The organism is Bacillus sp. FJAT-42376 (assembly GCF_003816055.1).
Classification (GTDB): domain Bacteria; phylum Bacillota; class Bacilli; order Bacillales; family Bacillaceae; genus Metabacillus_B.
Map to the genome: position 1 here is coordinate 2,234,451 of NZ_CP033906.1, position 115,343 is coordinate 2,349,793.

Genomic DNA, 115,343 nt, shown 5'->3' on the forward strand with positions numbered 1-115,343 from the left:
CAGCAGGAAAGGGCGGGAGCAGACTATGCCAAAACGCGTAGACATCAAAAAAATATTAGTGATCGGATCTGGACCGATTGTCATTGGACAGGCAGCAGAATTTGACTATGCAGGCACACAGGCGTGCATTGCTTTAAAAGAAGAAGGCTATGAAGTGGTTCTGGTCAACTCCAATCCGGCAACCATTATGACAGACACCGAAATTGCAGATCAGGTATACATCGAACCGCTTACAGCTGAATTTGTCAGCAACATCATCCGCAAAGAAAGGCCGGATGCACTTGTGCCTACTCTCGGAGGACAAACGGGACTGAACCTTGCTGTGGAGCTTGCAGAGTCCGGTGTGCTGGAAGAGTGCGGTGTGGAAATACTCGGAACGAGTCTTGAAGCCATTCAGAAGGCTGAAGACCGTGATTTGTTCCGCAGACTGATGAATGAGCTGAATGAGCCGGTACCGGATAGTGAGATTATCCGTACTGTCGAAGAAGCTTTTGCTTTTGCCGCACAAATTGGCTACCCGATCATTGTTCGTCCGGCATTTACCCTCGGAGGAACAGGCGGGGGAATATGCAGCAATGAGGAAGAACTGGCCGAAATTGTTGCTTACGGCTTAAAAGCAAGTCCGGTGACACAATGTCTTTTGGAAAAAAGCATCGCAGGCTTCAAGGAAATTGAATATGAAGTAATGAGAGACAGCGGAGACCACGCCATTGTCGTCTGCAATATGGAGAACTTCGATCCGGTCGGTATCCATACCGGAGACAGCATCGTCGTGGCACCCTCCCAAACGCTCAGTGACCGTGAGTATCAGCTTTTGAGAAATGTATCCCTTAAAATTATCAGAGCCCTCGGGATTGAAGGAGGCTGCAATGTACAGCTGGCCATTGATCCTGAGAGTTTCCAATACTATATTATTGAAGTGAATCCAAGGGTGAGCCGCTCTTCCGCTCTTGCATCGAAAGCAACAGGCTATCCGATTGCCAAACTGGCAGCAAAAATCGCCGTCGGACTGACGCTGGATGAAATGATGAATCCGGTCACGGGCAAAACGTATGCATGCTTTGAGCCGGCACTTGATTACATTGTGACGAAAATACCCCGCTGGCCTTTTGATAAATTTGAATCAGCGAACCGCTGGCTCGGCACTCAAATGAAGGCGACGGGGGAGGTTATGGCGATTGGAAGAACGTTTGAAGAATCCCTTCTGAAAGCAGTCCGCTCCCTTGAAGCGGATGTGCATCACCTTGATTTAAAAAGAGCGGCACAACTTGACGATCTCCATATTGAAAAACGAATCCGCAGAGCAGGAGATGAGCGTCTCTTTTTCCTGGCAGAGGCCATCCGGAGGGGGATTTCAGCTGAAACCCTTCATGAATGGAGCCAAATCGATTTGTTCTTCCTTAATAAGCTCACCGGCATCATCGGGCTTGAAAAGCGGATTGCCAGCCATCCGTTTGATCTGGGAGTTCTCCATGAAGCAAAAAAAGCAGGGTTTTCGGACCAGGCAGTCGCTGAGCTCTGGTCATCGCAGGAAAGGGAAATCTATGAGTTCAGGAAACAATCAGGCTTAATGCCGGTGTATAAAATGGTCGATACATGTGCGGCAGAATTCGAGTCATCCACCCCTTATTTTTACGGAACGTATGAAGAAGAAAACGAATCCGCTGTTACCGCAAGAGAAAGTGTCCTTGTTCTTGGATCGGGTCCGATCCGGATTGGACAGGGTGTCGAGTTTGACTATGCGACGGTCCATTCTGTCTGGGCCATTAAGGAAGCCGGGTATGAGGCCATTATCATTAACAATAATCCGGAAACCGTCTCTACCGATTTCAGCATCTCGGATAAGCTTTACTTTGAGCCGCTGACGGCTGAAGATGTCATGCACGTTATCGAACTTGAGAAGCCGATTGGGGTCGTCGTTCAGTTTGGCGGCCAGACAGCGATTAACCTGGCAGATGAGCTTGCTGCCAGAGGAGTAAAAATTCTCGGTACATCCCTCGAGGATTTGGACCGGGCAGAAAACCGGGACAAATTCGAAAGGACGCTTCAGGCTTTGGGAATCCCTCAGCCGCTTGGAAAGACAGCTGTTTCCTCAAGGGAAGCCGCAGTGATTGCAAAAGACATCGGGTATCCAGTCCTTGTCCGGCCTTCCTATGTGCTTGGAGGAAGAGCGATGGAAATCGTCTACCGGGAGGAAGAACTGCTTCATTACATGGAAAATGCGGTGAAGGTGAACCCTGCGCACCCGGTTCTGATTGATAAGTATTTAACCGGCAAAGAGATCGAAGTGGACGCGATCGCAGACGGAGAAACGGTCGTAATCCCGGGAATCATGGAGCATATTGAAAGAGCCGGCGTCCATTCCGGAGATTCCATTGCCGTATATCCTCCGCAGACGCTATCGGAAGAATGCAAAAATAAAATTATGGAGTATACGATTGCTCTAGCAAAAGGGCTGAATATATCCGGGCTCCTGAACATTCAGTTTGTACTGTACAACAACGATGTTTTTGTACTGGAAGTCAATCCAAGATCAAGCCGCACGGTTCCATTCCTCAGCAAAATAACCGGTGTTCCGATGGCGAACCTCGCTGCGAAGGTCGTACTTGGGCAAAAATTGAAGGATATGGGATATGAAACGGGTCTTATAGAAGAAAAAAGCGGTGTGTACGTTAAGGTTCCGGTGTTCTCCTTTGCCAAGCTGAGAATGGTCGATATTACACTGGGCCCTGAAATGAAATCAACCGGTGAAGTGATGGGAAAAGATGCGACACTTGAAAAAGCTCTTTATAAAGGTCTGGTTGCTTCAGGCATCCAGATTCATAAATACGGATCGGTGCTGCTCACGGTCGCAGATAAAGATAAAACAGACGGGCTTGAGATCGCCAGACGATTTTACCGGATCGGCTACCAGATTCTTGCGACAAGCGGTACAGCAGATTATTTGAAGGAATTCGGAATTCCTGCAAAAGTGGTCAATAAAATCAGTGATCAGCCAAACCTGCTGGATGTGATCCGCAATGGGGAGGCCCAGTTTGTGATCAATACGCTTACGAGAGGGAAACAGCCTGCAAGAGACGGGTTCAAAATCCGCCGGGAATCGGTTGAAAACGGAGTGCCATGCCTCACATCTCTGGATACAGCAAGAGCGATTTTAAGAGTCTTGGAGTCGATGAGTTTTTCTACAGAAGCGATGCAGGAGCTGAACTCCAAACGGGAGGCTGTCCATTCATGATCGGAAAAGAAGAGATGCTTGTTGTTTCGCATGAGGAAATCGCCAAGGACATTTTTGAGCTCGTGCTCCAAGGTGAATTAACGGAACAAATGGAAGCGCCAGGGCAGTTTGTGCATGTAAAGGTTTCTGAAACAGCCATTCCTCTTCTGAGAAGGCCAATCAGCATTGCGCGGATTGACCGTGCTGACAAAACACTGACGCTCATTTACCGGAGAGGGGGAGAAGGGACAGCCCTTCTCTCCAGAAGAAATGAAGGTGAGCGGGTGGATCTCATCGGTCCACTTGGCAATGGATTTCCAGCAGACGAATCTGTTAAGGGGAAGAAAGTGCTTCTTGCCGGCGGAGGGATCGGGGTACCGCCTCTCTATGAACTTTCGCATCAGCTGAAAAACCTTGGAGCAGAGCCTGTACATGTGCTGGGGTTTGAAAACAAAGAGGCGGTGTTTTACGAAGCAGAGTTTGCCAGATTGGGCGAAACGTATTTTTCAACCGCTGATGGAAGTTTTGGAGTAAGGGGCTTCGTCACAGATGCCATCCGCGAGCATGGCCTCTCGTTTGACCGTCTGTATGCATGCGGTCCCACACCCATGCTGAAGGCGCTTGAAAATCTGTACTCCGATAAAGAAGTGTACCTGTCCCTTGAAGAACGGATGGGCTGCGGGATCGGCGCCTGTTTTGCCTGTGTCTGCCATGTACCCGGTGATGAGAAAGCCTATAAAAAGGTTTGCAGTGACGGTCCTGTGTTTAGAGCGGGAGAGGTGGTGCTTTCATGCTGAATATCACACTGCCGGGTTTAGAACTGAAAAATCCAGTGATGCCTGCTTCCGGCTGCTTTGGCTTCGGAAAAGAGTTTTCAAATCTTTATGACATAAGCAAGCTTGGAGCCGTTATGATCAAGGCTGCGACTCCTGAAGCAAGGTTTGGAAATGAAACACCCCGTGTGGCTGAAACGCCAGGCGGCATGCTGAACGCAATCGGCCTGCAGAACCCGGGTCTTTCGAGTGTCATAGAAGACGAACTTCCAAGGCTCGCATCCTTTCATGTACCAGTCATTGCGAATGTGGCAGGCTCGAGTGTAGAAGATTACGTCGAGGTTGCTGAACAGATCAGCAAAGCCCCCAATGTTGCGGCTCTTGAGCTGAACATTTCATGCCCCAATGTGAAAACAGGCGGTATTGCATTTGGGACAGATCCCCGTATGGCAGCCGATTTGACGAAGGCGGTCAAACACGTTTCCAGTGTACCGGTTTACGTTAAATTATCTCCAAATGTCACGAGCATTACAGAGATTGCGATTGCTGCAGAGCAGGCAGGGGCAGACGGTTTGACGATGATTAATACGCTCCTCGGGATGCGCCTTGATCTTAAGACGGGCAGACCGGTTCTCGCGAATAAAACAGGGGGGCTGTCCGGTCCTGCTATTAAGCCGGTTGCCATCCGTATGATTCATGAAGTCAGCAGGGCGGTTTCAATCCCCATCATTGGGATGGGAGGCGTTCAAAGTGCTGAGGATGTGCTGGAGTTCCTTTATGCGGGTGCGAGTGCGGTAGCGGTCGGAACGGCAAACTTCGTGAATCCGTTCATCTGTTCTGAAATCATTGATGCTCTGCCAGGCGTTCTGAAACAGTATGGATTCAGCCATATCCGGGAGTGTATAGGAAGGAGTCATGAGGATGTCCGCAAACCCGATTATCATCGCGCTTGATTTTAGCAGCAAAGCTGAAACAGCGGCCTTTTTGAAAAAAATGGGCCGGCAAAAACTGTTTGTAAAGACGGGAATGGAGCTTTTTTATAAAGAGGGTCCTGCCATCGTTGAATGGCTGAAATCAGAGGGACATGAGGTGTTCCTTGATTTGAAGCTTCATGATATCCCGAATACAGTGAACAAGGCCATGAAGGTACTCGCTTCACTTCAGCCGGATTTGATCAATGTTCATGCGGCCGGTGGCAGAGCGATGATGGAAGCGGCCGTTGAGGGACTGGAAGCAGGTACGCCCGCTGGCTTCAAACGTCCGCGTTTAATCGGTGTCACTCAGCTGACAAGTACATCGGATGAAATGCTTCATCATGAGCTTCTGATTACCAGGGAGATGGATGAAACGGTCATGCACTATGCAGGGAATGTGAAACGGGCCGGACTGGATGGAATTGTATGCAGTGTATGGGAATCAAACCGGGTCAAGGCTGCTTTTGGCGGAGAGTTCATCACCGTCACCCCGGGAATCCGGCTTGCCGGTGATGCAGCAGGAGATCAGAGCCGAATCGCCACACCTGAAAAAGCGAGAGCGGAACGCGTGACGCATATCGTGGCGGGCCGCAGCATCACGGAGAAGGAAGACCCGCTGAAAGCCTATCAGCAAATGCAAAAAAACTGGGAGGAAGTACATAGATGAAAGAACAAATTGCAGCATCCTTACTTGAAATCGGTGCAGTCACCCTGAAACCGAATGATCCCTTTACATGGTCGAGCGGTATGCTCTCTCCCATTTATTGCGATAATCGGCTAACATTATCTTATCCTGAGATTCGAAGCGGCATTGCAAAAGGGCTCGCCCGTCTAATCCAGTCAAGCTATCCGGATGCAACTTTGATTGCTGGAACAGCAACAGCGGGGATCGCTCATGCGGCGCTTGTGAGTGATATCCTCGGATTGCCAATGTGCTACGTGCGGGGAAGTGCAAAAGGGCACGGGAAAGGAAATATGATTGAAGGCTTAGCAGGAGAAGGCGACCGTGCTGTCGTGATTGAAGATCTGATTTCAACTGGCGGAAGCTCCATCCATACGGTCCAGGCATTAAGAGCTGCTGGAGCGGATGTGCTGGGGGTCGCTGCCATTTTCACATATGAGTTTGATCAAGCCGATCAAAACTTCAGCAAGGAACGGATTTCCTATCGGACACTGACCGATTATTCAACCCTTATTCAAATCGCAGAGCGGGAAAAACGAATTGAAAAAGACGATATAAATAAGCTGAAACTGTGGAGAAAAGAACCCTCATCTTTAAGCTGGAGAGAGGAATTTTCCAGGTAAGTGAATAGGGTGTGATGACAGGGGAAAGTCGATGAGCTATGTGATTTCCAGCGCGGAAAAGTCCGTTTACGGGGAGGTGTTCGAGTTTGCCTTTCCGGATAACGGCGCTGGAATTATATCCAATGGTTCTTTGGAAGGATGCTGAACAGGGCTAAGAATGTCTACATCTAATAGAATTATTGAAATAGATAAAGGGGCTTCACGCAGCCAGTCAGGTTCTAAAAAACCGGTCTTTATATGAATCTCCCTGCTTGTTCATAAGAACCAGATGAGAACGGATAGGGTGAATCCTGAGACGCCAATGAAGAAAAAACTCGCATGAAACCAATAGGCAAGCTGACGTTCCGGAAGCTTCTTTTCAAGAAGGTTCCAATACCACAATCCGGCAGCTGAGAATAACCGCAGCCCGCCGCTTGCGGTTATTTTCAATTCCTGCAGGGATTGTCTGCTCAAAGGAGCTGCGAAAGCATAAGAAAATCCTAAGGCAGATAGGATGAAGCCCACTAAGGCAAAAAACGCTTTACTGATCATGTCACCGGCTCCTTTAAAAATTCAAGTGAAGAAAAGGATGAACTGGACTGGTCCGGTTTGCGGAAAACAAAAGGAATGTCATGTTTGAAAATCGGACCTCCATATACAAAGGTATGAAATTCTCCGTTTTCTCCGCATGGGTCAGTGCCTGTGTGAACACTTTTCAAAAAAGAATCGTTATAAAGCCGGCCTAATTGGGAAAAAGGGACTTTGGATTCATCTATTCCGCTGATGATGGCTTTAAACCCATTCCGGATAAAATGTGAGGCAAGAGCTTCAGTTTCTTCTCCCCAAAGCGGAAAAACAGCCTTCACGCTATATTTGGATACAAGCTCTTCTCTAAAATATTTGATGTCTTCAAGAAATATGTCGCCGAATGCTGCGGCCTCTGCGCGATTTTCTTTCATGGATTTTAGAAAGTCTCCCATGCTATCCTCATATTCCTTATTAGAGGGTGCTGGAGGAAGGGGGATAAAATCAATGGGCAAATTCAGGCTTGCAGCCTGTTCTGCAAGCAAATGGACCGGGATGCCATGAAAAGGGACCAGTCCCGCCTCCTTATTAATGGAGGTGAATAAACCGGACACTTCATATTCAGGGTCTTGTAAAAGCTTTGCAAGCATGAGTGTACTGTCTTTTCCTCCGCTCCAGGAAACCATGATTTTTTTCAATGTACGCCACCTCTTCATTTAATTGTATATCATCTTCAAAAAAAAATCTAAATCCTAGTAAAGGGCGAAAATATGCGGTTTTGATGAAATTTTATAAAACCTACCCGTTAACTCGGGTTGACAATCGTTCGAATTGTGCTAAAATTTGAAATCAATGACACATATACTTATCAAGAGAGGTGGAGGGACCTGGCCCTGTGAAACCCGGCAACCTGCATAAAGCAAGGTGCTAAATCCAGCAAAATGGGGACCATTTTGGGAGATAAGGGGAATACACCTCACAAGTCTTTCTAAATGGAAGACTTTTTATTTTTGGATTGGGAGGGGCTGTCCGTGGGGGAGCAAGATCAGCTGGATGAAGTAATCGGAACATTAAAGGAAATGCTTCAAGCGATGAGGTATGGTTCCATCACCCTGGTTGTCCAGGATGGGAAGATCATTCAGCTTGAGAAAAATGAAAAAGTACGCCTGAAATAAAAATGGCCGTAGCGCTGACTAGACAAACTAGAGGCGGGGACAGCTTGCACACGTTTGTTTCGTGCTGCAGCTATTCCCGCCTTTTTGTGCTGATAGCATATAGGAGAGGTGGAGACCCATGCTGACATTTGAAAATTGGACGGATTCAGCTCCGGAATTTGAAGATGAGGACAAAGTGACAGAAGCGCTGAATGTTTTAAAGTGGGCTTATGCTCATTATGAGGAAGAGCTGGTTTATGCATGCAGCTTCGGGATAGAAGGAATCGTTCTCATTGAACTCATTTCAAGAGTAAAAAAAGATGCACGAATCGTTTTTCTGGACACCGAGCTTCATTTTAAAGAAACATATGACCTGATCGAACGGGTAAAAGCCCGTTATCCGGATTTGAATATTCTGTTGAAAAAACCGTCTCTCACGGTAGCAGAGCAGGCCGCTGAATATGGGGATGAGCTTTGGAAAACGAATCCGAACGAATGCTGCAGAATCCGCAAAGTTCTCCCGCTCAGAGAAGTGATGAGCGGAGAAAAAGCGTGGATTTCGGGACTGAGAAGAGAGCAGTCCCCTTCGAGAAAAGATACTCAGTTCTTAAATAAAGATGACAAATTTAAAAACATTAAGATTTGCCCGCTCATCCACTGGACATGGAAAGACGTCTGGAGATTTGCCCACAAAAATGATTTGGATTATAACGTTCTTCATGATCAAGGGTATCCAAGCATCGGATGCGAGCCTTGCACCCAGCCTGCCATCGATGTGAATGATGCGAGATCGGGACGATGGAACGGCACGCAGAAGACAGAATGCGGACTGCACGGGTGAGGCGGCTGGATGCTTGAGGCTGCTGCAGTATTGCTCAGTTTGTTTTTCGCTATGAATATAGGGGCAAGCGGGGCAGCTGCGTCTATGGGTGTAGCTTACGGATCGGGTGCCATTAACCGGAAGGTGGCCGCTCTTATTCTTTGCGGAATCGGGGTCATTCTTGGAGCGGTCCTTGGCGGGGGAGAAGTTGTTAAAACAATCAGTTCCGGGATTATTCCAAAGTCATTGATTTCAATCGACATTGTGCTTGTCATTATCGGATCGGCTGCCATCTCGCTATTTATGGCTAATTTGATGGGGATTCCGCTGTCCACCAGTGAAGTAACAGTTGGGGCGGTTATCGGAGTAGGGGTTGCGTTTCATGCTCTGTATATCCAATCGATTCTGGTCATCATGATGTTTTGGGTCCTGATCCCTATTGTGGCCTTCCTGATTACTTACTTCTTGTGCAAAGCGGCAAAGCCTCTCTTTTCTAAGCTCGAAACAAAGCGCGGAAAGCTATTAATCTACCTTTTAATTGCAGCGGGCTTTTTTGAGGCTTTTTCCGCAGGAATGAATAATGTGGCCAATGCAGTGGGGCCTCTGGTTGCGGCCAGTGTGATCACTGTGAATCAAGGAGTATGGATGGGCGGTCTTTTCGTGGCGGCAGGAGCCATTTTGCTTGGAGGCCGTGTGCTTGAGACGAACGGGAAGAAAATTACGAACTTATCTAAAACAGAGGGCATTGTCATTTCAAGTACCGGAGCTCTTCTTGTCATTTTAAGCTCGCTGTTTGGACTGCCTGTCCCTCTTACCCAAGTGACATCCACTTCGATTATGTCTGCAGGGGCTGCTAAAAGCGGAGCGATTGTTTTTCAAAGGGGAATTGTAAAAAAGATCGTCAAGGTGTGGATTGTCTCTCCGCTCGTCAGCCTTGCCATTTCATATGTTTTGGTCAAAGTGTTCATTCAATCTGACTTTTATTCTACTTTTTCAGTGATTGCTGTTATGGCGGCTACACTTGGAGTGCTGTCATTGATGAAGGCGATTCAAAAAGAAAAACGCTCTGTCCATGAAAACGGCGGAGGAATTTAGCTGTCAGACCAAGTAATTTAATTGAAATAGGAGGAATGAAAATGAGTTTAGCACCGCATGGAGGAAAACTGATTCAGCGTATTGATCTTGGGAAAAGCCTTGAAGGAATGGAGAAATCGATAGAAATCGATGCGATGGCATTGAGTGACCTTGAGCTCATTGCCATCGGAGGCTACAGCCCGCTTAGCGGATTTTTATCAGAAAAAGAGTATCAGAGTGTTGTTGAAAAGATGAGACTGTCTGATGGAACGGTTTGGTCGATACCGGTCACTCTTCCCATCTCGAATGGGCAGGCCTCATCACTTAAATCGGGGGATAAAGCCAAGCTGGTTTACGGCGGGACAGACTACGGCTTTATCGAGATTGGCGAAATCTACAAGCCGGACAAAGAAAAAGAGGCAATTCATGTCTACAGAACAGCGGACCGGAATCACCCGGGTGTTCAAAAACTCTTTTCCAGAGGAGACCTCTATGTAAGCGGAGCCGTGACACTCACAAAAAGAACGGTTCCGGATTTTCCAGAACATTACTTTGATCCTTCTGAAACACGATCCGCATTTGCCCAAAAAGGCTGGAAAACAATCGTCGGATTCCAGACGCGGAACCCGGTTCACCGGGCACATGAATACATTCAGAAAACCGCTCTTGAAACGGTAGACGGACTGTTTTTGAACCCCCTTGTCGGTGAGACAAAATCGGATGATATTTCAGCTGCGATCCGGATGAAAAGCTATGGAGTGCTTTTAGATGAATATTATCCAAAGGACAGGGTGTTTCTTGGCGTTTTTCCTGCGGCTATGAGGTATGCAGGTCCAAGAGAAGCGATTTTTCATGCGATCGTACGGAAAAATTATGGCTGCACCCATTTTATCGTCGGCCGTGATCATGCGGGCGTAGGAGATTATTATGGAACGTATGATGCACAGTATATTTTTGACGAATTTGCACCAGAAGAGATTGGCATCACCCCTCTCCGGTTTGAACACAGCTTTTACTGCAGCAAATGCGAAGGGATGGCTACGACAAAATCGTGTCCGCATGATGCGGAATACAGGGTTATATTATCCGGTACGAAGGTGAGGCAGATGCTTCGGAAAGGAGAGGTTCCTCCGAGCACATTCAGCAGACCGGAAGTCATCAAGGTGCTGATTGAGGGCATGAAAGAAAAACAGGCAGAAACGGAGGAAGTAAGATGACAAGGTCTTCGAACGTGACATGGCATGAGCAGTCCATTACAAAGCAAGAAAGAAGAGAACGGAATGGCCATCACAGCTTCGTCGTGTGGCTGACAGGGCTTTCCGGATCCGGTAAATCGACCATTGCCAATGAATTGGCTTATCAGCTTTATAAAGATGGGGTTCAGGTCTATGTACTGGATGGGGATAACGTCCGCCACGGCTTAAATGGGGACCTCGGTTTTTCAGATGATGACCGCCGCGAGAACATCCGGAGAATCGGAGAGGTAGCCAAGCTGTTTACCGATGCCGGAAGTGTGGTCATTACAGCATTTATCTCCCCGTTTAAAGAGGACCGGAGCCAGGTCAGAGAGCTTCTTGATGCGGATGAATTCATTGAGGTTTTTGCCGATTGCCCATTAGACCAATGCGAAGCGAGAGATCCGAAAGGCTTATATAAGAAGGCGAGAAACGGTGAAATTAAAGGTTTTACAGGAATCGATTCTCCTTATGAAACACCTGATCATCCGGAAGTTGTTTTGAACAGCGGAGAATATAATCCGGCCGAATGCGCCGGGCAGATCCTTCATTATTTAAAAGAGCGGAAGCTGATAAAAGGAAAAGATTCATAAGGTTGGTTCCATCTAAGGAAAAGCAGCCCCTTGTCATGTATAATAATTCAAGGGAGGGATGATGATGTCAAAGGTTTACCTCGTGGGAGCGGGCCCCGGAGACCCGGATTTAATTACAGTAAAAGGGCTGAAATGCATCCAGGAGGCCGATACAATCCTTTATGACCGGCTCGTGAATAAAGAATTGCTAGAACATGCTAAAGAAGGGGCTGACCTCATATACTGCGGAAAGCTCCCTGATTATCATACGATGAAACAGGATACCATTAACCGGTTTCTTGTGAAATATGCCAAAAAAGGACATGTCGTGACACGGCTGAAAGGCGGGGATCCATTTGTGTTCGGCCGCGGCGGTGAAGAGGCGGAAGCTCTTGTCCAAAATGGCATCGAATTCGAAGTGGTGCCCGGCATTACATCCGGGATTGCGGCGGCGGCTTATGCGGGAATTCCTGTCACTCACCGAGAGGCAAGCGGAAGTGTTGCCTTTGTTACAGGCCACCGCAAAGAAGGGGACGATGACAGCGGCCGCTGGAAAAGCCTGGCTAAAGGTGTGGATACCCTTGCCATATACATGGGGATCAGCCAGCTTCCTTACATACAGGAGCAGCTTTTATTACACGGAAAACCGGCAGCCACTCCGGCTGCTGTCATTCACTGGGGGACAGTCCGTGATCAGAAAACGGTCACAGGGACGCTTGCGGATATTCATAAGGCTGTTGAACGAAACGGCGTGACAAACCCCAGTATGATTATTATCGGAGAGGTAGTAAAGTACCGGGAGCAGCTGAAGTGGTTTAATGAAGATTGTGTACCTTCAGAAGTAAGCGAGGCGCTGTAGATGAAAAAGGCTGTATTATATATATGCCATGGAAGCCGTGTTAAGAAAGCCCGTGAAGAAGCACTTGAGTTTATTTCAAAATCTAAACGATCAGTGGATGCCCCGATTCAGGAAATCTGTTTTCTGGAGCTCGCAGAACCGGATATAAAAACAGGATTTGAAACGTGCGTTGCCAAAGGCGCAGACTCGATTGCTGTTATACCGGTCCTGCTGCTGACAGCCGCTCATGCTAAGAGTGACATACCGGAGGAGCTGGAAAGCGTGATGAAGGAACATCCTTCCGTTTCCGTCTCTTATGGCGATCCGATTGGAGTTCAGGGGGAAATGGCGGAGGCGGTTCTCGAGGGAATGAGGCCTCTTCCCGCTCATGAAGATGCGCGGGTTCTGCTTGTTGGCAGAGGAAGCTCCGATCCGGATGTAAAGCGGGATTTAGGGCTGATCGCAAAAGGAATTGAGCAGAGAACAGAGGGTTTGAACGTGTCTGTCTGCTATTTGACGGCTGCTGAGCCTTCTTTTTCTGAGGTCCTGAACGGAATCAATCAGTTTCCGGAAAAAAGGGTGTATATCGTTCCTTATTTACTCTTTACCGGTCTCTTAATGAATGGGATTGAAAAAGAAATCAGCCTGGTAAAAACGGATAAAATCCTCACCCTCTGCTCTTATGTGGGTTTCTCCAGGCATACCGAAAAGGCTTTTACAAAAAGAGTCCGGGAAGCACTGGGCAAGCTCTCTTCTTCATCATTAGAAGGGGCCGTCTGATATGCTGCCTCTTATGATCAATTTCACAAATAAACCCGTCCTCATAGCAGGCGGGGGAAAAATCGCCTGCCGCAGACTGATGGTTTTACTTGATGAGCAGGCTGACATTACGGTTGTGAGCCCTGCGGCGGTAGATGAAATTCAAGAACTGTCTGAAGCCGGGAGAATCCAGTGGATTAAACGGAAAGTAAAAAAGGAAGACTTGGAAGGCCGCTTTCTGATTATCGCCGCAACGGATGACAGGGCAGCGAACAGAAGGATTGCCGAGGAGGCGGACCCTCTGCAGCTGATCAATATTGCAGATGAAGCGAAGGACGGGAATACGGAGGTTCCAATGCGTGCCTCTAAAGGAAGACTGACCATTGCGGTATCCACAAATGGGGCAAGCCCCGGGATGGCGAAGGACATCTGTTCACAGTTAATAAACAGTATTGAAGAAGGACAGATCCGTGAATTGGATGAGCACTATGAGGAAAGAGAGCGCCGGAAGGGCCGTTAAAAGGGATGGTGCTTGCGGCTGTCTTCTATGGTTGACAAATATCACAGAATACTATATCATAGGATTATAAGTTCATGAGAACTCCAAAGGGGAGTAGCAGTTCAATAAAGTCGTCATTACGGGACCCTAATCCCCGGCTTTATTGGCAACTTACAGTTGTTTGCGAGACCTTTGCCAAATTTTTGGTGAAGGCATTTTTGTTTTAGGGCGCTTTTACCAAAAGGTAAAGGCGCCCTTTTTGGTTTTCGATGAGGCTTTTTCGGACGATTTTGATAGAGCCTGACGAAAGAGAGGAGAGATTGAAGCTTGAGAAAACCAGTAAGATACTCAATGGAAGAATTTATTCGCCGGAATAAACAGGAACTGAAGGACAGTGCTGAACTGATGGAGAAGCTTGAAGAACGAATTGAAAACCGGTACACAGTTATCTATCCGCCAGAGAAGAAGACAAACAATAATACGATTAACCGATAGGAGAAGATGAAACATGATGAAAAAACTAATTGCGGCCATAACAGCAAGTGCCCTGCTTTTTACGCCAGTGGCGAACATCATCCCGGATCACGGGATTAAAACGGTGGAGGCAAAGGGATTTAAAAAGAGCGGAGGATTTGGGAGCCGGTCTTCCATCTTAGATAAGAAGCCTCAGAGCAAATATAATAACAGCACGAAATCATCAGTTTCGAAACAGAAAAACCGGTCACTGATGAAAGGTCTGATTGCAGGCGGGCTTGCGGGACTCCTGTTCGGAAGCTTGCTTGGCCAGCTGGGGATTTTCGGTTCAATCCTGGGATTTCTTATTAACCTAATCGGGATCTTTATCCTGATTTATGCAGTAAGGAAGATTTTTAAGCTGATTCGGCGCAGAAGCGCTCATTCGTAAAGAAAACTTTGAATAACCAGAAAGGTGAATTTGGGCACGCTCAAATTCACCTTTTTTATTATTGGGAGTAAGTCCGACCGATCAAAAAGTGCCATACATTAGGATAGAACAGGCCATTCCCTTCATACGGACTCCAATCAGCTTTAGATTATGTTAAAGTGGAAAGGATGTTGAACTAATTGTAAGGGGAATGAACATGTCGATTGAACAGAATCTCTATCTGGCAGCAATCAATTTAATTAAAACTAGGTATCCTTCCGGGTGGGGAGGAGCGGCAGCTATGTATACGGAAGATGGTCAAATTTTAACAAGTGTTTCACCTGAAGTGATCAACGCGGCAACTGAATTATGTATGGAAACAGGTGCCATTCTTGAAGCGCACAAACTGAATACAAAGGTCACTCATGCTATTTGTGTTGCAAGAGAGGATGAAAGTGCTGAATTTACTGTTTTAACTCCGTGTGGTGTATGCCAGGAGAGACTGTTCTACTGGGGAGAAAAAGTAAAAGCGGCTGTTACGAATGCAAATGGAAGCTTGGAATATAAAACGTTACAGGAAATACAGCCCTATCATTGGCATAAAGCATATGAGAAATAATCGCGAATATGGCAGTGGAAGATAAAAAACGATGAGGCTGGGACAAAACTAAAATTGTTGTCCTCAAGCCGAATATTACTTTTGAAAAAGCACTGTTAAACTAGGCTGTTGATTGCAGCCAGCAGTCGTTCGCATATCCTTGGGCGGGCTCTAAGCAGGAGTCTCACGGCTTCCGCTCCAATCAACAGGTGTGAAAAATCAACAACATGCTTTATCATGGCCTTTGAAAAAAGCATGAAAATCAATAAAAACGAACGATTAAGAAGCTCTATACCTGAGTTTCAAATAATCGTTCGTTTTTTTAAATAGCCTGAAACCTTTTGTCCCAGCCTCGGGTATATTTACTGAGGATGCAAATGTTTGTTTTTTATTCCTTTAAACGCTTAACCAAATCCGGGTCCGGCGTGACAAAAACCGTCTGCTGATGATCGTATATGACAAAACCGGGCTTAGAACCGCTCGGTTTTTTGACGTGTCTTACGAGAGTGAAATCCACCGGTACGGAGCCAGAGCTTCTCGCCTTGCTGAAATAAGCAGCAATATTTGCGGCCTCAAGGATCGTGTCTTCGGATGGAGTTCTTGATTTAATGACCACATGGGAGCCGGGGATATCCTTCGTATGGAGCCACACATCGTCCCTCGCTGCCACACGGTTAGTCAAATATTCATTTTGTTTATTGTTTTTTCCTACAAGGATCTGGATGCCGTCCGTAGAATGGTACTGCTCTAAAACAGGAAGGACGGTTTTCGCCTTCTTCCCTTTTTTCAGTGCTTTTTTCTTCATGTAGCCGCCATCCTGCAATTCTTCCCTGATCTCTTCCAAATCTCTTGGAGAGGCCGATTCAATTTGCTGCAGCAAATTATCCAGATAGCGGATTTCTTCGTCAGCGAGTTTAAGCTGCTCTTCGATATGATTCACTGATTTTTTTGCCTTCTGGTATTTAATAAAATAGCTCTGTGCATTTTCTGACGGCGTTTTTTGCGGACTCAGCTGAATGGAGACAGTCGATTCGTTTTCATCATAATAATTGATGACTTCCGCCTGTTTGTCGCCGCGCTGAATAGAATACAGATTGGCTGTGAGCAATTCTCCGTACAGCTGATATTTTTCAGCATCTTCTGCATCAAGGAGCGATTTGTGGAGCTTTTTGATCTTTGATTTGTTTTTCTTTAATTCGTTTTGAAGAAAACGTTCGAGATCATTTCCCTGCTGTTTAACCCGGTCCCGGTCCGCTTTGCCGAAATAGTACCGGTCCAGCAGTCCGCTGAGTGAAGAGAACGTCTTGCGTTCACCTTTTAAGTGGGTCAGATCGGTTAAATAAAAGGCATCTTTATCATTTCCCGTGATCATCACCGGTGTCCAGTCTCCATGCTGCAGGCTGCTTAAGGTCTCTATAAATGCTTTTGGTACAGTCACTCTGTTTGCCATCCCGGCCCGCTCCGTAATTTCGCGGGCAAGAAGAGGGGAAATCCCTGCAAAATGCTGGACGATCTGCTTATCGAGTCTGCCTGCAAAGAAATCAAGCTTCTTTACCACATCTTCCTCTGTCAATCCGAAAGGAGATATCTTCTCCTGGGCAGGAGGAAAAATGTATTCATGGCCCGGCAGAACGGTACGGTAGCTGTTGACGGCCGGGGGAAGATGTTTGATGCTGTCGAGAATCACACGGGTCTCTGAATCAAGAAGCACCATGTTGCTGTGGCGTCCCATAATCTCCACAATCAATTCTTTATACGTCACGTCCCCGAGTTCATTGCGGCCTTTGACATGGAAAATAATAATCCGTTCCATATCCTTCTGTTCAATCCGCTCAATGATGCTTCCTTCCAGATGCTTGCGCAAAAGCATGCAGAACATCGGCGGGGAACTTGGGTTTTCATAGCTTTCATTCGTCAGGTGAATCCGTGCATAGCTTGGATGGGCTGAAACGAGTAATTTATAGTTCGCACCGCCTGAGCGCACCTGCAGAATCAGTTCATTTTTATAGGGCTGATAAATCTTTGAAATTCTGCCGCTCTCCAATTTTTCCTGGAGCTCCTTCGTCATGGCATATGTAAAAATTCCGTCAAACGACATATCCTTCACCTGCTCTGTTTCAAAAAGTTTAAGAGGACCAACCTCTGTTTAAAGGGGGAAAATTCTATTCTCTCATTATTATAGCTTGGAAAGCCAGCAACTTTCACTATTAATGATCGGATTTCCTTAGATTCTGAAGCAGCATCTCTTTCTGTCATCTTTCCCGGCTTGTCTGAATAGGATGGAGGTAGACAAGGGCTTGACCAATTTGGAGAGCAAGGGGTGCATAGGCAGATCATGAAATGGCATGAGATGGAGATTCAGGATGTGGCAGAGTCCGTCAACACCGACCGGGAGACGGGCCTTTCTGACAGAGAGGTACATACCCGGTATGGGAAGTTTGGCTACAATGAGCTGCAGGAGGCGGAAAAAACCTCAGCGCTATTGCTGTTTTTGGGTCAGTTTAAGGATTTTATGGTGCTGGTTCTTCTGGGAGCCACCATTATATCAGCTTTTCTTGGCGAATATATAGACGCTGTAGCGATTGTCGCAATTGTCCTCATGAATGGAATATTGGGTTTCTTTCAGGAAAGACGGGCAGAAAAATCGCTGGAGGCACTGAAACAGCTCTCCGCCCCCATGGTCAGCTGTCTGAGAGACGGGGATTGGGTAAGGCTGCCATCCAGAGAACTAGTCCCCGGGGATATTATTAAATTTACGGCAGGGGACAGGATTGGAGCCGATTTACGGTTATTGTCCGTAAAAAGTCTCGAAATTGAGGAATCAGCCTTGACTGGTGAATCTGTTCCGGTGCAAAAATCGCCGGAAGCTCTTCAATTGAAGGAAGCGGGGCTCGGCGATTTGGCTAATATGGCATTCATGGGCACCCTTGTAACCCGCGGGAGCGGGATTGGAATGGTGGTCGCCACTGGAATGAAGACCGCAATGGGACAAATTGCCGGGCTTCTGCAGTCAGCAGAAAGCCTGGATACGCCTCTGCAGAAGCGTCTTGAGCAGCTTGGGAAAATTCTTATAGCCGTTGCGCTTATGTTAACGGCTCTCGTTGTAGGGACGGGCGTTATCCAGGGGCACAGTCTGTATGCGATGTTCCTTGCAGGTGTTTCCCTTGCTGTCGCCGCTATTCCGGAAGGGCTTCCGGCCATCGTAACCGTCGCTTTATCTTTAGGGGTGCAGCGGATGATTAAGCAAAAATCAATTGTCCGCAAGCTGCCGGCTGTCGAAACACTTGGCTGTGCCTCCGTGATCTGTTCAGATAAGACCGGGACGATGACCCAAAATAAAATGACCGTAACGGATATTTGGTCTGGCGGAAAGAATTGGAAAGTTTCAGGAACGGGATTTGATGTCAGGGGTGAGTTTCTGTTCAAGGATCGAACAGTCACTCCAAGAGATGACAAGGCGCTGCATCAGATTTTAACGTTCGGAATGCTTTGCAATACCGCTGAGCTGATTCTTAACGAAGAGGAAAAAAGAATTGACGGGGATCCAACTGAAGGAGCCCTCCTGATCGCAGCGATGAAAGCAGGGTTGTCAAGAGAGTCGCTCGGGAAAAAATTTAAAATCATTGAGGAGTTTCCGTTCGATTCGTCGAGGAAAATGATGAGTGTAGTCGCCGAAGATTCTTCGGGCAAACGGTTTGTCGTTACTAAAGGAGCTCCGGATGTCCTGCTGCATTTATCCGGACAGGTTTTGTGGGAAAACCGTCAGCAGCATATGTCCTCTCAATACGTACAGCGCATCAAAGAATCCATAGAAAATATGGCTTCGAAGGCGCTTCGCACGATTGCCATTGCGTATAAGCCCATCAGCCATGGAAGAGCCGTCAAACAGGACGAGGCCGAAAAAGATCTTGTTTTTGTCGGCCTGCAGGGCATGATTGACCCGCCGAGGCCTGAGGTGAAGCAGGCGATTAAAGAATGCCGGGCAGCAGGCATCAAAACGGTGATGATCACAGGGGACCACGTCATTACCGCGAGAGCCATCGCCAGGCAGCTCGATTTGCTTCCGGCTAACGGAAAGGTGATGGAAGGAGCTGAGCTGAACAAGCTTTCTGATGAAGATCTCGAAAAAACAGTCGAAGATGTCTATGTTTTTGCGAGAGTATCGCCTGAGCACAAGCTGAAAATCGTGAAAGCACTTCAAAACCGGGGACATATTGTCGCCATGACCGGCGACGGTGTAAATGATGCACCCGCCATCAAAGCGGCAGATATCGGCATATCCATGGGGATCACCGGAACGGATGTTGCAAAAGAAGCGTCATCCCTCATCCTGGCAGATGATAATTTTGCGACCATCAAGTCAGCCATTCGGGAAGGGCGAAATATTTATGAAAACATCCGGAAGTTTATCCGCTATCTTCTTGCCTCCAATGTAGGGGAAATTCTGGTCATGCTCTTTGCCATGCTGCTTGCTCTGCCGCTGCCGCTGGTTCCTATTCAAATCCTTTGGGTGAATCTTGTAACGGACGGGCTGCCTGCGATGGCACTCGGTCTTGATCAGCCGGAAGGCAACCTGATGAGCCGGAAGCCGCGTCATCCGAAAGAAGGCGTATTTGCAAGAAGCCTTGGATGGAAGGTGATTTCAAGGGGCTTTCTGATTGGAGCCGCGACCCTGGCTGCGTTTATGTTTATTTATAACAGGGATCCGGAAAATCTCGCCTATGCCCAGACGGTTGCTTTCTCGACCCTTGTCATGGCACAGCTGATCCATGTTTTTGACTGCCGGAGCGAGAAATCAATCTTCGACCGCAACCCTTTTGAGAATCTGTATCTGCTCGGCGCGGTGGCTTCATCGATCCTGCTGATGCTTGTGGTGATCTATTATCCGCCGCTGCAGCCGATATTTAAAACGGTCCCGGTTGTCCCGAGAGACTGGATTCTGATTATGGGAATGGCCTCACTCCCTACATTTTTGCTGGCAGGTTCACTTTTAACAAGAAAATCATGACCTGTTATGGTATAATTCTCAAGGTAATAGCCGCGACTATTACCTTTTTATTTTTTCGTTTGTTTTAGCTGATAGCTGATAAGATTCCTGCTTCAAACAGCGGAAACGATGAGACCGGGCGCACGCCCTCACTGCAAGACTCAGGCGGTGAATTTCAAGATCTTTTTATTTAAGTTCCCAATCATTCTCGGATAGCGGAAGTGATGATATGATAGCAAGCATGACAGGGTTTGGAAGAGCGGTTATCGAAAAAAACGGCAGGAAAATTTCAGTTGAAATGAAATCCGTTAATCACCGTTTCTGTGAAATTAGCATAAAAATGCCTAGACAACTTATATCCATTGAGGATAAAATCAAAAAAGTAATCTCAGGACGGATCCGCAGGGGAAGGTTAGAAGCATACATAACAATTGACGGGGAACCGATTTCAAAACGGTCGGTCCAAGTAGACTGGAATCTCCTTGACCAGCTTATGGCTGCAGGAGATCAGATGAAAGAACGATACGGTTTCGCGGATCATTTGACCCTAGATGGGCTATTGCGGATAGAAGATGCTGTACGCGTGCAGGAAGAGTATGAAGAGCAGGACGGATTGCAGGAGGCCATTCTTTGTGCGGCTGAAAAAGCGGCTGAAGAACTTTTGCGCATGAGGATGAGTGAAGGGCGCCATCTCCTGCGTGATATTGAAGGCAGGCTGGATGAAGTGCGGACAGCGGCTGAAAAAATACAGGCGATTGCTCCTGATGTTCACCTGGCATACACAGCTAAACTCTCAGCAAAACTTCAGGAAATGCTGAAGCATGAGGCGGATGATTCGAGGATTGCGGCCGAGGCGGCTATTTTTGCCGAAAAGGCCGATATTACCGAGGAGATAACCCGGATATACAGCCATCTTCATCAATTCAGCGAGGCGCTTGAATTGGATGAAGCCGTTGGCAGAAAGCTCGATTTTATCGTGCAGGAACTGAACAGGGAAGCAAACACAATCGGATCCAAAGCCAATGACGCCCGGATTGCTGCATGGGCTGTAGAGCTGAAAAGCATCATTGAAAAAATTAAGGAACAGGTTCAGAACGTGGAATAGGCCTCTGTTTAGACCGTGTTTTTTCAGGCTAAACTAGAGCTGGTAACATATAGGGGGAGCAAACGTTGAACATTAAGCTTATTAATATCGGTTTTGGAAATATTGTATCAGCTAACAGAATCATCTCCATTGTCAGTCCTGAATCTGCACCTATTAAACGGATTATACAAGATGCAAGAGACCGCGGCATGCTGATCGATGCTACTTATGGACGCAGAACCCGTGCCGTTGTTGTAATGGACAGCGATCATATTATTCTATCCGCCGTTCAGCCTGAAACCGTCGCTCACAGATTATCAAATAAAGAAGAGTTATCAGATGAAGGGTAGGGGTTATTGAGAGCTATGAAAGAAAGAGGACTGCTGATTGTCCTTTCTGGCCCTTCAGGGGTTGGAAAAGGGACCGTCAGAAAAGAGATTTTTTCCCAGGATGATACAAAATTCCATTATTCGATTTCCGTAACAACAAGAAAACCAAGAACCGGCGAAGTGGACGGAATTGATTATTTCTTCAAATCCCGTGATGAATTTGAAGAGATGATTAAAAACGATAAGCTTTTAGAATGGGCAGAGTTCGTGGGGAACTACTATGGAACACCTGTCGATTATGTTGAAAAGACTCTAAGTGAAGGCAAAGATGTCTTTTTGGAAATCGAAGTGCAGGGAGCTCTTCAGGTGAGAAAAGCGTTTCCTGAAGGCTTATTCATTTTCCTTATGCCGCCGTCACTTGATGAATTGAAAAACCGGATTGTCACCCGAGGGACGGAGTCTGCTGATATTATTGAGAACCGGCTGCATGCAGCAAAAGAAGAAATTCTGCTGATGGATGCCTATGATTATGTAGTGGAAAACGATCAGGTTCAACTTGCCTGTGATCGGATAAAAGCAATCGTGACTGCGGAACATTGCCGCAGGGAGCGGGTTGCGGCACGATACAAAAAGAAAATTTCGGAGGTAGAATAACCTAATGCTAAATCCTTCTATTGATTCATTGATGAACAAATTGGATTCAAAATACACACTTGTAACCGTTGCTTCCAAGCGCGCAAGAGAGATGCAGATTTATAAAGATCAGCAGATTCAAAAACCTGTTTCCCACAAATTCGTCGGGAAAGCGCTCGAGGAAATCGACGCCGGTCTGCTTTTTTATGAAAAAGAAGAAAACTGATTCCGACTGAATCATGCCTGTCCAGGCTGACCCATTCAAGCTTTTGAGCCCTTTATCCATTTGCAAGTAAGCAGCAAATGCTGAAGCCGCCTGTTTGATGGGGCGGCCTATTTTTATGGAGAGGAACGGGTATAGGCCTTCTCGTTTGGCATTTAGATAATCACTGGTAAAATAGAAGACAAATATGAAGGATGGCGGGGGTTTGCAATGGGCGAAAAGAAAAAGATTCTGCTTGGTGTGAGCGGGGGAATTGCTGTATATAAAGCAGCTGCTTTTACAAGCAAGCTGACCCAGGCCGGTTTTGATGTGAAAGTCATGATGACATCATCAGCATGTGAGTTCGTATCTCCCCTCACGTTTCAGGCTTTATCAAGAAATGATGTTTTTATCGATACATTTGATGAAAAAGATTCAAAAGTCATTGCGCATATTGATTTGGCGGATTGGGCTGATTTGATCGCCGTAGCACCGGCAACGGCAAACATCATCGGCAAGCTTGCCAATGGAATTGCCGATGATATGCTGACGACGACACTGCTTGCGGCTACTGCACCGGTATGGATCGCACCGGCAATGAATGTCCATATGTACGATCACCCCGCAGTCAAGCGGAACATCCAGACGCTGTATGAAGACGGGTACCGGTTTATCGAGCCAAGCGAGGGGTATTTAGCCTGCGGCTATGTCGGCCGCGGAAGGCTGGAGGAACCGGAAAAAATGGTCCGCCTCATTCAGAATTATTTCCTTCAGAAAGAGGGCGGTCCCCTATCCGGGAAAAAGGTGCTCGTTACAGCAGGCCCAACGGTTGAGACAATCGATCCGGTGAGGTATTTATCCAACCGTTCGTCGGGAAAAATGGGTTTTGCTCTGGCAGGGAAAGCGGCCGAGATGGGAGCAGATGTTACACTTGTTTCGGGTCCGTCTCACTTAGAAGACCCCTATGGCGTTTCCGTCATTCGTGTACAGTCAGCCAATGAAATGTTCATGGAGGTCACGAAGCGGTTCGATGAGCAGGATGCAGTCATCAAAGCAGCTGCAGTCGCTGATTATAAGCCTTCCAAACCGCTTACACATAAAATGAAAAAACACGATGGACCTCTTTCCGTAGAAATGGAACGGACAGTGGATATCTTGCAAACACTCGGAGAAAGAAAACAGCATCAGCTCTTAATCGGTTTTGCCGCTGAAACCGACCATGTTCATGAATATGCGATGCAGAAGCTTAAGAAAAAGAATTTGGATTTCGTCGTTTCAAACAATGTAGCCGCTGAAGGGGCAGGTTTTGCTGTGGATACCAATCTCATAGCCATCCACCGGAAAGATGGTACGGTCAAAGAATTGCCATTACTCTCTAAAGCGGCCGCTGCGGAAGCCATTTTGCTAGAGGCAGCCGCCGTGCTGAACAGGAACAGCGGAGAATGAAGATTGCACGTGTCGTTGTGGATGTCCCTGCGATGCAGACGGACAGGCCATTTGATTATTTAATTCCTGAAAAGTGGGAACATGTGATTGTACCGGGACTCCGGGTAATTGTCCCATTCGGTCCCCGCAAGGTTCAGGGCTTTGTGATTGATGTTGCCTCTGCTTCCGATGTAAGCAAGCTAAAAGAATTGGCCGGGCTTTTTGATTTGACTCCGGCACTTACGGATGAACTGATTGAGCTCGGAAAATGGCTGACCGAAAAAACGCTTTGCTTCCGGATTTCTGCGTTCCAGGCGATGCTCCCGGCAGCGATGAAAGCGAAATACGAAAAGCGGATCTGTCTGACCGGAGCAGAAGAAAATTTGCCGGAGGAGCTCCGAATCCTATTTGAGAAGACGCAGAGTATTTCGTGGAACGAAGCGGAGCAGCATAATCTGTTTGCTGCCCTTCAAAAGGAGATAAAAAAGGGTACCCTTGAAGTTGTCTATCAGGTTTCCCAAAAAGGGAAGCAAAAAAAAGTGCGGTATTTGTCTCCGGCGAAAAGCGTGGAAGAATTAACAAGCCTGGCGGAAAATATGCCTCCGCAGGCAGCTAAGCAAAAAGCGCTGCTTGATTTCTTTATCGCATCTGAACGAACCGAATTCACATCTTCCGAGCTAAAAGAAGCCTCAGGCGCAGCCGATTCTTCCATTAAAGCACTCGTTCAAAAAGGTGTGCTTGCGGAGAAATGGAGCGAGGTCTACCGGGATCCATTCGAACACCGTACGTTTAAAGCAACGGAAAATATGCCGCTTACCAGTGAACAGGAAACAGCGATTAAGCCGATACTCTCAGCCATAGAAGAGAACAGGCACGAGGTCTTTATGATGTACGGCGTGACCGGCAGCGGGAAAACTGAGGTGTACCTGCAGGCGATCGACCGCGTAATGAGAGAAGGAAAAGAAGCCATTGTTTTAGTGCCTGAAATCTCCTTAACCCCTCAAATGGTAGACCGGTTCAAAGGCCGGTTCGGCTCTAAGGTTGCGGTCCTGCACAGCGGCTTGTCTACAGGAGAGAAATACGACGAGTGGAGGAAAATCCAGCGCAAGGAAGTACAGCTTGCGGTTGGGGCGCGTTCAGCCATTTTCGCTCCTTTTGAGAATCTCGGGATCATCGTCATAGATGAAGAGCATGAATCAAGCTATAAACAGGAAGAAAACCCGCGGTACCATGCCAGGGATGTTGCCATCAAAAGAGCAGAAAGCTATGGGTGTCCGGTGGTTTTAGGAAGTGCCACTCCATCACTTGAATCCTTTGCCAGAGCAAGCAAGGGGGTCTATACCCTTCTGCCTCTAAAAGAACGGGTTAATCAGCGGCCGCTCCCGGAAGTCCGTGTAGTGGATATGCGGGAGGAGCTGCGCGATGGAAACCGGTCGATGTTCTCAAGCGAACTATTCGACCAGCTCCGCCTCCGGCTGGAGCGGAAGGAGCAATCCGTTCTGTTTTTGAACCGGCGCGGCTTTTCATCCTTTGTCATGTGCAGAGACTGCGGGTACGTCATTCAATGCCCGAACTGTGATATCTCGCTGACCTATCATAGGCAGGGGCACAAAATGAAGTGCCATTATTGTGCTTATGAAACTCCGATGCCGAACAAATGCCCGGAATGCAGCAGCGAGCATATCCGGTTTTTCGGCACCGGTACTCAGAAGGTAGAAGAGGAGCTTGCCAAGGTGCTTCCTGAGGCGCGGGTCATCCGAATGGATGTAGATACGACTTCCCGAAAAGGGGCTCATGAGCGCCTGCTTACCCAGTTTGGTGAAGGGAAAGCGGACATTCTGCTCGGAACCCAGATGATTGCCAAAGGTTTGGATTTCCCTCAAGTAACACTTGTAGGAGTCCTGGCTGCAGATACCATGCTGCACCTGCCCGATTTCAGGGCGGCTGAAAAAACCTTTCAGCTGCTGACGCAGGTGAGCGGAAGAGCGGGCCGGCATGAGCTGACGGGTGAAGTGGTTATTCAATCCTATACACCCGACCATTACAGCATTCAGCTAGCCAAAAACCATCACTTTGATGGCTTTTATGAGAGAGAAATGAATGAAAGGAAACAGCATGCCTATCCGCCGTTTTTCTTTCTGGCAGTTGTCAATGTCTCCCATCCTGATTTGCTTAAAACTTCCTCGGTTATGGAGAATATCACACAATTTCTTGTGCAGAATCTTGATCCCCGATCGAAGGTGCTGGGGCCGGTCGCTTCACCCATTCCCCGGATCAAAAATAGATATCGGTATCAATGCATGATAAAATACAAACGGGATGATCAGCTGATCCCTGTGCTGAAAAAAGTAATGGACCGTTATCAGCAGGAAATGGCGAGAAATGACTTGGCCATTTCCATTGATTTAAATCCAACTTCACTTATGTAATATTTATGACCGGCTGCTGCCGGTTTTCTATATGTAAACAGCTGTGCCGAAAAGGCAGTATCGCAGTTGAAAAGTAAGGAGAGAACGTTCATGGCTATACTGAAAATTACAGAACATCCGGACCCGATCCTTGAACAGCCATGTGAAAAGGTCACGGTTTTCGACAGAGAACTGGCACGTTTATTGAAAGACATGTACGAAACGATGATTGCGGCCGATGGGGTAGGACTGGCTGCGCCTCAGGTCGGAATTGCCAAAAGAATTGCGGTCGTGGATATCGGAGACGATTACGGGAAGCTGGAACTTGTGAACCCGAAAATTATAAACTCCCGGGGGGAACAGACAGGTCCTGAAGGGTGTCTGAGTTTTCCGGGACTGTTCGGTGAAGTGAAGCGGGCCGACTATGTAAAAGTGAATGCTTTTAATAGAAAAGGGAAGCCGTATACGATCGAAGCGGAAGGATTTTTAGCAAGAGCCCTTCAGCATGAAATTGATCATCTTGACGGAACTCTTTTTACGAGTAAAGTCCTTCGCTACTATGAAGAAGGAGAACTTGAGGAAATGGAAGGATGAGCACAATGACAAGAATCGTATTCATGGGAACGCCGGATTTTTCTGTTCCTGTTTTAAGAAGACTCGTAGATGAAGGCTATAATGTGGTCGGGGTTGTGACGCAGCCGGACCGTCCGAAAGGCCGGAAAAAGGAATTGACCCCGCCGCCTGTAAAAACGGAGGCGCTTAAACATGGAATCGAAGTGCTGCAGCCTGAAAAAATACGCAATCCTAAAGAATTGGATAAAGTCCTTGCTCTTAAACCGGACCTTGTTGTAACGGCAGCTTTCGGACAAATCCTTCCAAACGAATTGCTGGAGGCGCCAAAGCATGGCTGCATCAATGTGCACGCCTCGCTTTTGCCGGAGCTTCGCGGCGGTGCGCCAATTCACTATTCCATCATTCAGGGGAAAGAGAAAACCGGCATTACGATTATGTATATGGCTGAAAAACTCGATGCCGGAGATATTCTTACACAAGCGGAAGTCACAATTACCGAAGAAGATAATGTGGGAACCCTTCATGATAAATTAAGCAAAGCCGGCACGGACCTTCTTTCTGAAACCCTCCCGCTGCTTCTTGAAGGAAACTTGAAGCCGGTCAGACAGGATGATTCAAAGGCAACATTCGCATCGAATATTAAGCGTGAGCAGGAATTGATCGACTGGAGCAAAACAGGGGAAGAAATATACAACCACATACGCGGTCTGAATCCTTGGCCGGTGGCTTTTACCTTCCTGCAAGGCCAGACACTCAAGGTCTGGCGCGGAGAAAAAGTGAAGAGTACCAATCCTTCTGATCCAGGAACGGTGATTGGGGTGGATTCCGACGGATTCGTCGTTGCAACAGGAAATGGAACGGCCATTAAAGTTGTGGAACTCCAGCCTTCCGGCAAGAAAAAAATGAGCGGGGAAGACTTTTTGCGCGGAAGCCAAATCGCACCCGGAACGAAGCTTGGTGAATAAATGAAGACAGCAAATGTAAGAGAACTGACAGTGGACGCCTTATTGGCAATTGAAAAAAATCAGGCATACAGCAACCTGCTGCTTAATCAATTGATACAAAAAGGCAATCTGCCGCCAAAAGACGTTTCCTTATTTACGGAACTTGTATACGGAACGCTTCAGAGAAAAATGACGCTGGATTACTATTTAGAGCCGTTTACGGCAAAAGCGAAAAAAATGGAATTATGGGTTAAAATCCTTTTAAGAATTTCTCTTTACCAAATGGAGTATCTTGACCGTATTCCGGAAAGAGCAATCTTCTTTGAAGCAGTGGAAATTTCCAAGAGAAAAGGCCATAAAGGAATCGCGGGATTTGTTAACGGTGTACTAAGGTCGATTCAAAGAGAAGGCATCCCTTCACTGGACGAAATAAAAGATCCTGCGGAGCGTCTTGCCATTGAAACGAGTCATCCCGTATGGCTCGTGAAAAAATGGGCGGAACAGTATGGGATCGATGATACGAGAAAAATATGTGAAATTCATCTGAAGCCGCCGGCGGCATCTGCCCGTGTAAACCGGATGCACATGACGGTTCAGGAAGCAGTTGAGAGCCTGAATGAAGAATCCATTGAAGCTGCAGAAGGCGTCCTGTCGGAGGATGCGGTGATTCTTCAAAAAGGAAGCGTCTCAAAAAGCAGCCTCTTTAAAACAGGGAAACTTTCCATCCAGGACGAGAGCTCCATGCTGACAGCAAGAGCTGTAAATCCAGAGAGAAATGAAGTTGTCCTGGATGCCTGTGCAGCTCCCGGCGGAAAATCCATGCATATGGCAGAACTGATGGAGGGAACAGGCGAGGTTGTTTCTCTTGATCTCCACAAGCATAAGGTGAAATTAATTGAGGAGCAGGCGGGACGGATCGGTCTTGCCAACATTTCCGCACAAGTCATGGATGCAAGAAAGGCTCCGGAGCTATTGGACGGCCGGGAATTTGATCGAATCCTTGTGGATGCTCCTTGCTCCGGCTTCGGCGTGATCCGCAGGAAACCTGATATAAAATATGCAAAAAATGCCGAAGATGTAAATAAACTTTCCGCTATCCAAAGGGAACTTCTGGATTCGGTTTCGCGTTTGCTTAAAAAAGGTGGTACACTTGTCTATAGTACTTGTACGATTGACAAGGAAGAAAACGAAGAAGTTGTTGCAGATTTTCTTGAGTCCCATCCTGAATTTGAAGAGGACCATTCCTTAAAACAGTTCCTTCCAGAGAAGGTTCACCCATATATCAGCGGCGGAAAACTTCAGATTCTCCCGCATTATTTTGAGACAGACGGATTTTTCATCACAAGATTAAAAAAGAAGGTGTAATCATTGAATAAAACAGCAGCAGTACAAGGCAAAAAGGCTCTTACAGCTTCCAAGCCATCCATTTACTCCCTTGAACTACACGAATTTAAGACATGGTTAGAGGAGAACGGCGAAAAAGCATTCCGTGCACAGCAAATCTTCGATTGGCTTTATATAAAACGGGTGACATCGTTTGAAGAAATGTCTAATTTATCCAAAGAGCTCCGCCAGAAGCTTGAAGGAACCTTTACTCTAACCACTTTAAAAACACTGATCCAGCAAACGTCAGGCGACGGAACGATGAAATTCCTTTTTGAACTTCATGACGGATCTTCTATTGAAACGGTTCTGATGAAGCATGAATACGGAAATTCCATCTGTGTAACGACACAGGTCGGCTGCCGGATCGGCTGCACATTTTGCGCGTCTACACTCGGCGGGCTAAAAAGAAACCTGGAAGCAGGAGAAATCGTTGCCCAAGTCGTAAAAGTACAGAAGGCTCTGGACGAACTTGGCGAACGTGTAAGCTCTGTGGTCATTATGGGAATCGGTGAGCCGTTCGACAATTATGATGCGATGATGTCTTTCCTTAAAATCATCAATCACGATAAGGGTCTGAATATTGGTGCCCGCCACATCACGGTTTCAACAAGCGGCATCATCCCGAAAATCTACAAATTTGCGGATGAACAGATGCAAATTAACTTTGCCATCTCCCTGCATGCTCCGAATAATGAAATCAGAAGCCGCCTGATGCCGATCAATAAAGCATACAAGCTTCCTGATTTAATGGAATCAGTCCGCTACTATGTCAATAAAACAGGCCGCCGCATTTCATTTGAATACGGTTTGTTCGGCGGAGTAAATGACCAGGTGGAACACGCAGAAGAACTTGCAGATTTAATTAAAGGCGTTAAGTGCCATGTGAACTTGATTCCGGTAAATTATGTTCCGGAGCGGGATTATGTGCGCACACCGAAAGACCAGATTTTTGCGTTTGAAAAAGCTTTGAAAGACCGTGGAGTAAACGTAACAATCCGACGCGAGCAAGGTTCAGATATCGATGCGGCGTGCGGTCAGCTAAGGGCTAAGGAGCGCAAACAAGAGACGAGGTGACCTTATTTGGAAACTGCTTTTCGATCGGACATTGGAAAGGTCCGGTCTCATAATGAGGATTGTACGGGCGTTTTTTTTAACAGGGAACAAACGGCATTTGCTGTTGTAGCAGACGGAATGGGAGGCCATCTGGCGGGCGATGTAGCGAGCTCGATGGCCGTTTCCGCCTTCCGTAAATTGTGGGAAGATTCTGAAGGGATTACCACGCCTGAAATCGCAGAGAAGTGGCTGAAAAGCAAAATAGAAGAGGTCAACCTGCTTTTATTTGACCATGCCAGGAAAAATCCGGAGTGCAGCGGCATGGGGACGACATTTGTCGGAGCAATCTGCACCCGTACATTTGCGACTGTCGGCCATATTGGAGACAGCCGCTGCTATTTGCTGAATGCAAATGGCTTTAACCAGATTACAGAAGATCATTCTCTAGTTAATGAACTTGTCCGTTCGGGAGAAATTACAAAAGAAGATGCCGAGCATCATCCCCGTAAAAATGTCCTGATGAGAGCAATGGGGACAGAACTGTCCGTTCAGGTAGAAATGAAGTCGTTTTGCACGGATGAAGGGGATGCCCTTCTATTATGCTCTGATGGTTTATCCAATAAAGTAAGCGAAGAGGAAATGCAGTACATTCTCTCAGCAGACTTCTCTCTTCAGCAGTCTGCTGAAAAATTAATTGAGCTTGCGAACTTAAATGGCGGAGAAGATAATATCTCGGTTGCCATGGTCCTTATGCCTTCCGGGGATGGGGAAGGTGATGGCAGTTGCTAATCGGAAAGCGAATCAGCGGCCGCTACCGCATCTTAGAAGTGATTGGCGGAGGCGGGATGGCAAACGTCTACCTTGCTCAGGACGTCATTCTTGAGAGAAAAGTAGCCGTTAAAGTACTGAGATTTGATTTTGCCAATGATGAAGACTTCATTCGGAGATTCCGGAGAGAGGCACAGTCAACGACGAGCCTCGATCATCCGAACATTGTCAGCATCTTTGATGTAGGAGAAGAAAATGGAATCTATTATATCGTCATGGAATATGTGGCGGGTACGACACTAAAGCAGTACATACAAAATCACGCGCCTCTCCATCCGGCAGAGGCACTTGATATCATGGTCCAGATTGTATCAGCCATTGCCCATGCCCATGAAAATTTAATTGTGCACCGGGATATTAAGCCGCATAATATTCTGCTTGACCATGATGGAAGGGTGAAAGTAACGGATTTCGGAATTGCGATGGCGCTAAGTTCGGCGACGATTACCCATACGAATTCCGTTCTCGGTTCTGTTCACTATCTGTCCCCTGAGCAGGCACGCGGAGGGCTGGCGACAAAAAAATCAGATTTATACTCACTGGGCATCGTTCTCTATGAAATGCTGACCGGGAGAGTGCCATACGACGGGGAATCAGCTGTTTCCATCGCGTTAAAGCATTTGCAGTCTGAAACCCCTCAGCCTGAACGCTGGAATCCATCTATCCCGCAAAGTATGAGCAACATCATCATTAAAGCGATGGCAAAGGATCCCTTTCACCGCTATAATTCTGCAGAAGAAATGGAAGAAGACTTGAAGACAGCGCTGAATGCAGACAGGCTCTATGAAAAAAAATATGAAATTCCCGCCGATGATGAAGCGACGAAGGCCATTCCGGTCATTACCGACGGCTATTTAAAGGGAGACAAGGACGCCACTCATCCATATTCGGCACCTGCACAAGCAGCCAATGAACTCCCAAAAGCGGATGATCCTAAAAAGAAAAAGAAGAAAAAAAGCAAATTTGCTGTATTTATTATCACTTTATTTATTATTCTTCTTGCAGCCGGTGTCAGTGCTGTCACTATTTTGCCGTCCCTTTTTCTTCCGGATGATGTTTCTGTGCCGGATGTATCCGGGGAAGAATACGGTGATGCGGTGAATAAGCTGAGCGATGCGGGTTTCAAGGTTACAGAACGGTCGATGACAAGTGATGAAGTACCCGAAAACTATGTTGTCAAAACGGATCCCGAAAAAGGAAACATGGCGAAGAAAGGTTCGCTCGTAACCATCTATCAAAGCACCGGAAAAAAAACAGCGGAACTTGAAGAGGTGCTTGGCCGTGATATTCAGACCGCAAAGGAATTGCTGGAGCGCAAAGGGTACAAAAATGTGACGATCGAGGAAATCAATGATGAGGAAGAAGCAGGGCTTGTGATTGATCAGGAGCCTTCAGCCGGAACAGAAGTCATCCCGTCAGAAGATGAGGTCACACTGACTGTATCAAAGGGTCCTGAAGAATTGACAATGGAAGATTTAAATGGTTTCACAAGAGATTATGTGAAACTTTATGCAAAGCAAAACGGGATCATTCTGAGTGAAAAGGAAGAGTATTCGGATACCGTTCCTGAAGGCAAAATTATTTCGCAGAATCCCGGGGCTGGAGAAAAATTAAAGCCGGGAGACACGCTTGAGGCTGTCTTCTCCCTAGGAAAAGAACAGCAGGAAATAGCCACTGTATCCAAAGAAATTGATATCCCATACGAGCCTTCCGTTCCTGATGAAGAACAGGAAGTCCAAATTTTAATCAATGATGCAGAACGGTCTTTCTCCGCTCCATTTGAAACGTTTAAAATGAAAGGTCCGGAAAAGCGTACCATTGAGTTTAAAATAGCGCCCGGCCAAAACGCCTACTATCAAGTTACGGTAAACAGCCGGATTGTAAAGAGTGAAACGGTGCCTTATCCAGAATAAAGGAGGGAATGTATGCCGGAAGGAAAGATTGTGAAAGCTTTAGCCGGTTTTTATTATGTATTGGACGGTGAACGTTTCGTCCAATGCAGAGGAAGAGGCCTATTCAGAAAAAATAAAGTGACACCGCTTGTCGGCGATGAAGTCGTTTATCAGGCGGATAACGATTTAGAGGGAACCATTGTTGAGGTATTGCCGAGAAAAAACGAGCTGATCAGGCCGCCCATATCAAATGTGGATCAGGCCATTCTTGTTTTTTCTGCCATTGAGCCTGTTTTCAGCACGCTCCTTCTCGATCGGTTCTTAGTCTTAGTTGAAGCCAATTCCATTGAACCGGTCATTTGCATAAGCAAGACAGATTTAATTGAAAGTCCGGAACTGAAAGAAGAAATACTCTCTTATGCTGCCGATTACAAAGAGGCGGGATATCAGGTGTTTCAAACGTCTACAGAAAATATGGATGGGATCTCCTCATTAGGTCCGCTGTTTGAGGATAAAATATCGGTATTTGCCGGACAGTCAGGAGTAGGGAAGTCTTCTCTGCTGAATGCCATTAAACCAGACCTCGCTTTAAAAACGGACGGTATTTCAAGCCACCTTGGGCGGGGAAAGCATACGACAAGACACGTTGAACTCATTGCGATTGATAATGGTCTTGTTGCCGATACCCCGGGCTTCAGTTCGCTCGATTTTACGGATATAGAGGCACAGGATCTGAGCCAATGCTTCCCTGAAATGAGGGAGAGAGCACAGGACTGTAAGTTCAGAGGCTGCACGCATGTATCCGAGCCGAAATGCGCAGTTAAGGATGCAGTTGAGAGCGGGACGATCAAGGCGTACCGCTATGAGCACTATTTAAGCTTTTTGGATGAAATTAAAGATAGAAAGCCGAGGTACTAGTATGGTTACCATTGCTCCATCTATATTATCTGCGGATTTTTCAAGACTTAAAGAAGAGATCGAAGATGTAGAGCGGGCAGGTGCGGATTGGATTCATATAGATGTAATGGATGGCCATTTCGTCCCGAATATTACAATCGGTCCTCTTATCGTTAAGGCCGTTCGCCCTGTCACGAAGCTTCCGCTGGATGTTCATTTAATGATTGATAACCCTGATACCTATATTGATGAATTTGCAGAGGCCGGGGCAGATCTTATTTCTGTGCATGCTGAAGCATGTACCCATCTGCACAGGACGATTCAGCACATTAAATCAAAGGGTGTGAAAGCCGGAGCAGTTTTGAATCCTCATACTCCGCTGAGCGTCCTTGACTATGTATTGCCGCATTTAGACTATGTTCTTTTAATGACGGTTAATCCAGGGTTTGGCGGACAGTCTTTCATCCCTGAGATGCTGGGTAAAATAAGTGAATTATCGGCTAAAATTAAAGAAGCCGGCCTTTCTACCCTTATTCAGATAGATGGAGGCGTAAGTGAAAAAAACGCAGCTGAGTGTGTTCATGCCGGTGCTCAAGTATTAGTTGCAGGTTCAGCGATTTACGGTAAACCTGACCGGGAGAAGGCCATCAAAGAGATCAGAGACGCTGTTTAAATGAAGCTGTCTTCAAGTGAACCAAACCCCCTGAGCGCTCATGTATGAGCATCCAGGGGGTTTGTTTTTACTATTCTCAGTATAGGCTAATGGAGGCGGGATGTGGCTGTCTTTTGCTGAGAGGAGCGGACAGGCATGCCCCTGCAGGCGTATTTGCGGGGGAGACTCAAGGATTCAGCCAACCCGGCTGGAGCCAAAAATCAAACAGAAGGCAAAAGGGCGGTTAGCGTGGATCCGGACTTACCGGAGCGGCCTTTTTCAAAACATCTGTTAAACCAGGCAGTTGATTCCCGTTCAAGACGCGCTCGCTTATCCTAGGGCGTGGGGTGAGAATCCTCTTCGCTTGGCTCCTGCGGAGTCTCACGTTTTCCACTCCAATCAACGGTTGTTCCAAATCATTATCAGGCTTCAGGCTTAAATAGAGGGTTTTAAACAATCTTTTATACAATTTTTTAAATAATATTATTATGTAAACAAAAGGGGAGAATGAGTTGGAGAAAATATACATTGTAGCTGGAGGTCCGGAACGGCTTCTTCCAGATTTGCAGGAAGCGAATAACGAAGAGATTACATGGGTCGGGGTGGATAGAGGCGTCATCTATTTGGCAGAGAGACATTTGCCGATGGCTGAAGCGATTGGCGATTTTGATTCGATTACGGCAATGGAAAGAGAGGAACTGCAGTCCAGACATAGAGGATTGAAAATCTTTCCTTCCGATAAAGACAAAACGGATACAGAGCTTGCGGTTGACTGGGCGATCAGCAGGAAGCCCGGCCTTATTCGGATTTACGGTGCAACCGGAGGCAGACTTGATCATTTTTTTGCCAACATCTACTTGTTAATGAAGCAATTTGAAAGCTCGATCCCGATGGAGCTGGAAGATTCCTGCAATTTTATTAAGCTGCTGCCGCCGGGACAGCATGTGATAAAAGAAGATGATACTTATCCGTACATATCTTTTGTACCAGTTGCATCCAATGTGGAAGGACTGACTTTAGAAGGTTTTAAATATCCTCTTGAAAATCGGCATATTCCGTTTGGTTCCACACTATGTATTAGTAATGAATTGATTCATCACACTGGTACTGTTTCGTTTGCGGGCGGCATATTAATGATGATAAGAAGCCGTGATGAAACAAAATGAAGTGATGAATGCCAAAAATCAGGCCATCGTGTGAGGGGCCGTTTCAAAGATCATTGAAAGGGCTGAGGAGGGAAATTATGAAGTTCTATACAATCAAACTGCCAAAGTTTCTTGGAGGAATTGTTCGGGCAATGCTTGGTTCTTTTAAAAAGGACTCATAAACCTACAAGCGACTATGCTTGTTTTCACTGAATGTGCAAAAGGATGCTCCTTGGAAAAAGGGCATCTTTTTCTTTCGGCATGAGATTTTATTTAAAAGCTCTGCTAAACTTGGCTGTTGATTTCCGCTGCAGGCACTCGCTTATCCTTGGGCGGGCGGTAAGCCTCCTCGCCGCTTTGCGCCTGCGGGGTCTCACCTGTCCCGCTGCTCTAAGCAGGAGTCTCGCGCCTTCCACTTCAATCAACTAGTTTTAAAAATCAACATTAGGCTTTAACAGAGCCTTTTTAAAAGAGGTTCTGCTCCCGGGGCAGGACCTTCAGCAATGGGGAAGAAGTCGTTTGTTCATCAGATATCAAACCAGGATATGTCTGACTTTAGAGCGGAATAAAAACCAAAAAGAGGAAATGCAGGTGCAGCACCTGGCCATTTCCTCTTAGTCAGCCGTTAAACGGCTCTCTTATTGGCGTTCCGATTATACGCGTTCCACTTTACCGGATTTAAGGGCGCGAGCTGAAACGTATACACGTTTTGGCTTCCCGTTAACCAGGATGCGCACTTTTTGAACGTTGGCTCCCCATGTACGCTTGTTCGCGTTCATTGCGTGGGAACGTGTATTGCCAGAGCGGGTTTTTCTGCCTGTAATTACACATTTACGTGCCATAATATTCCCTCCTCACCTTGCAAAACCTCATTTTTAGCAAGCTATCGTTTCAGTTCTGTTCCTCTTTTTTAACAAAAGATTCCCGTCTTTGATGATTGCTTATACGGTTAAAAACGTCTCTATTCACGAGATACCTTAATAATTTACCATAACCCCCTTTTAAATTGCAAGGATTCTTTGTCAAGTTTTTTTCCTTTGCGGACTTTTTGGCAAGCGGTTATAAAAGATTGCATTAAGGGAAAAAGGTCTGGAGGCGGAGAATCATCAGGATGTGCAGAAGAACAAGGAAAGCTCTATGCTTCATCATGTATCAAGAAAAACCCCTTGACATACTATGCGGTATTATGCTGTATAATAATAAGAGCTTTTATGAGTCCTGATTCAACCGCAGCTTTAAAATTGACGCAGCCTATAGTAAAATAGGTTTATATGCGTATGGCCATCCAGGCGATGATCATAACATCAAATACTTGAATGATTATGTATGAACCGAAAAACAAGGGAGGAAATAGCATGTCCATCGAACTTACCACAAAATACGGACAAATTGACATCTCCAATGAAGTAATTGCAACGGTAGCCGGCGGTGCCGCCATAGATTGCTACGGAATTGTAGGAATGGCCTCCAAAAATCAGATTAAAGATGGAATAACAGATATCCTCCGCAAAGAGAATTTCAGCAGAGGTGTCATTGTGAGACAGGCAGAAGACAGCATTCACATCGATATGTATATCATTGTCAGCTACGGAACGAAAATTTCAGAGGTAGCACACAACGTACAGACCAAAGTGAAATATACGCTTGATCACACGGTTGGATTAGCTGTAGACTCAGTAAATATTTTCGTTCAGGGAGTTCGTGTAACGAACCCGTAGTAAGGAGGAAAAATCGTGTCAATCAAAACTTTGGACGGCGAGCGCTTTGCCGAAATGATTCTGCAGGGTGCGAGCCATCTATCCAATAATGCCAAAATGGTGGATGCATTAAACGTGTTCCCCGTACCGGACGGTGATACAGGGACTAATATGAATCTCTCCATGACGTCCGGCGCCAAGGAAGTTAAAAATAATGTACAGGCCCATATCGGCAAAGTGGGCACAGCCCTCTCAAGAGGACTGCTGATGGGTGCGCGCGGAAATTCAGGCGTTATTTTATCCCAGCTTTTCAGAGGATTTTCTAAATCGATTGAAAGCAAAAGCACCATCAGTGCAAAAGATTTTGCACAGGCGCTTCAAACAGGTGTTGATACAGCCTACAAAGCTGTAATGAAGCCGGTTGAAGGGACGATTCTGACGGTTGCAAAGGATGCTGCCAAAAAAGCGGTTTCCACAGCTAAAAATGAAGAAGACCTTGTTAAGCTGATGGAAGCAACCCTTGGCGAAGCAAAAGCATCGTTAAATCGGACGCCCGATCTGCTGCCTGTTCTAAAAGAGGTTGGAGTGGTAGACAGCGGCGGACAGGGTCTGGTTCTTGTTTATGAAGGCTTCCTTGCTGAGCTGAAAGGCGAAAAGGTGCCGGGAACCCCAATGGCGCTGCCATCCATGAATGATCTTGTCAGTGCCGAGCACCATAAAAATGTCCATGCCCATATCAACACCGAAGATATAGAATTCGGTTATTGCACGGAGTTTATGGTCCGGTTTGAAGATGGAAAGAAAGTTTTTTCAGAAGAGCAGTTCCGCACCGATTTAAGTGAATTTGGAGATTCCTTGCTTGTCATATCCGATGATGAAGTGGCGAAAATACATATTCATGCAGAACATCCGGGTGAAGTTCTTTCCTACGGCCAACAATACGGCAGCCTCATCAGCATGAAAATTGAAAATATGCGGGAGCAGCACAGCAATCTTGTCGGCGAATCCCCTAAATCAAAGAGTGTTCAGGCTGAAAAGAAAAAAGAGAAATACGGGATCATTACCGTTTCAATGGGTGAAGGCATTGCAGATCTCTTCAAGAGCATCGGTGCACAAGCTGTAATTGAAGGCGGACAGACAATGAATCCAAGCACGGAAGATATTGTTTCTGCTATTGAAGAAGTAAATGCAGAAAATATCATCATATTGCCGAATAACTCCAATATTGTGATGGCGGCCCGCCAGGCTGCATCTGTCGTACAGGAGAATGTTTTAGTCATTCCGTCTAAAACAGTTCCGCAAGGGATGGCGGCCCTTCTTTCTTTCAATCCGGAGGAAACTCCCGAAGGTAATGAAGAAACGATGACAGACGCACTTGGCCAGGTTAAGTCAGGCCAAGTAACCTATGCGGTTCGGGATACTCAGATCGACGGTTTGGACATATCCAAAAATGATTTTATGGGAATCATGAACGGAAAGATTGTAACGAAAGACAAAGAGCAGGTGCAGGCGGCCGTAAAGCTTCTTGAAGAAATGATCAGTGCAGATGATGAAATACTGACCATTTTATACGGAAGTGAAACAAATGAAGAGGAAGTCAGCCAGCTTGTCCAGCAGATTGAATCGAGTTTCAGCGATATTGAGGTTGAAGTGCATAACGGCAAACAGCCGCTTTATTCATTCATCTTCTCTGTAGAATAAGCGTACAGCTTCTTAAAGGGACCGTCTGAAGACGGTCCTATTTATTATGAATCCCCGTATACAGGTTTCCGGCGAATCTGGTAAACTGAAAGCACTTGAGGCAAATCTAAAGCTCTGCTGATTTCCTCTTCTGCCGTCTGCTATACAGACGAATGGCATCTGATAAGATTTACTGGGAGTGCCGCATTTCTGTACGTGCGGTGTAAATCCTTTTGAACAATATAAACAGAGAGGGGTACATAGATGAAATACCGGAGTGTTTTTGATATTATTGGTCCTGTTATGATCGGACCTTCCAGCTCTCATACAGCCGGGGCTGCGAGAATCGGCAGAGTAGCCCGCAGTCTTTTTGGAAGGGAGCCGAAATGGGCAACGGTTTCGTTTTATGGATCTTTTGCTAAAACATACCGCGGGCATGGGACGGATGTCGCCATTATCGGGGGGATACTGGATTTTGATACATTTGATGAGCGGATTAAAACTTCCCTCGATATTGCCGGTTCAAAAGGTATGAAAATTACGTTTCTCGAAGAAGAAGCGGTAACGGATCATCCTAATACCGCAAGAGTGATTATTGGTGATGATCAGGGGCAGCTTGAATTGGTCGGCATATCGATCGGCGGAGGCAAAATTGAAATTACAGAGCTGAATGGTTTTTTGCTGCAGCTATCAGGTAATCATCCGGCGCTCCTTGTTATGCATAATGACCGGTACGGAGCCATTGCGGGTGTAGCGAACGTTCTGGCCAAGCATGCCATTAATATAGGGCATATGAATGTTTCCAGAAAAGAAAAAGGACAGCTTGCCCTGATGACCATTGAAGTTGATCAAAATATGGAAACAGGGGTTATTGAGGAATTGAAAACGCTGCCAAATATATTGCAGGTTACTAAAATAGCAGAATAGCAGGTTCGAAAGAGGACGGAGGGAAAAACAATGTTTCGTAATGTTGCAGAGCTCGTGGAGCTTGCATACAGCCGCGGCTGTAAAATATCAGAAGTAATGATTCAGCAGGAAATGGATGTGACCGGAAAAACCCGGGACGAAGTGTTTGCGATGATGGACAGAAATCTGGAAGTGATGGAGCAGGCAGTGGAAAAAGGCCTGGCCGGCGTCAAATCCCATTCTGGCCTAACGGGTGGAGATGCAGTCCTCATGCAGGCATACATTGAGAAAGGGAACTTTTTATCCGGAGAAACGATTTTGGACGCAGTCAGCAAGGCGGTTGCGACAAATGAAGTGAATGCCGCAATGGGAACCATTTGCGCAACTCCGACAGCAGGATCGGCGGGAGTTGTTCCGGGGACGCTTTTTGCAGTGAGGGACAAGCTCCATCCAACCCGGGAAGAGATGATTGAATTTCTTTTTACTTCCGGCGCATTTGGATTTGTTGTGGCAAACAACGCATCGATCTCGGGGGCCGCAGGCGGGTGCCAGGCGGAAGTGGGATCGGCAGCAGGAATGGCTGCTGCCGCAATAACGGAAATGGCAGGGGGAACCCCAAGCCAGGCAGCAGAGGCGATGGCGATTACCCTCAAAAATATGCTGGGCCTTGTCTGTGATCCGGTAGCAGGCCTCGTTGAAGTGCCTTGCGTAAAACGAAATGCCATGGGAGCGGCAAACGCCATGGTTGCGGCTGATATGGCTCTTGCGGGAATAACAAGCAGGATTCCTTGTGATGAAGTCATTGATGCGATGTACAAAATCGGCCAAACGATGCCGACCGCTTTAAAGGAGACCGCTCAAGGCGGTTTAGCTGCTACTCCTACAGGAAGAGAGCTAGAAGCGAAAATTTTCGGAATTCCGTTGGACCGCCGTGAGCCTTAATATAAAGGAACCTGTTTCTGTATTAAAAGGGGTCGGCGAAGAGACGGCCTCTGTTTTCATGGAAATGGGGATTCATACGATTGAGGACCTGCTTGAATATTTTCCTTACCGCTATGAAGATTACCGATTAAAAGATCTGGCTGAAGTCCAGCATGACGAACGGGTTACCGTCGAAGGGAAGGTTCATAGTGAACCTTCTCTCGTCTTTTACGGGAAAAAGAAATCAAGATTGACTTTCAGGCTTTTAGTTGGAAGATATCTCGTGAGTGTTGTCTGCTTTAACCGGCCTTTTTATAAAAAAAAGCTTTTAATTAATCAAGTTGTGACCGTCAGCGGAAAATGGGATAAAAACAGGCAAACCATCACCCTTCAGGACCTGTCTTTTGCTCCCCGTGAATCCGGACAGGATTTAGAGCCTGTTTATACAGTAAAAGGCTCTGTAACGGTGAAAAGCCTCCGTAAGCATATTGTCCATGCTTTAAAGGAGTTTGGCGGGGCAATCCCTGAGAACCTTCCAGATCAAATCCGCGAACGATACAAACTGATGGCGAAGCAAGAAGCGGTTAAAACCGTTCACCTGCCTCTTGATCATGAAAATTTGAAGCATGCAAGAAGAAGGTTTGTTTATGAAGAGTTCCTCATGTTCCAGCTGAAGATGCAGGCTCTCCGGAAAGTGCAGAGGGAGCAGTCGAAGGGAATCCGGCATGATTTTACCGAGGAAGATATCTCCGTGTTCACTAAAGCCCTCCCATTTGATCTGACTGCCGCCCAGGAAAAGGTATTGGATGAAATCAAACAGGATATGAGATCGCCTTACCGGATGAACCGGCTCCTTCAAGGAGATGTGGGGTCCGGTAAAACGGTCGTAGCAGCCGTTGCGATGTATGCGGCTAGTTGTTCAGGCTATCAAAGTGCCCTGATGGTTCCTACTGAAATCCTTGCCGAGCAGCATGCTGCTTCTCTTCACGGACTTTTTGAACCGCTTGGACTTACTGTGGCCCTCTTAACGAGTTCTGTAAAAGGAAAAAGAAGAAGAGAACTGCTCGAGCGCCTCTCAGCCGGAGAGATTCACATACTCGTCGGAACACACGCGCTTATTCAGGATGAAGTGAATTTCCATAAGCTTGGCCTTGTTATTACAGACGAGCAGCATCGATTCGGAGTGAATCAGAGAAGGGTTCTAAGGGAAAAAGGGGAATCCCCTGATGTCCTGTTTATGACCGCCACACCTATTCCGAGAACGCTTGCGATTACGGCATTCGGAGAAATGGATGTATCGGTCATTGATCAGCTTCCTGCAGGACGGAAAACCATTGAAACCTACTGGGTGAAGCATAATTTGCTTGACCGGATTCTTGGGTTTATCGACAAGGAAGTAAAAAAAGGCAGACAAGCCTATGTGATTTGCCCCTTGATTGAAGAATCCGAAAAACTGGATGTGCAAAATGCGATTGATGTCCACGCCATGCTTGTGCATTCATTCTCGCCTAAGTGGAATGTCGGCCTTATGCACGGCAGACTGCATCCGAATGAAAAGGAAGCTGTGATGCGGGAATTCAGTGAAAACCAGACACAAATTCTCGTTTCCACGACCGTGGTGGAAGTAGGAGTGAATGTTCCAAACGCGACCATCATGGTTATTTATGATGCGGAACGGTTCGGATTATCCCAGCTCCATCAGCTTAGAGGCCGTGTCGGAAGGGGAAGCGAACAATCCTATTGTATTTTGCTTGCCGATCCCAAATCGGAAACGGGCAAAGAACGAATGAAAATCATGACAGAAACAAATGACGGCTTTGTGCTATCTGAAAAGGACCTTGAACTCCGCGGACCCGGTGACTTTTTCGGGAAAAAACAAAGCGGTCTGCCTGAATTCAGGGTGGCAGATATGGTCCATGATTACCGGGCTCTGGAAACGGCCAGGGAGGATGCCGCCAAGCTAATTTATTCCAAAGCGTTCTGGAACGAACCGGAGTACGAAATGTTAAGGGGATACTTGGAATCTGCCGGTGTTTTGGAAGGGGAGAAACTTGATTAATCATCCTTGCAATCCAATTGTTTAGATTATATACTACTATTAGTACCTAGTCATAATAGTGCGGATGGTGTAGCCTTAAACATGAAGCGAACAAAAAAAGAAAGACAGCAGCTTCTGCTGGAGACAATCAGCGATACTCCTTTTATTACGGATGAAGAGCTTTCTGATAAATTTCAAGTAAGCATCCAGACAATACGGCTTGACCGGCTGGAGCTGAGCATACCGGAGCTGCGTGAAAGAATCAGATCCGTGGCTCAGGCATCAATGGAAGATGAAGTGAGATCTTTGCCTCCGGAAGAAATTATCGGCGACATTATTGACCTTGATCTCGATCAAAGCGCCATTTCCATTTTTGAAGTAAAAAAAGAACATGTTTTCCGCCGCAACCAAATTGCCAGGGGCCATCATCTCTTTGCCCAGGCAAATTCGCTTGCCGTAGCTGTCATAAATGATGAGTTAGCGCTCACTGCAAAAGCGGATATCCGCTTTACGAGACAGGTAATGGAAGGGGAGCGGGTTGTAGCGAAAGCTAAAGTGGAGAAAGTGAATGGCACAAATGGACGGACAACCGTAATGGTAAACAGCTATGTAGGAAACGAGCTTGTCTTTTCAGGAGATTTTGAAATGTACCGCTCGAATCAACCAACTGATAAAGGATGAACCATGAATGAAAATTGCAATCGATGCTATGGGCGGCGACAATGCCCCTCAGGCGATTTGTGAAGGAGCGGCAAAAGCGCTGAATGCATTCCCGGATCTTCATATCACCCTGATCGGGAACGAAGATGAAATCAGCAAACATGTGTCTCCTCATGAGCGAATGGCTATTCTTCACACCACTGAAGTCATTGAGCCTGAAGATGAACCGGTGAGAGCAGTGCGAAGAAAGAAAAACGCTTCTTTGGTCCTCATGGCGAATGAGGTGAAGGAAGGAAGAGCGGATGCCTGCATCTCAGCCGGCAACACAGGCGCGCTTATGACAGCCGGTCTTTTCATTGTGGGCAGAATCGACGGCATTGACCGTCCGGCCCTGGCCCCCACTTTGCCGACTCTTGACGGCAAGGGATTTTTATTTTTGGATGTCGGGGCAAATGTAGATGCCAAGCCTGAACATTTGCTGCAATATGCCATTATGGGATCGGTGTATGCAGAAAAAGTAAGAGGGGTAAAAAATCCGTCTGTCGGTCTTCTGAATGTTGGAACAGAAGATAAAAAAGGGAATGACCTGACAAAACATACATTTTTAAAGCTTAAGGAATCCGGTCTTCATTTCAAGGGAAATGTCGAGGCGCGTGATTTGCTGGACGGCGCAGCGGATGTCGTCGTAACCGATGGATTTACCGGCAATGTCACATTGAAAACGATTGAGGGAACGGCAATTTCAGTTTTTTCAATGCTAAAAACGGCTTTGACGAGCAATCTGAAATCGAAGCTTGCTGCTGCAGTTCTCAAACCGAAGCTAAAGGGAATCCGGACCCAATTGGATTACTCTGAATATGGCGGTGCCGCTCTGTTTGGATTAAATGCTCCTGTTGTAAAAGCACATGGGTCATCCGACCCCAATGCCGTATACAATGCGATCCGCCAAACGAGAGACATGATTGCCCATGATGTATCCGGTACAATCAGAGCCGCGGTTGCTGAACGTCAAACGGCTGAATAATGGAGGAATAGATATGTCTAAAATTGCATTTGTTTTCCCCGGTCAGGGGTCTCAGACCGTTGGGATGGGGCAGGATTTTGCTGAACAGACCAAAGAAGGAAAAGCTCTTTTTCAAAAAGCAGATGAAGTGCTGGAAGCTAATTTGAGCCAAATTATGCTCGAAGGCCCGAAAGAGGAATTGACCCTTACATATAATGCCCAGCCTGCGCTTGTAACAGCAAGTATTGCAGCCTGGCAGCTCCTTGACAAGGAAGGAATCAGACCCGATTATACAGCTGGACACAGCCTTGGTGAATACTCAGCGCTTGTTGCTTCCGGTGTTCTCTCCTTTGAAGATGCGGTGCTTGCTGTCCGGAGACGGGGAGAGTTTATGAATGAAGCAGTGCCGGCCGGTGAAGGCGCTATGGCAGCCATTATGGGAATGGAAGCCCCGACATTACGGGAGATTGCCCAAACGGTAACAGAGGAAGGCCACTCGGTCCAGCTGGCGAACTTAAACTGCCCGGGGCAAATCGTCATTTCCGGAACCGCTAAGGGAGTTGAGCTTGCGTCTGCGAAAGCGAAAGAAGCCGGTGCAAAGAGAGCGATCCCACTTGATGTGAGCGGGCCATTCCACTCTGAATTAATGAAGCCTGCAGCCAATCAGCTGAAATCGGTTTTGGACAATATGGAATTAAAGGATGCTTCGATTCCGGTGATCGCGAATGTGACGGCACAGCCTGAAAAGGAAGGCGGCCGCATTCAGGAATTGCTCATCCAGCAGCTTTATTCTCCTGTCCGCTGGGAGGAATCCGTCAAAACCATGATTGAAAACGGAGTGGACACGTTCGTTGAAATCGGTTCAGGTAAAGTACTTTCAGGACTGATCAAAAAAATTGACCGCAATGTAAAGACGCTTTCCGTATCGGATATGGCGACACTTCAGGCGGCAGTTGAAGCGCTTAAGGAGGAGTCATGATGCTATTACAAGGCAAAACAGCGATCGTAACAGGAGCATCAAGAGGAATCGGCCGCGCGATTGCATTGGATCTTGCCAAAAACGGGGCGAACGTCGCCGTTAATTTTGCAGGCAATGAACAAATGGCGAAAGAAACAGCCGATGAGATTACGGCAATGGGCAGAGAAGCGATCACCATTAAGGCGGATGTGTCTGATGCTGAAGCGGTCAAGGATATGGTAAAACAAGTCACAGACCGATTTGGCACACTCGATATTCTTGTCAACAACGCTGGGATCACTAGAGATAACCTGCTGATGAGAATGAAAGAAGATGAGTGGGATGATGTAGTGAATACGAACCTGAAGGGCGTATTTATTTGCACCAAAGCGGTCACAAGGCAAATGATGAAGCAAAGAAACGGCCGGATCATTAACATTACCTCCGTTGTCGGTGAGATTGGCAATCCGGGCCAGGCTAACTATGTAGCGGCCAAAGCGGGTGTGATCGGATTAACGAAAACATCCGCCAGGGAACTCGCGGCCAGGAATATAACCGTAAATGCTGTTGCCCCAGGGTTTATCACAACGGATATGACGGATAAACTGACGGACGAAATAAAAGAAGAAATGCTGAAGCAGATTCCGCTTGCCAAGTTTGGAGAAGGTCAGGATATAGCCAATCTCGTCACTTTTTTGGCCAGTGAAAACAGTGCATACATGACCGGGCAGACGCTTCACGTAAATGGCGGAATGTTCATGTAGAACATTTGCAAAATCAATCTGGTGTTTTCCGTTCAGATTGACTATAATACTTGAGGGGAGGTGAATGTAATGGCAGACGTTTTAGATCGCGTAACAAAGATCATCGTTGACCGCCTTGGAGTCGATGCTTCCGAAGTAAAGATGGAGTCCTCTTTTAAAGATGACCTCGGAGCTGATTCCCTGGATGTAGTTGAGCTTGTAATGGAACTTGAAGATGAGTTCGATATGGAGATTTCTGATGAAGATGCAGAGAAAATCGCTACAGTGGGTGACGCTGTTAACTACATACAGAGCCAACAGTAAAGTATGTTGAAGTCCCGCTATGAATGCGGGGCTTTCTCCCTTTTATACGAGGAGGAAGCGCCCCAATTGTTTTGGTAATGATGGAGGTAGTTATGCAAAAGCATACGCATTATAAAGAGAGAAGGAATTTCGCCAAAAAAGCGGAAGAATTTAAGCAATTCCAGGAAAGTGTCGGACAGACCTTTACCAATGAAAAACTTCTGTATCAGGCTTTCACCCATTCATCGTATGTGAATGAGCATCGAAAAAAACCTTATGAAGACAATGAGCGCCTTGAATTTTTAGGGGATGCCGTTCTTGAATTGACCGTCTCCCATTTTCTTTACAACAAATACCCGACGATGACAGAGGGAGATTTAACAAAACTGCGTGCAGCCATTGTATGCGAACCATCTCTCGTGTCATTCGCCAACGATCTGTCTTTCGGCAGTCTGATTCTTCTCGGAAAAGGGGAAGAAATGACAGGCGGCCGTGCGAGACCTGCACTCCTTGCTGATGTTTTTGAAGCATTTATCGGGGCGCTTTATTTGGATAAAGGGCTGGACCCGGTAGTCGATTTTCTGAAGAAATATGTTTTTCCTAAGGTGAACGAAGGTGCTTTTTCTCATGTGATGGATTTTAAAAGCCAGCTTCAGGAGCTGGTGCAAAGAGATGGCAGAGGGCCACTGGAATATAAAATACTTTCAGAAAAAGGACCTGCCCACAGCAGAGAATTTGAAGCTGTTGTATCTCTTGAGGGAGCAGTACTGGGTACAGGAAATGGCCGCTCCAAAAAAGAAGCCGAGCAGCACGCTGCCCAGGAAGCACTCTCCAAAATGCAAACGAACTCTAAATAATCGGGCTGACCCCGCTTGACAGACTCCGCCTGCCGGCAAGATGGAAGCAGGAACGGAACTTGGACAGCAGGGCGGTCTTTTTTTGTAGACCCGTACGGGGTTTTAAAATCAGCTTTTCTTATAAAAGGATTGTGTTAAAATATGTTTGAATTTAATGATGGTAAGGGGGATCTAATATGTTCCTCAAACGATTGGACATAGCAGGATTTAAATCCTTCGCAGATCGGGCAAGTGTCGATTTTGTCAAGGGAGTAACAGCTGTAGTAGGACCAAACGGAAGCGGAAAAAGCAACATTACGGATGCCGTTAGATGGGTACTCGGAGAACAATCCGCCAAATCGCTGCGCGGCGGCAAAATGGAAGACATCATCTTTGCCGGAAGCGACTCCAGGAGAGGGGTAAATCTTGCAGAAGTCACGCTGACTCTTGATAACGAAGATCATTTTCTTCCGATTGATTATCATGAAGTAAGCATTACAAGAAAAGTCTTCCGCTCAGGCGAAAGTGAATATTACATTAACAAACAGTCCTGCCGCCTGAAAGATATCGTGGATTTATTTATGGACTCCGGCCTTGGGAAAGAAGCATTCTCCATCATCAGCCAAGGGAAAGTAGAAGAAATCCTGAGCAGCAAAGCGGAAGAACGCCGAAGCATTTTTGAAGAGGCGGCCGGTGTTTTAAAATACAAAACGAGAAAAAAGAAAGCGGAACACAAATTAACCGAAACCCAGGATAACCTGAACCGTGTCCAGGATATCCTATATGAACTTGAGGGACAAGTAGAGCCTTTGAAGGTACAGGCTTCGATTGCGAAGGATTATCTGGAAAAAAAAGAGGAGCTTGAGCAGATTGAAGTTGCCCTCACCGTTCATGATATTGAAGAGCTCCATAAAAAATGGTCCAGTCTGACTTCTTCCGCAGAAAAAGGCCAGGAAAAAGAAGCGGAGCTTGCCCAATCCGTTCAGGCGCAGGAACTGGCGATCAAAGAATCCCGGACGAGGATAGCCGGCCTTGATGAGACCATTGACCGTCTTCAGCAGCTTCTTCTTCAAACAAGCGAGGAGCTTGAAAAGCTGGAGGGGAAGAAAGAGGTTTTAAAAGAAAGAAGGAAAAACGCACAGGCAAACCGCGGGCAGCTAGAACAGCTTATTCAGGAACTAACCGTTAAAATTGACGTCTTAAAGAAAGATCTTCAAGCAGAAGAAGAAAAGGTTGTCACGCTTTCAGCCGAAATGAAAGAAGCGAAGCAGCTAGTAAAAGAAAAGCAAATGCTGCTGGAAGCCATGAACGGAAATATAGACCATGATATCGAACTCTTAAAAAGTGAGTACTTTGAAGTGGTAAATCAGCAGACTTCAGCTAAGAATGAATCTGCCTACATAATGGAGCAGCAGCGGCAGCAGTCTGTAAAAAATGAAAGGGTATCGGACAGCAACAGCAAATATCTGCAGGAACGGCAAATTCTCTCTGAAAAGAAAGAGAAACTTCAGGAGGAGCTTTCTGTCCTTGAAGCGAAAATGGACGGGCAGATTGGCGCTTTCCGCGACGCACAGAAAAAGCTTGAATCGGATAAAGAAACTTATGCCAAGAAAGAATCAGCTCTGTATAAAGCCTATCAGTTTCTTCAGCAGACCCGGACCCGCAAGGAAATGCTCGAATCGATGCAGGAAGATTATTCCGGCTTCTTTCAGGGTGTTAAAGAAATATTAAAAGCACGTGACAGGTTCCCCGGCATTCACGGCGCCATAGCTGAACTGATAAAGACAAAAAAGGAATATGAAACGGCGATGGAGATCGCTCTCGGGGCAGCTTCCCAGCATATTGTGACCGATGATGAGCAAACAGCAAGAACAGCGATCGGCTTTTTAAAAAAGAATTCCTACGGCCGCGCTACCTTTTTGCCGTTATCCATTATGAAAAGCAGAAAAATAGGGAATGCCGACAAAATGAAACTGATGGAACAGCCGTCATTTCTAGGCATTGCATCGGAGCTTGCGGAATATGACAGCCGCTATTCTTCCGTAATCGAAAACCTGCTTGGCGCCGTTGTTGTGGCCCGTGATCTGAAAGGGGCAAATGAACTGTCAAGACTCCTCCAGTTCCGCTACCGGATTGTGACTCTGGAAGGGGATGTGGTCAATCCCGGAGGATCGATGACAGGAGGAGCTGTAAAGCAAAAAACCGGATCTCTTTTGAGCCGCAACAGAGAGATGGAAGCCATTACCGGACAGCTTAAAGAAATGGAAGCAAAAACCGGTCAGCTTGAACAGCAGGTAAAAGAGATGAAGCTTGCCATCCAGGAGCAGGAAAAGCTTGCAGAAAGCCTCAGACGCGAAGGGGATGAGCTTCGGACCAGCTTGAATACCGTTCAGCAGGCAGTCAAAGAAGCCGAGTGGGAAGTGAAAAATGTAAATGATCACTTGACCATTTATGACGCCGAAAAAGAATCCTTTGACCAGGAGCAGCAGAGAAATGAGACCCGGTTAAAGGAATTGAATACGGTGATGGAAAAAGCCGGTGCAAAACTCGAAGAAATGGATAAAGAAATCAGCAGGCTTTCCGCGTTGAAAAACTCCCAGGCGGAATCGAAAGCTTCCCTTCAGCAGGAATTGACGGATCTGAAAATTATCCTGGCCGGAAAACAGCAGTCATTTGAAAACGTAGCCGAAAAAGCAGGCCGTTTAAAAGAGGAGCTTGAGGGAAGCACAGGAAGACTTCAGGAAGCAACGGAAGATCTATCGCTATTGACGACTGAAGTGACTTCCAATACGAGCGGAGAGCAAACCTTATCAAGCGCTTCTGCTGAAAAATTGAACGAGAAAAATAAGACCATTGAAATGATTGCGGAGAAAAGAACCGAACGCTCCGATCTTCAGCAGGCACTTGAGAAAATGGAGCTTGATTTAAAAGAGAGCTCCCGCCTTTATAAACAGATGGCAGACTGGCTGAAAGATGAAGAACTGAAGATTACCCGCCTAGGTATTGAGCTGGATACGAAGCTCAACCATTTAAGGGAGGAATATCTGCTTACGTTTGAACGGGCGAAAGAAAGGTACGAATTAACGCTTGAGCCCGAAGAAGCGAGGAGGAAAGTCCGCCTCATTAAGAGGGGGATTGATGAACTCGGAACGGTTAATCTCGGAGCGATTGATGAACATGAAAGAGTTTCAGAACGCTATCAGTTCCTGCATGACCAGAGAGAAGACCTTCTTGAGGCGAAAGACACGCTTCATCAGGTGATTGACGAAATGGATGAAGAGATGAAAAGGAGATTTTCCACTACTTTTGATCAAATCCGCGCCCATTTTGAAACCGTCTTCCAGGCCTTGTTCGGAGGAGGAAGGGCGGAATTGAGGCTTTCCAATCCGGAAGATCTTCTGAACACCGGCGTGGATATCGTCGCCCAGCCGCCAGGTAAAAAACTGCAGCATTTAAGCCTCTTGTCAGGAGGGGAAAGGGCATTGACGGCCATTGCCCTGCTATTCTCGATCCTGAAAGTAAGACCGGTGCCTTTCTGCATTCTTGATGAGGTAGAAGCTGCACTCGACGAAGCCAATGTTTTCCGTTTTGCCCAATACTTAAAAAAATTCAGTGAGCAAACTCAATTCATTGTCATTACACACCGAAAAGGTACGATGGAAGAATGCGATGTTCTATACGGTGTTACGATGCAGGAATCCGGAGTATCCAAGCTTGTATCGGTAAGACTGGATGACACAAAGGAATTTGCCGCTGTAAAGTGAAAGGATGATAGACAATGAGTTTCTTTAAAAAGCTGAAAGAGAGCATCACGAAGCAGTCTGATACCGTATCAAATAAATTTAAAGATGGTCTAACTAAAACCCGTTCCAATTTCTCAAACAGAGTCAATGAACTTGTTTCCCGATTCCGAAAAGTGGACGAAGAATTTTTTGAAGAATTGGAAGAGATTCTGATTGGTGCAGACGTGGGTGTGGCAACGGTCATGGATTTGATTGATGAGCTGAAGTCCGAAGTCAAGCGCCGCAACATACAGGATCCGCTGGAAGTCAGAGACGTGATCTCAGAGAAGCTTGTTGACATTTATGATCATGGCAAAGAATCCAGTTCCGAGCTTAATCTGAAGGACGGCCAGCTGAATGTCATTTTAGTAGTCGGTGTGAACGGAGTGGGAAAAACAACCACCATCGGAAAACTCGCCAATAAATTCAAAAACGAAGGAAAGACAGTTGTTCTGGCTGCGGGAGATACATTCCGTGCCGGTGCCATCGAACAGCTTGAGGTGTGGGGACAGCGGACAGGCACAGCCGTTATTAAGCAATCGGAAGGGTCAGACCCTGCTGCGGTTATGTTTGATGCGGTCCAGGCAGCAAAAGCGCGGAAGGCAGATGTACTAATCTGTGACACAGCCGGCCGGCTTCAAAACAAAGTTAACCTCATGAACGAGCTTGAAAAAGTAAAACGCGTCATTGAACGGGAGATTCCGGGAGCTCCCCATGAAGTACTTCTGGTCCTCGATGCAACCACTGGCCAAAATGCAATGAGCCAGGCAAAGCAATTTTCCCAATCCACAAATGTTACCGGGATTGTCCTGACAAAACTGGATGGAACCGCTAAAGGCGGAATTGTTCTGGCGATCCGAAACGAACTGGAAATTCCGGTGAAGTTCGTCGGATTAGGCGAAAAAATTGATGACCTCCAGGAATTTAATGCCCAGCAATATGTTTATGGACTATTTGCAGATTTAGTAGAAGAAGCGTAAGAGAAAAAAGCCTGGTATCCAGGCTTTTTTTCATGGGAATGGGAATCGGCAGTATTCGGAGTACACATTCACAGCGAATCAGCGTTCAAGAAAATAAAAATGAGGATAAATGTTATCAATTACAAAGAATCTTGCATCCTGGCTATGGCCATGAGGCTGGATTTATGGGGAATTGCTGACATGCGGCTCATAATTGCTGACTTTTTTTGGGGAATTGCTGACTTCTAGGTGATAATTGCTGACTTTGTTTGGAGAATTGCGGACTTTCTGTAGGGAATTGCTGACTTTTAAATAATAATTGCTGACTTTGCTTTAGGTTGGTACTTTGAGTCTCTCGGTCGGGAACTTCAATGTCCCATTCGGCATGAGCAAACGCCGTATGGAACTTAGTTTATGTGTCTAGCTCCGGGGCGGCTAGCCGTTCGGCCGCTTCGCTGGCCCTGTCAAAGTCAAAGAGCGACTTTGTCAGTTCCAGCTCCACCGTCTCTCACGGCTGGGCAAGCCGCCTGCGCTTTTCTAAGTGTCTAGCTTCGGCGGCTAGCCTCTCGAGGTCATAAGCCCCTTCTCCTGCGGAAGGAAAAACCACCTTCCTCCGGCGAAGGGTCTTATGCTTGTCGAGGCTGAGCAAGCCGCCTTCGCTTTTCTTGGTGTGTCTAGCTCCGGGCGCTATGCCTCAGGGGCATTTCACCCCCTCGGTCGAGGCAAAGAGCGCCTCTCGGTCGGGGGCTCCAATGTCTCTCAGCGCTAAACAAGCGCCGCATCGAACTTAGTTTCTGTGTCTAGCTCCGGCGGCTAGCCGTTCGGCTGCTTCGCTATCTCGGGCCCGCACGATGCGGGTCAGTTCTGCGTTGCGGCAGGACGCCGCGCTCTTAGCAGAACTTCCTTTAAAAAAGCGCCTCTCGGTCGAGAGCTCCATCAGCTCTCACGGCTGAGCAAGCCGCCTTATCGAACTTAGTTTTTTTGTCTAGCTCCGGCGGCTAGCCGTTCGGCTGCTTCGCTCTCTCGGTCGAGGCAAAGAGCGCCTCTCGGTCGAGAGCTCCATCAGCTCTCACGGCTGAGCAAGCCGCCTTCGCTTTTCTAGTCAAGATAAAAACTTGACATGCTTTCCCAAACTCGGTACACTGTAATTGTTGTAAAGGCATTTCACTTAACAAAAGGGGAGAGAGCCGTGATTTTAGAGAAAACGACGCGGATGAATTACCTCTTTGATTTTTATCAGTCACTGCTTACATCGAAGCAGAAGAGCTATATGTCTCTTTATTATCTCGATGATTATTCCCTCGGTGAAATTGCCGAAGAGTACAGCGTCAGCAGACAGGCCGTTTATGATAATATTAAACGGACCGAAACGATGCTTGAGCAATACGAAGAAAAGCTGCTGCTACTTCATAAGTTTCAGAAGCGCAATGCAATTTTGAAACAGCTTAAGGAACTTGCGTCTGAAACGGATCGCGAAGGACAGCTGCTGGATCTCATTGAAGCGCTGGATAATTTGGAATAAGGAGGCGGTGCAGATGGCTTTCGAAGGATTGGCCGACCGGCTTCAGCAGACGATAACGAAGATTCGCGGCAAAGGGAAAGTTTCCGAGGCCGATGTAAAAGAAATGATGCGGGAAGTCCGTCTTGCTCTGCTTGAAGCGGATGTTAACTTTAAAGTTGTTAAAGACTTTGTCAAACGTGTGAGCGAGCGCGCTGTCGGCCAGGAGGTCATGCAGAGTCTCACTCCCGGACAGCAGGTCATTAAGGTCGTTAAGGAAGAATTAACGGCATTAATGGGCGGAGAGCAAAGCAAGATTGCAGTTGCGAAGAAGCCGCCGACGGTCATTATGATGGTCGGGCTCCAAGGGGCAGGTAAGACGACGACGACAGGGAAACTTGCGAATCTTCTCAGGAAGAAACAAAACCGCAAACCTCTTCTGGTTGCTGCAGATATCTACCGGCCAGCTGCGATTAAACAGCTGGAGACCCTTGGAAAACAGCTGAATATGGACGTTTTCTCACTTGGTGATCAGGTAAGCCCTGTTGAAATTGCGAAGCAGGCGATTGCCCATGCCAAGCAGGAGCACCATGACTATGTGCTGATTGATACAGCAGGCCGTCTTCATGTGGATGAAAATCTGATGGATGAGCTGTCACAAGTGAAAGAACTGGCAAATCCGGATGAAATTTTCCTTGTCGTGGATGCCATGACCGGACAGGATGCAGTGAATGTAGCCCAGAGCTTTAATGAACGGCTCGGACTTACGGGCGTCGTGCTGACAAAGCTTGACGGAGATACCCGTGGCGGGGCTGCCCTTTCTATTCGTGCCGTAACCGACACGCCGATTAAATTTGTGGGTCTCGGTGAAAAGCTCGATGCGATTGAGGCGTTCCACCCTGAACGGATGGCATCAAGGATTCTTGGGATGGGGGATGTTCTCACCCTGATTGAAAAAGCTCAGGCGAATGTCGATGAAAATAAGGCAAAAGAGCTTGAGCAGAAAATGAGAACAGCGAGCTTTACGTTTGATGATTTCCTTGAACAGCTTGGCCAGGTCCGCAGCATGGGACCGCTGGATGAACTGCTCGGAATGATTCCCGGCGCCGGAAAGATGAAGGGGCTGAAGAACGTTCAGGTCGATGAGAAGCAAATTGGTCATGTGGAAGCGATTATCAAATCCATGACCAAGGAAGAAAAACAGCATCCGGAAGTCATCAATGCCGGACGCAGAAAGCGGATCGCCAAGGGCAGCGGTACGTCCGTTCCGGAGGTAAACCGTCTTCTTAAGCAATTTGAAGATATGAAAAAGATGATGAAGCAGATGACCAGCATGTCAAAAGGCAAGAGAAAAGGCGGCATGAAGTTTCCATTCATGTAAATTTCAGGTCTGTTAAGAAAAAACACTTTACAAACCAATGCAACATTGATAATATACTATCTTGTGAACTATTTTCGGAGGTGCTTTAATAATGGCAGTAAAAATTCGTTTGAAACGCATGGGAGCAAAAAAATCTCCTTTTTATCGTATTGTAGTGGCAGATTCCCGTTCTCCTCGTGATGGACGTTTCATTGAAACAGTAGGAACTTACAATCCTGTAGCTCAGCCTGCAGAAGTGAAAATTGATGAAGCTTTGGCTCTTCAATGGATGCAAAACGGTGCAAAACCATCTGACACAGTTCGTAACCTGTTCTCAGCTCAAGGAATCATGGAAAAATTCCATAATTCCAAACTGAACAAGTAAGATGAATCAGATGATCGGGTTAATCGAAACAATTGTTAAGCCGCTAGTGGATGAGCCCGATATGGTTTCGGTGGAAGAAAATGTTCAGAGCCGGGTCATTGTGTACCGTCTCACCGTCAGCCGGAACGATGTCGGAAAGGTCATCGGCAAGCAGGGCAGAATTGCAAGAGCCGTTCGTTCCGTTGTCTACGCAGCGGGGACACGCTCCTCTAAACGAATTCAGCTTGAAATTAACGATTAACTTGAAGAGACGGGGACTTAAGCCCCCGTCTTTTTTTTATGCCGTTCACTCTTTTTCCTATCTTCCTTATTTATTGGGAATAATGATAAAATAGACAGAGTGTGTTGTGAAGGGTGGATGGCGCGTGAAGATCATGCAGACGGTACATGTTATGCAGGTTCTGACTGAGAAGAGCAAGAACAAGCTTTTAGAGGGGTTTAACTCCAGCAGAGAGCAGCTTCACAGAGAATGCGATCAGCTCTATTTTCAGCTGAAAAAACTTGAGAAAACAAACATTAGCACTGAAATGAGGCAGCAATATAAAAAAGAAATTGAAAAGCGGAAAGACAAAATGAAGATGGTCGATTTTCAAATTGAGCAGCTTCATACACTTCCGCTTGGAAGCGAGCTGAAAGAAGAAGAGGTCCAGGCTCTTGTTGAGGTTGAGGTAGGGGATACCTGGCAAAGCCCGCTTTCCGAAAAACGCATCATTGTAAAAGATGGAATGATTATTGAAATATGCTGAGGTGACAGAATGGAAACAAAATGGTTCAACGTAGGAAAAATAGTGAACACCCATGGAATCCGCGGTGAAGTGAGAGTCGTGTCAGTCACAGACTTTCCGGAAGAGCGCTATCAGGCCGGCAAGAAGATTTTTATTTTCGGCGAAAAAGACACCGCCCCTAAGGAAGTCGTTGAGATTGAAAGCCACCGTAAACACAAAAATTTTGACCTGCTGACTTTTAAAGGTTATCCGAACATCAATGACGTGGAGCCGTTTAAAGGAATGGTCATCCGGATTCCTGAATCTGAGCTGACAGAGCTTGATGAGCATGAATTTTATTTTCATGAAATCATCGGATGCACCGTTTTTACGGATGACGGAAAAGAAATCGGCAAGGTCAGGGAAATTCTTACCCCCGGTGCAAATGATGTGTGGGTAATAAAGAGACCCCGCCGGAAAGATGCACTTATTCCATACATTAAAGAGGTCGTAAAGGAAATTGACCCTACTAATAAGAAAATTGTGATCACGCCTATGGAAGGGCTGATTGACGATGAGGATTGATTTTCTTTCCCTTTTCCCGGAAATGTTTGAAGGGGTCCTGCATCATTCCATTATGAAAAAGGCTCAGGAAAAAAATGCTGTAACCTTTAATGTGGTCAATTTCAGGGAGTATGCCGATAACAAGCATCAGACGGTGGATGACTATCCATATGGGGGAGGAGCGGGCATGGTACTGAAGCCTCAGCCTATTTTTGATGCTGTTCAGGCGATTCAGGAGTCATCGGATGCGGAACCAAGAGTCATTCTTGTCTGTCCGCAGGGAGAACGGTTTACCCAAACCAAAGCAGAAGAACTGGCTGGAGCCGATCATCTCGTATTCATCTGCGGTCATTACGAAGGGTACGATGAGAGGATCAGGGAGCACCTTGTAACGGATGAAATCTCAATCGGGGACTTTGTCCTTACCGGAGGCGAACTCCCCTCGATGACGATTGCAGACAGCGTTGTCCGCCTCCTTCCCGGGGTTCTTGGAAATGAAGATTCTCCTGTGCTTGATTCTTTCAGCTCCGGCCTGCTGGAGCATCCGCATTATACACGCCCCGCTGACTTCAGGGGGATGAAGGTACCGGATACACTGATTTCCGGGAACCATAAGCTGATAGAAGAATGGAGGGAAGAAGAGTCTCTGAGAAGGACACTTGAACGCAGACCCGACTTGCTTGAATGCTATAACTTTACGGACAGGCAGAAAAAAGTTTTGGAAAAGCTCAAAAAGCGTTAAATACCAGTTGCAAAAGCCAAAATGAATATGGTAAGATATCTCTTGTGGTTTGCAGAGATTCATTGAATAGCTGCAGATCTTATTAAGATGTTCCGCTGCAATGCATAAGATTGGAATGAGCATCTGTTGGAAGGAGTTGAATACGATGCAAAAACTAATTGAAGAAATCACAAAAGAACAGCTTAAAACTGATCTTCCTGCGTTCCGTCCTGGTGACACTGTGCGTGTACACGTTAAGGTTGTTGAGGGAACTCGTGAACGTATCCAGCTTTTTGAAGGTGTTGTGATTAAGCGTCGTGGTGGTGGAATCAGCGAAACATTCACAGTCCGTAAAGTTTCTTACGGTGTTGGTGTTGAGCGTACATTCCCTGTACACACGCCTAAAATCGCTAATCTTGAAATCGTCCGCCGCGGTAAAGTACGCCGTGCGAAGCTTTACTACTTGCGTGAATTGCGTGGTAAGAAAGCACGTATTAAAGAAATCCGATAAATTAGAGAAAGAGCTTGTTAAAGCAACAAGCTCTTTTTTTATGAAATGATAATGCTCTCTTCCGATCTTCCCTATGTAAAAGGCAGTCCTTCAACTCACTGAAATCCCTCAAATGTTCAAATCAACCTGACAGGTTTTAACTTGCTGAAACAGTGTAAAAATAGAATTAGCTGAAGATTGGGATGGTGAGATGATTGAAGAAAGAAAGAAAAGAGCTGTTTGAATGGCTCAAAGCGATTGGGCTGGCCATTGCCATTGCCTTTATCATTCGCCATTTTCTCTTTTCAACGGTTGTCGTCGATGGAGAATCCATGCTGCCGACACTTAATCCTTTTGACCGGATGGTCGTAAACAAAGCGGGTTTTTCCATTTCAGGCCCAAAGCGCTTTGAAATTGTTGTTTTTCATGCCTCTAAAGATGAGGATTATATAAAGAGGATTATCGGACTTCCCGGGGAAACGGTTGAATATAAGTATGACCAGCTCTACATAAACGGTAAGCCCGTTAGTGAACCTTACTTAAAAAAATATAAAAGTGAATTGATTGATCCGCCGCTTACAGAAAATTTTACCCTTGAAGAAGTGACAGGACGAAAACGGATTCCAAAGGGGCAGGTTTTCGTAATGGGTGACAATCGAAGAATCAGCAAGGACAGCCGGCATATCGGCACGGTCCCGGTTTCGGAAATTATGGGAGAAGCAAAACTCGTTTACTGGCCTCTTCCGGAAATGCGCATGGTGAAGTAAAGGAAGGTGTTAAATATGGCAATACAATGGTTCCCGGGCCATATGGCAAAAGCCAGAAGGCAGGTAACAGAAAAACTGAAGCTTATTGATATTGTGTATGAGCTAGTGGACGCAAGGCTCCCTCTCTCATCCAGAAATCCAATGATCGATGAAATTGTGTCGGCAAAGCCGCGGATTATTTTATTGAACAAAGCAGATATGGCCGACCCGAGAGTAACAAAGGAATGGCTGCACTATTTCAAAGAAAAAGGGATGCACGCGCTGCCCCTTGATGCTCAGTCAGGGAAAGGATTGAAAGATATTTTGCCTTTATCCAAGCTCGTGCTGAAAGAAAAGCTGGACCGCCTTGAAGCGAAAGGCGTTCGCCCGAGAGCGATCAGAGCCCTGATCATTGGGATTCCGAATGTAGGGAAATCTACACTGATAAACAGACTGGCAAAGAAAAACATGGCTAAGACCGGAGACCGGCCGGGAGTTACGACGGCTCAGCAATGGGTAAAAGTAGGCAAAGAAATTGAACTGCTCGACACGCCGGGAATTCTCTGGCCAAAATTTGAGGACCAGTTAGTCGGGTATAAACTTGCAGTGACAGGAGCCATTAAGGACACCATCTTGAATTTGCAGGACATCACTGTGTACGCCCTTCAGTTTTTAAGTGCCAACTATCCTGAACGATTAAAAGAACGTTTTGGATTAGAGGAAATTCCAGAGGAAATTGTCATGCTCTTCGATGAGATTGCAACCCGCAGGGGATGTGTGATGAGCGGCGGGATTGTCGATTACGATAAAACATCTGAGCTTGTCCTTAGAGAAATCCGTTCCGAAAAATTAGGTGCTCTGTCTTTCGAAAGACCGGGAGAAGAGATATGATAGAGAGACTTGCTTCGTGCGAGTCTTTATTTTTTTGCAAAAAAAGCCGATATTAAAGATAAAGGAAGTTCATAGATGAAACAAACGGTAAAAGACATTGAATCGATTTTGAAAAACATACATAACCCGCAGGATCCGCTCATTGAAAAGTACAGACGGGATGAGAGAGCGTCTGTACGCAAACTTGCAGAACGCTGTCTGGCAGGCATTGAAAAAAAAGACCGTATGCGCCAAATGTTTGAAGAATTAAAGAGATTCGAATATGATGCCCGCTCTAAAGGCTTTAAATCAATCGCAGGCATTGATGAAGCCGGAAGAGGGCCGCTTGCCGGTCCGGTTGTAGCCGGGGCTGTTATCCTTCCCGAGGGCTTTTACCTGGAAGGGCTGAATGACTCGAAAAAACTTTCTGAAAAGAAGCGGGATTTATTTTTTGACGTCATCCAAAAAGAAGCCCTGGCTATCGGGATCGGGATTGTAGATGCCGAAGAGATTGACCGGATTAATATCTATCAGGCCTCAAAAAAAGCGATGAGGCTGGCCATTGAAGATTTAGAATTGAATCCTGATTACCTTTTAATCGATGCAATGGAAGTGGAACTGAACATTCCGCAGGAAAAAATTATAAAAGGGGATGCGAAAAGTATTTCCATTGCTGCCGGTTCTGTTGTCGCTAAGGTGACAAGAGACCGGATTATGAAGGATCTTGCAAAAACGTATCCTGCCTATGGCTTTGATCAGAATATGGGGTATGGAACGGCTATCCATCTCGAATCGCTGAAAGTGCATGGTGCTACTCCTCATCACAGAAAAACCTTTAGTCCTGTAAAAGAACTTCTTTAAAAAGGAGTGAAGCAAGATGGAACGGATTTCTTCACCATTTCAATCATCGTTAGCTTTTCCGGATTCCTCAGGCGTTCGTTCTCTTCAGTTAAAGAACGGCCAGCTGATCATGGGGAAGGTTGCAGAGCTTTATCCGAATCAGCGGGCTCTGCTGCAGTTTGGGCCGCATAAACTGACAGCTGCAGTGGAGGCACCCTTACAGAAGGGAGGGGAATATATTTTTCAGGCAGCGGTCAGGTCCCAATCGGATTTACCGGAACTCAAATTGATCGAGAAAATGGAAAAACAAGCCGATCCAATCCGGGCATTGATATCTATTGCCCCTCCCGCGGGCGCTTTTTCATCCAAATGGGCTTCACAAGCAGCAGTAAGCCTTCTCCGGGCGAGCATTCCTTTTTCCGCAGAGGATATATCGGAAGCAGCAGAGTGGCTTAAAAGCCTCACTCCGGCTTCTAAGGAAGCAGGGGTCCTGGCGGTGCAGGAGGCCATGGAGCGGCAATTGCCTATCAATCGCAGGACATTGAGCTCCGTATTGGAAGCCGTTCAGGGGGGGTCTATTAAAAGCGGCCTTCAGAATCTTGTTCCGGCGCTCAGCATATCTGACCCAAAAGAAGCCGCTCTTCTTCAAAAAATAGACAATTTATGGAATGGAACAGCCGATCGGAAGGCATCTGCGGTGATCCACGAGCTCCAGAAGCTGAGTACAGGGTCTTTTACAGAAGAAAAGGCCGCTGCTGATTCCGTTTTAACGAAACTTTCAGCCTCTGGGAATCCGGCGGAGCAGCTTCGTCAAATGTTCCAATCCAATTCCGGAATTTTAACAGCTGAAGAAATGAATTGGATTGGTCAAAAGATAAAGATCAGGGACGTTCTTTCACAGCCTAAAGAACTGATCCGTTTATTTATGCTGCTTGAAAAATCCTTCAGCGCCGAAGGAGGAGAAAACCGTTCCGAACAGACGATCCGCTCTCTTTTGGCACAGGTCGGAGATAGTGCAAGTCCGGCTGCAGATCATGCGGAGAAGCTGTCGCTGAAATTGAACGGCTTGCAGCTTCTCCAAAACGATCAGCCCGGACAATTATCCTTGTGGCAGCATTTTCCGGTTCAGGATGAGAGAATTCTTTCGGATGTAGCCGTCAATTTCCAGCTTCGCAAAGATCCGAAGGGAGAGATTGATCCGGCATTTTGCCGCCTTGTTTTTTATCTGGATTTAAAGCACTTAGGTCCACTTACAGCGGATGTTCAAATTCAGAACCGGGTCGTATCCGCAGCCGTTTATTCGAAACAGGATCTTTCTTCTATTGCAGCAGCTGCACATTCTGAATTAAAAGCCGGGTTCTCAGGACTCCCCTACCAATTTTCAGGGATCTCTTTTAAGAAAACAGAGGAGTGGAACGTCCCGGAAGCTCCAGTCTATCAAGCTCCTTCGAAAGGATTTGATTTTCGGATATGAAAGAAAGCAAGAAGAAAAAAGCAGTCGCACTAAAATATGAGGGCGGTGCCGATCAGGCTCCAAAGGTCACAGCAAAAGGCCGGGGACTGATTGCGGATGAAATTCTTTCGAGGGCGCAAAAGGCTGGCGTGCCGGTCAAAGAGGATGCATCACTCGTAAATTTACTGGATTCCCTTGAGGTTCAGCAGGAAATTCCTGAGGACCTCTACGCAGTTGTTGCAGAAATTTTCGCCTATATCTACAAGCTTGACAAGGAAAAAGAGGAACAAAAGTAAACTGGCAGGAATGCCACACTTTTTATATTTTCAGGAAAATAATTTTAAGAGGAAGATTGTGAATTTTTCGAAGGATTTAAAGATTTTGAGTGGAATGGTAGACAACCAATGAACTATTTTATAAAATGAAAGCGCAGTCTAATTTAATTGATACATAGGTTAGGAGGATGGGAAATGAATATCCATGAGTACCAGGGAAAAGAAATCCTCAGAAAATATGGGGTTGCAGTACCGAATGGAAAAGTGGCTTTCACTGTTGAAGAGGCAGTTGAAGCAGCAAAAGAACTAGGCACACAAGTAACAGTGGTTAAAGCCCAGATTCACGCAGGAGGCCGCGGTAAAGCAGGCGGGGTAAAGGTTGCGAAAAATCTGGATGAAGTAAAAGAATACGCAAGCGAAATCCTGGGGAAAACACTGATTACCCATCAGACAGGTCCTGAAGGGAAAGAAGTTAAGCGTTTGCTGATCGAAGAAGGCTGCGACATCAAGAAAGAATATTATGTCGGGCTTGTTCTTGACCGCGATTCCTCAAGGGTTGTACTGATGGCCTCAGAAGAAGGCGGAACGGAAATTGAAGAAGTAGCAGAAAAAACGCCTGAGAAGATTTTTAAAGAATCTGTTGATCCGGCAGTCGGCCTTCAAATGTATCAGGCACGCCGAATCGCATTTAACATCAACATCCCGCGTGAGCTTGTGGGCCAGGCGGCTAAATTTATGATGAGCCTGTATAAAGCATTCACAGAAAAAGATTGCTCCATTGCTGAAATCAACCCGCTGGTCGTTACGGGAGACGGCAAAGTCATGGCGCTTGATGCGAAGCTTAATTTTGATGCAAACGCATTATACCGTCAAAAAGATGTTTTGGAATATCGTGACCTTGATGAAGAAGATGCAAAAGAAATTGAAGCATCCAAATATGATCTCAGCTACATCTCTTTGGACGGAACAATCGGCTGCATGGTTAATGGAGCCGGTCTTGCAATGGCGACGATGGATATCATTAACTACTACGGCGGGAATCCCGCAAACTTCCTTGATGTTGGGGGCGGCGCCACTGCTGAAAAAGTAACGGAAGCCTTTAAAATCATTTTGTCCGATCAAAATGTAAAAGGAATTTTTGTTAATATTTTTGGCGGTATTATGAAGTGTGACATCATTGCTGAAGGCGTAGTGGAGGCAACGAAGCAGGTTGGCCTTGAAATTCCATTGGTGGTGCGTCTTGAAGGGACAAACGTAGAACTGGGTAAACAGATCTTGAAAGATTCAGGACTAAATATTACGGCAGCTGAGTCCATGGCGGATGGAGCTCAAAAAATCGTTTCTTTAGTAGGCTAAGAAAGGCGGGGGATAAAAATGAGTGTTTTCGTTAATAAAGATACAAAAGTTATCGTTCAGGGGATTACAGGTTCAACAGCGCTCTTCCATACAAAGCAAATGCTTGAGTACGGCACGAAAATTGTCGGCGGCGTGACACCTGGAAAAGGCGGCACAGAGGTTGAAGGAGTGCCGGTTTTCAATACGGTCATTGACGCAAAAAATGAAACAGGTGCAAATGCATCCGTCATTTATGTTCCTGCGCCTTTTGCAGCTGACTCCATCATGGAAGCAGTAGACGCAGAACTGGATTTGGTTATCTGTATTACAGAACACATCCCGGTTATGGATATGGTAAAGGTTAAACGCTACATGGAAGGCAAGAAAACACGCCTTGTAGGACCAAACTGCCCGGGTGTCATTACTCCAGGCGAGTGCAAAATCGGCATCATGCCGGGCTACATTCATACAAAAGGCCATGTAGGGGTTGTTTCCCGCTCCGGAACGCTTACATATGAAGCAGTTCATCAGCTTTCCCAGGCAGGAATCGGACAGTCTTCAGCTGTCGGCATCGGGGGAGACCCGGTTAACGGGACAAACTTTATCGATGTTCTAAAAGCATTCAATGAAGACCCGGAAACGTATGCTGTCATCATGATTGGTGAAATCGGCGGTACGGCAGAGGAAGAAGCGGCTGAATGGGTAAAAGCCAATATGACGAAACCGGTAGTAGGCTTTATCGGCGGAAAAACAGCACCTCCAGGAAAACGCATGGGCCATGCCGGTGCGATCATTTCTGGCGGAAAAGGGACAGCGGAAGAAAAAATTAAAACAATGAATGCTTGCGGCATTCAAGTGGCAGACACACCATCTGTTATGGGTGAAACCCTTATTGCCGTGTTGAAAGAAAAAGGCATTTACGAAAACTGTAAAACGCATTAATTATTTAATAGTAGAAACGGGTGAAATGCACCACCCGTTTCTATTCATATTAAGCGAATGAAAGGGTGCTTTTGTGAACCGAATAACGGAAAAACTCCTCATTCTTTCTTATTGCAGGGGTATTTATGCTGCCAAAATCAGAAAGATTTATCAAATGGATCCTTCCTTTCGTCTTCTCCTCCATCTCAAACCTTCAGAATACGCTTCAATGGGCCTTGTCGCTCCTTCATCCTACTCCGTTTTCATAAAAGATTTCACTTCCTTAAAAGCAGCAGATATTCAAAAAAAATTGAACGATTCAAAAATATCCTTTATCACGATAGCGGACCCTTCCTATCCCGTTCTGCTGAAAGAAATACCGGACCCTCCAGTAAGTCTGTTTTGCAGGGGGGATATGAGCCTGATGACGGCTGAGCATATACTGGGAGTGGCAGGGGCACGAAATGCTACTTCATATGGAAAAAGGGCCTTGGCAAAAGTGCTGGTTCCGCTCATTCAAAAGGGGTTTATCATCGTAAGCGGCCTTGCGTCAGGCATCGATACAGCAGCCCATGCTCTTTCCATTCAGTATGGCGGGAAAACGATTGCGGTATTGGGCGGAGGCTTCGGGCACATCTATCCCGCTTCCAATTATGCGATTGCTGAAGAGATTGGGAAAAATCATCTTCTCCTTACTGAATACGCCCCGCATATTAAACCGCAAAAGTGGCATTTCCCGGAGAGAAACCGGCTGATTAGCGGGCTGGGCAGCGGGACACTCATTGCCGAAGCCAGAGAGCGCAGCGGTTCTTTAATTACGGCCCAATGTGCACTCGAACAGGGCAGAGAAGTGTTTGCCATCCCGGGCAGCATTCTGGACCGCTCATCAGCGGGAACGAATGAACTTTTAAAAGACGGGGCAAAACTGGTTATGGGCTATGAGGATATTTTAGAAGAAATAAAAACCTTTCATTAGAAAAAAATAAAGCCCGCGCAAGGAATAAAATTCCAAACCGCGGGAAATTACTGTTTGACAAACGCATGATATATATTTAATAATAGTGGGGATTTAACTTGAAAAGATAAAAATGCTTACAAATAGCTCAAATATGCGGATTTAACGTTTGCGGGAAAAGAAACCGCATCTTAAAAGAGGCTCTGTAAAAGTCTGATGTTGATTTCTACCACTTGTTGATTGAAGCGAGCGCCTGCTAGCTGCAATCAACAGCCAAGTTTAACAGAGCTTAAAAAAAGAAAGATGTAAAGGGATAGACAAAGAGAGAGAATACCTCTTGAGGGGGACATATGGATGTCAGATTACCTGGTTATTGTAGAATCACCAGCCAAAGCAAAAACAATTGAGAAGTACTTAGGGAAAAAATTTAAAGTAAAAGCATCAATGGGACATGTCCGTGATTTGCCCAAAAGCCAGATCGGCGTGGATGTAACCCAAAACTTTACACCAAAGTATATTACGATCAGAGGAAAAGGCGATGTCCTTAAGGAATTAAAATCCGCTGCCAAAAAAGCAAAGAAAGTATATCTCGCAGCTGACCCGGATCGCGAAGGGGAAGCAATTGCATGGCATTTGGCACACAGTCTGGACCTGGATGTTCACTCTGATTGCCGGGTTGTGTTCAATGAAATTACAAAAGATGCGATTAAAGAATCGTTCAAACATCCAAGAGCGATAAATATGGATTTAGTGGATGCCCAGCAGGCGAGGCGGATTCTTGACAGGCTTGTAGGCTACAAGATCAGCCCGATTCTTTGGAAAAAGGTTAAGAAGGGTTTGAGTGCCGGACGTGTTCAATCTGTTGCCGTGCGCTTAATCATAGATAGAGAAAAGGAAATCCATGCATTTATTCCCGAAGAATACTGGACAGTAGAGAGCCAGTTTTTCAAAGGGAAGGACCAATTTGAAGGTTCTTTTTACGGAATGGACGGTAAAAAAAGAGAGCTGAAAACAGAGGAAGATGTGAAAGAAGTAACAGCCCGGATCAAAGGGAATGCTTTCCAAGTTGCCAACGTTACGAAAAAAGAGAGAAGGCGTAATCCTGCCGTGCCTTTTACAACCTCAACTCTGCAGCAGGAAGCGGCAAGGAAACTGAACTTCAGAGCCAAGAAAACGATGATGATTGCTCAGCAGCTGTATGAAGGAATTGACCTTGGAAAAGAAGGGACTGTCGGGTTAATTACATACATGAGAACGGACTCGACAAGAATTTCCGAAACCGCACAAACAGAAGCTGCCGGCTATATTGAACAGCAATACGGCAAGGACTATCTCGGAGTCAAAAAAGCGGCAAAGAAAAACTCGAATTCCCAGGATGCGCACGAAGCAATCCGCCCGACTTCCACATTAAGAGATCCTTCTTCGATGAAGGAGTTCTTAAGCCGTGATCAGCTCCGGCTTTATAAACTGATCTGGGAACGGTTCTTATCCAGTCAAATGGCTTCTGCTGTACTTGACACAATGAGCGTTGACCTAGATAATAATGGAGTTGTTTTCCGGGCTACAGGATCGAAAGTGAAATTCCCCGGGTTTATGAAGGTATATGTGGAAGGCAATGATGATCAGGTTGAGGAAAAAGACCGCTACTTGCCGGAGCTTGCAATCGGGGATGAAGTATTCTCTAAAGATATTGAACCCGCTCAGCATTTTACACAGCCGCCGCCGAGGTACACAGAGGCGCGTCTGGTAAAAACACTTGAAGAGCTTGGAATAGGGCGTCCTTCAACGTATGCTCCCACCCTTGATACCATTCAAAAAAGGGGCTATGTATCGCTTGATAATAAGCGCTTTGTTCCGACAGAGCTTGGTGAAATCGTTCTTGAATTAATCATGGAGTTTTTCCCTGAAATTATTGATGTGGAATTTACAGCCCGAATGGAGAACAGTCTGGATGAAGTAGAAGACGGCCACATTCAATGGGTGAAAATTATAGACGATTTCTATAAAGACTTTGAAAAAAGGATTACCACTGCTGAAGCAGAGATGGAAGAAGTTGAAATTAAACCTGAATTTGCAGGAATTGACTGCGAAGAATGCGGGAATCCGATGGTCATCAAAATGGGCCGCTACGGCAAATTTATGGCTTGTTCGAATTTTCCCGACTGCCGAAATACAAAACCAATTGTCAAAGAAATTGGGGTACCATGCCCGAAATGCGAAAAAGGAAATGTAGTAGAACGCAAATCCAAGAAAAAACGGATTTTCTACGGCTGCGACAGATATCCTGAGTGTGATTTCCTATCATGGGATAAGCCGATTGCAAGAAACTGCCCGCGCTGTGAATCTATGCTTGTCGAGAAGAAGCTGAAAAAAGGTGTTCAGGTTCAATGTACAGCCTGTGATTACAAAGAAGAGCAGCAAAAGTAATGGTGAGCCCTCTTATGCTCACCTTCTTTTTATTTGCCTGCTGTTTTTAAAATGCAAGCCAGCCTTGTCGGCATGAGCTCCCTTATGGGAATGGAACCCGTCTGGACACGCAGATCGGCCAGATAAAAAATAGAGTGATTCGGCTTCAATGGAGTGAGCCGGATCAAAGGAGGATACAAAAATGAGTCAAACAGCAACAGTGGTCAATGTAATTGGAGCGGGGCTTGCCGGCAGTGAAGCTGCATGGCAGCTAGCGGAAAGAGGCGTACAAGTTCATTTGTATGAAATGAGACCTGTTAAACAGACACCTGCTCACCACACCGATAAATTTGCTGAACTTGTATGCAGCAATTCACTTCGGGGAAATGCTTTGACAAATGCAGTTGGAGTATTAAAAGAAGAAATGAGACACCTAAACTCCGTTATTATCCGGTCAGCTGATGATTGCGCTGTGCCGGCAGGCGGAGCTCTCGCGGTGGACCGCCATGAATTTGCGGGCCTCGTAACCGAGAGAGTAAAGAATCATCCGAATGTAACCGTCATGAATGAGGAGGTTACGTCTATCCCCGAGGGTCCAACGATCATCGCCACCGGTCCGCTGACATCCAAGGCTCTTTCGGATGAACTGCAAAAGCTTACGGGTGAAGATTATTTCTATTTTTACGATGCGGCAGCTCCCATTCTTGAAAAAGAGAGCATTGATATGGACAAGGTTTACTTAAAGTCCAGATACGATAAAGGGGAAGCTGCATACTTGAATTGCCCGATGACAGAAGAGGAGTTTGACCGTTTTTATGATGCGCTTGTAGAGGCTGAGACTGTTCCGCTTAAAGAATTCGAGAAAGAAATTTTCTTTGAAGGATGCATGCCGATTGAAGTTATGGCAAAGCGGGGGAAGAAAACGATGCTTTTCGGACCGATGAAGCCTGTAGGGCTTGAGGATCCGAAAACCGGCAAGCGCCCTTATGCAGTTGTCCAGCTCAGACAGGATGATGCTGCCGGAACCCTTTACAATATTGTTGGTTTTCAGACACATTTAAAATGGGGACCTCAAAAAGAGGTGCTGAAGCTGATTCCAGGGCTTGAAAATGCTGAAATTGTCCGTTACGGGGTGATGCACAGAAACACATTTATCAACTCTCCTAATCTGTTAAAGCCTACTTACCAATCCAGACACCGTGAAGATTTGTTCTTTGCCGGCCAAATGACAGGAGTGGAAGGGTATGTTGAATCGGCTGCGTCCGGACTCCTTGCAGGAATCAACGCGGCAAACCTTGTATTGGGCAAAGATCTGGTCGTGCTGCCGCCTGAAACGACTCTTGGAAGTATGGCTCACTATATCACGAATGCGAACCCGGATAATTTTCAGCCTATGAATGCCAACTTCGGGATTCTTCCTGAACTTCCGAACCGCATTAAAGTGAAAAAAGACAGGTACGAAGCCTATGCGCAACGGGCGTTGGAAACAATTCAAAAAATTTCGAAAACGATGTGATATTCATTGCCAAGGGCGGTTACAATGTGATAACATTTAATCGCCCTTGTGAGGTGATGAAGTGGAAAATGTTAAGAAAAGTTTAATTTTGTTCGTAGAATATTTACAAATTGAGAAAAACTATTCACAATATACAATTGTGAATTACACTGCAAATATTGAAGAATTTTCCCTGTTTATGAAGGAAGAGGGGATTGCAGGTCTTGATCTTGTGACCTACCAGGATATTAGACTGTATTTGACCAAATTGCACCAGCTGAAACTGGCAAGGAGAACGATTTCAAAAAAGATTTCCAGTTTGCGAAGCTTTTATAAATTCCTGAATCGTGAAAAGCTGCTGAACGACAATCCGTTTTCACTCGTATCCATGCCAAAAAGAGATGGAAGAATACCGGCATTCCTTTATGAAAAGGAATTAGAGCTTTTATTCTCTGTATCCGATCTCAGCACACCGCTCGGCCAAAGAAACCAGGCATTGCTGGAAATGCTATATGCTACAGGCATGCGGGTCAGTGAATGTTCAGGTCTGACCAGACAGGATGTCGATCTGTTCATGGGAACGGTCCTTGTAAACGGAAAAGGCAGCAAGCAGCGGTACGTTCCATTTGGGAGCTTTGCCCAGGATGCATTGGAGCTGTATTTAAAAGATGGGCGGGAACAGCTTATTCAAAAATCAGCCGGTCATGATGTGATTTTTGTGAATAACCGGGGAAATCCGCTAAAACCTGGCGGCATCCGTCATATTTTAAATGAACTGGTAAAGAAATCTTCTTCAAACTTACATATTCATCCGCACATGTTCCGCCATACGTTTGCCACCCATCTTTTAAATGAGGGGGCAGACCTGCGGAGTGTTCAGGAGCTGCTGGGACATTCCCATCTGTCCTCCACCCAGATTTATACCCATGTTTCGAAGGATCAGCTGAAGAAGACATATATGTCCCACCATCCCAGAGCGTAGCTTATGATAAAAGGAGGAACGGAAAATGAGTGAATTCCATGCAACGACCATATTTGCTATTCATCATAAAGACGGGTATGCCATGGCTGGCGACGGACAGGTCACATTCGGCAATGCTGTTGTCATGAAACATACAGCAAGAAAAGTGCGCAGACTTTTTAACGGGAAAGTCATTGCCGGATTTGCCGGTTCAGTTGCGGATGCTTTTACCCTGTTTGAGATGTTTGAAGGCCGGCTTGAAGAATACAATGGCAATCTCCAGAGAGCGGCAGTAGAGCTCGCTAAAGAATGGAGAAGCGATAAAGTTCTGAGAAGACTGGAAGCCATGCTGATTGTCATGAACAAAGAAGATCTTCTTCTGATTTCCGGTACAGGCGAAGTGATTGAACCGGATGACGGGATTCTTGCGATCGGTTCAGGCGGCAATTATGCTCTTTCAGCAGGAAGAGCTTTAAAACGATACAGCGGCGAGAGCTTAACAGCAAAAGAAATTGCAGAAGGCGCACTCCGGATTGCCGGAGAGATTTGTGTATATACAAACAGCAATGTCATTGTAGAAGAGCTGTAGGAAAGGATTGGTCATGATGAAAAACCAATTAACCCCTCGACAAATTGTAGAACGGCTGGATCAGTATATTGTGGGTCAGAACGATGCGAAACGAGCTGTGGCGGTCGCCTTAAGAAACCGTTACCGCAGAAGCCTGCTCGATGAATCGCTGAAGGATGAAGTAGTGCCGAAAAATATTTTAATGATCGGTCCTACCGGAGTAGGAAAGACAGAAATTGCAAGGCGGATTGCTAAACTGGTCGGAGCTCCGTTCATTAAAGTGGAAGCAACAAAGTTTACAGAAGTTGGATATGTCGGCCGGGATGTGGAATCGATGGTCAGAGATCTGATGGAGAGTTCGATCCGGATTGTAAAAGAAGAAAAAATGAACGAGGTTAAAGGTGCAGCAGAAGAAAATGCCAACAGACGCCTCGTTGAACTGCTAGTCCCTTCCAGGAAAAAGAACCAAAGCAATAAAAATCCTTTTGAAATGCTTTTCGGAGGCGCCCAGCAGCAAGAGCAGACATCTTCATATGATGATGATTCGGATTTAAGCGAGAGAAGGAAAAAAATCGATCATCAGCTCAGAATGGGAGAACTTGAAGATCATTATGTCACAGTGGATGTGGAAGAGCAGCAGCCATCCATGTTTGATATGCTTCAAGGCTCGGGTATGGAACAGATGGGCATGAACATGCAGGATGCCCTCAGCAGTTTTATGCCGAAAAAGACGAAGAAGCGGAAGCTTACCGTTAGAGAAGCGAGAAAGGTTCTCCAGAATGAAGAAGCCCAAAAGCTGATTGATATGGAGGAAGCAACACAGGAAGCCGTATCCCGCGCCGAACAGTCTGGCATTATTTTTATTGACGAGATTGACAAAATTGCAAAGAAAAACAGCGGCGGAGGTTCTGCCGATGTCTCAAGAGAAGGCGTCCAGAGAGATATTCTCCCGATTGTTGAGGGATCGACAGTCGTGACCAAATATGGTTCAGTTAAAACGGATCATGTTCTTTTCATTGCAGCGGGAGCCTTTCATATGGCAAAGCCATCTGACCTCATTCCGGAGCTCCAGGGGAGATTCCCGATTCGTGTTGAACTCACCAAACTGACAACTGATGATTTTGTCCGGATTCTAGTTGAACCTGATAACGCCCTCCTAAAGCAATATACTGCTTTACTTGAAACGGAAGGTATAAAACTTGAATTTTCAGACGATGCTATTCGTAAGATTGCGGAAGTTGCCTACCATGTTAACCAGGACACAGATAATATTGGAGCCAGAAGACTACATACCATCTTGGAGAGACTTCTTGAGGATTTATCCTTTGAAGCTCCGGATGTGACGATGGATAAAATTACCATAACACCGCAATACGTGGAAGAAAAGCTGGGGAAAATCGCTAGCAACAGAGATTTAAGCCAATTTATCTTATAGAGATTGATCATTTTTAGGAGGAAACCCAACCATGGCTTTACTAGAGAAAACAAGAACCATCAATGCAATGCTACAAAAGGCAGCAGGAAAGCCTGTTAACTTTAAAGAAATGTCTGAGATTCTGAGTGAAGTAATCGAAGCCAATATCTTTATTGTCAGCAGAAGAGGAAAACTGCTCGGCTTTGCTATTAATCAGCAAATCGAGCACGAACGCATGAAACAAATGCTGGAAGACCGACAGTTTCCTGAAGAATATACCAAAAATCTCTTCAAGGTTTCTGAAACGTCCTCCAATCTGGATGTATTCAGCGAATATACGGCTTTCCCAGTTGAAAACCGTGACCTGTTTAAAAATGGACTTACCACCATCGTACCGATTATCGGAGGAGGAGAGCGTCTCGGAACGCTTATCCTGGCCCGTCTGGAAGCACAATTTGAAGATGATGATCTCATTTTGGCAGAATACGGAGCAACGGTCGTAGGTATGGAAATACTAAGAGAAAAAGCGGAGGAAATTGAAGTTGAGGCGAGAAGCAAGGCAGTTGTGCAAATGGCCATCAGCTCTTTATCCTATAGTGAACTGGAAGCTATTGAACATATTTTTGAGGAACTTAACGGAAACGAAGGCCTTTTAGTCGCAAGTAAAATTGCTGACAGGGTTGGAATTACCCGATCCGTGATCGTCAATGCACTTCGCAAGCTGGAGAGTGCCGGCGTGATCGAATCACGTTCCCTTGGGATGAAAGGAACATACATTAAAGTACTCAACGACAAATTCCTCATTGAATTGGAACGGTTAAAATCAAATTAATGTAAAAAGACACCCTTATGAAGGGTGTCTTTTTATTTTTGTGGTTCAATATACCTATGAAAAATAGATATATAGTCCCGTTCAAAAAATAGAACAATGTATGTATGAAAATTTACAAGAAGTTCATAGACTTTGAGCCTATATAAATTTACAATAACAGTATAGATTTAACATATTTCGACACCAATAGGATACGAATGACTTAGAACTTTTGTGGGAGGGTAAACGATGCTTTTTTCAAATACAATCTCTTCTCTTGAAACGGCACTAAAAACGTCCAATATACAGCAAAAAGTTATCTCTAATAACATTGCGAACGCGGACACCCCGGGTTTTAAAGCAAAGCAGGTTTCATTTCATCATGTTCTTCAAGGGGAGATGGAAGCTATTAAAGCAGCCAGAACGGACGCAAGACATTTTGAATTTACCAACTCTTCTGATGCAGGCCCGGCGATCAGCAGCAAGAATAGCTCCTATCATCCCAATGGGAACAGTGTAGACATTGATCAGGAGATGTCGGATCTTGCTAAAAATCAAATTCAATATAATGCGCTTGTCGATCGGTTAAACGGAAAGTTTAAATCCCTTCAGACGGTTTTAACGGGAGGGAGATAGCGCATGTCTATATTTAACAGTTTAAACACTTCAGCTTCAGCCCTGACGGCCCAGCGCCTTCGAATGGATGTTGTGTCTTCGAATATTGCAAACGCTGAAACAACGAGAGGGAAACTTGTGGATGGCAAATGGCAGCCGTACCAGAGAAAACTAGTGGAAATAAAAGAGAGGGACAGTTTTTCAAGTATGTTCAGTACAGCCAGGAATGGGATGGCGGGAAGCGGCGTTCAAGTCACACAAATCAGCGATGACAAAACGCCTTTTAAACTCGTGTATGACCCTGCGCATCCCGACGCGGATGTTCAAGGATATGTGAAATTGCCAAATGTAGATCCCTTGAAAGAGATGACAGACCTCATTAGCAGCTCCCGTTCTTACGAGGCGAACGTTACCGTTTTTAATGCATCAAAAAGTATGCTGCTAAAAGCTTTAGAAATTGGAAAGTAGGATGAATGCAGATGATGAATGGAATTACACCTTTATCCATGCAGGGGATAAACAGCCTTCCTGAGCCGGCAGGTTCTTCTGCAAAACCTCAGGTAAGCCAGTTTGGCGATATGCTGAAGAGTGCCTTAAATGAGGTAAACAGAGCCCAAGTGGAATCGGACAAAATGACGGGGGCATTGGCTAAAGGCCAGAACATTGAACTTCAGGACGTGATGATTGCGGCCGAGAAAGCGAGTATCACTTTATTATCGGCGGTAGAAATGAGGAACAAGGCCATTGAAGCATATCAGGAAATAATGCGCATGCAAATGTAGGATGACTGGCACTGCTATGTAACGAGCTGTCAACAGAACCGGGGGAACAGAAAGAATGAATCAAAAGCTTAGAGAAATAGGTGAGAAAGTCCTTCAGTTCTGGAGGGGGAAATCAAAAGGTCAAAAGGGAATGATGATCGGCAGTTTTTTGGCGGCGGTGATCATCCTGTCTGTATTGGCATTCTTTTTATCGAGGCCGAATCTCGTGCCTTTATATAAAGATCTTACACTTGAAGAATCCGGCCAGATCAAAGAAACAATTGATGGCAGGGGCATCCAATCCGAAATTGCCGACAATGGGACAACGATCCTCGTTCCCGCCGAAATGGTGAACAGTTTGAAAGTCGACCTGGCAGCAGAAGGGCTCCCGGAAACAGGAACCATTGATTACTCCTTTTTCGGGCAAAATGTCGGGTTTGGAATGACGGATAAGGAATTTGATGTTTTAAAACTAAAAGCCACACAAACAGAACTTTCCAACCTTATAAGAGGGATTGAGGGAGTCAAAGACGCAAGTGTCATGATCAACATGCCGCAGGAAACCGTATTTGTAGGGGAAGAAGCAGAACAGGCATCTGCATCCATTGTGGTAACAATGAATCCGGGCAGCAAATTGGATCAGTCAAGAGTTGAAGCTCTTTACCACCTTGTATCCAAAAGCGTTCCGAACCTCCCTGCGGATAATATCGTCATTATGGATGATCATTTTAATTACTTTGATCAGAATAAGGAAAATGATCCTGCGGTCAGCAATTATGCGACTCAGCATGATATAAAAATGGGTATCGAACGGGATCTGCAGCAGCAGGTTCAGAAAATGCTCGGTACTATGATTGGCCAGGATAAAGTAGTGGTGTCGGTCACAACGGACCTTGACTTCACACAGGAAAACCGTGAAGAAAATTTAGTCGAGCCCGTGGATAAAGAAAACATGCAGGGAATCCAGGTCAGTGCTGAAAGGATTACTGAAGCGTATACAGGTGACGGAGCCAGCGCAGCAGGCGGAACAGCCGGCACCAGTGAAGGCGATGTGCCAAACTATCAGCAATCTGCCCAAAACGGAAACGGCAATTATGAGCGGAATGAAGAACGGATCAATAACGAAGTAAACCGCATTAAAAAGCAAATTGTTGAAAGTCCTTACAAAATCAGAGATTTGGGAATCCAGGTGATGGTTGAGCCGCCGAATCCTAAAAATCCAGGATCCATTCCACAGGGGCGGGTCGACGATATAAAGCAAATGCTTTCAACGATTGTAAGAACATCGATCAACAAGGATGCAAATGCACAGCCGATATCCGATCAGGATATTGAAAGTAAAATTGTCGTGTCTGTACAGCCTTTCGCAGGTAAACTGCAGACGCTGCAGGATACACCATCAGCCGGAATTCCTGTCTGGGTGTATATTGGCGGAGGAGTGCTCCTTGCTGTCATACTATTGCTCATTTTCCTTCTCTTCAGAAAAAGAGGCCGGGAAGAAGAGGAGTATGAAGAAGAGATTGTCACGATTCCACTCAATGTGCCGGATGTAAATGAGGAGATGGAATCAGAAGGAACGCTGCGCCGCAAGCAGCTTGAAAAACTGGCAAAAGAAAAGCCGGAAGATTTCGCTAAGCTGCTTAGAACCTGGCTATCGGAAGAATAAGGAGGAACCGTCATGGTAAGAAGAGATCATACTAAACTATCTGGGAAACAAAAAGCTGCCATCCTCCTTATTTCAATGGGACCCGATGTATCCGCTTCTGTCTATAAGCATTTATCCGAAGAAGAAATCGAACGGCTCACACTGGAAATTTCAGGTGTGCGTACGGTCGACTCCTCTAAAAAAGAAGAAATCGTGGAGGAATTCCACGAGATTGCCATGGCACAGGATTTTATTACTTCAGGGGGCATTGCTTACGCAAAAGAAGTGCTTCAGAGGGCATTGGGGGAGGATAGGGCAACATCCATTATCAGCAGGCTTACTTCTACACTTCAAGTGAAGCCGTTTGATTTTGCCAGAAAAGCAGAACCGGCCCAAATCCTTAATTTTATTCAAAATGAGCACCCCCAAACGATATCCTTAATTCTTTCCTATTTAGATCCTGTACAGGCTGGACAGATTCTATCCGAACTGCCTCAGGAAGTCCAAGCAGATATTGCACGCCGAATTGCTGTCATGGACAGAACCTCACCTGAAATCATCAATGAGGTTGAGCAGATCCTTGAGAAAAAACTATCCTCAGCCTTTACGCAGGACTACACACAGACTGGCGGAGTGGAAGCGGTTGTGGAAGTGCTGAACGGAGTGGACAGAAGCACGGAAAAAACCATTCTGGATGCTCTTGAAATTCAGGATCCTGAACTAGCAGAAGAAATTAAGAAACGCATGTTTGTATTCGAAGATATTGTTACTCTTGATAACCGGGCTATACAGCGTGTGATCCGAGACGTCGATAACGAAGATCTTAAGCTGTCCCTTAAAGTCGCGAGTGAGGATGTCAGAGAAATTGTCTTTAAAAACATGTCCACCAGAATGGCAGAGACATTCCGTGAAGAAATGGAATATATGGGCCCTGTCCGTTTAAGAGATGTGGAAGAGTCACAATCCAGAATTGTCAGTGTGATTCGCAGACTCGAAGAAAACGGAGAAATCGTTATTGCCCGCGGCGGAGGAGACGATATTATTGTCTAGGCTGATAAAATCACGTTCTGCGGTTAAGCCCGTTCAGGCGGCTGCCATTGTCCCGATTATCAATATGAATGAAATCGATCATCTGACTTATGAAGAAGCAGAATCCGAACAGCTTAGAAATGCCAGAAAAATGAGCGAGCTGATAATCAGTAAGGCTAGAGCTGAAGAGGAAACGATTCTTCAGTCCATCGAGTCGGCCAAACAGAGCTTTGAGCAGGAGAAACTCATTTTAGCAGAAAAGGCAAGAGAAGCTGGCTATCAGGAAGGACTGCAATATGGCAGGGATGATGGATTCCATCAAGTCTCAGCTCAGATTCAGCAGGCGAACAGTCTCGTTGAATCTTCACGTGCTGATTACCTGGAAAAACTTGAGTCGGCTGAAGAAACCATTGTCAGGCTGGCAGCAAAAATGGCAGAAAAAATTATCGCTTCTGCTTTGGATGAGAAACCTGCCCTCATGAAAGAAATGGTGAAACAGCTGCTGAGAGAAGTAAAAGATTATGATGAAATAAAAATATTTATTCACCCTGACCGCTACGAATTTGTCCGGTCACAGAAGGAAGAATTAAAACAGCTCTTAACAAATGAGCAGGAACTGTTTTTATATATGGACGAAAGCCTTTCTCCTTTTGATTGTTTCGTTGAAAGCTCATTCGGCAGAATTGATGCCTCCGTAGACACTCAGCTCAAACAGCTGGAAAAACAGCTGCTTGAAAGACTTGGAGAGGAAGAATCTTCATGAATGCCGCTGATTTGCTGAACACAGTAGAAATGCTTGATTCATATAAACGTTATGGAAAAGTGAAAAGGGTCGTCGGACTGATGATTGAATCCAGAGGGCCGGCGAGTTCGATAGGGGACCTTTGTTATATCCATACAGGAGCTGGAAAATCAAAAAAGATCCCTGCAGAAGTAGTGGGATTTAAAGAAGAAAATGTGCTGCTGATGCCGTTTTCTCCTGTATCCGATATCTCTCCCGGCAGTATCGTGGAGGCCACAAAAGAACCGCTTCGGATCCGAGCGGGAATCCCTTTAATCGGTTCAGTCTTGGATGCCCTCGGGAAGCCGCTTGATGATGCAGCCCTTCCGAAAGGATTGTCCAATGTTCCATCTGACCAGTCTCCTCCTAATCCCATGAAAAGGCCTCCGATTGATGAACCCATGGAAGTGGGAGTGAAAGTAATTGACTCCCTGCTGACAGTTGGAAAAGGACAAAGAGTGGGCATTTTTGCCGGAAGCGGTGTTGGAAAAAGTACGCTGATGGGAATGATTGCAAGAAATACGAAAGCAGATTTAAATGTAATCGCACTAGTCGGGGAACGTGGAAGGGAAGTAAGGGAGTTTATTGAACGGGACCTCGGGCCGGAGGGGCTAAAACGATCCATAGTTGTTGTAGCAACATCCGATCAGCCTGCTCTAATGAGAATGAAAGCAGCCTATACAGCGACAGCCATTGCAGAGTATTTTCGTGATACCGGACGGGACGTTATGCTGATGATGGATTCGGTAACACGGGTTGCGATGGCGCAGCGGGAAATCGGCCTTGCGATCGGAGAGCCTCCGACGACAAAAGGGTACACGCCTTCTGTCTTCGCTATTTTGCCCAAGCTTCTTGAAAGAACAGGAACGAACGAACACGGCTCCATAACAGCATTTTACACGGTGCTCGTGGACGGGGACGATATGAATGAGCCTATTGCCGATACTGTAAGGGGAATTTTGGATGGGCATTATGTGCTTGACCGCTCACTGGCCAACAAAGGCCAGTTCCCGGCGATCAACGTATTAAAGAGCATCAGCCGGGTTATGAATCATCTCGTAACACCACAGCACAGACATGCTGCCGGTAAATTGCGGGAATATCTATCAGCCTACTTGAATGCAGAAGATTTGATCAGCATTGGGGCTTATAAGCGAGGGTCGTCAGAGGAGATTGATGAGGCAATCCGATTATATCCGGAGATTCTTGAGTTTTTAAAACAGGAAGTTCATGAGAATGTCTCATTTAAAGAGAGTGTGGAACAGCTATTTATGAAAATGGAGATGAATCATACTTGATGGAATACACGTTCCGTTTCCAAAAAATATTGGAACTGAAGGAAAACGAAAAAGACTTGAGGCTAACTGAATACAATCGTTCTGTAAAGGATTTTGAAACTGCAGCGGAAAAATTGTACGAATCTATGAAAAAAAAGGAAGTTCTTGAGGAAAACACAAAAAAACAGCTGAAGAACGGAATGGCTGTTCAGGCAATCAGGCATTACCAGCAGTTTGTCACGAATCTGGACCGGACCATTGAATACTATCAAAAACTCGTGATGATCAGCCGGAATAACATGAAAGAAAAACAGGAAGTCCTGATGGAGAGCAATTCTGAAGTCAGGAAGTTTGAAAAAATGAAAGAACGCCATAACGAACTCAATCGTGAAATTGAGAAACAAAATGACTCAAGGAGCATGGATGATTTATCCATTAGATCATACATGTACCGGGAAATCTAGGTGAAAGAAGTTGGAACATAACAAAAAAGAATATGGAAAAGTTCAGTGGTTTTTCTTTGTCATCCTAATCCCTCTTGTATTTACGGTTACCCTTGCTGCAGTCATACTATCTGTTGCCGGATTTAACATCCGTGAGACAGCTTCCGGATGGATTGCGCCCTTAACCGGGACGAATCAGAAGGAATCAGTCAAGGAAGAGACAATGCCTAATGCAGATCATGCAGAAATGCAAAAAACAGCGAAAGAAAACAAAGAGCTTACCTCTTCAGTTTCTGCACAAAAACAGGAGATTAAAGCACTTGAGAACGATGTACAGCTGAAAGAAAATAAAATTGCCGGCTTAACAAAAGAAGTAGAGGACCTGAGAGCCCAGCTTGAGGAAACATCTTCTGCCAATCCCCCTGAAAAGGATATCACGAAGCTCTATGAGGGGATGTCTGCGGGCAAGGCAGCCAGTATCCTGCCTTTACTGGAAGAAAAAGATGCGATGAAAATCCTGAAGGCGATGAAGGATGATCAAGTGACAGATATTTTTGAAAAAATGTCACCGGAGGACGCTGCATTGTATACGGGCAAACTTGCTGCATTAGAAGGTGGTGAAACACGATGATCCGGTCCATCAGTCAAATAGCCTTTACATCGGAGTCTTCGGGTCCAGCTTCAACATCGCTGGAGCTTGCGGGTTCAGCTCCAACATCCCAGGGGGAACGTTCATTTTTACAACTGTTTGGTGGGCTTCTCCGCTTGTCCGATCAAATGGTTGCCAATACCCAGCCGGGTCCAGCAGGATCAAATCCCCAGAATGTCACAGAAGAGGATTTATTTGCACTACTGGAAGGCCTCCAGGAGCAAATCAGCAATATGCTTGAAAAAGGGGATGTTGATTCTGATTTGCTCTCTGATCTGCAGGAACTGGCATCCGGGCTGTTTAGCTATCTGGCACAGTCATCCCCAATAACCTTAAGCACGGGCATCCATCAATCAGAGAATTCTTTTTCTCTTGCATCAGAGGAAAACATAAATCCAGAGGCGCCTCCGGAGTGGATGCACGCATTACGTGACAAGAAATTGCAATCGGCCCTGGCCGTTTTGCAAAATAACGGACAAATGGTTCCATCACTTAAAACGGTTCTTCAAAAGTTGATCAATACAGAAAACGGGAATGCGAATCAGGTTATTCCGCCCTTCAGGGAATTCCAAAAGTCTGTAAGGCAGACAGTTCAGCCATCAAATGGACAAGATCTACAGCTGGAACCAGAGCCTGTGCAGCAAAAAAACAGTTTGAATCCTTTCCCTTCTGCTAAAAATCATTTCAAGTTAAAAACAGCAGAGACACAGACTGGGACAGTAAAATTTGCGGCACCAGGGGACGTGGAAGCTTCGCCGGCTGACCCGCCTGCTTTTACGGTTCAATCTCCTCTATCAAAGCAAGAACAGCTGTCACTATTTATAAAAACAGATTCTTCCGGAAATCGCGCCAGCCAGCAAGACTTGGTGTTTCAGATACAACAGCTATTCCAAAACGGCAAGTTTACTGCTGTAAATGGATCTGAAAAGCTATTCCTGAAACTATACCCCGAACATCTTGGGGAGCTGCGTATAGAAATCATGCAGTCAGACGGCAAATGGACGGCAAAATTCACAGCAGCCACAGCCTTTGTCAAAGAGGCCATTGAAAATCATATGCATCACCTGAAGCAGGGATTGGCAGGACAGCACATTCAATTGGAAAAAGTAGAAGTATTCCAGTCCTTTTCTTCAGCCGGAAGGGATTTAATGCAGGAGCAAGGGGAGCGGCATAGAGAGCAGTCCCAGCGTGAGAGAAGGAGGGAAGAACAAGATCTTCCAACTTTCGAAGAATCCCTTCATGAAGAATTAGTAAATGAAAAAGTGTAGGTGATAAACATGGAAACGAAAATTGATTCTTCTTATATGCTGACAAGCATCCAAAAAGATGAACGAAAACCATCAGATGTATTAGGGAAAGATGATTTTCTGAAAATCCTGATGACGCAGCTGCAAAATCAGGATCCGCTTAATCCGATGGAGGATAAGGAATTCATATCGCAAATGGCGTCATTTTCCTCTCTTGAGCAAATGACGAACATGAATACAACGATGCAGAATTTCATGAAAACCCAGTCAGGAAGCCGGATTCTGGAATACAGCTCTTTAATCGGAAAAGAAGTTGCTTACTCATATAAAGTGACCGATGACGAAGGAAATTCCACAGTTAAAGAAGGAACGCAGTCTGTTAAATCAGTCAGTCAAAAGAATAATGAAGTGGCACTTGAACTAATGGATGGGACCGTTATTTATACCGATGAAATTGTTAAGGTATCGGATAAAGGCAGTAAATAATAATGGAAAATCGAATCGATTATCTTCAGCATCCGCCGCTTTCCATATACCGCCCAAACCAAGGTAAGAAAGCAGACACGTCTTTCCAGTCTCTTTTAAAAGAAAAAATGACCATCAGCAAGCATGCTCAAGCCAGGCTGGATGAACGGAATATCACAATTTCTGCAGAAAAGTGGAACAAACTCGAGGACAGTCTTTCAAAGGCAAAGGAAAAAGGGATCCAGGATGCTCTCGTTTTATCAAACGAAGGAGCCTTTATCGTCAGTGTGAAAAACTCAACCATGATTACAGCCATGAACCGCAAAGAAGCAGCCTCTCAGATTTTCACGAATATTAACGGAACAATTATATTGGATTGAAAACGGCCGGACCCGCTAAGGGAAGCCGGGCTGCCGAATGACAGAAGCAGCCAGCCAAAAAAATGGGGGAATTGTAAATGCTAAGATCATTGTATTCAGGTATCAGCGGGATGAAAAACTTTCAAACAAAACTGGATGTTATCGGCAACAATATTTCAAATGTAAATACGTATGGCTTCAAAAAAAGCAGAACGATTTTTCAGGATTTATACAGTCAGTCGATTTCCGGAGCGAGTGCACCATCCGGCGGGCTTGGAGGTACGAATCCTAAACAGGTTGGATTAGGTTCACAACTGGCTTCTGTAGATATAATTCATACTGGTGGCAGTATGCAAACTACTGGCAGAAATCTAGACTTAGCGATTGCAGGGGATGGTTTTTTTCAAGTAGCTGATTCACAGTCTAACAAATTCTCAAACATAGGATATACAAGAGCTGGAAACTTTTATTTGGATAAAGATGGGAAAATGGTTAACAGTCAAGGGCAATACTTAGTTGGCTTTTCTGCCATTGCTACCGGCAACTATGATCCAGATGGAGCTGGAAGTGCACCTACCGTAAACAACATCGAATTAGGGCCTCTGCCTAAAGATGTTGATATGACAAAATTCAATTTTGCGTCCCAAACTTATACAGGAGGGCCAGCTCCAGTTAACAACCCTACTGGTGCAACATTCAGTACCGCTACGGTCCCGGTTAACTACGCACCAATTAAAATACCAACAGATGCTCAATCAATGAGTATAGGGCAAGATGGTTCTGTAACATATGTAGATCAATTTGGAACATTGCGCTGGGCTGGTCAAATCGCTGTTGCTAAGTTTGCTAACAGCGGCGGTCTAGAGAAATCAGGATCCAATATTTACACAAGTACATCTAACTCTGGAACACCGAAAATTGATTTTCCTGGAATGTCAGGTAATGGGTTAATCCAATCTGGCTCCCTCGAAATGTCCAATGTCGATCTTTCTGAAGAATTCACTGAAATGATTGTTGCGCAAAGGGGTTTTCAGTCCAACACAAAAATCATTACCACTTCAGATGAAATTCTGCAGGAGCTAATGAATCTTAAACGATAAGAATGGGGGGGAGGGAGCAGCAGGATAGCTGTTCCCGATCTTAATGATTAAAGTGACCCGATTGAATGGACAATCGTTCTACCTCAATGCCTTGCAGATTGAAATGGTTGAGTCCTTTCCTGATACAGGCATTACCCTGACCAACGGCAGAAAATTCATCGTTGCAGAGAAGGAAGAAGAAATTATAAGCAGGATGAGTCATTTTTACAGGGAAATTGGCCTTTTAGCCATAACGAACAAGCTAAAGGAGCAGGGAAATGAATAAAAAGCTATTATCGATTATGTTCATTATTATTACTTCAATTACTTTGATTGGGGTTGCAGCACTCGCAGTTATGACAAATTTTTTTGAAAAGGATACATCCGGAGCGCCAACAATCGATGAGGTTGTTGAATCATCTGTAGACGTTCCCGAGCTTACAACGAATCTGGCTGGCGGAAGCATTGTCAGGATTTCGTTAAAGCTTGAAACGGATTCGAAAAAAGCCAAAACAGAATTGGAAAAGAGAGAGTTTCAGGTTAAGGATGTCGTGATTTCAGAGCTTAGCAATATGAAGGCAGACCAGCTTGCAGGTACAAAAGGAAAAGAGCAACTAAAGAAAACGGTAATGGAAGGCATTAATAAACTAATGCAAGAAGGAAAAGTTGAGAAGGTCTACACAACCTCCTTTATCCTGCAATGATGAAATATTGTCCAAGGAGGTGACGCTATGTCCGGTGAAATATTGTCTCAAAGTGAAATAGATGCACTTCTTTCTGCCATTACTACAGGGGAAATGGATGCAGAAGAACTGAAGAGAGAAGATGCAGAGAAGAAAATTAAAACGTATGATTTTAAAAGAGCACTTCGCTTCTCTAAAGATCAGATTCGCAGTCTTACGAGAATTCATGAGAATTTCGCCAGGCTGCTGACCACATATTTTTCAGCGCAGCTCAGGACTTATATTCAGATATCCGTTGCATCTGTGGATCAGGTTCCTTATGAAGAGTTTGTCCGGTCCATGCCTAAAATGACGGTTCTTAATATATTCGAAGTGGAGCCGCTTGAGGGACGTATTGTAATGGAAGTGAATCCGAACATTGCGTATGCCATGATGGATCGGGTTTTGGGTGGGATTGGCTCAGGTTTCAACAAAATTGAAACTCTGACGGAAATTGAAACAAAAATCATGTCCAACTTATTTGAAAAGTCATTGGATAATTACAGGGAAGCGTGGAGTTCAATTATTGAAATTGAACCGGATATGCAAGAGTTTGAAGTGAACCCCCAGTTTATTCAAATGGTTTCTCCAAACGAAACGGTCATTGTTATTTCACTTACTGCACAGGTTGGAGATACAAGCGGCATGATTAATTTATGTATTCCCCATGTTGTTCTTGAACCGATTATTCCTAAGCTCTCGGTTCATTACTGGATGCAATCCGACAGGAAAGAAGTAAATCCTGCAGAAACAGAAGCTTTGCAAAAGCGAATTGAACTGACAAACATTACTCTGTCAGCAGAACTCGGTTCCTCTGAAATCACAATCCAGGAGTTTATGGAACTTCAGAAGGGTGATATTATTCAAATCGATCAATCCATTGATCATCCGCTCCTGATTAAAGTAGGAAACAAGCCAAAATACACAGGGCAGCCTGGAAAATTAAACCGCAAATTAGCTGTGCAAATTATTGACCACTATTTTGGGGGTGAAGAAGATGGGGAGTAATGAAATGCTATCACAAGATGAAATCGATGCGTTGCTAAAAGGAACAGGTCTTGAAGAGGATTCAGCAAAAGAGGATGAGCTTTCAGAATACCTTGATGCCATGGAGGCAGATGCCCTCGGAGAAATAGGAAATATTTCTTTCGGCAGCTCTGCTACCGCGCTTTCAACTCTGCTCAATCAAAAAGTGGAAATCACCACACCTGAGGTTTCCATTATTGAAAAAAACAGACTTTCTGATGAGTTTCCAAAGCCATATGTTGCAATTGAAGTCAATTATACAGAAGGATTTTTAGGAAGCAATCTGCTGGTTATCGAGCAGAATGATGCTGCCATTATCGCGGATCTGATGATTGGCGGAGACGGTACAAATCCGGATCCATCCCTGGGAGAGATTCATTTAAGTGCTGTCCAGGAAGCAATGAATCAAATGATGGGTTCAGCTGCGACGAGTATGTCGACAATTTTTAATAAAAAAGTGGACATCAGTCCGCCGCGCTTGGACTTGCTTGATATCAATACGGGTGAGGGGACCAAATCAATCCCTGATGCTGAAATGATTATAAAAGTCTCGTTTCAGCTGAAAGTAGGCGTCTTAATTGATTCAAAAATCATGCAGGTTCTTCCGCTGCAGTTTGCGAAGGATTTGATAAATGAACTGATGAACCCTGCAGATGCCGGCTCTTCAAATGAAGTACATACTCTGGAAGAAGAACCAGCACAGGTTTTAGAAGGCAATGGCAGCGGGATGTCTCAGCCGCTTCATCAAAACAGCCATGCTTATTATGAAAATTCTCAGCCTGTGTACAGGCAGGAAAAGGTTAATCCTTCTCCTCAGCCACAATACGAGGTGAAGCCAGCTCAATTTGCTAATTTCGAGCCAAATCACTCTACTGGTACTGAACACAGAAATCTGGATCTCCTCATGGACATTCCCCTTCAGGTAACCGTTGAGCTCGGGCGGACAAAACGTTCCATTAAAGAAATATTGGAGCTGTCTTCCGGATCGATTATCGAACTTGATAAGCTTGCAGGGGAGCCGGTTGATATATTGATTAACCGCAAAATTGTAGCTAAAGGCGAAGTCGTCGTTATTGACGAAAATTTTGGAGTGCGTGTAACAGATATTATCAGTCAGCAGGACCGGCTGAACAAACTTAAGTAAACGGGAGTGTCAAAAATGGCTAAAAGAATTTTAATTGTAGACGATGCAGCATTTATGAGAATGATGATCAAGGATATTCTATCTAAAAATGGGTTTGATGTGGTAGGAGAAGCGGCAGATGGTGTGCAAGCTGTAGAAAAATACAAAGAACATCAGCCTGATCTTGTTACGATGGATATAACCATGCCTGAAATGGACGGCATTACTGCACTCAAAGAAATCAAAAAAATAAATCCGAATGCGAAAATCATTATGTGTTCCGCAATGGGACAGCAGGCAATGGTCATTGATGCGATTCAGGCTGGAGCGAAAGATTTTATTGTTAAACCTTTTCAGGCAGACAGAGTAATCGAAGCCATTCAAAAGTCACTTAGCTAGGCTGGTGTAACCGTGCAAAAAATGCTTAAAGCAACTGCAGCCGTGCTGATTTTTCTCCTTGCTGCCTTTTCTGCCGTCCATTCCAGTTCTGCAGAAGCCGCTGAAAAAGATGGAACGGTCCAGGATTATTTGAATAAGGAAGAGAAAGCAGAAAAGAAAGAAAACAGCCAGACTCCAAACCCAATACCTCAGGATGCTTCAAAACCTGGGGTAACGGCTTGGGATTTTATCAAAATGATTGCTGCAACGATTTTTGTTGTAGGTTTAATTTATGTGCTTTTCCGTTTTATTTCTTCAAAAAACAAAATGATGACACATGCCGCCTATCTTCAGACACTTGGAGGAACCTCTCTCGGGCAGAATCGCTCCATCCAGCTTGTGAAGGCTGGCGACGATATTTTACTAGTCGGGGTCGGGGATTCCATCCAGCTCCTCAAAGTGATTGAGGATGAAGAGGAAATAGAACGGATTGTCAAACAGTACGAGGATAAAGGGGTAGATCTTCAGGGGGCCAGGGCGCTTTTCTCAAAGGCAGCCCAATCGTTTGGGGGAAAAGCCGAAGCAAAACCCGCTCTATCTTTCAAACAATCTCTTCAAAAGCAGCTTGAAGAACTGGGAAAAGAACGAAAACAAAAGGAAGAAGATTGGATCAGGAAAGGGAACAGTGAAAAATGAATGAGCTTATGGGAATTTTGGGTTCAGGAGAAGCCGAAAGCGTAAGCACTTCTGTTCAGCTGCTGCTATTGCTGACTATTCTATCTCTTGCACCAAGCATACTGATTTTATTTACATGCTTCACGAGAATTGTCATTGTATTATCCTTTGTCCGGACATCCCTTGCCACACAGCAGATGCCTCCAAATCAAGTCTTGATCGGATTATCGCTGTTTCTGACATTTTTTATTATGGGGCCGGTATTTTCGGAGGCAAATGAGCAGGCATTGACGCCATTGCTGGAAGAAAAAATCACACTTGAACAGGCTTATGTTAAAGCTGAAAAGCCATTTAAAGAATTTATGAGCAAGCATACGAGACAAAAAGATCTCGAACTCTTTCTAAATTATGCGAAGATCGAAAAACCAAAAACAGTAGATGACATCCCGATTACGGCATTAGTTCCGGCCTATGCCATCAGTGAAATAAAAACGGCCTTTCAAATTGGATTTATGATTTTTATTCCCTTCCTCGTCATTGATATGGTCGTTGCCAGTATCCTGATGTCGATGGGAATGATGATGCTTCCGCCGGTTATGATTTCACTGCCTTTTAAAATTTTGCTTTTTGTGCTCGTGGACGGATGGTACTTAGTAATTAAGTCATTGCTTCAAAGTTTTTAAGGAGGAACATATATGAGTTCAGAGATGGTCATTTCCATTGCTGAAAAAGCGGTTTATACGACCCTGATGATATGCGGGCCGCTGTTGCTGGTAGCGCTCGTCATTGGTTTGGCGGTCAGTATTTTTCAGGCAACAACACAAATCCAGGAGCAGACTCTCGCATTTATCCCAAAAATTGTAGCGGTCATGGTAGGCCTCATTTTTTTCGGTCCTTGGATGCTGACCACACTCGTTTCCTATGCGGCAGATATCTTTGGGAATCTGGATCGGTTTATAGGTTAACATGTCGCTATTAAACCACTATCCTTTTTTTCTGTTAATTTTTGCAAGAATGTCCGCTTTTATGATTACCCTGCCTCTCTTTTCATATCGGACTATTCCGGCATTTCATAAAGCTGGTTTTTCTTTTTTTCTTGCCTTAATCATGTATGAAACGATGAAGCCTCCTGTACTGGAAATCAACGCATTTTATTTTCAGCTTCTTTTGAAAGAAATATTTATCGGATTAATGATTGGTTTTCTTGCCTATCTTATGTATTCTGCCATCATGATTGCCGGCAGTTTTATGGATTTTCAGATTGGATTTGCCATTGCCAATATTATTGATCCCCAGACGGGAGCACAAAGTCCGCTGCTTGGCCAGCTGCTGAACACGCTGGCTCTGCTGCTCATGCTGAGCCTGAATGCGCATCACATGCTGCTGGACGGAGTGTACTACAGTTTTCAGTATATCCCGCCTGAATCGGTTTCCTTTTCTTTAACAAGTGATGCGATTCCTGAATTTATAATGAAATCCTTTTCGCTTATGTTTTTAATCGCTTTTCAAATGGCGCTCCCAATTGTCGGATCATTATTTATTGTGGATATTGCTCTTGGTATTGTAGCGAAAACCGTACCGCAGATGAATATCTTTGTTGTCGGCCTTCCTGTGAAAATGCTGTCGGCCTTCCTTTTGCTCATGATTGTGATGGGAGCACTGTTTTTTGCCATGCAGGGATTGTTTGAAACATTAACCGAAACAATGAGAGACCTGATCAAGCTTTTAGGAGGAGTGGATCATGCTGTTAATAAACCTTGATATTCAGTTCTTTTCAGGCGAAAAGACAGAAAAAGCCACTCCGAAAAAGCGTCAGGACTCAAGGAAAAAGGGGCAGGTTGCCAAAAGTGCAGATGTGAATATGGCTGTCAACCTGCTGGCTGTGTTTTTTACCTTGCTTGTATCGGGGGCTTTTTACCGCGATCGGCTGATCGGATTCGTCCGGGGAAGCATTAACGAGTACATGATGCTTGAGGTAACCGAGGAAAATGTCCAGAAACTGATGGGATCCATCACGATGGAAGCAGCCTACCTGCTGGCTCCGGTAATGGGAGCCGCACTGGCGGCAGGAATAATCAGCAATTATATACAAGTTGGTTTTCTGTTTTCTACAGAGAGCATTCAGCCAAAGCTTGAAAAAATAGATCCGCTTAAAGGATTCAAACGGATCTATTCAATCCGGGCGCTTGTGGAGTTTTTGAAATCCATTTTGAAAATCCTTTTTACCGGAGGGGTAACGGCGGCAGTCATTTGGCTGAGAATTGGCGATATATTGCGTCTTCCTTATCTAACCGTTGAACAATCTCTTCAGTTCCTCGGCGTTCTAACCGTTCAGATGGGACTTGCCGCAGGAGGAGCACTGTTATTTTTATCGCTGCTCGACTATTTGTATCAAAAATATGACTTCGAGAAAAACATCCGCATGTCTAAACAGGATATTAAGGATGAGTATAAAAAATCGGAAGGCGACCCGCTCATTAAATCCAAAATCAAGCAAAGACAGCGGGAAATGGCGATGAGAAGGATGATGCAGGATGTACCGGATGCTGATGTGATCATCACAAATCCTACTCATTTTGCAGTAGCGCTAAAATATGACGAATCAAAAATGGATGCCCCTTTTGTCGTGGCAAAAGGAGCAGATCTTGTAGCCCAAAAGATCAAAGAAATTGCTAAAAGCCATGAGATTGCGGCTATTGAAAATAAACCGCTGGCCAGAGCCCTTTTCGCACAGGTAGAAATCGGCCAGGCAGTACCTGAAGAGTTTTTCAAAACAATAGCAGAAATACTGGCTTACATATACCGTCTTAAAAATAAAGTGTAGTTCGTAAGACTGAAAGCGAGGAAGGAACATGTCTACAAGAGATTTATCTGTACTATTTAGCGTTGTGCTCGTTGTCGCCATGCTGATTATTCCATTTCCTACATGGCTTTTGAGCCTTCTCATTATATGCAATATCTCACTTGCACTCCTTGTGCTTCTTACTTCAATGAATATGAGAGAACCGCTTGAATTTTCTATTTTTCCTTCTTTGCTTTTGCTCTTAACCTTGTTTAGACTCGGTTTGAATGTTTCTACAACAAGATCCATTCTTTCAACCGGACAAGGCGGAAAGGTAGTGGAAACGTTCGGAACCTTTGTTGTCGGCGGAAACGTTCTGGTTGGATTCGTAGTCTTCATTATTCTCGTTATTATTCAATTTGTCGTTATAACAAAAGGTTCTGAGCGAGTTTCTGAAGTCGCAGCCCGTTTTACACTGGATGCGATGCCGGGGAAGCAAATGTCCATTGATGCCGACTTGAATGCGGGAATGATTTCTGAACAGGAAGCCCGTGTGCGAAGGGAAAAGGTAGGGAACGAAGCAGACTTTTACGGAGCAATGGATGGAGCCAGTAAGTTTGTAAAAGGGGACGCCATTGCAGGCATTATCATCGTCATTATAAATTTAATCTTTGGGATGATCGTCGGAGTAGTTCAGCAGGGAATGGCCTTTGCAGATGCCGCAAGTCACTTTACGATGCTCTCAGTCGGGGATGGAATTGTCAGCCAAATCCCCGCTCTTCTCATCTCTACAGCCACAGGGATCGTTGTTACAAGAGCAGCATCAGAAGGAAATCTGGGAGGAGATATAAGCAAACAGCTCTTTGCCTATCCGCAAATGATGTATGTAGCGGCAGGATCCATGCTCTTGCTTGGACTGTTCACTCCTATCGGCCTTCTGGTTACAGCTCCGATCGCAGCAGCGCTCGGAATAGGAGCATATGTCATGCAGCAAAGTCAGAAGAGATTAAGAGAGGTTCCGGAAGCAGAACTTGACATGCAGCCGGATCCGGAAGAAATGAAAAGCCCGGAGAGCATTGTACAGCTGCTGAGTATGGACCCTATCGAATTTGAATTCGGATATGGTCTGATCCCTCTTGCTGACAGTACCCAGGGAGGGGATTTGCTTGACAGGATTGTGATGATCAGGAGACAGCTCGCCATTGAGCTTGGCATTGTCATTCCTGTTGTGAGAATAAGAGACAATATTCAGCTTCAGCCGAATGAATACCGTCTGAAAATAAAAGGAAATGAAGCGGCGAGAGGCGATCTTCTTCTCGAACATTATTTGGCTATGGCGCCTGGAACGGATGATGATTCAATCGAAGGCATTGATACGATTGAACCTTCCTTCGGCCTCCCGGCTAAATGGATATCTGAATCAATGAAGGACCAGGCGGAATTATATGGATACACTGTTGTTGATCCGCCGTCGGTTGTTTCTACCCATATAACTGAAACGATTAAGAAACATGCGTCAGAGCTTCTGGGCAGGCAGGAGACCAAACAGCTGATTGATCATTTAAAAGAAGCATATCCGATTTTAGTAGAGGAAGTCACCCCTTCGCCTCTCTCAATTGGAGACATTCAAAAGGTGCTGTCTAATCTATTAAAAGAGAATGTTTCGATCCGCAATCTGCCGATCATTTTTGAAACGCTGGCGGATTATGGAAAAATGACTTCGGACAGCGAAATTCTGACTGAATACGTAAGGCAATCTCTTGCTAAACAGATTACACAGCAATTTTCAGGCGATGGACAGGTTCTCAAAGTCGTCACGTTCTCTGGCAGGGTGGAGAAGCTTGTTGCAGATGGTGTACAGCAAACAGAACACGGAAACTATTTATCCCTTGATCCTTCCGTTTCTCAATTGATTATCGAATCGGTTGCAAAAGAAGTGGAAATGCTGTCACTTCAAGGGCATTCACCGGTTCTCCTTTGCTCTCCGGCTGTAAGAATGTTTGTGAAGCAGCTTCTGGAACGGTATTTTCCGTCCGTCCCTGTGCTTTCTTATAACGAACTTGAATCAAATGTAGAAGTCCAGAGCGTAGGAGTGGTGAATGTCGCATGAAGGTGAAAAAATATACGGCCGGTACAATCCAGGAAGCCATGAAGCGGGTGAAAGAAGATTTAGGCCATGATGCTGTCATTTTAAATTCCAAAGCAGTGGAAACAGGCGGATTCTTTGGATTTTTCACTAAAAAACAGGTGGAAGTGCTCGCGGCTTCAGACCCTGATTTAGCTGAACCGGTTAAAGAAGAAAGAAATACAATCGCTGTAGACCCATCAGAAAATTTTGCCGTAAAAAGAGAGCTTGAAGAGCTCAAAATGGAATATCGAAAACTTGCAGCGGGCAGCTCTGGATTTAAGCTCCCGGACCCAATTGAAAAATTAAGGAATGTACTGAATGAGCAGGAAGTTGGCTCTCCCATAGCTGAGGACACGGTGAGGCAGCTGCTTGAATTTTGGTATCAGGCTGCTGAAAATCAAAATGACGAGGCTTGCAGAAAAGAAGCAGAAAGAATTTTGGTTCAGTCAATAAAACATTTGCCGTATCACCGCATGGAGGACAGAAAATCATTTATTGCTGTTGCAGGACCTACAGGGGTGGGAAAAACAACAACCATTGTGAAATTGGCCGCTGACTGTCTGGTGAATGAGAATAAATCAATTGCTTTTATTACAGCTGATACTTATAGAATCTCTGCTATCGAGCAGCTGAGGACTTATGCAAAAATACTGAATGCTCCAATTGAAGTTTGTTACAGCCGGGAGGATTTCGAAAACGCGAAGAAGAAATTTTCGCATATCGATCATGTGTTTATTGATACGGCCGGCAGGAATTATAAAAATAATCAATATATTGAGGATCTAACAAATTTTCTTGGATCTGACGAAGATATCGATCTTTTTTTAACGCTTTCTGCAAGTACTAAGAAAAAAGATATTCATACTCTAATTGGCCATTTTGAGTCTTTACAATATAAACAGCTGATTGTAACGAAGATTGATGAAACAGATACGTTCGGGGGGATATATGAAGCGGCCAGATTATTTGAAAAAGGAATTGCTTTCTTTTCGACTGGCCAAAATGTCCCCGATGATATGATCCCTGCTTCTAGAGAAACTCTGGTCCAGATGATTTTAGGTGGGAAAGAATGAGCGATCAGGCAGAAAAGCTAAGGCAGCTGATTGCGGGAAATAAAGAATCTAATATGAAGAGAGCCAAAATGATTGCTATCGCGAGCGGTAAAGGAGGAACCGGCAAAACGAACTTTACTGTGAATTTTTGTCTTGAGCTTTCTGCGCTTCATCAAAAAGTGCTTCTATTTGACCTTGATATCGGGATGGGCAATGTTGACATCCTTTTAGGTGAAAGTCCGGAACATTCCTTGCTTGATTTTTGGAAGAAATCTCTTTCCCTTAGCGAGATGACTGAAAAAAGCCAATACGGTATTGATTACATCTCAGGCGGCAGGGGATTTAAAGATTTTTTTCAACTCGACGGACATCACCTGGATTTATTTATGGAAGAACTAGACCGGCTTATACAAAAGTATGATTTCATTTTTTTCGACATGGGAGCTGGAATGACTCAAGAGAGTCTTCAATTCCTGCTCGCTGCTGATGAGGTCTTTCTGGTTGTAACACCAGAACCTACAGCATTAATGGATGCCTATTCTGCAGCGAAGTATGTTTTGCTGAACAGCAAAAACTCTAAAATATCCGTTTTATTGAATAAAGCAAAAACGGATTTGGATGGGACTATGGCTTATCATAGACTTTCCTCTGTTTTAAATAAATACTTATCAGCCCATGCAGATCTGCTTGGAATTCTTCCCGAAGATCCAAAAGTATCAGAGGCAGTAATAAAAAGAAACCCGGTTACATCTTTATATCCAAGGGCCAAGTATTCACGGAGTATCCGTCAAACTGCAGAAGCATTTTTACAGAAGGATCATGATAGACAGAATTTCAGCAGGCCAGAATTATTTATGGACCGGTTTAAGGCAATTTTTAAAAGCAAAGCAAGAAAAGGTGAATGATATGAAAGTTCTTATTGTAGATGACTCTGCATTTATGAGGAAAATGATCACTGATTTTCTCCATGGATTCAGAGGAATTGAAGTGGCAGGCACGGCTAAAAACGGCAGTGAGGCATTGGAGCAAATTAAGAAACTTTCGCCAGATGTCATAACGATGGATGTAGAAATGCCTGTAATGGATGGCATGGCCGCGTTAAAAAAAATTATGGAGAATGATCCCCGGCCCGTCATTATGCTTTCTTCCACTACACAAAAAGGAGCAGAGGAAACAATTACAGCCCTGGAAAATGGCGCAGTAGATTTTGTAGCCAAACCCTCGGGGGCTATATCTCTTGATTTATACAAAGTGAGAGATGAGTTAAGGGAAAAAGTCCTCCAAACAGCATTTGCTAAAATAATAGGTCCTGAGGATCGTGAAAAACATAAAGATTTCCCCCGTTCGCTTGAAAAATATAGTAAAATATGCACTGTGAGGGAAAAAAATCCTGTTTTTAACAGCGGAATTCGACATTTTCGTCCTGTTATCTGTATCGGTACCTCGACAGGCGGTCCAAGAGCCCTTCAAAGAGTATTGCCTATGCTTCCTTCAAAACTGGATGCGCCAGTATTTATCGTCCAGCATATGCCGCAAGGGTTCACGGCTTCACTTTCTGAAAGGCTCGACAAACTCTGCAAAATCCGTGTGAAGGAAGCGGCAGATGGCGAGCGGGCGGAGGCGGGCACCGCATACATAGCCCCGGGGGGTTCCCATCTGACTGTTATTCAAAAAGGGACAAGTCTGTATGTGAAAGTGGAACGATCAGCGATAAGAAATGGCCACCGGCCTTCTGTGGATGTTTTATTTGAATCAATCAGTCAAACAGAGGGATTTAGACATATCGCAGTCATCATGACAGGGATGGGGAGTGACGGAACAAAAGGCCTGTCGCTCTTAAAACAAAAAGGCAATACCTACTCCATTGCAGAGTCGGAGCAAACCTCCGTCGTTTTCGGAATGCCGAAAAGCGCTATAGGAGAAAAATTAGTGGATTCAATTGACCATGTAGACCATATAGCAGAAAAAATCATGCATTATATGCAATCGTAAGGGGCGAAACCGGATGGAAATGAGTCAATATTTAGAAATATTTATCGAGGAAAGCAAAGAGCATTTGCAGGCATGCAATGAAAAGCTACTGGAACTTGAAAAAAATCCCGATGATTTAGCTATCGTAAATGATATTTTCCGCTCTGCCCATACCTTAAAAGGGATGAGTGCAACAATGGGGTATGAGGACCTGGCGAATTTGACTCATCAAATGGAAAATGTGCTTGATGCCATCCGGAACGGAAAGAATTCAGTGACTCCAGCTCTGCTTGATTGTGTTTTTGCAGCGGTGGATTTACTGGAAGAAATGGTTTATTCAATAGCGGATGGCGGGGACGGAAAAAAAGATGTGGAACATGTTGTCAGCCGTTTAAAAGCAATTGAAGACGGGGAAGAGCCTTCAATGGAAGATAAGAGTGGACCCTCCACTGGTGTGGATAACAAGCTCGGAAGCTATGATGATTTTCAAAAGACGGTGATCCTGCAATCGGAAGAACAGGGATACCACGCATTTGAATTGACGATTACACTCAGAGAAGGCTGTATGCTGAAAGCTGTCCGGGCTTTTATGGTATTTGAAATTCTGGATCAGGCCGGCGAAATTGTAAAAAGCGTTCCGTCTGTCGATCAGCTGGAAGAAGAAAAATTCGATCATGAATTTTCGGTCGCCATTGTCACAAAAATGACGAAAGAAGAATTAGAAAATCGTATTTTGAAAGTATCTGAGATTGATAAGGCAGTCGCTCTGCCAATTCAGCTGGAAAAACTTGCAGCAGAAGAAGAGATCACCAATAGCCGTGCACAAGCTGCTCCGGCAGCTGAAGCTGTCCCGGTTTCCGCGCCTGAGCCAGGCCAAAAGCAAAAAACAGGTTCCAAAACGATTCGTGTAAACATTGAACGACTCGATATCCTCATGAATTTGTTTGAAGAATTGGTCATCGACAGGGGCAGGCTGGAGACGATTTCCAAAGACTTGAAAAACTCGGAACTTCAGGAAACCGTTGAACGGATGACAAGAATTTCGGGTGATTTGCAGACCATCATTTTAAATATGCGGATGGTGCCGATTGATACAGTATTTAACCGCTTTCCGCGTATGGTCCGCCAGCTTGCTAAAGATCTGAATAAGAAGATCGACCTCCGCATAACTGGGGCTGAGACGGAGCTAGACAGAACGGTAATTGATGAGATTGGCGATCCTCTCGTTCATTTAATACGGAATTCGATGGATCACGGGATTGAATCCCCGGAAGCAAGAGCAGCAAAGGGAAAGCCGGAGACTGGAATTGTAGAACTTAAAGCGTATCACAGCGGCAACCATGTCTTTATTGAAGTATCAGATGACGGGGCAGGCATTAACAGAGAAAAAGTCCTGAAGAGAGCGATTGACCGGGGAATTGTCGCGGAGCAAAATGCGGCCGAGCTGACAGTCCGGCAAATTAATGAATTGATCTTCGCTCCTGGGTTTTCAACAGCTGACCAGATATCGGATATTTCCGGCAGAGGGGTCGGTCTGGATGTCGTAAAAAGCGCAATCGAGTCACTAGGCGGATCCGTAACCGTTGACTCCGAAGAAGGGACAGGTTCTGTCTTTTCTGTGCAGCTTCCTCTAACCTTAAGTATTATTTCTGTCCTTCTCGTAGAGCTGGAAAAGGAAAAATATGCGATCCCGATCTCTTCGGTAATCGAAACAGCTGTGATACGGAAGGATGACATTATGCATGCGCATAATCAGAAGGTCATTGATTTCAGAGGGAAAATTGTCCCTCTTGTGTATTTGAATCAAATTTTTGATGTTCCTTGTGAAGAAGAGGAAGATCCGGAATACCTTTCAATGGTGGTTGTGAAAAAAGGGGAAAGGCTTGCGGGGCTAGTAGTCAATTCCTTTATTGGGCAGCTTGAAGTCGTTTTGAAGCCGCTTGGAAGCTATTTGAATGGAGTATTCGCTATTTCGGGAGCCACCATTCTTGGCGATGGAGAAGTAGCCTTAATTATCGATTGCAATGCGCTTATTAAATAAGGGAGGAGCTGAATGATGCAAATGAATGAGCTTTTAGAGAAGAAAATTATCATCTTCCGGCTTGGAGAAGAAGAATTTGGAGTTCCGGTCGAACAAGTTAAATCCATTGAAAAAGTCCAATCTATTACCCGTGTACCCGGAACAGCTCCTTATATTACCGGCGTTCTTAATTTACGCGGTGTGATCACACCTGTTATTGATTTGAGGGCAAGATTTGAACTCGGAGCGTACGAAAAAACAGAATATACAAGAATGATCGTCGTATCAGTAAACGAGATTGAAGCAGGCCTCATTGCAGATGCTGCCAATGATGTAATGGATATACACTCCGATCAAATCGAACCATCTCCTGAAGTTGCAGGAATCATTAAAACCGATTACATCAGCGGGGTCGTAAAGCTTAACAAACGGCTGATTATTATGCTGGATTTAGAAGAAGTCCTGATGTCAGCCTCTGGTCTGGCGGATCCCGCGTTCGGAGCGTGAGGCCGATGGGCTTGAAATTTGAACAGCTTGATGTCTTAAAGGAAATGGCGAATATCGGTGCGGCTCATTCAGCGACCGCCCTTTCCCATATGCTCGGCCGGAAGATCGGAATGGATGTGCCGGAGGTCCGAGTGGTTTCTTTTGATGAGTTAATGGAAGCTATGGGCGGGGCAGAGAAAGAAGTAGCCTGCATTTTTCTGGGGGTTTCAGGAGAAATATCCGGCTCTATGTATTTTATTATGGAAGTAGAACAAGCAGAAGCGTTTGTAAAGGAAATAACAGACCATCCGACTGCCAGATTGAGTGCGCCTCCTTACGATGAGTACGTTATGTCTGCAATCAAGGAACTTGGGAATATCCTGATTGGTTCTTATCTTTCTTCCATGTCTGATTTAACAAAGCTTTCCTTTCTATCTGATGTACCTGAATTTTCAGCAGATATGTTTGGAGCCATAATCAGCGAAGGACTGATCGAGCTTTCCAAAGCTTCTGATTTAGCGGTTTTGATCCGCACGGTCATCCGGGAGGAAAGGGATAAAGGGAACTATGATTTCCAAGGTCATCTGTTCTTCCTGCCTGATTATGAATCTTTTGAAAATTTTTACCGTGCACTGGGAGTTGGCGATGGGGATTGAGACCGCCGAAATTATAAAAGTCGGCATAGCCGACCTTCATGCTGCAGTCCCTCCAAAAAAGCTCCGGACATCCGGACTGGGTTCTTGTGTAGGTCTTGTCTTATATGACCAAGGCCTGAAAAATGCTGGAATGGCTCATATCATGCTTCCAACTTCCGATTTGGCCAGAAACGAAGACTTTAACAGGCATAAGTACGCGGATACGGCGTTTCATGATTTGCTGCAGAAGCTTGAGAAGATGGGGTCGCCGATCAACCGGCTGAAAGCGAAAATGGCGGGCGGCGCTCAGATGTTTGCTTTTAAAAGCCAAAATGAAATGATGCGAATCGGACCAAGGAATGTAGAGGCAATAAAAGACCTTCTAATGCGGTATTCCATCCCGCTCATTTCTTCTGATACCGGAGGGGCAAGCGGAAGAACCATTGAATTTGATCCAGAGACATCATTGCTGACAATCCGTACGGTAAATTCCGGAACGACTGCAATATAGGCGGCAAGATAAGGCACTTGCACTAGGGGGGAAAGGTTATGACTCAATTGACAGGCAAAGAGGAACAGCAGATTTGGAATAAGTGGGTGAGTAATAGAGATCCTTTAGCCGGAGATGCACTAATCAAGAGGTACACGCCGCTTGTTACTTTTCATGTTCAAAGGATTTCCGTCGGTCTCCCGAAAACTGTCAGCAGGGACGACCTTATGAGTCTCGGACTTTACGGTTTATATGATGCGCTTGAAAAATTTGATCCGGGAAGAGATCTGAAATTCGATACATACGCTTCTTTCCGGATAAGAGGGGCCATTATCGACGGCCTCCGCAAAGAAGACTGGCTGCCGAGAAGCTCCCGTGAGAAGGCGAAGCGTGTGGAAACGGTTATTGAAAAATTAGAGCAGAAGTATTTAAGGAACGTTACTCCGGGGGAGATTGCGAAAGAAATGGGGATGACGGAGGACGAGGTTCTGACGGCTGTCAACGAAGGTTTTTTTGCGAACGTTCTATCGATAGATGAATACTTGCCGGACCATGATGATGGAGATTATGTCGGGATGATTCTAAAGGATGAAAGAAGTGAAACGCCTGAAGAAAATCTGTTAAAGCAGGAAATGATCGGCCAGCTGTCTGATGTGATCGGGGAGTTATCTGAAAAAGAACAGCTCGTCGTGTCCCTCTTCTATAAAGAAGAATTGACTTTAACAGAAATTGGCCATGTCATGAACCTTTCAACTTCAAGAATCTCTCAAATTCACTCCAAAGCGCTGTTTAAATTGAGAAGAATTATGGAGAAATTTATGAATTAAATACGGGGCGTCCCGGGTTCCCGGCTTTGGATTTCATGAGGCGGTTCCGGACACGCCTCTTTTCATTTCAACACTAAAATAGAATGAGGGGTCGTATGAGCGCAGTTTTTATCTTCACCAGTATTCTTCTTCATATTGTATCCTTGTATCTGATCCTCCTGCTTTTTATGAGAATCTCGTCACTTAAGCAGGCGAAGATGGAACAGCAGTCGATTCTTGAAGAAACAGAGCAGCTTCTTGCTGCATTTATGCTTGAACAGAGGGACGAGCATGAACGCTTTTTAGCTGCACTCGAAAAGACATCGCCGTCCCCCCGGAAAGAACACTGGGAGCCGGTGGCGGATCAGCAGAGCCTAAAAAACGATCCGCGCGATGAAGAGCCCCTTCCTGTCCATCTTGAACATGCAGCAGAAGTGGAAGATTCGATTATATGGAATGCTGAGCAAAAGGAGAGCAGGGAGGAAGTTGTGATTCTGCACGAAAAGGGGTATTCTATAGAAGAAATTGCCAGGGAGACAGGCAAAGGGAAAACGGAGGTCGAGCTTCTGCTTAAATTTCGGCAAAAATAGCGATTTTCTGCTTGCTTCCGAACTTTGACTGTGGTATATTTCTTCTTGGTGTTAATACACACGCTTACAGATTCAAGTATTGGTGCTGTTCAGTCAGTTATGCTTGGAAATGATGTAAAGCGGAGGAGAAAAACCATTAGGAGGAAAATTAACATGTCAGTAATTTCAATGAAGCAATTGCTTGAAGCTGGTGTTCACTTCGGCCACCAAACACGCCGCTGGAACCCAAAAATGAAACGTTACATCTTCACTGAGCGTAACGGCATCTACATCATCGACCTTCAAAAGACAGTGAAAAAGGTTGAAGAAGCTTACAACGTAACAAAAGAATTGGCTGCGAACGGCGGTAAAATTCTTTTCGTTGGAACAAAAAAACAAGCTCAGGATTCTGTTAAAGAAGAAGCAGAACGTTCAGGCATGTACTACGTTAACCAACGCTGGCTTGGCGGAACGCTTACAAACTTTGAAACAATCCAAAAGCGTATCAAACGTCTTAAAGACATCGAAAGAATGCAGGAAGACGGCACTTTCGAAGTACTTCCTAAAAAAGAAGTAGTTCAGCTTAAAAAAGAGCTTGAGCGTCTTGAGAAATTCCTAGGCGGAATTAAAGACATGAAGTCTCTTCCAGATGCACTGTTCATCATCGATCCTCGCAAAGAGCGCATCGCTGTTGCAGAAGCACACAAATTGAACATTCCGATCATTGGCATCGTTGACACAAACTGCGACCCAGATGAGATTGACCACGTTATCCCTGCAAATGATGACGCAATCCGCGCAGTAAAACTTCTTACTGGTAAAATGGCTGACGCGATCCTTGAAGCGAAACAAGGCAACGAAGGCGAAGAAGCTGCTGAAGAAGAAACAACAACTGCTTAATGAGCAAAACAAAAGGTGATAAGAGGGTAAGGCCTTTTATCACCTTTTTTTAAAAAAGAAAAATGGTTTCCCTACATAATAGAATCTTAAGGAGGAATTCCCCATGGCAGTTACTGCACAAATGGTTAAGGAACTTCGTGAAAAAACTGGCGCAGGTATGATGGATTGCAAAAAAGCGCTGACAGAAACAAACGGTGATATGGAAAAAGCAATCGACTATCTTCGTGAAAAAGGCATTGCGAAAGCGGCTAAAAAATCTGACCGCATCGCGGCAGAAGGTCTTGCTGCTGTTAAAGCGGAAGGAAACGAAGCGGTTATCCTTGAAGTGAACTCTGAAACAGACTTTGTTGCGAAAAACGAAGGGTTCAAAGACTTAATCAGCGAACTTGCTTCTCATCTTCTTGCAGCGAAACCAGCTAACCTGGAAGAAGCTTTGGCTTCTAAAATGGAAAACGGTTCAACAGTAGAAGAGCGCATCCACTCTGCAGTGGCAACAATCGGAGAAAGAATTTCTCTTCGCCGCTTTGAAGTTGTTACAAAAACAGACAGCGATGCTTTCGGAGCATACCTTCACATGGGCGGCCGCATTGCGGTTCTGACTGTTCTTGAAGGAACAACAGACGAGGGAGCTGCAAAAGACGTTGCTATGCACGTTGCTGCTGTAAACCCTAAATACATCAGCCGTGACCAGGTTTCTCAAGAAGAAGCTGACCGCGAGCGTGAAGTATTGACTCAGCAAGCTCTTAATGAAGGCAAGCCTGAAAATATCGTAGCGAAAATGGTTGAAGGACGTCTTGGAAAATACTTCGAAGATATTTGCCTTCTTGACCAGAGCTTCGTTAAAAACCCAGACCAAAAAGTTAAACAATTCGTTGCTTCTCACAACGCAGAAGTGAAAACTTTCATCCGTTTTGAAGTAGGCGAAGGAATCGAGAAACGCCAGGATAACTTTGCTGAAGAAGTAATGAACCAAGTACGCAAGTAAGCTTTTGTTTACTTCGCTTATACAAGTAATGAAAATGGGAACACGGCTGTGTTCCCGTTTTTTCAAGACTGGAATTGTGACCCCGTTCCGAGACTAAAGCAGGATCTGACCCTGGTTTTTCTCGCAAGCCTGCAGACGGATGCAGAGAATCAGCAGGCAGATGCATGCTTGCAAGAATGGAACATTCCGTCTTATTTAATGGAATTTCAATGAAAAGATTTGGAGGCTATTATGATTAATCCTAAATATAAACGCATTGTCTTAAAACTAAGCGGGGAAGCTTTAGCGGGCCCTCAAGGGTTTGGCATCAATCCGAGCGTGATTAAATCCATTGCCACACAGGTAAAGGAAATTGCAGAGATGGATGTAGAAGTAGCTGTTGTCGTAGGCGGCGGAAATATCTGGCGCGGCAAGGTCGGCAGTGAAATGGGCATGGACCGCGCGACAGCGGATTATATGGGGATGCTTGCAACAGTCATGAACTCCCTCGCACTTCAGGACAGCCTTGAAAATCTCGGCATTCAGACAAGGGTTCAAACGTCAATTGAAATGAGACAGGTAGCAGAACCTTATATCAGAAGAAAAGCAATCCGCCATCTTGAGAAGAAACGTGTCGTAATCTTTGCCGCAGGCACAGGGAATCCGTACTTTTCAACCGATACAACAGCTGCACTGCGCGCCGCTGAAATTGAAGCGGATGTCATTCTGATGGCGAAGAATAATGTGGACGGCGTTTATAATGCAGATCCGCTTAAAGATGCAAATGCTGTAAAATACGAAGAGCTATCCTATTTAGATGTATTGAAAGATGGACTGGCTGTGATGGATTCTACAGCATCCTCTCTATGCATGGATAATGATATAGCGCTTATTGTTTTCTCTATTATGGAAGAGGGAAATATTAAAAGAGCCGTACTTGGCGAAAATATCGGAACGATTGTAAGGGGGAAATAAAATGGCAAACCAGCATATTAATCAGGCAAAAGACAGAATGGAAAAGGCAGTTTCCGCATTCCAGCGCGAATTGGCAACCGTAAGAGCAGGCCGTGCGAATGCTTCACTTCTTGATAAAGTGACAGTAGATTATTACGGAGCTCCAACTCCGGTCAATCAGCTGGCTTCAATCAGTGTTCCGGAAGCGCGCATGCTGATCATCACACCTTATGATAAATCTGCTCTTGGAGATATTGAAAAAGCGATTCAAAAAGCAGATCTTGGACTGAATCCGACAAATGACGGAACGATTGTCCGTATTTCAATTCCTGCTCTGACAGAAGAACGCCGTAAAGAGCTTGGCAAATTGGTGAAAAAATATGCAGAAGAGGCGAAAGTGGGTATCAGGAACATTCGCCGTGATGCAAATGATGATTTGAAAAAAGCCGAGAAAAACGGTGAGATGACAGAAGACGAATTGCGGGGTCTTTCTGATCAGGTACAAAAGCTGACGGATGATTATATCGGCAAGCTTGATCAAATCGCAAAAGATAAAGAAAAAGAAATCATGGAAGTTTAACGCTTTTCTATGTAAAATAGAAGTGTGCAAAAGACCCTCTAACGTTTACAGGGGGTTTTTTTGTTAATACTGTTAACACGGCTAGGGATCGCTTTAGAACCATTAGCTGCCGGGTGATGGAGGAATCACATGCTTAACTTTTTCAGAAAGGGCAGAAGAAGCGAAATGCCTTCCGCCAGTCATACATATACAAAACAAGATGTCAGCGGCGGGCCAATCCCTCCTCATATTGCAATCATTATGGATGGGAACGGAAGATGGGCTAAGAATCGAGCTTTGCCCAGAATGGCGGGACATCATGAAGGAATGAAAGTAGTCAGAAGGATTACGAAGCTTGCAAGCGAGCTTGGTGTGAGCGCTTTAACGCTTTATGCTTTTTCGACAGAAAACTGGAAAAGGCCCAAAATCGAAGTCGATTATTTAATGAAACTGCCTGAAGAATTTTTAACAACCTTCCTTCCAGAATTAATTGAAGAGAATGTTCAAGTGAAAATTATGGGGGAAACAGACCGGCTTCCGAAACATACACTCGCGGCGGTCGAAAAAGCCATGCGTGAAACGGCGGAAAATACTGGACTTGTATTAAATTTTGCATTGAATTATGGCAGCCGGACTGAAATAGTCAAAGGGATTCAAAACCTTGTCGAAGATTCAAAAAAAGGCTGGATCCGGACGGAAGATATTAACGAAGAGTTATTTTCTTCCTATTTGATGACAGAATCGCTTCAGGATCCTGATTTGCTGATCCGGACAAGCGGCGAAATCCGCTTAAGCAATTTTATGCTCTGGCAGCTTGCTTATACAGAATTTTGGTTTACAGACGTGCTTTGGCCCGATTTTAAAGAAGAGAACTTTATTCAGGCGATCGCTGACTATCAGCAAAGGGGCCGCAGATTTGGCGGAGTATAGAAGGTGATAAGAAATGATACAGCGGATTATTACAGCAATACTGGCACTGGCAATTTTTGTCCCTTTCGTTATTTGGGGAGGAATCCCGTTCAGCTTTGCCATCTATGTATTAAGTACGATTAGTCTTTATGAACTTTTAAAAATGAAAAAAATTCAGATTGTGAGCATACCTGGCCTGGTCAGTGTTTTGCTCTTATGGATTTTGCTGATTCCCTCCAGTCATATTCTTGTCCTGGGAAACATAAATATTTCAAAATTAGAGGTTGCCCTTCTCGGTGTGCTGCTATTTTTAACTTACACCGTGATTACCAAAAACCGCTTCTCGTTTGATGATGTCGGATTTTCACTTCTATCTGTTATGTATATCGGGATCGGGTTTTATTATTTTATTGAAACAAGAGCTTTAGGTTTAGAATATATTGTTTTTGCTCTTCTTATTATTTGGGCAACAGATTCAGGTGCCTATTTTATTGGAAAAGCAATTGGAAAGAATAAGCTTTGGCCGGAAATAAGTCCAAATAAGACCATTGAGGGGTTTTTCGGAGGGATTATCTGTGCTTTGATCATTTCTCTCGTTTTTGAAACCGTTCTTCCTATCGTGCATTCTTACTTAAAGGTCTCATTAATTACCGTGTTTCTGTCTGTTTTTGGACAAGTGGGGGACTTAGTTGAGTCCGCCCTTAAACGGCATTACCATGTTAAGGATTCCGGAAATATTCTTCCAGGACATGGAGGTATACTGGATCGATTTGACAGCCTATTGTTTGTGCTGCCTCTTCTCCATTTCATGCTTATCCTATTTTATCCGGCATAAAAACAGCTCAAATACAGAAAAAGTCATGGGAGAGTGAGAGAAGATGAAACGTATCAGTCTATTGGGAGCTACAGGTTCAATCGGCACACAAACTCTTGACGTGATCCGCGAGCATCCTGAGGATTTTCAGCTGACCGCCCTTACGTTTGGTTCGAACATTGAAGCAGGGAAAAAGGCCATTAAAGAATTCAGGCCTAAATTTGTCTCTGTCAAAGAGAAGGAAGACTATGTAAAGCTAAAAGATGAATTCAGCGGGGAGCCGATTTCTTTTTCGTATGGAGAAGAAGGAAATATTGAGGCCGCCGTTCATCAGGATGCAGATGTAGTCGTAAATTCCCTTCTGGGCAGTATCGGCCTTGTGCCGACGCTAAAAGCCATTGAATCCAGGAAGACCGTGGCTCTGGCGAACAAAGAAACGTTAGTAACAGCGGGGCATATTGTTACGGAAGCTGCCCGCCGCTATGGAACGGCTCTGCTTCCAGTTGACAGCGAGCACTCTGCTATTTTCCAGTGTCTTCAAGGGGAAAATGAAAAAGATATTTCCAGACTCATTCTGACTGCATCGGGTGGAAGCTTCCGCGACAGAACAAGGGAAGAATTAAAAGGTGTCACCGTTGAAGAAGCCCTCAATCATCCAAACTGGTCGATGGGAGCTAAAATTACGATCGATTCTGCCACCATGATGAATAAGGGTCTGGAAGTCATTGAAGCCTACTGGCTGTTTGGGGTCCCTTATTCAAAAATTGATGTCCTTCTCCACAAGGAAAGCATCATTCACTCGATGGTTGAATTTGAAGACGGCAGTGTAAAGGCACAGCTTGGCACACCTGATATGAAAGTGCCGATTCAATATGCGCTTACACATCCGTCCCGTCTGCCATTAGCCAATACAAAAGGGCTAAACCTGTGGGATCAGGGAAAGCTCCACTTTTCAAAGCCTGACTTCTCTCGTTTCAGATGCTTACATTTTGCCTACGAATCAGGTAAAATAGGAGGAACAATGCCGACCGTACTGAACGCTGCCAATGAAGAGGCAGTCGCCCAGTTTCTTGCCGGCAGGCTGGAATTTTTAGAAATTGAAAATAGAATTGAGCAGGCTTTAGAGGTCCACACTGTGATTCAAAATCCCGATCTTGAAGCCATACAGCATGCAGATCAGGAAGCAAGAAGGTACGTGAGGTCCTTATTAAACTAAAGGTGGTATGCAGGTGAATACGGTCATTGCGTTTATTCTGATTTTTGGAGCTCTTGTCTTTTTCCATGAACTGGGCCACTTGGTTTTTGCCAAGCGGGCAGGTATTCTATGCCGGGAGTTTGCAATCGGATTTGGACCAAAGATTTTTTCTTATAAAAAGAATGAAACAGTCTATACGATACGTTTGCTTCCGATCGGGGGCTACGTCAGGATGGCAGGGGAAGACCCTGAAATGGTCGAGGTGAAGCCGGGCCATCATATCGGACTGCTGTTTAACGCGCAAGGTGAAGCGGAGAAAATCATTCTTAACAACAAAGAAAAATTTCCAAAAGCGAGAATCATTGAAGTCGAGCAGGCTGATTTGGAAAAAGCCATGTTCATTACAGGATACGAACAAGGAGAAGAAGACCGCCTTCAGCGCTTTACGGTTGCGAAAAAGTCTTACTTTGTCGCAGATGGACAGGAAAGCCAGATTGCCCCTTACGACCGCCAGTTCGGTTCGAAAACGCTTGGGCAAAGGACAGCTGCCATTATTGCCGGTCCTCTAATGAATTTTGTGCTCGCCTTTATTGTGCTCTTTGCACTTGGACTGATTCAGGGTTCTCCTATGGATAAGCCTATATTCGGAGAGCTGACGAAAGATGGAGCCGCCATTGAATCAGGCATCAAAGAAGGCGATGTCATTAAAACCATTAACGGCAAATCTGTGTCGACTTGGAATGACGTGACGAAAATCATCAGCAGCAGTCCGGATAAAGAACTTGCTTTCGCCATTGAGAGAGACGGAAAACCCAGGACCATCAAAGTTGTTCCCAAAGCTGAAAAAGCAGGAGATCAGACAATTGGACGTGTTGGGTCCTATGCTCCGATGGAAAAGGGCTTTTTAACATCGATTGAAAACGCAGGCTCACAGACTGTGTTTTATACGAAAGAGATTCTCGTAAGCCTTGGAAAACTGGTTACAGGGCAGTTCTCCATCGATATGCTCTCAGGCCCGGTAGGAATCTATGATGTGACAGGCCAGGTTGCCCAATCCGGATTTGCGAATCTTTTAAGGTGGACTGCGCTGCTGAGCATCAACCTTGGGATCATGAATCTTTTGCCGATTCCCGCACTGGATGGCGGCCGTCTCATGTTCTTTTTAGTAGAAGCAGTAAGAGGAAAGCCGATTGACCGGCAAAAAGAAGGCGTCGTTCATTTTATCGGGTTTGCCCTGCTGATGCTTCTAATGCTAGTAGTTACTTGGAATGACATACAAAAATTCTTTTTATAAAAAATAGCCGATCTATTAAAACGGGGTGCACATAGATGAAACAAAGTTTGACGTTTATTCCTACATTACGGGAAGTTCCAGCTGATGCTGATATAAAAAGCCATCAGCTCCTTCTCAGAGCCGGATACATCCGCCAGAATACGAGCGGGATCTACAGTTATCTTCCGCTTGCCCAGAAGGTCCTGCAGAATATTCAAAACATTGTACGAGATGAAATGAACAAAGCGGGAGCATCTGAACTGCTAATGCCTGCGATGCAACAATCTGAACTTTGGCAGGAGTCAGGAAGATGGTATTCCTACGGGCCTGAGCTGATGAGGCTAAAGGACAGGCACGGCAGGGAGTTCGCGCTTGGAGCGACTCACGAAGAAGTGATAACAAGTCTTGTAAGAGATGAAGTAAAATCCTACAAGAGACTGCCGCTTGCCCTTTACCAAATCCAGTCAAAGTTCCGGGATGAAAAGCGGCCCAGATTCGGGATATTAAGAGGCCGGGAATTCATCATGAAAGATGCTTATTCTTTCCATTCCTCTTTCGAAAGCCTGGATGAAATGTACGATAAAATGTACACGGCCTACAGCAATATCTTCGAGCGCTGCGGGCTAAACTTCCGCGCCGTAATCGCCGATTCAGGTGCAATGGGCGGAAAAGATACACATGAGTTCATGGTTCTTTCAGAAGTCGGAGAAGATACCATTGCCTATTCTGATCAATCAAGCTATGCTGCGAATGTGGAAATGGCACCTGTCGTTTCCGAGTACAGCCGTCCGGATGAAACATGCGGGGAAATGACTAAAAAAGAAACTCCTTCCCAGCGGACAATTGAGGAAGTGGCTGAATTTTTCAATGTGAGCAAGGAAAAATGCCTTAAATCCCTTCTGTTTAAAGTGGATGACCGGTTTGTTCTCGTCCTTTCAAGAGGAGACCATGAAATTAATGATATTAAAGTGAAGAATTTATTTGATGCAAGATCCGTTGAACTGGCAAGTCCTGAAGAAATAAAAGAGGCGATGGGATGTCCTGCAGGATTCGTCGGCCCGATCAAGGTGTCAGATGAAATTGAAATCGTGGCCGATACAGCTGTAAAAGCCATGGTAAACGGGATCTGCGGTGCGAATGAAGAAGGATACCATTTTACTTCGGTCGATGCCGAGCGGGATCTGCAGGTTAGTCAGTATGCAGACCTCCGTTTTATTCAGGAAGGAGACGCATCTCCTGATGGGAAGGGAACCATCCAATTTGCCCGCGGTATTGAAGTCGGCCATATATTCAAGCTGGGAACACGCTATTCAGTGGATATGAATGCTAATTACCTCGATGAAAATGGACGATCCCAGCCGATGATCATGGGATGCTATGGTATTGGGGTCTCCCGTACACTGGCAGCGATCGTGGAGCAATTCCATGATGAAAACGGCATTGTCTGGCCTGAACAGGTTGCTCCATTTGACCTGCATGTCATTCCGGCTAATGTAAAATCGGATGCGCAAGTAGCTTTGGCGGAAAAAGTATACGAGGAGCTTGGACAATCGTATAACATTCTGTTTGATGACCGTGCAGAGCGGGCCGGAGTTAAATTTGCAGATTCCGATTTGATCGGACTTCCGATCCGCATCACTTCTGGAAAGCGTGCTGAGGAAAGCATTCTGGAAGTAAAAGTGCGGAAAACCGGTGAAAAGTTCGATGTTCCTGTGAATGATCTGGCAGAAACCATCCGCCGGATTCTAGGAAAATAATTGATAATGGACTTAACTAAATGAAAAGTAAAGAGGGTTTGGCTGCTCGTGCGGTCAGACCCTTCCATTTTGATAAGGAAGGAGCGAACCGGCTTGACAGAAAAACAAACTGAACAGCGTAAAAGATTTCAGCTGCTCCTTCAGCAGCTGCAGCTGACAGATGATCAAATTGTTCCTTATTTTCAGAATGCTTCCATTGGAAAGCTGACCGTCCATAAAATGCAAAAACGGTGGCATTTTGAATTTGAAATATCCTCCATTCTTCCATATGAAGTGTTTCAGCTATTCCAATCCAGTCTTTCAAAGGCTTTTTCTCATATTGCCTCCGTCAGTTTTTCGATAAAAGCCGCTAACCAGGAAACGAGTGAGGCTCTCCTGCAGGCATACTGGATGTCGAGCCTTCAGGAAATAGAGGGCATATCACCGCCTGTTCTAGCGCTCTTATCTGAACAGCTTCCTAAGCTTTTCGGCACTAAGCTGACGATTAGTACGCGCAACGATACAGAAGCTGCGACTATTAAGCGGAAATACGGATCCCTTATACAGGAAAGTCTTCAATCCTTTGGCTTCCCGCTCTTTCAGATCGATACCGAGGTAACGTTCTCTGAAGCCGATCTGAAAAAATTCAATGAACAAAAGCTTCAGGAAGATCAAGAACGGGCTCTGGCTGCCTTAACTGAAATGCAGAAGAAAGAAGCAGAGGATCAGGCAGGCGATATTCCATCCGGACCGATTGTCATCGGGTATCAGATTAAAGATGATGAGGAAGTTGTCCCGATGGAATCGATCGTAGATGAAGAACGCCGGACAACCATCCAGGGGTTTGTATTCGACGCAGAAACAAAAGAACTGAGAAGCGGCAGAACCCTTGCGACAATAAAAATTACGGATTACACCAGTTCGATGCTTGTTAAAATGTTCGCACGGGATAAAGAAGATGCCGCTCTTTTGAATGCAATCAAAAAGGGCATGTGGGTTAAGGCAAGGGGCAGCGTTCAAAACGATACGTTCGTCCGCGATCTTGTCATGATTGCCAACGACATCAACGAGGTAAAGCCTAAGCTTAGACAGGATACCGCTCCTGAAGGGGAAAAGCGGGTAGAACTGCATCTTCATTCTCCCATGAGCCAGATGGACGCGGTAACTTCTTTCAGCCGTTTAGCAGAACAGGCGGCCAAATGGGGACATAAAGCCATCGCCATAACGGATCATGCTGTTGCCCAGTCTTTCCCGGAGGCTTATTCAGCTGGGAAAAAACATGGTCTGAAAGTCTTGTTCGGAATTGAAGCCAATCTCGTTGATGATGGGGTGCCGATCGCCTACAACGATGCTCACCGTTCGCTTGAGGACTCTGTATTTGTTGTGTTTGACGTGGAAACAACGGGATTATCGGCTGTATATGATACAGTCATTGAGCTTGCAGCAGTCAAGATCAAAGGCGGGGAAATCATTGACCGGTTTGAACGGTTTGCCAACCCTCATCATCCTCTTTCTGCAACGACCATTGATTTGACAGGAATCACAGATGATATGGTCAAAAACGCACCGGAAGTCAAAGACGTTATGCAGGAATTTAAAGAGTGGATTGGGGACGATATTCTCGTTGCCCATAATGCAAGCTTTGATATGGGGTTTTTGAATGCTGGTTATACGAGGCTGCTGAATGAAGAGAAGGCTGCCAATCCTGTCATTGATACACTCGAGCTCGGGCGCTTTTTATATCCTGATCTTAAAAGCCACAGGCTGAACACGCTTTGCAAAAAGTTCGATATTGAGCTGACCCAGCATCACAGAGCCATCTATGACGCGGAAGCAACAGGATACCTTCTCCTGAAAATGCTGAAGGACGCAGCAGAAAAAGGAATCCATTTTCATGATGAATTAAACAACAATATGGGACAGGGCAATGCATTTCAGCGGTCGCGGCCATTCCATGCCACGATTCTTGCGAAAGATGAAATTGGACTGAAAAATCTTTTCAAGCTCGTCTCGTTATCCCATATCCAATATTTCTACCGTGTTCCCCGTATCCCGAGATCGGTTCTGCAAAAGCACCGTGAAGGTCTGATTATTGGCTCAGGGTGCGATAAGGGCGAGGTCTTTGAAGGGATGATGCAAAAATCGCCGGAAGAAGTGGAAGAGACGGCGAAGTTCTATGATTACCTGGAAATCCAGCCGCCTGAAGTGTATCAGCATCTAATTGATCTGGAATACGTGCGGGACAAAGAGGCGCTTTGTGAGATCATCACCAATATAGCCGATCTTGGAGACAAACTCGGGAAACCTGTCGCTGCTACGGGAAATGTCCACTATATGAATCCGGAAGACAAAATCTACCGGAAGATCCTGGTCAGTTCACAAGGCGGAGCAAACCCCCTTAACCGTCATGAACACCCGAATGTCCATTTCAGGACAACGAATGAAATGCTTGACTGTTTCTCATTTTTGGGAGAAGAGCGGGCTAAAAAGATCGTCGTTGAAAACTCAAACGCCGTTGCCGATATGATTGGAGATGTTAAGCCGATCAAAGACGATTTGTTCACGCCGAAAATCGAAGGCGCTGATGAGGAAATCAGGCAGATGAGCTATGAGATGGCTGAGAGCATTTATGGAACACCGCTTCCTGAGATCGTGGAAGCGCGTCTTGAGAAGGAATTAAAAAGCATCATCGGCCACGGTTTTGCCGTCATTTATCTCATATCACATAAGCTTGTGAAAAAATCACTGGATGACGGCTACCTTGTCGGATCGCGTGGGTCAGTAGGCTCTTCGCTTGTAGCGACGATGACGGAAATTACAGAGGTAAATCCGCTTCCCCCTCATTACGTGTGCCCAGAGTGCAAGCATTCGGAATTCTTCAATGATGGAACGGTAGGGTCCGGGTTTGACCTTCCGGATAAAGACTGCGTGAATTGCGGTACATCTTATAAAAAAGATGGCCACGACATCCCGTTTGAAACATTTCTTGGGTTTAAAGGCGATAAAGTCCCGGATATTGATTTGAACTTCTCAGGAGAATATCAGCCAAGAGCCCACAATTATACGAAAGTTTTGTTTGGAGAAGACAACGTATTCCGCGCCGGAACCATCGGTACAGTGGCTGAAAAAACGGCCTATGGCTATGTAAAAGGGTATGCGGGGGATCATAATTTGAATTTCAGGGGAGCTGAAATCGACCGGCTAGTTCAGGGCTGTACGGGTGTAAAACGGACTACAGGCCAGCATCCGGGGGGAATCATTGTTGTTCCTGACTATATGGACATCTTTGATTTCTCGCCCATCCAGTTTCCGGCCGATGCAGCGGGATCAGAATGGAAAACAACTCATTTTGATTTCCATTCCATCCATGACAATCTGCTGAAACTCGATATACTCGGACATGATGATCCAACCGTCATAAGGATGCTGCAGGACTTGAGCGGTATCGATCCAAAGACAATTCCTACAGATGATCCGGAGGTCATGAAAATCTTCAGCGGCACTTCTTCGTTAGGAGTAACAGAAGAAGAGATTATGTGTAAAACCGGAACGCTCGGCATCCCGGAATTCGGAACAAAATTTGTCCGGCAAATGCTCGAAGACACGAAGCCTACAACTTTTTCTGAATTAGTCCAGATTTCAGGACTATCCCACGGTACAGATGTATGGCTCGGAAATGCCCAGGAATTGATTCACAACAATATTTGCAACCTGAGTGAGGTCATTGGATGCCGGGATGACATTATGGTATATCTGATTTATCAGGGGCTTGAACCATCTTTCGCTTTCAAAATCATGGAGTCTGTCCGTAAAGGGAAGGGACTGACACCGGAAATGGAAGAGGAAATGAAGAAGAACAATGTGCCGAAATGGTATATTGAATCCTGCCTGAAGATCAAATATATGTTCCCGAAAGCCCATGCTGCCGCTTATGTACTCATGGCTGTAAGGATCGCGTATTTCAAAGTCCATCATGCTCTTCTTTACTATGCAGCCTATTTCACCGTCAGAGCAGATGATTTTGATGTGGATGCGATGGCGAAAGGGACGGCTGCAATCAAAGCGAAACTTGAAGAAATCAGTTCAAAAGGCCTTGAGGCAAGCCCGAAAGAGAAAAATCTGATGACGGTGCTTGAACTGTGCCTGGAAATGTGTGCAAGGGGCTATGCATTCCAAAAGGTAGATTTGTATAAATCCAAGGCGAGCGAATTCGTTATTGAAGGAGATACGCTGATTCCCCCTTTCAACGCAATTCCCGGCCTCGGCACGAATGCGGCCCTTAATATTGTAAAAGCGCGGGAAGAAGGCGAATTTTTATCTAAAGAAGATCTTCAGCAAAGAGGGCGGGTTTCCAAAACCATCATTGAATATTTGGACAGCCACGGATGCCTTGAAGCGCTTCCGGATCAAAATCAGCTCTCCCTGTTCTAAAAAGACAGGACAGGCATTCTTCCTTCATTTGCAATAAAATTCTGGTTATGGTATATTTTTATTGGAAATACTGCAATAGCAGAGGCAAAGAGAGTGGGGCAACCCACTCTTTCGTTTTGGGTAAGGGACCTTTTAGACGGAATATCGGCTTCTGGGCCGCTGTTTTCTATTCATTCCTGCCGCAGTATGCGTATTTACTTTAAGGCTGACAGACTTCATTCCCTGCTGCAACGGCAGGGTTTTTCTGCCAGCCGCTGAATCTGCCGGATCTTTGCAGAATGAGCATCCTTCTGCAAGTACTGTCCGTTCATTCGCATCATTCCGCGGAAGATCCCATTGCAAAAACGGATTCCGCTTTCTTGCGTTAAGGAATATTTTTAGCCGATAGGTGCTGAAGCATTCCGATCCGGCATGGGCAGCACTGTTTAAGGCGCTTGTGCTTTTGTTCCGTTATGGTGAACTTTCCTGGAAATATGAGGAGGAAGAGAATGAGTAAAAAAGTAACAGATACAGTCAGCGAACTAGCCGTTCCAATCCTAGATGAACTGGAATTGGAATTAGTCGAAGTTGAGTACGTAAAAGAAGGGAAAAACTGGTTCCTTCGCGTATTTATTGATTCAGACAAAGGTGTTGATATTGAAGAGTGCGGGATGGTAAGCGAGCGCTTAGGGGAAAAATTGGATGCCATTGATCCAATCACCCACAATTATTTTCTTGAAGTCTCCTCCCCCGGTGCAGAACGCCCTTTGAAAAAAGAGGCTGATTTCCATAAGGCTGTAGGAAAAAATGTAAATGTTAAAACATATGAACCCATTGATGGGGAAAAGGTTTTTGAAGGCATTCTGCAATCGTTCGACGGCGAGTCTGTAACGGTGTTAATTACCGTGAAAACAAGAAAAAAAGAGATTGTTATCCCATACGCCAAGGTGGCCAGTGCGAGATTGGCCGTATCCTTCAATTTTTAAATGCACCTTGTTAACTACTGATAGCCGAGTAGCCGAACCGCTTTAAGCCGGCCGGTGATGATTAAAGGGGGAAATTAGAAAAATGAGCAGTGAACTTTTAGATGCGCTGACCATACTCGAGAGAGAAAAAGGAATCAGCAAAGAAATTATTATTGAAGCAATCGAAGCTGCCTTAATCTCTGCTTATAAGCGGAATTTTAACCAGGCACAAAATGTCCGGGTTGATTTAAACCGCGAAACGGGAACGATGAGAGTTTTTGCCCGTAAAGATGTAGTGGACCAAGTCTTTGATGCCCGCCTGGAAATTTCGGAAAGCGAAGCTCAGGCCATTCATCCGAACTACATAGTGGGCGATATTGTTGAGATGGAAGTGACTCCGAAAGATTTCGGAAGAATTGCCGCTCAGACTGCGAAACAAGTGGTTACCCAGAGAGTGAGAGAAGCTGAACGGGGCGTTATTTATTCTGAGTTTATTGACAGAGAAGAAGATATCATGACCGGGATTGTCCAGCGCATTGATTCAAAATTCATC

118 protein-coding genes and 1 riboswitch (2 of these 119 cut by a window edge) are annotated in these 115,343 nt (G+C 45.4%); of the genes, 114 read left to right on the forward strand and 4 right to left on the reverse strand.

Annotated elements, in window-relative coordinates; genetic code table 11:
* The 6 genes in view from CEF21_RS11220 to pyrE are tightly spaced (each overlapping or abutting the next) and all read left to right on the forward strand, a layout consistent with a single transcriptional unit that may run on beyond the window.
* On the forward strand, positions 1–41 hold the end of the coding sequence (locus CEF21_RS11220) for a carbamoyl phosphate synthase small subunit (RefSeq protein WP_123916371.1). The gene continues 1,060 nt to the left of window position 1, outside the view; the window shows 41 of its 1,101 coding nt (coding positions 1,061–1,101); the start codon falls outside the window, past its left edge; the stop codon is at positions 39–41.
* A complete protein-coding gene (gene carB, locus CEF21_RS11225) occupies positions 26–3,235 on the forward strand; it encodes a carbamoyl-phosphate synthase large subunit (protein ID WP_123916373.1) in 3,210 nt (1,069 codons plus the stop codon). The genes CEF21_RS11220 and carB overlap by 16 nt, the downstream gene beginning before the upstream one ends.
* Positions 3,232–4,011 carry a dihydroorotate dehydrogenase electron transfer subunit gene (locus CEF21_RS11230; protein ID WP_123916375.1) on the forward strand — a complete coding sequence of 260 codons (780 nt, stop codon included), beginning with the start codon at positions 3,232–3,234 and terminating at the stop codon, positions 4,009–4,011. Before carB ends, CEF21_RS11230 begins: the two co-directional genes overlap by 4 nt.
* Positions 4,005–4,940, forward strand: a complete 936-nt coding sequence (locus CEF21_RS11235) for a dihydroorotate dehydrogenase (RefSeq protein ID WP_123916377.1) — start codon at positions 4,005–4,007, stop codon at positions 4,938–4,940. The genes CEF21_RS11230 and CEF21_RS11235 overlap by 7 nt, the downstream gene beginning before the upstream one ends.
* A complete protein-coding gene (pyrF, locus tag CEF21_RS11240; protein ID WP_123916379.1) occupies positions 4,909–5,628 on the forward strand; it encodes an orotidine-5'-phosphate decarboxylase in 720 nt (239 codons plus the stop codon). The genes CEF21_RS11235 and pyrF overlap by 32 nt, the downstream gene beginning before the upstream one ends.
* Positions 5,625–6,266, forward strand: a complete 642-nt coding sequence (pyrE, locus tag CEF21_RS11245; RefSeq protein WP_123916381.1) for an orotate phosphoribosyltransferase — start codon at positions 5,625–5,627, stop codon at positions 6,264–6,266. The genes pyrF and pyrE overlap by 4 nt, the downstream gene beginning before the upstream one ends.
* 255 nt (positions 6,267–6,521) lie before the next feature.
* Here the strand turns inward: pyrE and CEF21_RS11250 are convergent, their stop codons facing one another.
* Together CEF21_RS11250 and CEF21_RS11255 are read right to left on the reverse strand one after the other, a co-directional pair.
* A complete protein-coding gene (locus CEF21_RS11250) occupies positions 6,522–6,797 on the reverse strand; it encodes a hypothetical protein (RefSeq protein ID WP_123916383.1) in 276 nt (91 codons plus the stop codon).
* A complete protein-coding gene (locus tag CEF21_RS11255; RefSeq protein WP_164462168.1) occupies positions 6,794–7,468 on the reverse strand; it encodes an adenine nucleotide alpha hydrolase in 675 nt (224 codons plus the stop codon). Before CEF21_RS11255 ends, CEF21_RS11250 begins: the two co-directional genes overlap by 4 nt.
* Positions 7,469–7,632: 164 nt before the next feature.
* Positions 7,633–7,737, forward strand: a riboswitch (SAM riboswitch).
* 64 nt (positions 7,738–7,801) lie between these two features.
* Between CEF21_RS11255 and CEF21_RS11260 the strand changes: the two genes are divergently transcribed.
* The 11 genes from CEF21_RS11260 (at position 7,802) to CEF21_RS11310 (ending at position 15,223) form a co-directional block, all read left to right on the forward strand.
* A complete protein-coding gene (locus CEF21_RS11260) occupies positions 7,802–7,945 on the forward strand; it encodes a YezD family protein (protein ID WP_123916387.1) in 144 nt (47 codons plus the stop codon).
* A 118-nt stretch (positions 7,946–8,063) separates the two neighbouring features.
* Entirely contained in the window at positions 8,064–8,765 is a 702-nt protein-coding gene (locus CEF21_RS11265) for a phosphoadenylyl-sulfate reductase (protein WP_123916389.1), read from the forward strand.
* A 9-nt stretch (positions 8,766–8,774) separates the two neighbouring features.
* Positions 8,775–9,839, forward strand: a complete 1,065-nt coding sequence (locus tag CEF21_RS11270; protein ID WP_123916391.1) for a sulfate permease — start codon at positions 8,775–8,777, stop codon at positions 9,837–9,839.
* A 41-nt stretch (positions 9,840–9,880) separates the two neighbouring features.
* Positions 9,881–11,035, forward strand: coding sequence for a sulfate adenylyltransferase (gene sat / locus CEF21_RS11275; protein ID WP_123916393.1), 1,155 nt, complete (start codon positions 9,881–9,883; stop codon positions 11,033–11,035).
* A complete protein-coding gene (gene cysC, locus CEF21_RS11280; protein WP_123916395.1) occupies positions 11,032–11,646 on the forward strand; it encodes an adenylyl-sulfate kinase in 615 nt (204 codons plus the stop codon). The genes sat and cysC overlap by 4 nt, the downstream gene beginning before the upstream one ends.
* 61 nt (positions 11,647–11,707) lie before the next feature.
* A complete protein-coding gene (gene cobA / locus CEF21_RS11285) occupies positions 11,708–12,484 on the forward strand; it encodes a uroporphyrinogen-III C-methyltransferase (RefSeq protein WP_241156856.1) in 777 nt (258 codons plus the stop codon).
* Positions 12,485–13,243, forward strand: coding sequence for a sirohydrochlorin chelatase (locus CEF21_RS11290; RefSeq protein WP_123916399.1), 759 nt, complete (start codon positions 12,485–12,487; stop codon positions 13,241–13,243).
* 1 nt (position 13,244) lies between these two features.
* Complete coding sequence (locus CEF21_RS11295; RefSeq protein ID WP_123916401.1) at positions 13,245–13,742, forward strand: precorrin-2 dehydrogenase/sirohydrochlorin ferrochelatase family protein; 498 nt, start codon at positions 13,245–13,247, stop codon at positions 13,740–13,742.
* Positions 13,743–14,048: 306 nt separating this feature from the next.
* Positions 14,049–14,216 (forward strand): FbpB family small basic protein, encoded by a 168-nt coding sequence (locus CEF21_RS11300; RefSeq protein WP_123916403.1) that lies wholly within the window; start codon positions 14,049–14,051, stop codon positions 14,214–14,216.
* A 13-nt stretch (positions 14,217–14,229) separates the two neighbouring features.
* Positions 14,230–14,625, forward strand: a complete 396-nt coding sequence (locus CEF21_RS11305) for a hypothetical protein (protein WP_123916405.1) — start codon at positions 14,230–14,232, stop codon at positions 14,623–14,625.
* Positions 14,626–14,821: 196 nt separating this feature from the next.
* A complete protein-coding gene (locus CEF21_RS11310; RefSeq protein WP_123916407.1) occupies positions 14,822–15,223 on the forward strand; it encodes a cytidine deaminase in 402 nt (133 codons plus the stop codon).
* 367 nt (positions 15,224–15,590) lie between these two features.
* Here the strand turns inward: CEF21_RS11310 and CEF21_RS11315 are convergent, their stop codons facing one another.
* The gene (locus CEF21_RS11315) at positions 15,591–17,300 is read right to left on the reverse strand and encodes an Rqc2 family fibronectin-binding protein (RefSeq protein WP_123916409.1); all 1,710 of its coding nucleotides are present in this window, start codon (positions 17,298–17,300) and stop codon (positions 15,591–15,593) included.
* Positions 17,301–17,537: 237 nt separating this feature from the next.
* Here CEF21_RS11315 and CEF21_RS11320 point away from each other — a divergent pair, with 237 nt between their 5' ends.
* The 17 genes from CEF21_RS11320 (at position 17,538) to spoVM (ending at position 35,822) form a co-directional block, all read left to right on the forward strand.
* Positions 17,538–20,210, forward strand: coding sequence for a calcium-translocating P-type ATPase, SERCA-type (locus CEF21_RS11320; protein WP_123916411.1), 2,673 nt, complete (start codon positions 17,538–17,540; stop codon positions 20,208–20,210).
* Between the two features lie 208 nt (positions 20,211–20,418).
* Entirely contained in the window at positions 20,419–21,294 is an 876-nt protein-coding gene (locus tag CEF21_RS11325; RefSeq protein ID WP_123916413.1) for a YicC/YloC family endoribonuclease, read from the forward strand.
* Positions 21,295–21,359: 65 nt separating this feature from the next.
* Entirely contained in the window at positions 21,360–21,623 is a 264-nt protein-coding gene (gene remA, locus CEF21_RS11330) for an extracellular matrix/biofilm regulator RemA (protein WP_035412829.1), read from the forward strand.
* A 15-nt stretch (positions 21,624–21,638) separates the two neighbouring features.
* Positions 21,639–22,256, forward strand: a complete 618-nt coding sequence (gmk, locus tag CEF21_RS11335; RefSeq protein ID WP_123916415.1) for a guanylate kinase — start codon at positions 21,639–21,641, stop codon at positions 22,254–22,256.
* A gap of 4 nt (positions 22,257–22,260) precedes the next feature.
* Positions 22,261–22,461 (forward strand): DNA-directed RNA polymerase subunit omega, encoded by a 201-nt coding sequence (rpoZ, locus tag CEF21_RS11340; RefSeq protein ID WP_123916417.1) that lies wholly within the window; start codon positions 22,261–22,263, stop codon positions 22,459–22,461.
* Positions 22,462–22,668: 207 nt separating this feature from the next.
* Entirely contained in the window at positions 22,669–23,883 is a 1,215-nt protein-coding gene (gene coaBC, locus CEF21_RS11345) for a bifunctional phosphopantothenoylcysteine decarboxylase/phosphopantothenate--cysteine ligase CoaBC (RefSeq protein ID WP_123916419.1), read from the forward strand.
* Positions 23,880–26,291, forward strand: a complete 2,412-nt coding sequence (gene priA / locus CEF21_RS11350; RefSeq protein WP_123916421.1) for a primosomal protein N' — start codon at positions 23,880–23,882, stop codon at positions 26,289–26,291. The genes coaBC and priA overlap by 4 nt, the downstream gene beginning before the upstream one ends.
* A gap of 90 nt (positions 26,292–26,381) precedes the next feature.
* Entirely contained in the window at positions 26,382–26,864 is a 483-nt protein-coding gene (gene def, locus CEF21_RS11355; protein ID WP_123916423.1) for a peptide deformylase, read from the forward strand.
* Positions 26,865–26,869: 5 nt separating this feature from the next.
* Entirely contained in the window at positions 26,870–27,808 is a 939-nt protein-coding gene (gene fmt / locus CEF21_RS11360) for a methionyl-tRNA formyltransferase (RefSeq protein ID WP_123916425.1), read from the forward strand.
* Positions 27,809–29,152, forward strand: coding sequence for a 16S rRNA (cytosine(967)-C(5))-methyltransferase RsmB (rsmB, locus tag CEF21_RS11365; protein WP_123916427.1), 1,344 nt, complete (start codon positions 27,809–27,811; stop codon positions 29,150–29,152).
* Between the two features lie 3 nt (positions 29,153–29,155).
* The gene (gene rlmN, locus CEF21_RS11370; RefSeq protein WP_123916429.1) at positions 29,156–30,247 is read left to right on the forward strand and encodes a dual-specificity RNA methyltransferase RlmN; all 1,092 of its coding nucleotides are present in this window, start codon (positions 29,156–29,158) and stop codon (positions 30,245–30,247) included.
* A gap of 6 nt (positions 30,248–30,253) precedes the next feature.
* Positions 30,254–31,015, forward strand: a complete 762-nt coding sequence (locus CEF21_RS11375) for a Stp1/IreP family PP2C-type Ser/Thr phosphatase (protein ID WP_123916431.1) — start codon at positions 30,254–30,256, stop codon at positions 31,013–31,015.
* A complete protein-coding gene (gene pknB / locus CEF21_RS11380) occupies positions 31,009–32,967 on the forward strand; it encodes a Stk1 family PASTA domain-containing Ser/Thr kinase (RefSeq protein WP_123916433.1) in 1,959 nt (652 codons plus the stop codon). The genes CEF21_RS11375 and pknB overlap by 7 nt, the downstream gene beginning before the upstream one ends.
* Before the next feature lie 12 nt (positions 32,968–32,979).
* Positions 32,980–33,864: a ribosome small subunit-dependent GTPase A gene (gene rsgA / locus CEF21_RS11385; RefSeq protein ID WP_123916435.1), complete on the forward strand. Its 885-nt coding sequence runs from the start codon at positions 32,980–32,982 to the stop codon at positions 33,862–33,864.
* A 1-nt stretch (position 33,865) separates the two neighbouring features.
* Positions 33,866–34,516, forward strand: coding sequence for a ribulose-phosphate 3-epimerase (gene rpe / locus CEF21_RS11390; RefSeq protein WP_123916437.1), 651 nt, complete (start codon positions 33,866–33,868; stop codon positions 34,514–34,516).
* A 491-nt stretch (positions 34,517–35,007) separates the two neighbouring features.
* Positions 35,008–35,661: a thiamine diphosphokinase gene (locus tag CEF21_RS11395; RefSeq protein WP_123916439.1), complete on the forward strand. Its 654-nt coding sequence runs from the start codon at positions 35,008–35,010 to the stop codon at positions 35,659–35,661.
* A gap of 77 nt (positions 35,662–35,738) precedes the next feature.
* Positions 35,739–35,822 (forward strand): stage V sporulation protein SpoVM, encoded by an 84-nt coding sequence (gene spoVM, locus CEF21_RS11400; protein WP_035412797.1) that lies wholly within the window; start codon positions 35,739–35,741, stop codon positions 35,820–35,822.
* A gap of 471 nt (positions 35,823–36,293) precedes the next feature.
* Here the strand turns inward: spoVM and rpmB are convergent, their stop codons facing one another.
* Positions 36,294–36,482 (reverse strand): 50S ribosomal protein L28, encoded by a 189-nt coding sequence (rpmB, locus tag CEF21_RS11405; RefSeq protein ID WP_035412795.1) that lies wholly within the window; start codon positions 36,480–36,482, stop codon positions 36,294–36,296.
* A 513-nt stretch (positions 36,483–36,995) separates the two neighbouring features.
* Here rpmB and CEF21_RS11410 point away from each other — a divergent pair.
* The 80 genes from CEF21_RS11410 to nusA all read left to right on the forward strand — a co-directional run.
* Positions 36,996–37,358, forward strand: coding sequence for an Asp23/Gls24 family envelope stress response protein (locus tag CEF21_RS11410; protein ID WP_123916441.1), 363 nt, complete (start codon positions 36,996–36,998; stop codon positions 37,356–37,358).
* 15 nt (positions 37,359–37,373) lie between these two features.
* Positions 37,374–39,038, forward strand: a complete 1,665-nt coding sequence (locus tag CEF21_RS11415) for a DAK2 domain-containing protein (protein ID WP_123916443.1) — start codon at positions 37,374–37,376, stop codon at positions 39,036–39,038.
* Positions 39,039–39,281: 243 nt separating this feature from the next.
* Positions 39,282–39,944 carry an L-serine ammonia-lyase, iron-sulfur-dependent subunit beta gene (sdaAB, locus tag CEF21_RS11420; RefSeq protein ID WP_123916445.1) on the forward strand — a complete coding sequence of 221 codons (663 nt, stop codon included), beginning with the start codon at positions 39,282–39,284 and terminating at the stop codon, positions 39,942–39,944.
* A gap of 30 nt (positions 39,945–39,974) precedes the next feature.
* Positions 39,975–40,865, forward strand: coding sequence for an L-serine ammonia-lyase, iron-sulfur-dependent, subunit alpha (gene sdaAA / locus CEF21_RS11425; RefSeq protein WP_123916447.1), 891 nt, complete (start codon positions 39,975–39,977; stop codon positions 40,863–40,865).
* Entirely contained in the window at positions 40,855–42,903 is a 2,049-nt protein-coding gene (gene recG, locus CEF21_RS11430) for an ATP-dependent DNA helicase RecG (protein WP_123916449.1), read from the forward strand. Before sdaAA ends, recG begins: the two co-directional genes overlap by 11 nt.
* An 81-nt stretch (positions 42,904–42,984) precedes the next feature.
* The gene (gene fapR / locus CEF21_RS11435) at positions 42,985–43,563 is read left to right on the forward strand and encodes a transcription factor FapR (protein WP_123916451.1); all 579 of its coding nucleotides are present in this window, start codon (positions 42,985–42,987) and stop codon (positions 43,561–43,563) included.
* A 7-nt stretch (positions 43,564–43,570) separates the two neighbouring features.
* On the forward strand, positions 43,571–44,566 hold the full coding sequence (plsX, locus tag CEF21_RS11440) for a phosphate acyltransferase PlsX (protein ID WP_123916453.1): 996 nt from the start codon (positions 43,571–43,573) through the stop codon (positions 44,564–44,566).
* A gap of 13 nt (positions 44,567–44,579) precedes the next feature.
* Entirely contained in the window at positions 44,580–45,524 is a 945-nt protein-coding gene (gene fabD / locus CEF21_RS11445) for an ACP S-malonyltransferase (protein WP_123916455.1), read from the forward strand.
* Positions 45,524–46,267 carry a 3-oxoacyl-[acyl-carrier-protein] reductase gene (gene fabG / locus CEF21_RS11450; RefSeq protein ID WP_123920179.1) on the forward strand — a complete coding sequence of 248 codons (744 nt, stop codon included), beginning with the start codon at positions 45,524–45,526 and terminating at the stop codon, positions 46,265–46,267. The genes fabD and fabG overlap by 1 nt, the downstream gene beginning before the upstream one ends.
* 69 nt (positions 46,268–46,336) lie before the next feature.
* On the forward strand, positions 46,337–46,570 hold the full coding sequence (gene acpP, locus CEF21_RS11455) for an acyl carrier protein (RefSeq protein ID WP_123916457.1): 234 nt from the start codon (positions 46,337–46,339) through the stop codon (positions 46,568–46,570).
* 92 nt (positions 46,571–46,662) lie between these two features.
* The gene (gene rnc / locus CEF21_RS11460) at positions 46,663–47,406 is read left to right on the forward strand and encodes a ribonuclease III (RefSeq protein WP_123916459.1); all 744 of its coding nucleotides are present in this window, start codon (positions 46,663–46,665) and stop codon (positions 47,404–47,406) included.
* A 176-nt stretch (positions 47,407–47,582) separates the two neighbouring features.
* A complete protein-coding gene (gene smc, locus CEF21_RS11465; RefSeq protein ID WP_123916461.1) occupies positions 47,583–51,149 on the forward strand; it encodes a chromosome segregation protein SMC in 3,567 nt (1,188 codons plus the stop codon).
* A gap of 14 nt (positions 51,150–51,163) precedes the next feature.
* Positions 51,164–52,147 carry a signal recognition particle-docking protein FtsY gene (gene ftsY / locus CEF21_RS11470; protein WP_123916463.1) on the forward strand — a complete coding sequence of 328 codons (984 nt, stop codon included), beginning with the start codon at positions 51,164–51,166 and terminating at the stop codon, positions 52,145–52,147.
* A 1,168-nt stretch (positions 52,148–53,315) separates the two neighbouring features.
* On the forward strand, positions 53,316–53,648 hold the full coding sequence (locus CEF21_RS11475; protein WP_123916465.1) for a putative DNA-binding protein: 333 nt from the start codon (positions 53,316–53,318) through the stop codon (positions 53,646–53,648).
* A gap of 13 nt (positions 53,649–53,661) precedes the next feature.
* Positions 53,662–55,005, forward strand: a complete 1,344-nt coding sequence (ffh, locus tag CEF21_RS11480) for a signal recognition particle protein (RefSeq protein WP_123916467.1) — start codon at positions 53,662–53,664, stop codon at positions 55,003–55,005.
* Positions 55,006–55,096: 91 nt separating this feature from the next.
* Positions 55,097–55,369, forward strand: a complete 273-nt coding sequence (rpsP, locus tag CEF21_RS11485; RefSeq protein WP_035411990.1) for a 30S ribosomal protein S16 — start codon at positions 55,097–55,099, stop codon at positions 55,367–55,369.
* Positions 55,370–55,379: 10 nt separating this feature from the next.
* Complete coding sequence (locus CEF21_RS11490) at positions 55,380–55,610, forward strand: KH domain-containing protein (protein ID WP_123916469.1); 231 nt, start codon at positions 55,380–55,382, stop codon at positions 55,608–55,610.
* A gap of 124 nt (positions 55,611–55,734) precedes the next feature.
* The gene (locus tag CEF21_RS11495; protein ID WP_123916471.1) at positions 55,735–56,115 is read left to right on the forward strand and encodes a YlqD family protein; all 381 of its coding nucleotides are present in this window, start codon (positions 55,735–55,737) and stop codon (positions 56,113–56,115) included.
* Between the two features lie 9 nt (positions 56,116–56,124).
* Complete coding sequence (gene rimM, locus CEF21_RS11500) at positions 56,125–56,658, forward strand: ribosome maturation factor RimM (protein ID WP_123916473.1); 534 nt, start codon at positions 56,125–56,127, stop codon at positions 56,656–56,658.
* Positions 56,648–57,379, forward strand: a complete 732-nt coding sequence (trmD, locus tag CEF21_RS11505; RefSeq protein WP_123920181.1) for a tRNA (guanosine(37)-N1)-methyltransferase TrmD — start codon at positions 56,648–56,650, stop codon at positions 57,377–57,379. The genes rimM and trmD overlap by 11 nt, the downstream gene beginning before the upstream one ends.
* 145 nt (positions 57,380–57,524) lie before the next feature.
* Entirely contained in the window at positions 57,525–57,869 is a 345-nt protein-coding gene (rplS, locus tag CEF21_RS11510; protein ID WP_035411981.1) for a 50S ribosomal protein L19, read from the forward strand.
* Positions 57,870–58,063: 194 nt separating this feature from the next.
* Positions 58,064–58,615 carry a signal peptidase I gene (lepB, locus tag CEF21_RS11515; RefSeq protein ID WP_123916475.1) on the forward strand — a complete coding sequence of 184 codons (552 nt, stop codon included), beginning with the start codon at positions 58,064–58,066 and terminating at the stop codon, positions 58,613–58,615.
* Positions 58,616–58,630: 15 nt separating this feature from the next.
* Positions 58,631–59,485 (forward strand): ribosome biogenesis GTPase YlqF, encoded by an 855-nt coding sequence (gene ylqF / locus CEF21_RS11520; protein ID WP_123916477.1) that lies wholly within the window; start codon positions 58,631–58,633, stop codon positions 59,483–59,485.
* 75 nt (positions 59,486–59,560) lie between these two features.
* Positions 59,561–60,325: a ribonuclease HII gene (locus tag CEF21_RS11525; RefSeq protein ID WP_123916479.1), complete on the forward strand. Its 765-nt coding sequence runs from the start codon at positions 59,561–59,563 to the stop codon at positions 60,323–60,325.
* Between the two features lie 16 nt (positions 60,326–60,341).
* Positions 60,342–61,778 carry a hypothetical protein gene (locus CEF21_RS11530; RefSeq protein ID WP_123916481.1) on the forward strand — a complete coding sequence of 479 codons (1,437 nt, stop codon included), beginning with the start codon at positions 60,342–60,344 and terminating at the stop codon, positions 61,776–61,778.
* Positions 61,775–62,053, forward strand: a complete 279-nt coding sequence (locus tag CEF21_RS11535; RefSeq protein ID WP_123916483.1) for an EscU/YscU/HrcU family type III secretion system export apparatus switch protein — start codon at positions 61,775–61,777, stop codon at positions 62,051–62,053. The genes CEF21_RS11530 and CEF21_RS11535 overlap by 4 nt, the downstream gene beginning before the upstream one ends.
* Before the next feature lie 174 nt (positions 62,054–62,227).
* Positions 62,228–63,388: an ADP-forming succinate--CoA ligase subunit beta gene (gene sucC / locus CEF21_RS11540; RefSeq protein WP_123916485.1), complete on the forward strand. Its 1,161-nt coding sequence runs from the start codon at positions 62,228–62,230 to the stop codon at positions 63,386–63,388.
* 18 nt (positions 63,389–63,406) lie between these two features.
* The gene (sucD, locus tag CEF21_RS11545) at positions 63,407–64,309 is read left to right on the forward strand and encodes a succinate--CoA ligase subunit alpha (RefSeq protein ID WP_123916488.1); all 903 of its coding nucleotides are present in this window, start codon (positions 63,407–63,409) and stop codon (positions 64,307–64,309) included.
* Between the two features lie 73 nt (positions 64,310–64,382).
* A complete protein-coding gene (gene dprA / locus CEF21_RS11550) occupies positions 64,383–65,264 on the forward strand; it encodes a DNA-processing protein DprA (protein WP_123916490.1) in 882 nt (293 codons plus the stop codon).
* A gap of 333 nt (positions 65,265–65,597) precedes the next feature.
* Entirely contained in the window at positions 65,598–67,670 is a 2,073-nt protein-coding gene (gene topA, locus CEF21_RS11555; RefSeq protein WP_123916492.1) for a type I DNA topoisomerase, read from the forward strand.
* A gap of 181 nt (positions 67,671–67,851) precedes the next feature.
* Complete coding sequence (gene trmFO, locus CEF21_RS11560) at positions 67,852–69,165, forward strand: FADH(2)-oxidizing methylenetetrahydrofolate--tRNA-(uracil(54)-C(5))-methyltransferase TrmFO (RefSeq protein ID WP_123916494.1); 1,314 nt, start codon at positions 67,852–67,854, stop codon at positions 69,163–69,165.
* Between the two features lie 61 nt (positions 69,166–69,226).
* Positions 69,227–70,126, forward strand: a complete 900-nt coding sequence (gene xerC, locus CEF21_RS11565) for a tyrosine recombinase XerC (protein ID WP_123916496.1) — start codon at positions 69,227–69,229, stop codon at positions 70,124–70,126.
* Between the two features lie 25 nt (positions 70,127–70,151).
* Positions 70,152–70,694: an ATP-dependent protease subunit HslV gene (gene hslV / locus CEF21_RS11570; protein ID WP_123916498.1), complete on the forward strand. Its 543-nt coding sequence runs from the start codon at positions 70,152–70,154 to the stop codon at positions 70,692–70,694.
* A gap of 13 nt (positions 70,695–70,707) precedes the next feature.
* Positions 70,708–72,108, forward strand: coding sequence for an ATP-dependent protease ATPase subunit HslU (gene hslU, locus CEF21_RS11575; protein WP_123916500.1), 1,401 nt, complete (start codon positions 70,708–70,710; stop codon positions 72,106–72,108).
* Positions 72,109–72,139: 31 nt separating this feature from the next.
* The gene (codY, locus tag CEF21_RS11580; protein WP_123916502.1) at positions 72,140–72,919 is read left to right on the forward strand and encodes a GTP-sensing pleiotropic transcriptional regulator CodY; all 780 of its coding nucleotides are present in this window, start codon (positions 72,140–72,142) and stop codon (positions 72,917–72,919) included.
* A gap of 228 nt (positions 72,920–73,147) precedes the next feature.
* Positions 73,148–73,534: a flagellar basal body rod protein FlgB gene (gene flgB, locus CEF21_RS11585; RefSeq protein WP_123916504.1), complete on the forward strand. Its 387-nt coding sequence runs from the start codon at positions 73,148–73,150 to the stop codon at positions 73,532–73,534.
* 3 nt (positions 73,535–73,537) lie between these two features.
* Positions 73,538–73,981: a flagellar basal body rod protein FlgC gene (gene flgC, locus CEF21_RS11590; RefSeq protein ID WP_123916506.1), complete on the forward strand. Its 444-nt coding sequence runs from the start codon at positions 73,538–73,540 to the stop codon at positions 73,979–73,981.
* Positions 73,982–73,992: 11 nt separating this feature from the next.
* Positions 73,993–74,295, forward strand: coding sequence for a flagellar hook-basal body complex protein FliE (fliE, locus tag CEF21_RS11595; RefSeq protein ID WP_123916508.1), 303 nt, complete (start codon positions 73,993–73,995; stop codon positions 74,293–74,295).
* A 55-nt stretch (positions 74,296–74,350) separates the two neighbouring features.
* Entirely contained in the window at positions 74,351–75,940 is a 1,590-nt protein-coding gene (gene fliF, locus CEF21_RS11600) for a flagellar basal-body MS-ring/collar protein FliF (protein WP_123916510.1), read from the forward strand.
* A gap of 12 nt (positions 75,941–75,952) precedes the next feature.
* Positions 75,953–76,969 carry a flagellar motor switch protein FliG gene (gene fliG, locus CEF21_RS11605; protein WP_123916512.1) on the forward strand — a complete coding sequence of 339 codons (1,017 nt, stop codon included), beginning with the start codon at positions 75,953–75,955 and terminating at the stop codon, positions 76,967–76,969.
* Positions 76,962–77,711: a flagellar assembly protein FliH gene (gene fliH, locus CEF21_RS11610; RefSeq protein WP_164462169.1), complete on the forward strand. Its 750-nt coding sequence runs from the start codon at positions 76,962–76,964 to the stop codon at positions 77,709–77,711. The genes fliG and fliH overlap by 8 nt, the downstream gene beginning before the upstream one ends.
* Positions 77,708–79,027 (forward strand): flagellar protein export ATPase FliI, encoded by a 1,320-nt coding sequence (fliI, locus tag CEF21_RS11615; RefSeq protein WP_123916523.1) that lies wholly within the window; start codon positions 77,708–77,710, stop codon positions 79,025–79,027. Before fliH ends, fliI begins: the two co-directional genes overlap by 4 nt.
* Positions 79,027–79,470, forward strand: coding sequence for a flagellar export protein FliJ (gene fliJ, locus CEF21_RS11620; protein WP_123920183.1), 444 nt, complete (start codon positions 79,027–79,029; stop codon positions 79,468–79,470). Before fliI ends, fliJ begins: the two co-directional genes overlap by 1 nt.
* Before the next feature lie 10 nt (positions 79,471–79,480).
* Positions 79,481–80,080, forward strand: coding sequence for a MotE family protein (locus CEF21_RS11625; protein WP_123916525.1), 600 nt, complete (start codon positions 79,481–79,483; stop codon positions 80,078–80,080).
* Positions 80,077–81,366 carry a flagellar hook-length control protein FliK gene (locus tag CEF21_RS11630; protein ID WP_123916527.1) on the forward strand — a complete coding sequence of 430 codons (1,290 nt, stop codon included), beginning with the start codon at positions 80,077–80,079 and terminating at the stop codon, positions 81,364–81,366. Before CEF21_RS11625 ends, CEF21_RS11630 begins: the two co-directional genes overlap by 4 nt.
* A 9-nt stretch (positions 81,367–81,375) precedes the next feature.
* Positions 81,376–81,831, forward strand: coding sequence for a flagellar hook assembly protein FlgD (gene flgD, locus CEF21_RS11635; protein WP_123916529.1), 456 nt, complete (start codon positions 81,376–81,378; stop codon positions 81,829–81,831).
* A 2-nt stretch (positions 81,832–81,833) separates the two neighbouring features.
* Positions 81,834–82,190 (forward strand): TIGR02530 family flagellar biosynthesis protein, encoded by a 357-nt coding sequence (locus CEF21_RS11640; RefSeq protein ID WP_123916531.1) that lies wholly within the window; start codon positions 81,834–81,836, stop codon positions 82,188–82,190.
* A gap of 77 nt (positions 82,191–82,267) precedes the next feature.
* Complete coding sequence (locus CEF21_RS11645) at positions 82,268–83,269, forward strand: flagellar hook-basal body complex protein (RefSeq protein WP_123916532.1); 1,002 nt, start codon at positions 82,268–82,270, stop codon at positions 83,267–83,269.
* A 43-nt stretch (positions 83,270–83,312) separates the two neighbouring features.
* Positions 83,313–83,534 (forward strand): flagellar FlbD family protein, encoded by a 222-nt coding sequence (locus CEF21_RS11650; protein ID WP_123916533.1) that lies wholly within the window; start codon positions 83,313–83,315, stop codon positions 83,532–83,534.
* Positions 83,527–83,952: a flagellar basal body-associated protein FliL gene (gene fliL, locus CEF21_RS11655; protein WP_123916535.1), complete on the forward strand. Its 426-nt coding sequence runs from the start codon at positions 83,527–83,529 to the stop codon at positions 83,950–83,952. The genes CEF21_RS11650 and fliL overlap by 8 nt, the downstream gene beginning before the upstream one ends.
* Before the next feature lie 27 nt (positions 83,953–83,979).
* Complete coding sequence (gene fliM, locus CEF21_RS11660; RefSeq protein ID WP_123916537.1) at positions 83,980–84,978, forward strand: flagellar motor switch protein FliM; 999 nt, start codon at positions 83,980–83,982, stop codon at positions 84,976–84,978.
* A complete protein-coding gene (gene fliY / locus CEF21_RS11665; RefSeq protein WP_123916539.1) occupies positions 84,968–86,140 on the forward strand; it encodes a flagellar motor switch phosphatase FliY in 1,173 nt (390 codons plus the stop codon). The genes fliM and fliY overlap by 11 nt, the downstream gene beginning before the upstream one ends.
* A 15-nt stretch (positions 86,141–86,155) precedes the next feature.
* Positions 86,156–86,518: a chemotaxis protein CheY gene (locus CEF21_RS11670; protein WP_123916541.1), complete on the forward strand. Its 363-nt coding sequence runs from the start codon at positions 86,156–86,158 to the stop codon at positions 86,516–86,518.
* A 21-nt stretch (positions 86,519–86,539) separates the two neighbouring features.
* Positions 86,540–87,193, forward strand: coding sequence for a flagellar biosynthetic protein FliO (locus CEF21_RS11675; RefSeq protein ID WP_241156857.1), 654 nt, complete (start codon positions 86,540–86,542; stop codon positions 87,191–87,193).
* Positions 87,190–87,855 carry a flagellar type III secretion system pore protein FliP gene (gene fliP / locus CEF21_RS11680; RefSeq protein WP_123916545.1) on the forward strand — a complete coding sequence of 222 codons (666 nt, stop codon included), beginning with the start codon at positions 87,190–87,192 and terminating at the stop codon, positions 87,853–87,855. The genes CEF21_RS11675 and fliP overlap by 4 nt, the downstream gene beginning before the upstream one ends.
* Before the next feature lie 12 nt (positions 87,856–87,867).
* Positions 87,868–88,137, forward strand: coding sequence for a flagellar biosynthesis protein FliQ (gene fliQ, locus CEF21_RS11685; protein ID WP_123916547.1), 270 nt, complete (start codon positions 87,868–87,870; stop codon positions 88,135–88,137).
* Between the two features lies 1 nt (position 88,138).
* Positions 88,139–88,933: a flagellar biosynthetic protein FliR gene (gene fliR, locus CEF21_RS11690; protein WP_123916549.1), complete on the forward strand. Its 795-nt coding sequence runs from the start codon at positions 88,139–88,141 to the stop codon at positions 88,931–88,933.
* Entirely contained in the window at positions 88,917–89,996 is a 1,080-nt protein-coding gene (gene flhB / locus CEF21_RS11695) for a flagellar biosynthesis protein FlhB (RefSeq protein ID WP_241156858.1), read from the forward strand. The genes fliR and flhB overlap by 17 nt, the downstream gene beginning before the upstream one ends.
* Positions 89,997–90,024: 28 nt before the next feature.
* A complete protein-coding gene (flhA, locus tag CEF21_RS11700; RefSeq protein WP_123916553.1) occupies positions 90,025–92,064 on the forward strand; it encodes a flagellar biosynthesis protein FlhA in 2,040 nt (679 codons plus the stop codon).
* The gene (flhF, locus tag CEF21_RS11705; RefSeq protein WP_123916555.1) at positions 92,061–93,155 is read left to right on the forward strand and encodes a flagellar biosynthesis GTPase FlhF; all 1,095 of its coding nucleotides are present in this window, start codon (positions 92,061–92,063) and stop codon (positions 93,153–93,155) included. The genes flhA and flhF overlap by 4 nt, the downstream gene beginning before the upstream one ends.
* The gene (locus tag CEF21_RS11710; protein ID WP_123916556.1) at positions 93,152–94,039 is read left to right on the forward strand and encodes a MinD/ParA family protein; all 888 of its coding nucleotides are present in this window, start codon (positions 93,152–93,154) and stop codon (positions 94,037–94,039) included. Before flhF ends, CEF21_RS11710 begins: the two co-directional genes overlap by 4 nt.
* Positions 94,032–95,126 carry a protein-glutamate methylesterase/protein-glutamine glutaminase gene (locus CEF21_RS11715; protein ID WP_123920185.1) on the forward strand — a complete coding sequence of 365 codons (1,095 nt, stop codon included), beginning with the start codon at positions 94,032–94,034 and terminating at the stop codon, positions 95,124–95,126. The genes CEF21_RS11710 and CEF21_RS11715 overlap by 8 nt, the downstream gene beginning before the upstream one ends.
* Before the next feature lie 13 nt (positions 95,127–95,139).
* Positions 95,140–97,146, forward strand: coding sequence for a chemotaxis protein CheA (locus tag CEF21_RS11720; RefSeq protein ID WP_123916557.1), 2,007 nt, complete (start codon positions 95,140–95,142; stop codon positions 97,144–97,146).
* Positions 97,147–97,161: 15 nt separating this feature from the next.
* Positions 97,162–97,632, forward strand: coding sequence for a chemotaxis protein CheW (locus tag CEF21_RS11725; RefSeq protein ID WP_241156859.1), 471 nt, complete (start codon positions 97,162–97,164; stop codon positions 97,630–97,632).
* A 5-nt stretch (positions 97,633–97,637) separates the two neighbouring features.
* Positions 97,638–98,267 carry a chemotaxis protein CheC gene (locus CEF21_RS11730; protein ID WP_123916558.1) on the forward strand — a complete coding sequence of 210 codons (630 nt, stop codon included), beginning with the start codon at positions 97,638–97,640 and terminating at the stop codon, positions 98,265–98,267.
* Positions 98,257–98,757 (forward strand): chemotaxis protein CheD, encoded by a 501-nt coding sequence (locus tag CEF21_RS11735; protein ID WP_123916559.1) that lies wholly within the window; start codon positions 98,257–98,259, stop codon positions 98,755–98,757. The genes CEF21_RS11730 and CEF21_RS11735 overlap by 11 nt, the downstream gene beginning before the upstream one ends.
* Positions 98,758–98,795: 38 nt before the next feature.
* Entirely contained in the window at positions 98,796–99,563 is a 768-nt protein-coding gene (locus CEF21_RS11740; protein WP_123916560.1) for a FliA/WhiG family RNA polymerase sigma factor, read from the forward strand.
* A gap of 95 nt (positions 99,564–99,658) precedes the next feature.
* Positions 99,659–100,132, forward strand: coding sequence for a helix-turn-helix domain-containing protein (locus CEF21_RS11745; protein ID WP_123916561.1), 474 nt, complete (start codon positions 99,659–99,661; stop codon positions 100,130–100,132).
* Positions 100,133–100,285: 153 nt separating this feature from the next.
* A complete protein-coding gene (rpsB, locus tag CEF21_RS11750; RefSeq protein ID WP_123916562.1) occupies positions 100,286–101,011 on the forward strand; it encodes a 30S ribosomal protein S2 in 726 nt (241 codons plus the stop codon).
* A 103-nt stretch (positions 101,012–101,114) separates the two neighbouring features.
* Positions 101,115–101,996 (forward strand): translation elongation factor Ts, encoded by an 882-nt coding sequence (gene tsf, locus CEF21_RS11755; RefSeq protein ID WP_123916563.1) that lies wholly within the window; start codon positions 101,115–101,117, stop codon positions 101,994–101,996.
* A gap of 231 nt (positions 101,997–102,227) precedes the next feature.
* A complete protein-coding gene (pyrH, locus tag CEF21_RS11760) occupies positions 102,228–102,950 on the forward strand; it encodes a UMP kinase (RefSeq protein WP_123916564.1) in 723 nt (240 codons plus the stop codon).
* A gap of 1 nt (position 102,951) precedes the next feature.
* On the forward strand, positions 102,952–103,509 hold the full coding sequence (gene frr / locus CEF21_RS11765) for a ribosome recycling factor (RefSeq protein ID WP_123916566.1): 558 nt from the start codon (positions 102,952–102,954) through the stop codon (positions 103,507–103,509).
* Positions 103,510–103,638: 129 nt separating this feature from the next.
* Positions 103,639–104,418 (forward strand): undecaprenyl pyrophosphate synthase, encoded by a 780-nt coding sequence (locus CEF21_RS11770; RefSeq protein WP_123916568.1) that lies wholly within the window; start codon positions 103,639–103,641, stop codon positions 104,416–104,418.
* 13 nt (positions 104,419–104,431) lie between these two features.
* Entirely contained in the window at positions 104,432–105,232 is an 801-nt protein-coding gene (locus CEF21_RS11775; protein ID WP_123916570.1) for a phosphatidate cytidylyltransferase, read from the forward strand.
* Between the two features lie 43 nt (positions 105,233–105,275).
* Positions 105,276–106,427 carry a 1-deoxy-D-xylulose-5-phosphate reductoisomerase gene (locus tag CEF21_RS11780; RefSeq protein WP_123916572.1) on the forward strand — a complete coding sequence of 384 codons (1,152 nt, stop codon included), beginning with the start codon at positions 105,276–105,278 and terminating at the stop codon, positions 106,425–106,427.
* Between the two features lie 13 nt (positions 106,428–106,440).
* Complete coding sequence (gene rseP / locus CEF21_RS11785; protein ID WP_123916574.1) at positions 106,441–107,700, forward strand: RIP metalloprotease RseP; 1,260 nt, start codon at positions 106,441–106,443, stop codon at positions 107,698–107,700.
* Between the two features lie 35 nt (positions 107,701–107,735).
* Positions 107,736–109,436: a proline--tRNA ligase gene (locus tag CEF21_RS11790; RefSeq protein WP_123916576.1), complete on the forward strand. Its 1,701-nt coding sequence runs from the start codon at positions 107,736–107,738 to the stop codon at positions 109,434–109,436.
* A gap of 93 nt (positions 109,437–109,529) precedes the next feature.
* Positions 109,530–113,846, forward strand: a complete 4,317-nt coding sequence (locus CEF21_RS11795; RefSeq protein ID WP_123916578.1) for a PolC-type DNA polymerase III — start codon at positions 109,530–109,532, stop codon at positions 113,844–113,846.
* Positions 113,847–114,334: 488 nt separating this feature from the next.
* A complete protein-coding gene (gene rimP / locus CEF21_RS11800) occupies positions 114,335–114,811 on the forward strand; it encodes a ribosome maturation factor RimP (protein WP_123916580.1) in 477 nt (158 codons plus the stop codon).
* 82 nt (positions 114,812–114,893) lie between these two features.
* Positions 114,894–115,343 carry the beginning of a transcription termination factor NusA gene (nusA, locus tag CEF21_RS11805; RefSeq protein WP_123916582.1) on the forward strand. It continues 663 nt past the right edge of the window, so only the first 450 of its 1,113 coding nucleotides appear in the window; the start codon lies at positions 114,894–114,896; the stop codon falls past the right edge of the window.

What these genes read in the sequence shown, in the direction of transcription:
- topA (WP_123916492.1), top strand. Translation starts at nt 65,598, where the DNA reads ATGTCAGATTACCTGGTTATTGTAGAATCACCAGCCAAAGCAAAAACA.
- smc (WP_123916461.1), top strand. Translation starts at nt 47,583, where the DNA reads ATGTTCCTCAAACGATTGGACATAGCAGGATTTAAATCCTTCGCAGAT.
- rpe (WP_123916437.1), top strand. Translation starts at nt 33,866, where the DNA reads ATGGTTACCATTGCTCCATCTATATTATCTGCGGATTTTTCAAGACTT.
- rpmB (WP_035412795.1), bottom strand. Translation starts at nt 36,482, where the DNA reads ATGGCACGTAAATGTGTAATTACAGGCAGAAAAACCCGCTCTGGCAAT.
- CEF21_RS11675 (WP_241156857.1), top strand. Translation starts at nt 86,540, where the DNA reads ATGCTTAAAGCAACTGCAGCCGTGCTGATTTTTCTCCTTGCTGCCTTT.
- CEF21_RS11775 (WP_123916570.1), top strand. Translation starts at nt 104,432, where the DNA reads ATGATACAGCGGATTATTACAGCAATACTGGCACTGGCAATTTTTGTC.
- frr (WP_123916566.1), top strand. Translation starts at nt 102,952, where the DNA reads ATGGCAAACCAGCATATTAATCAGGCAAAAGACAGAATGGAAAAGGCA.
- fliM (WP_123916537.1), top strand. Translation starts at nt 83,980, where the DNA reads ATGTCCGGTGAAATATTGTCTCAAAGTGAAATAGATGCACTTCTTTCT.
- CEF21_RS11725 (WP_241156859.1), top strand. Translation starts at nt 97,162, where the DNA reads ATGCAAATGAATGAGCTTTTAGAGAAGAAAATTATCATCTTCCGGCTT.
- fliR (WP_123916549.1), top strand. Translation starts at nt 88,139, where the DNA reads ATGTCGCTATTAAACCACTATCCTTTTTTTCTGTTAATTTTTGCAAGA.
- carB (WP_123916373.1), top strand. Translation starts at nt 26, where the DNA reads ATGCCAAAACGCGTAGACATCAAAAAAATATTAGTGATCGGATCTGGA.
- coaBC (WP_123916419.1), top strand. Translation starts at nt 22,669, where the DNA reads ATGGGCGAAAAGAAAAAGATTCTGCTTGGTGTGAGCGGGGGAATTGCT.
- CEF21_RS11535 (WP_123916483.1), top strand. Translation starts at nt 61,775, where the DNA reads ATGAAAGAAAGCAAGAAGAAAAAAGCAGTCGCACTAAAATATGAGGGC.
- fabD (WP_123916455.1), top strand. Translation starts at nt 44,580, where the DNA reads ATGTCTAAAATTGCATTTGTTTTCCCCGGTCAGGGGTCTCAGACCGTT.
- CEF21_RS11325 (WP_123916413.1), top strand. Translation starts at nt 20,419, where the DNA reads ATGATAGCAAGCATGACAGGGTTTGGAAGAGCGGTTATCGAAAAAAAC.
- rimM (WP_123916473.1), top strand. Translation starts at nt 56,125, where the DNA reads ATGGAAACAAAATGGTTCAACGTAGGAAAAATAGTGAACACCCATGGA.
- cobA (WP_241156856.1), top strand. Translation starts at nt 11,708, where the DNA reads ATGATGTCAAAGGTTTACCTCGTGGGAGCGGGCCCCGGAGACCCGGAT.
- flhF (WP_123916555.1), top strand. Translation starts at nt 92,061, where the DNA reads ATGAAGGTGAAAAAATATACGGCCGGTACAATCCAGGAAGCCATGAAG.
- CEF21_RS11530 (WP_123916481.1), top strand. Translation starts at nt 60,342, where the DNA reads ATGGAACGGATTTCTTCACCATTTCAATCATCGTTAGCTTTTCCGGAT.
- acpP (WP_123916457.1), top strand. Translation starts at nt 46,337, where the DNA reads ATGGCAGACGTTTTAGATCGCGTAACAAAGATCATCGTTGACCGCCTT.
- ftsY (WP_123916463.1), top strand. Translation starts at nt 51,164, where the DNA reads ATGAGTTTCTTTAAAAAGCTGAAAGAGAGCATCACGAAGCAGTCTGAT.
- fliJ (WP_123920183.1), top strand. Translation starts at nt 79,027, where the DNA reads ATGGAATACACGTTCCGTTTCCAAAAAATATTGGAACTGAAGGAAAAC.
- pyrE (WP_123916381.1), top strand. Translation starts at nt 5,625, where the DNA reads ATGAAAGAACAAATTGCAGCATCCTTACTTGAAATCGGTGCAGTCACC.
- CEF21_RS11310 (WP_123916407.1), top strand. Translation starts at nt 14,822, where the DNA reads ATGTCGATTGAACAGAATCTCTATCTGGCAGCAATCAATTTAATTAAA.
- spoVM (WP_035412797.1), top strand. Translation starts at nt 35,739, where the DNA reads ATGAAGTTCTATACAATCAAACTGCCAAAGTTTCTTGGAGGAATTGTT.
- CEF21_RS11490 (WP_123916469.1), top strand. Translation starts at nt 55,380, where the DNA reads ATGATCGGGTTAATCGAAACAATTGTTAAGCCGCTAGTGGATGAGCCC.
- sucD (WP_123916488.1), top strand. Translation starts at nt 63,407, where the DNA reads ATGAGTGTTTTCGTTAATAAAGATACAAAAGTTATCGTTCAGGGGATT.
- fliP (WP_123916545.1), top strand. Translation starts at nt 87,190, where the DNA reads ATGAATGAGCTTATGGGAATTTTGGGTTCAGGAGAAGCCGAAAGCGTA.
- hslV (WP_123916498.1), top strand. Translation starts at nt 70,152, where the DNA reads ATGAGTGAATTCCATGCAACGACCATATTTGCTATTCATCATAAAGAC.
- CEF21_RS11320 (WP_123916411.1), top strand. Translation starts at nt 17,538, where the DNA reads ATGAAATGGCATGAGATGGAGATTCAGGATGTGGCAGAGTCCGTCAAC.
- fliG (WP_123916512.1), top strand. Translation starts at nt 75,953, where the DNA reads ATGGTAAGAAGAGATCATACTAAACTATCTGGGAAACAAAAAGCTGCC.
- CEF21_RS11670 (WP_123916541.1), top strand. Translation starts at nt 86,156, where the DNA reads ATGGCTAAAAGAATTTTAATTGTAGACGATGCAGCATTTATGAGAATG.
- fliI (WP_123916523.1), top strand. Translation starts at nt 77,708, where the DNA reads ATGAATGCCGCTGATTTGCTGAACACAGTAGAAATGCTTGATTCATAT.
- CEF21_RS11790 (WP_123916576.1), top strand. Translation starts at nt 107,736, where the DNA reads ATGAAACAAAGTTTGACGTTTATTCCTACATTACGGGAAGTTCCAGCT.
- CEF21_RS11315 (WP_123916409.1), bottom strand. Translation starts at nt 17,300, where the DNA reads ATGTCGTTTGACGGAATTTTTACATATGCCATGACGAAGGAGCTCCAG.
- CEF21_RS11525 (WP_123916479.1), top strand. Translation starts at nt 59,561, where the DNA reads ATGAAACAAACGGTAAAAGACATTGAATCGATTTTGAAAAACATACAT.
- rsgA (WP_123916435.1), top strand. Translation starts at nt 32,980, where the DNA reads ATGCCGGAAGGAAAGATTGTGAAAGCTTTAGCCGGTTTTTATTATGTA.
- rplS (WP_035411981.1), top strand. Translation starts at nt 57,525, where the DNA reads ATGCAAAAACTAATTGAAGAAATCACAAAAGAACAGCTTAAAACTGAT.
- def (WP_123916423.1), top strand. Translation starts at nt 26,382, where the DNA reads ATGGCTATACTGAAAATTACAGAACATCCGGACCCGATCCTTGAACAG.
- CEF21_RS11735 (WP_123916559.1), top strand. Translation starts at nt 98,257, where the DNA reads ATGGGGATTGAGACCGCCGAAATTATAAAAGTCGGCATAGCCGACCTT.
- flgB (WP_123916504.1), top strand. Translation starts at nt 73,148, where the DNA reads ATGCTTTTTTCAAATACAATCTCTTCTCTTGAAACGGCACTAAAAACG.
- fliQ (WP_123916547.1), top strand. Translation starts at nt 87,868, where the DNA reads ATGAGTTCAGAGATGGTCATTTCCATTGCTGAAAAAGCGGTTTATACG.
- plsX (WP_123916453.1), top strand. Translation starts at nt 43,571, where the DNA reads ATGAAAATTGCAATCGATGCTATGGGCGGCGACAATGCCCCTCAGGCG.
- rsmB (WP_123916427.1), top strand. Translation starts at nt 27,809, where the DNA reads ATGAAGACAGCAAATGTAAGAGAACTGACAGTGGACGCCTTATTGGCA.
- CEF21_RS11410 (WP_123916441.1), top strand. Translation starts at nt 36,996, where the DNA reads ATGTCCATCGAACTTACCACAAAATACGGACAAATTGACATCTCCAAT.
- ylqF (WP_123916477.1), top strand. Translation starts at nt 58,631, where the DNA reads ATGGCAATACAATGGTTCCCGGGCCATATGGCAAAAGCCAGAAGGCAG.
- CEF21_RS11780 (WP_123916572.1), top strand. Translation starts at nt 105,276, where the DNA reads ATGAAACGTATCAGTCTATTGGGAGCTACAGGTTCAATCGGCACACAA.
- flhA (WP_123916553.1), top strand. Translation starts at nt 90,025, where the DNA reads ATGTCTACAAGAGATTTATCTGTACTATTTAGCGTTGTGCTCGTTGTC.
- CEF21_RS11710 (WP_123916556.1), top strand. Translation starts at nt 93,152, where the DNA reads ATGAGCGATCAGGCAGAAAAGCTAAGGCAGCTGATTGCGGGAAATAAA.
- rimP (WP_123916580.1), top strand. Translation starts at nt 114,335, where the DNA reads ATGAGTAAAAAAGTAACAGATACAGTCAGCGAACTAGCCGTTCCAATC.
- fliY (WP_123916539.1), top strand. Translation starts at nt 84,968, where the DNA reads ATGGGGAGTAATGAAATGCTATCACAAGATGAAATCGATGCGTTGCTA.
- gmk (WP_123916415.1), top strand. Translation starts at nt 21,639, where the DNA reads ATGAAAGAAAGAGGACTGCTGATTGTCCTTTCTGGCCCTTCAGGGGTT.
- CEF21_RS11645 (WP_123916532.1), top strand. Translation starts at nt 82,268, where the DNA reads ATGCTAAGATCATTGTATTCAGGTATCAGCGGGATGAAAAACTTTCAA.
- sat (WP_123916393.1), top strand. Translation starts at nt 9,881, where the DNA reads ATGAGTTTAGCACCGCATGGAGGAAAACTGATTCAGCGTATTGATCTT.
- trmFO (WP_123916494.1), top strand. Translation starts at nt 67,852, where the DNA reads ATGAGTCAAACAGCAACAGTGGTCAATGTAATTGGAGCGGGGCTTGCC.
- fmt (WP_123916425.1), top strand. Translation starts at nt 26,870, where the DNA reads ATGACAAGAATCGTATTCATGGGAACGCCGGATTTTTCTGTTCCTGTT.
- rpoZ (WP_123916417.1), top strand. Translation starts at nt 22,261, where the DNA reads ATGCTAAATCCTTCTATTGATTCATTGATGAACAAATTGGATTCAAAA.
- priA (WP_123916421.1), top strand. Translation starts at nt 23,880, where the DNA reads ATGAAGATTGCACGTGTCGTTGTGGATGTCCCTGCGATGCAGACGGAC.
- fapR (WP_123916451.1), top strand. Translation starts at nt 42,985, where the DNA reads ATGAAGCGAACAAAAAAAGAAAGACAGCAGCTTCTGCTGGAGACAATC.
- CEF21_RS11650 (WP_123916533.1), top strand. Translation starts at nt 83,313, where the DNA reads ATGATTAAAGTGACCCGATTGAATGGACAATCGTTCTACCTCAATGCC.
- fliE (WP_123916508.1), top strand. Translation starts at nt 73,993, where the DNA reads ATGATGAATGGAATTACACCTTTATCCATGCAGGGGATAAACAGCCTT.
- fliF (WP_123916510.1), top strand. Translation starts at nt 74,351, where the DNA reads ATGAATCAAAAGCTTAGAGAAATAGGTGAGAAAGTCCTTCAGTTCTGG.
- fliL (WP_123916535.1), top strand. Translation starts at nt 83,527, where the DNA reads ATGAATAAAAAGCTATTATCGATTATGTTCATTATTATTACTTCAATT.
- ffh (WP_123916467.1), top strand. Translation starts at nt 53,662, where the DNA reads ATGGCTTTCGAAGGATTGGCCGACCGGCTTCAGCAGACGATAACGAAG.
- CEF21_RS11745 (WP_123916561.1), top strand. Translation starts at nt 99,659, where the DNA reads ATGAGCGCAGTTTTTATCTTCACCAGTATTCTTCTTCATATTGTATCC.
- CEF21_RS11290 (WP_123916399.1), top strand. Translation starts at nt 12,485, where the DNA reads ATGAAAAAGGCTGTATTATATATATGCCATGGAAGCCGTGTTAAGAAA.
- CEF21_RS11770 (WP_123916568.1), top strand. Translation starts at nt 103,639, where the DNA reads ATGCTTAACTTTTTCAGAAAGGGCAGAAGAAGCGAAATGCCTTCCGCC.
- fabG (WP_123920179.1), top strand. Translation starts at nt 45,524, where the DNA reads ATGCTATTACAAGGCAAAACAGCGATCGTAACAGGAGCATCAAGAGGA.
- flgD (WP_123916529.1), top strand. Translation starts at nt 81,376, where the DNA reads ATGGAAACGAAAATTGATTCTTCTTATATGCTGACAAGCATCCAAAAA.
- sucC (WP_123916485.1), top strand. Translation starts at nt 62,228, where the DNA reads ATGAATATCCATGAGTACCAGGGAAAAGAAATCCTCAGAAAATATGGG.
- CEF21_RS11305 (WP_123916405.1), top strand. Translation starts at nt 14,230, where the DNA reads ATGATGAAAAAACTAATTGCGGCCATAACAGCAAGTGCCCTGCTTTTT.
- flgC (WP_123916506.1), top strand. Translation starts at nt 73,538, where the DNA reads ATGTCTATATTTAACAGTTTAAACACTTCAGCTTCAGCCCTGACGGCC.
- cysC (WP_123916395.1), top strand. Translation starts at nt 11,032, where the DNA reads ATGACAAGGTCTTCGAACGTGACATGGCATGAGCAGTCCATTACAAAG.
- CEF21_RS11740 (WP_123916560.1), top strand. Translation starts at nt 98,796, where the DNA reads ATGACTCAATTGACAGGCAAAGAGGAACAGCAGATTTGGAATAAGTGG.
- CEF21_RS11630 (WP_123916527.1), top strand. Translation starts at nt 80,077, where the DNA reads ATGATCCGGTCCATCAGTCAAATAGCCTTTACATCGGAGTCTTCGGGT.
- trmD (WP_123920181.1), top strand. Translation starts at nt 56,648, where the DNA reads ATGAGGATTGATTTTCTTTCCCTTTTCCCGGAAATGTTTGAAGGGGTC.
- tsf (WP_123916563.1), top strand. Translation starts at nt 101,115, where the DNA reads ATGGCAGTTACTGCACAAATGGTTAAGGAACTTCGTGAAAAAACTGGC.
- CEF21_RS11730 (WP_123916558.1), top strand. Translation starts at nt 97,638, where the DNA reads ATGGGCTTGAAATTTGAACAGCTTGATGTCTTAAAGGAAATGGCGAAT.
- sdaAB (WP_123916445.1), top strand. Translation starts at nt 39,282, where the DNA reads ATGAAATACCGGAGTGTTTTTGATATTATTGGTCCTGTTATGATCGGA.
- rpsB (WP_123916562.1), top strand. Translation starts at nt 100,286, where the DNA reads ATGTCAGTAATTTCAATGAAGCAATTGCTTGAAGCTGGTGTTCACTTC.
- CEF21_RS11250 (WP_123916383.1), bottom strand. Translation starts at nt 6,797, where the DNA reads ATGATCAGTAAAGCGTTTTTTGCCTTAGTGGGCTTCATCCTATCTGCC.
- pyrH (WP_123916564.1), top strand. Translation starts at nt 102,228, where the DNA reads ATGATTAATCCTAAATATAAACGCATTGTCTTAAAACTAAGCGGGGAA.
- CEF21_RS11270 (WP_123916391.1), top strand. Translation starts at nt 8,775, where the DNA reads ATGCTTGAGGCTGCTGCAGTATTGCTCAGTTTGTTTTTCGCTATGAAT.
- CEF21_RS11230 (WP_123916375.1), top strand. Translation starts at nt 3,232, where the DNA reads ATGATCGGAAAAGAAGAGATGCTTGTTGTTTCGCATGAGGAAATCGCC.
- rpsP (WP_035411990.1), top strand. Translation starts at nt 55,097, where the DNA reads ATGGCAGTAAAAATTCGTTTGAAACGCATGGGAGCAAAAAAATCTCCT.
- sdaAA (WP_123916447.1), top strand. Translation starts at nt 39,975, where the DNA reads ATGTTTCGTAATGTTGCAGAGCTCGTGGAGCTTGCATACAGCCGCGGC.
- pyrF (WP_123916379.1), top strand. Translation starts at nt 4,909, where the DNA reads ATGTCCGCAAACCCGATTATCATCGCGCTTGATTTTAGCAGCAAAGCT.
- codY (WP_123916502.1), top strand. Translation starts at nt 72,140, where the DNA reads ATGGCTTTACTAGAGAAAACAAGAACCATCAATGCAATGCTACAAAAG.
- CEF21_RS11235 (WP_123916377.1), top strand. Translation starts at nt 4,005, where the DNA reads ATGCTGAATATCACACTGCCGGGTTTAGAACTGAAAAATCCAGTGATG.
- CEF21_RS11720 (WP_123916557.1), top strand. Translation starts at nt 95,140, where the DNA reads ATGGAAATGAGTCAATATTTAGAAATATTTATCGAGGAAAGCAAAGAG.
- CEF21_RS11265 (WP_123916389.1), top strand. Translation starts at nt 8,064, where the DNA reads ATGCTGACATTTGAAAATTGGACGGATTCAGCTCCGGAATTTGAAGAT.
- CEF21_RS11295 (WP_123916401.1), top strand. Translation starts at nt 13,245, where the DNA reads ATGCTGCCTCTTATGATCAATTTCACAAATAAACCCGTCCTCATAGCA.
- CEF21_RS11640 (WP_123916531.1), top strand. Translation starts at nt 81,834, where the DNA reads ATGGAAAATCGAATCGATTATCTTCAGCATCCGCCGCTTTCCATATAC.
- rnc (WP_123916459.1), top strand. Translation starts at nt 46,663, where the DNA reads ATGCAAAAGCATACGCATTATAAAGAGAGAAGGAATTTCGCCAAAAAA.
- hslU (WP_123916500.1), top strand. Translation starts at nt 70,708, where the DNA reads ATGATGAAAAACCAATTAACCCCTCGACAAATTGTAGAACGGCTGGAT.